Origin of the sequence: Pedobacter heparinus (assembly GCF_032678725.1) — a bacterium.
Taxonomy (GTDB): domain Bacteria; phylum Bacteroidota; class Bacteroidia; order Sphingobacteriales; family Sphingobacteriaceae; genus Pedobacter; species Pedobacter heparinus_A.
The window spans coordinates 57,672-173,014 of sequence record NZ_JAVTSC010000001.1 but is presented as its reverse complement, the minus strand read 5'-3'; the positions used below and the strand labels follow the sequence as shown (position 1 = coordinate 173,014).

At 41.4% G+C, this 115,343-nt stretch carries 100 protein-coding genes and 6 tRNA genes (2 of these 106 cut by a window edge); 30 read left to right on the top strand and 76 right to left on the bottom strand.

Annotation, left to right across the window (positions count from 1 at the left end; translation table 11 throughout):
• Positions 1 to 1,277: the 5' portion of a hypothetical protein gene (locus tag R2Q85_RS00775; RefSeq protein WP_316809826.1), read on the bottom strand. It extends 874 nt beyond the left edge of the window; the window shows 1,277 of its 2,151 coding nt (coding positions 1-1,277); it begins with the start codon at positions 1,275 to 1,277; its stop codon lies off the left edge, out of view.
• Between the two features lie 283 nt (positions 1,278 to 1,560).
• Here R2Q85_RS00775 and R2Q85_RS00770 point away from each other — a divergent pair, with 283 nt between their 5' ends.
• Together R2Q85_RS00770 and R2Q85_RS00765 are read left to right on the top strand one after the other, a co-directional pair.
• Positions 1,561 to 2,778 (top strand): ROK family transcriptional regulator, encoded by a 1,218-nt coding sequence (locus R2Q85_RS00770; protein ID WP_316809825.1) that lies wholly within the window; start codon positions 1,561 to 1,563, stop codon positions 2,776 to 2,778.
• Between the two features lie 120 nt (positions 2,779 to 2,898).
• Positions 2,899 to 4,125, top strand: coding sequence for an ROK family transcriptional regulator (locus R2Q85_RS00765; protein WP_316809824.1), 1,227 nt, complete (start codon positions 2,899 to 2,901; stop codon positions 4,123 to 4,125).
• A gap of 6 nt (positions 4,126 to 4,131) precedes the next feature.
• On the opposite strand, the gene R2Q85_RS00760 is transcribed toward R2Q85_RS00765, so the two are convergent.
• From R2Q85_RS00760 to R2Q85_RS00740, 5 genes are all read right to left on the bottom strand, one after another.
• Positions 4,132 to 4,545: a DUF6691 family protein gene (locus R2Q85_RS00760; RefSeq protein WP_316809823.1), complete on the bottom strand. Its 414-nt coding sequence runs from the start codon at positions 4,543 to 4,545 to the stop codon at positions 4,132 to 4,134.
• 4 nt (positions 4,546 to 4,549) lie between these two features.
• On the bottom strand, positions 4,550 to 5,107 hold the full coding sequence (locus tag R2Q85_RS00755; protein ID WP_316809822.1) for a YeeE/YedE family protein: 558 nt from the start codon (positions 5,105 to 5,107) through the stop codon (positions 4,550 to 4,552).
• Positions 5,108 to 5,129: 22 nt separating this feature from the next.
• Complete coding sequence (locus tag R2Q85_RS00750) at positions 5,130 to 5,432, bottom strand: RNA-binding protein (RefSeq protein WP_316809821.1); 303 nt, start codon at positions 5,430 to 5,432, stop codon at positions 5,130 to 5,132.
• 128 nt (positions 5,433 to 5,560) lie between these two features.
• Entirely contained in the window at positions 5,561 to 6,679 is a 1,119-nt protein-coding gene (locus R2Q85_RS00745) for a hypothetical protein (protein WP_316809820.1), read from the bottom strand.
• A gap of 10 nt (positions 6,680 to 6,689) precedes the next feature.
• Positions 6,690 to 9,284: a TonB-dependent receptor gene (locus tag R2Q85_RS00740; protein ID WP_316809819.1), complete on the bottom strand. Its 2,595-nt coding sequence runs from the start codon at positions 9,282 to 9,284 to the stop codon at positions 6,690 to 6,692.
• Between the two features lie 329 nt (positions 9,285 to 9,613).
• On the opposite strand from R2Q85_RS00740, the gene lpdA reads away from it, so the two are divergent.
• The 6 genes from lpdA to R2Q85_RS00710 all read left to right on the top strand — a co-directional run bounded on the left by lpdA (position 9,614) and on the right by R2Q85_RS00710 (position 16,630).
• Positions 9,614 to 11,002, top strand: a complete 1,389-nt coding sequence (gene lpdA / locus R2Q85_RS00735) for a dihydrolipoyl dehydrogenase (protein ID WP_316809818.1) — start codon at positions 9,614 to 9,616, stop codon at positions 11,000 to 11,002.
• 180 nt (positions 11,003 to 11,182) lie between these two features.
• Positions 11,183 to 12,022, top strand: a complete 840-nt coding sequence (locus tag R2Q85_RS00730; protein WP_316809817.1) for an MBL fold metallo-hydrolase — start codon at positions 11,183 to 11,185, stop codon at positions 12,020 to 12,022.
• Positions 12,023 to 12,168: 146 nt separating this feature from the next.
• Entirely contained in the window at positions 12,169 to 12,498 is a 330-nt protein-coding gene (locus tag R2Q85_RS00725) for a YegP family protein (protein ID WP_316809816.1), read from the top strand.
• Positions 12,499 to 12,916: 418 nt separating this feature from the next.
• The gene (locus R2Q85_RS00720) at positions 12,917 to 13,777 is read left to right on the top strand and encodes an RNA polymerase sigma factor RpoD/SigA (protein WP_008242129.1); all 861 of its coding nucleotides are present in this window, start codon (positions 12,917 to 12,919) and stop codon (positions 13,775 to 13,777) included.
• Positions 13,778 to 13,863: 86 nt separating this feature from the next.
• A complete protein-coding gene (locus R2Q85_RS00715) occupies positions 13,864 to 15,312 on the top strand; it encodes a glyceraldehyde-3-phosphate dehydrogenase (RefSeq protein ID WP_316809815.1) in 1,449 nt (482 codons plus the stop codon).
• Positions 15,313 to 15,673: 361 nt separating this feature from the next.
• A complete protein-coding gene (locus R2Q85_RS00710; protein ID WP_316809814.1) occupies positions 15,674 to 16,630 on the top strand; it encodes a M28 family peptidase in 957 nt (318 codons plus the stop codon).
• Between the two features lie 3 nt (positions 16,631 to 16,633).
• On the opposite strand, the gene R2Q85_RS00705 is transcribed toward R2Q85_RS00710, so the two are convergent.
• From R2Q85_RS00705 to R2Q85_RS00685, 5 genes are all read right to left on the bottom strand, one after another.
• Entirely contained in the window at positions 16,634 to 16,900 is a 267-nt protein-coding gene (locus R2Q85_RS00705) for a hypothetical protein (RefSeq protein ID WP_316809813.1), read from the bottom strand.
• A 157-nt stretch (positions 16,901 to 17,057) separates the two neighbouring features.
• The gene (locus tag R2Q85_RS00700) at positions 17,058 to 18,680 is read right to left on the bottom strand and encodes a S41 family peptidase (protein ID WP_316809812.1); all 1,623 of its coding nucleotides are present in this window, start codon (positions 18,678 to 18,680) and stop codon (positions 17,058 to 17,060) included.
• A 41-nt stretch (positions 18,681 to 18,721) separates the two neighbouring features.
• The gene (locus R2Q85_RS00695) at positions 18,722 to 19,330 is read right to left on the bottom strand and encodes an HAD hydrolase-like protein (RefSeq protein ID WP_316809811.1); all 609 of its coding nucleotides are present in this window, start codon (positions 19,328 to 19,330) and stop codon (positions 18,722 to 18,724) included.
• Between the two features lie 10 nt (positions 19,331 to 19,340).
• The gene (locus R2Q85_RS00690) at positions 19,341 to 19,658 is read right to left on the bottom strand and encodes a hypothetical protein (RefSeq protein ID WP_316809810.1); all 318 of its coding nucleotides are present in this window, start codon (positions 19,656 to 19,658) and stop codon (positions 19,341 to 19,343) included.
• Positions 19,658 to 20,311 carry an ABC transporter ATP-binding protein gene (locus R2Q85_RS00685; protein ID WP_316809809.1) on the bottom strand — a complete coding sequence of 218 codons (654 nt, stop codon included), beginning with the start codon at positions 20,309 to 20,311 and terminating at the stop codon, positions 19,658 to 19,660. The genes R2Q85_RS00690 and R2Q85_RS00685 overlap by 1 nt, the downstream gene beginning before the upstream one ends.
• 112 nt (positions 20,312 to 20,423) lie before the next feature.
• Here R2Q85_RS00685 and R2Q85_RS00680 point away from each other — a divergent pair, with 112 nt between their 5' ends.
• The 6 genes from R2Q85_RS00680 (at position 20,424) to asnS (ending at position 27,110) form a co-directional block, all read left to right on the top strand.
• On the top strand, positions 20,424 to 21,053 hold the full coding sequence (locus R2Q85_RS00680) for a hypothetical protein (RefSeq protein ID WP_316809808.1): 630 nt from the start codon (positions 20,424 to 20,426) through the stop codon (positions 21,051 to 21,053).
• Positions 21,053 to 21,349 (top strand): transcriptional regulator, encoded by a 297-nt coding sequence (locus R2Q85_RS00675; protein ID WP_316809807.1) that lies wholly within the window; start codon positions 21,053 to 21,055, stop codon positions 21,347 to 21,349. Before R2Q85_RS00680 ends, R2Q85_RS00675 begins: the two co-directional genes overlap by 1 nt.
• Before the next feature lie 161 nt (positions 21,350 to 21,510).
• A complete protein-coding gene (locus R2Q85_RS00670) occupies positions 21,511 to 23,121 on the top strand; it encodes a DUF4173 domain-containing protein (protein ID WP_316809806.1) in 1,611 nt (536 codons plus the stop codon).
• Between the two features lie 20 nt (positions 23,122 to 23,141).
• Positions 23,142 to 23,897 carry a ferritin-like domain-containing protein gene (locus R2Q85_RS00665; protein WP_316809805.1) on the top strand — a complete coding sequence of 252 codons (756 nt, stop codon included), beginning with the start codon at positions 23,142 to 23,144 and terminating at the stop codon, positions 23,895 to 23,897.
• A gap of 41 nt (positions 23,898 to 23,938) precedes the next feature.
• Positions 23,939 to 25,129: an ADP-forming succinate--CoA ligase subunit beta gene (gene sucC, locus R2Q85_RS00660; protein ID WP_316809804.1), complete on the top strand. Its 1,191-nt coding sequence runs from the start codon at positions 23,939 to 23,941 to the stop codon at positions 25,127 to 25,129.
• Between the two features lie 532 nt (positions 25,130 to 25,661).
• Positions 25,662 to 27,110: an asparagine--tRNA ligase gene (gene asnS / locus R2Q85_RS00655; RefSeq protein WP_316809803.1), complete on the top strand. Its 1,449-nt coding sequence runs from the start codon at positions 25,662 to 25,664 to the stop codon at positions 27,108 to 27,110.
• On the opposite strand, the gene R2Q85_RS00650 is transcribed toward asnS, so the two are convergent.
• The gene (locus R2Q85_RS00650; protein ID WP_316809802.1) at positions 27,107 to 28,771 is read right to left on the bottom strand and encodes an FMN-binding glutamate synthase family protein; all 1,665 of its coding nucleotides are present in this window, start codon (positions 28,769 to 28,771) and stop codon (positions 27,107 to 27,109) included. The genes asnS and R2Q85_RS00650 overlap by 4 nt on opposite strands.
• Positions 28,772 to 28,849: 78 nt before the next feature.
• Between R2Q85_RS00650 and R2Q85_RS00645 the strand changes: the two genes are divergently transcribed.
• Positions 28,850 to 29,470, top strand: a complete 621-nt coding sequence (locus tag R2Q85_RS00645) for an L-threonylcarbamoyladenylate synthase (protein ID WP_316809801.1) — start codon at positions 28,850 to 28,852, stop codon at positions 29,468 to 29,470.
• A 30-nt stretch (positions 29,471 to 29,500) separates the two neighbouring features.
• Positions 29,501 to 30,685 (top strand): Na+/H+ antiporter NhaA, encoded by a 1,185-nt coding sequence (gene nhaA / locus R2Q85_RS00640; protein ID WP_316809800.1) that lies wholly within the window; start codon positions 29,501 to 29,503, stop codon positions 30,683 to 30,685.
• Here the strand turns inward: nhaA and trpA are convergent.
• The 6 genes from trpA to recR all read right to left on the bottom strand — a co-directional run bounded on the left by trpA (position 30,672) and on the right by recR (position 35,946).
• Complete coding sequence (gene trpA, locus R2Q85_RS00635) at positions 30,672 to 31,442, bottom strand: tryptophan synthase subunit alpha (protein WP_316809799.1); 771 nt, start codon at positions 31,440 to 31,442, stop codon at positions 30,672 to 30,674. The two genes, nhaA and trpA, sit on opposite strands and share 14 nt — an antisense overlap.
• 22 nt (positions 31,443 to 31,464) lie before the next feature.
• On the bottom strand, positions 31,465 to 32,646 hold the full coding sequence (trpB, locus tag R2Q85_RS00630; protein WP_316809798.1) for a tryptophan synthase subunit beta: 1,182 nt from the start codon (positions 32,644 to 32,646) through the stop codon (positions 31,465 to 31,467).
• A complete protein-coding gene (locus R2Q85_RS00625) occupies positions 32,643 to 33,275 on the bottom strand; it encodes a phosphoribosylanthranilate isomerase (RefSeq protein WP_316809797.1) in 633 nt (210 codons plus the stop codon). Before R2Q85_RS00625 ends, trpB begins: the two co-directional genes overlap by 4 nt.
• 27 nt (positions 33,276 to 33,302) lie before the next feature.
• Positions 33,303 to 34,292, bottom strand: coding sequence for an anthranilate phosphoribosyltransferase (gene trpD / locus R2Q85_RS00620; RefSeq protein ID WP_316809796.1), 990 nt, complete (start codon positions 34,290 to 34,292; stop codon positions 33,303 to 33,305).
• A 216-nt stretch (positions 34,293 to 34,508) separates the two neighbouring features.
• Complete coding sequence (locus R2Q85_RS00615; RefSeq protein WP_316809795.1) at positions 34,509 to 35,324, bottom strand: SDR family oxidoreductase; 816 nt, start codon at positions 35,322 to 35,324, stop codon at positions 34,509 to 34,511.
• A gap of 4 nt (positions 35,325 to 35,328) precedes the next feature.
• Positions 35,329 to 35,946 carry a recombination mediator RecR gene (recR, locus tag R2Q85_RS00610; protein WP_316809794.1) on the bottom strand — a complete coding sequence of 206 codons (618 nt, stop codon included), beginning with the start codon at positions 35,944 to 35,946 and terminating at the stop codon, positions 35,329 to 35,331.
• Between the two features lie 99 nt (positions 35,947 to 36,045).
• Between recR and R2Q85_RS00605 the strand changes: the two genes are divergently transcribed.
• Together R2Q85_RS00605 and R2Q85_RS00600 are read left to right on the top strand one after the other, a co-directional pair.
• Entirely contained in the window at positions 36,046 to 37,524 is a 1,479-nt protein-coding gene (locus R2Q85_RS00605) for a sodium:solute symporter (protein ID WP_316809793.1), read from the top strand.
• Positions 37,525 to 37,547: 23 nt separating this feature from the next.
• Positions 37,548 to 38,255: a TIGR00730 family Rossman fold protein gene (locus R2Q85_RS00600; protein ID WP_316809792.1), complete on the top strand. Its 708-nt coding sequence runs from the start codon at positions 37,548 to 37,550 to the stop codon at positions 38,253 to 38,255.
• Between the two features lie 28 nt (positions 38,256 to 38,283).
• Here the strand turns inward: R2Q85_RS00600 and R2Q85_RS00595 are convergent, their stop codons facing one another.
• Positions 38,284 to 38,877: a DUF502 domain-containing protein gene (locus R2Q85_RS00595; RefSeq protein ID WP_316809791.1), complete on the bottom strand. Its 594-nt coding sequence runs from the start codon at positions 38,875 to 38,877 to the stop codon at positions 38,284 to 38,286.
• Between the two features lie 53 nt (positions 38,878 to 38,930).
• Positions 38,931 to 41,384 carry a bifunctional UDP-N-acetylmuramoyl-tripeptide:D-alanyl-D-alanine ligase/alanine racemase gene (locus R2Q85_RS00590; protein ID WP_316809790.1) on the bottom strand — a complete coding sequence of 818 codons (2,454 nt, stop codon included), beginning with the start codon at positions 41,382 to 41,384 and terminating at the stop codon, positions 38,931 to 38,933.
• A gap of 109 nt (positions 41,385 to 41,493) precedes the next feature.
• Between R2Q85_RS00590 and R2Q85_RS00585 the strand changes: the two genes are divergently transcribed.
• Positions 41,494 to 42,384: a GNAT family N-acetyltransferase gene (locus R2Q85_RS00585; RefSeq protein WP_316809789.1), complete on the top strand. Its 891-nt coding sequence runs from the start codon at positions 41,494 to 41,496 to the stop codon at positions 42,382 to 42,384.
• Here the strand turns inward: R2Q85_RS00585 and R2Q85_RS00580 are convergent.
• The 8 genes from R2Q85_RS00580 to R2Q85_RS00545 form a co-directional block, all read right to left on the bottom strand.
• Positions 42,379 to 42,843, bottom strand: coding sequence for an Rrf2 family transcriptional regulator (locus R2Q85_RS00580; protein ID WP_316809788.1), 465 nt, complete (start codon positions 42,841 to 42,843; stop codon positions 42,379 to 42,381). The two genes, R2Q85_RS00585 and R2Q85_RS00580, sit on opposite strands and share 6 nt — an antisense overlap.
• Before the next feature lie 13 nt (positions 42,844 to 42,856).
• The gene (locus R2Q85_RS00575) at positions 42,857 to 43,171 is read right to left on the bottom strand and encodes an iron-sulfur cluster assembly protein (protein WP_316809787.1); all 315 of its coding nucleotides are present in this window, start codon (positions 43,169 to 43,171) and stop codon (positions 42,857 to 42,859) included.
• 7 nt (positions 43,172 to 43,178) lie between these two features.
• Entirely contained in the window at positions 43,179 to 43,616 is a 438-nt protein-coding gene (locus R2Q85_RS00570) for a SufE family protein (protein ID WP_316809786.1), read from the bottom strand.
• Complete coding sequence (locus R2Q85_RS00565) at positions 43,616 to 44,830, bottom strand: cysteine desulfurase (RefSeq protein ID WP_316809785.1); 1,215 nt, start codon at positions 44,828 to 44,830, stop codon at positions 43,616 to 43,618. Before R2Q85_RS00565 ends, R2Q85_RS00570 begins: the two co-directional genes overlap by 1 nt.
• 2 nt (positions 44,831 to 44,832) lie before the next feature.
• Positions 44,833 to 46,140, bottom strand: coding sequence for a Fe-S cluster assembly protein SufD (sufD, locus tag R2Q85_RS00560; RefSeq protein WP_316809784.1), 1,308 nt, complete (start codon positions 46,138 to 46,140; stop codon positions 44,833 to 44,835).
• A gap of 1 nt (position 46,141) precedes the next feature.
• Positions 46,142 to 46,903: a Fe-S cluster assembly ATPase SufC gene (gene sufC, locus R2Q85_RS00555; protein WP_316809783.1), complete on the bottom strand. Its 762-nt coding sequence runs from the start codon at positions 46,901 to 46,903 to the stop codon at positions 46,142 to 46,144.
• Positions 46,904 to 46,917: 14 nt separating this feature from the next.
• Complete coding sequence (gene sufB, locus R2Q85_RS00550) at positions 46,918 to 48,363, bottom strand: Fe-S cluster assembly protein SufB (RefSeq protein ID WP_316809782.1); 1,446 nt, start codon at positions 48,361 to 48,363, stop codon at positions 46,918 to 46,920.
• Between the two features lie 100 nt (positions 48,364 to 48,463).
• Positions 48,464 to 51,184 carry a TonB-dependent receptor gene (locus R2Q85_RS00545; RefSeq protein WP_316809781.1) on the bottom strand — a complete coding sequence of 907 codons (2,721 nt, stop codon included), beginning with the start codon at positions 51,182 to 51,184 and terminating at the stop codon, positions 48,464 to 48,466.
• A gap of 173 nt (positions 51,185 to 51,357) precedes the next feature.
• Here R2Q85_RS00545 and R2Q85_RS00540 point away from each other — a divergent pair, with 173 nt between their 5' ends.
• Positions 51,358 to 52,884 carry an Asp/Glu/hydantoin racemase gene (locus R2Q85_RS00540; protein ID WP_316809780.1) on the top strand — a complete coding sequence of 509 codons (1,527 nt, stop codon included), beginning with the start codon at positions 51,358 to 51,360 and terminating at the stop codon, positions 52,882 to 52,884.
• Position 52,885: 1 nt separating this feature from the next.
• Here the strand turns inward: R2Q85_RS00540 and R2Q85_RS00535 are convergent, their stop codons facing one another.
• Positions 52,886 to 54,337, bottom strand: a complete 1,452-nt coding sequence (locus R2Q85_RS00535) for a M14 family zinc carboxypeptidase (protein ID WP_316809779.1) — start codon at positions 54,335 to 54,337, stop codon at positions 52,886 to 52,888.
• A gap of 111 nt (positions 54,338 to 54,448) precedes the next feature.
• Between R2Q85_RS00535 and R2Q85_RS00530 the strand changes: the two genes are divergently transcribed.
• The gene (locus R2Q85_RS00530) at positions 54,449 to 55,783 is read left to right on the top strand and encodes a GntP family permease (protein ID WP_316809778.1); all 1,335 of its coding nucleotides are present in this window, start codon (positions 54,449 to 54,451) and stop codon (positions 55,781 to 55,783) included.
• Positions 55,783 to 56,925 carry a glycerate kinase gene (locus tag R2Q85_RS00525; RefSeq protein ID WP_316809777.1) on the top strand — a complete coding sequence of 381 codons (1,143 nt, stop codon included), beginning with the start codon at positions 55,783 to 55,785 and terminating at the stop codon, positions 56,923 to 56,925. Before R2Q85_RS00530 ends, R2Q85_RS00525 begins: the two co-directional genes overlap by 1 nt.
• Here R2Q85_RS00525 and R2Q85_RS00520 read toward each other — a convergent pair.
• The gene (locus R2Q85_RS00520) at positions 56,922 to 57,563 is read right to left on the bottom strand and encodes an N-acetylmuramoyl-L-alanine amidase (protein ID WP_316809776.1); all 642 of its coding nucleotides are present in this window, start codon (positions 57,561 to 57,563) and stop codon (positions 56,922 to 56,924) included. The genes R2Q85_RS00525 and R2Q85_RS00520 overlap by 4 nt on opposite strands.
• Positions 57,564 to 57,615: 52 nt before the next feature.
• Positions 57,616 to 60,024: a phosphoenolpyruvate synthase gene (gene ppsA / locus R2Q85_RS00515; RefSeq protein WP_316809775.1), complete on the bottom strand. Its 2,409-nt coding sequence runs from the start codon at positions 60,022 to 60,024 to the stop codon at positions 57,616 to 57,618.
• A gap of 147 nt (positions 60,025 to 60,171) precedes the next feature.
• Between ppsA and R2Q85_RS00510 the strand changes: the two genes are divergently transcribed.
• Positions 60,172 to 61,056, top strand: a complete 885-nt coding sequence (locus tag R2Q85_RS00510; protein ID WP_316809774.1) for an AraC family transcriptional regulator — start codon at positions 60,172 to 60,174, stop codon at positions 61,054 to 61,056.
• Positions 61,057 to 61,060: 4 nt separating this feature from the next.
• On the opposite strand, the gene R2Q85_RS00505 is transcribed toward R2Q85_RS00510, so the two are convergent.
• Genes R2Q85_RS00505 through R2Q85_RS00485 form a run of 5 tightly spaced genes read right to left on the bottom strand, consistent with a single transcriptional unit; the run spans position 61,061 to position 70,818 of the window.
• Positions 61,061 to 62,734, bottom strand: coding sequence for a sodium:solute symporter family protein (locus R2Q85_RS00505; protein WP_316809773.1), 1,674 nt, complete (start codon positions 62,732 to 62,734; stop codon positions 61,061 to 61,063).
• 21 nt (positions 62,735 to 62,755) lie between these two features.
• Positions 62,756 to 65,032 (bottom strand): FAD-dependent oxidoreductase, encoded by a 2,277-nt coding sequence (locus R2Q85_RS00500; RefSeq protein WP_316809772.1) that lies wholly within the window; start codon positions 65,030 to 65,032, stop codon positions 62,756 to 62,758.
• A 15-nt stretch (positions 65,033 to 65,047) separates the two neighbouring features.
• Positions 65,048 to 67,060: a sialate O-acetylesterase gene (locus tag R2Q85_RS00495; RefSeq protein WP_316809771.1), complete on the bottom strand. Its 2,013-nt coding sequence runs from the start codon at positions 67,058 to 67,060 to the stop codon at positions 65,048 to 65,050.
• Positions 67,061 to 67,078: 18 nt separating this feature from the next.
• Positions 67,079 to 69,070, bottom strand: a complete 1,992-nt coding sequence (locus R2Q85_RS00490) for a glycoside hydrolase family 2 protein (protein ID WP_316809770.1) — start codon at positions 69,068 to 69,070, stop codon at positions 67,079 to 67,081.
• A complete protein-coding gene (locus tag R2Q85_RS00485) occupies positions 69,067 to 70,818 on the bottom strand; it encodes a glycoside hydrolase family 97 catalytic domain-containing protein (RefSeq protein WP_410478833.1) in 1,752 nt (583 codons plus the stop codon). Before R2Q85_RS00485 ends, R2Q85_RS00490 begins: the two co-directional genes overlap by 4 nt.
• Positions 70,819 to 71,113: 295 nt before the next feature.
• Here R2Q85_RS00485 and R2Q85_RS00480 point away from each other — a divergent pair, with 295 nt between their 5' ends.
• Both R2Q85_RS00480 and R2Q85_RS00475 read left to right on the top strand, forming a co-directional pair.
• Positions 71,114 to 72,127, top strand: coding sequence for a LacI family DNA-binding transcriptional regulator (locus tag R2Q85_RS00480; RefSeq protein ID WP_316809768.1), 1,014 nt, complete (start codon positions 71,114 to 71,116; stop codon positions 72,125 to 72,127).
• Between the two features lie 254 nt (positions 72,128 to 72,381).
• Positions 72,382 to 73,158, top strand: coding sequence for a carbon-nitrogen hydrolase family protein (locus R2Q85_RS00475; RefSeq protein ID WP_316809767.1), 777 nt, complete (start codon positions 72,382 to 72,384; stop codon positions 73,156 to 73,158).
• Here R2Q85_RS00475 and R2Q85_RS00470 read toward each other — a convergent pair.
• From R2Q85_RS00470 to R2Q85_RS00430, 9 genes are all read right to left on the bottom strand, one after another.
• A complete protein-coding gene (locus R2Q85_RS00470; RefSeq protein WP_316809766.1) occupies positions 73,132 to 73,584 on the bottom strand; it encodes a DUF1579 family protein in 453 nt (150 codons plus the stop codon). The two genes, R2Q85_RS00475 and R2Q85_RS00470, sit on opposite strands and share 27 nt — an antisense overlap.
• Before the next feature lie 288 nt (positions 73,585 to 73,872).
• Entirely contained in the window at positions 73,873 to 75,495 is a 1,623-nt protein-coding gene (locus R2Q85_RS00465) for a RagB/SusD family nutrient uptake outer membrane protein (protein ID WP_316809765.1), read from the bottom strand.
• An 18-nt stretch (positions 75,496 to 75,513) separates the two neighbouring features.
• Positions 75,514 to 78,594 (bottom strand): TonB-dependent receptor, encoded by a 3,081-nt coding sequence (locus R2Q85_RS00460; protein ID WP_316809764.1) that lies wholly within the window; start codon positions 78,592 to 78,594, stop codon positions 75,514 to 75,516.
• A gap of 26 nt (positions 78,595 to 78,620) precedes the next feature.
• Complete coding sequence (locus tag R2Q85_RS00455) at positions 78,621 to 79,433, bottom strand: glycoside hydrolase family 16 protein (protein ID WP_316809763.1); 813 nt, start codon at positions 79,431 to 79,433, stop codon at positions 78,621 to 78,623.
• 229 nt (positions 79,434 to 79,662) lie between these two features.
• Positions 79,663 to 79,747, bottom strand: a tRNA-Leu gene (locus tag R2Q85_RS00450).
• A gap of 65 nt (positions 79,748 to 79,812) precedes the next feature.
• A tRNA-Gly gene (locus R2Q85_RS00445) sits at positions 79,813 to 79,885 on the bottom strand.
• A gap of 16 nt (positions 79,886 to 79,901) precedes the next feature.
• Positions 79,902 to 79,986: transfer RNA gene (locus R2Q85_RS00440), tRNA-Leu, on the bottom strand.
• Positions 79,987 to 80,053: 67 nt separating this feature from the next.
• Positions 80,054 to 80,126, bottom strand: a tRNA-Gly gene (locus R2Q85_RS00435).
• Between the two features lie 131 nt (positions 80,127 to 80,257).
• Positions 80,258 to 80,746, bottom strand: coding sequence for a regulatory protein RecX (locus R2Q85_RS00430; protein ID WP_316809762.1), 489 nt, complete (start codon positions 80,744 to 80,746; stop codon positions 80,258 to 80,260).
• A gap of 158 nt (positions 80,747 to 80,904) precedes the next feature.
• Here R2Q85_RS00430 and R2Q85_RS00425 point away from each other — a divergent pair.
• A tRNA-Cys gene (locus R2Q85_RS00425) sits at positions 80,905 to 80,978 on the top strand.
• Between the two features lie 210 nt (positions 80,979 to 81,188).
• On the opposite strand, the gene R2Q85_RS00420 is transcribed toward R2Q85_RS00425, so the two are convergent.
• The 7 genes from R2Q85_RS00420 to R2Q85_RS00390 are packed head-to-tail and all read right to left on the bottom strand — an operon-like array spanning position 81,189 to position 87,934.
• Entirely contained in the window at positions 81,189 to 82,307 is a 1,119-nt protein-coding gene (locus R2Q85_RS00420; RefSeq protein ID WP_316809761.1) for an ABC transporter permease, read from the bottom strand.
• The gene (locus tag R2Q85_RS00415; protein WP_316809760.1) at positions 82,304 to 83,410 is read right to left on the bottom strand and encodes an ABC transporter permease; all 1,107 of its coding nucleotides are present in this window, start codon (positions 83,408 to 83,410) and stop codon (positions 82,304 to 82,306) included. Before R2Q85_RS00415 ends, R2Q85_RS00420 begins: the two co-directional genes overlap by 4 nt.
• Positions 83,411 to 83,421: 11 nt before the next feature.
• Positions 83,422 to 84,162 (bottom strand): ABC transporter ATP-binding protein, encoded by a 741-nt coding sequence (locus R2Q85_RS00410; protein WP_316809759.1) that lies wholly within the window; start codon positions 84,160 to 84,162, stop codon positions 83,422 to 83,424.
• A complete protein-coding gene (locus tag R2Q85_RS00405; RefSeq protein WP_316809758.1) occupies positions 84,159 to 85,085 on the bottom strand; it encodes an ABC transporter ATP-binding protein in 927 nt (308 codons plus the stop codon). The genes R2Q85_RS00410 and R2Q85_RS00405 overlap by 4 nt, the downstream gene beginning before the upstream one ends.
• On the bottom strand, positions 85,082 to 85,984 hold the full coding sequence (locus R2Q85_RS00400) for an HlyD family secretion protein (RefSeq protein WP_316809757.1): 903 nt from the start codon (positions 85,982 to 85,984) through the stop codon (positions 85,082 to 85,084). Before R2Q85_RS00400 ends, R2Q85_RS00405 begins: the two co-directional genes overlap by 4 nt.
• An 18-nt stretch (positions 85,985 to 86,002) precedes the next feature.
• Positions 86,003 to 87,265, bottom strand: coding sequence for a TolC family protein (locus tag R2Q85_RS00395; RefSeq protein WP_316809756.1), 1,263 nt, complete (start codon positions 87,263 to 87,265; stop codon positions 86,003 to 86,005).
• Positions 87,266 to 87,319: 54 nt separating this feature from the next.
• On the bottom strand, positions 87,320 to 87,934 hold the full coding sequence (locus R2Q85_RS00390) for a TetR/AcrR family transcriptional regulator (protein WP_316809755.1): 615 nt from the start codon (positions 87,932 to 87,934) through the stop codon (positions 87,320 to 87,322).
• Between the two features lie 174 nt (positions 87,935 to 88,108).
• Between R2Q85_RS00390 and R2Q85_RS00385 the strand changes: the two genes are divergently transcribed.
• Positions 88,109 to 88,339 (top strand): DUF4287 domain-containing protein, encoded by a 231-nt coding sequence (locus R2Q85_RS00385; RefSeq protein ID WP_316809754.1) that lies wholly within the window; start codon positions 88,109 to 88,111, stop codon positions 88,337 to 88,339.
• A gap of 5 nt (positions 88,340 to 88,344) precedes the next feature.
• On the opposite strand, the gene R2Q85_RS00380 is transcribed toward R2Q85_RS00385, so the two are convergent.
• The 17 genes from R2Q85_RS00380 to R2Q85_RS00300 form a co-directional block, all read right to left on the bottom strand.
• On the bottom strand, positions 88,345 to 88,494 hold the full coding sequence (locus R2Q85_RS00380; RefSeq protein ID WP_316809753.1) for a hypothetical protein: 150 nt from the start codon (positions 88,492 to 88,494) through the stop codon (positions 88,345 to 88,347).
• 106 nt (positions 88,495 to 88,600) lie between these two features.
• Positions 88,601 to 89,032, bottom strand: a complete 432-nt coding sequence (locus R2Q85_RS00375) for a DUF2147 domain-containing protein (RefSeq protein ID WP_316809752.1) — start codon at positions 89,030 to 89,032, stop codon at positions 88,601 to 88,603.
• Between the two features lie 57 nt (positions 89,033 to 89,089).
• Positions 89,090 to 89,653, bottom strand: coding sequence for a DUF3347 domain-containing protein (locus R2Q85_RS00370; protein ID WP_316809751.1), 564 nt, complete (start codon positions 89,651 to 89,653; stop codon positions 89,090 to 89,092).
• 24 nt (positions 89,654 to 89,677) lie between these two features.
• Positions 89,678 to 90,901, bottom strand: a complete 1,224-nt coding sequence (locus R2Q85_RS00365; RefSeq protein WP_316809750.1) for an efflux RND transporter periplasmic adaptor subunit — start codon at positions 90,899 to 90,901, stop codon at positions 89,678 to 89,680.
• 2 nt (positions 90,902 to 90,903) lie between these two features.
• Positions 90,904 to 92,124: an efflux RND transporter periplasmic adaptor subunit gene (locus tag R2Q85_RS00360; RefSeq protein WP_316809749.1), complete on the bottom strand. Its 1,221-nt coding sequence runs from the start codon at positions 92,122 to 92,124 to the stop codon at positions 90,904 to 90,906.
• Complete coding sequence (locus R2Q85_RS00355; protein WP_316809748.1) at positions 92,102 to 93,361, bottom strand: TolC family protein; 1,260 nt, start codon at positions 93,359 to 93,361, stop codon at positions 92,102 to 92,104. The genes R2Q85_RS00360 and R2Q85_RS00355 overlap by 23 nt, the downstream gene beginning before the upstream one ends.
• Positions 93,345 to 95,282: an efflux RND transporter permease subunit gene (locus tag R2Q85_RS00350; protein ID WP_316809747.1), complete on the bottom strand. Its 1,938-nt coding sequence runs from the start codon at positions 95,280 to 95,282 to the stop codon at positions 93,345 to 93,347. The genes R2Q85_RS00355 and R2Q85_RS00350 overlap by 17 nt, the downstream gene beginning before the upstream one ends.
• The gene (locus tag R2Q85_RS00345) at positions 95,279 to 96,577 is read right to left on the bottom strand and encodes an efflux RND transporter permease subunit (protein ID WP_316809746.1); all 1,299 of its coding nucleotides are present in this window, start codon (positions 96,575 to 96,577) and stop codon (positions 95,279 to 95,281) included. Before R2Q85_RS00345 ends, R2Q85_RS00350 begins: the two co-directional genes overlap by 4 nt.
• A 180-nt stretch (positions 96,578 to 96,757) precedes the next feature.
• Positions 96,758 to 97,156, bottom strand: a complete 399-nt coding sequence (locus tag R2Q85_RS00340; protein WP_316809745.1) for an HYC_CC_PP family protein — start codon at positions 97,154 to 97,156, stop codon at positions 96,758 to 96,760.
• Positions 97,157 to 97,230: 74 nt separating this feature from the next.
• Positions 97,231 to 97,443 carry a heavy-metal-associated domain-containing protein gene (locus R2Q85_RS00335; protein WP_316809744.1) on the bottom strand — a complete coding sequence of 71 codons (213 nt, stop codon included), beginning with the start codon at positions 97,441 to 97,443 and terminating at the stop codon, positions 97,231 to 97,233.
• 22 nt (positions 97,444 to 97,465) lie between these two features.
• A complete protein-coding gene (locus R2Q85_RS00330; protein WP_316809743.1) occupies positions 97,466 to 99,694 on the bottom strand; it encodes a heavy metal translocating P-type ATPase in 2,229 nt (742 codons plus the stop codon).
• A gap of 90 nt (positions 99,695 to 99,784) precedes the next feature.
• A complete protein-coding gene (locus tag R2Q85_RS00325) occupies positions 99,785 to 100,486 on the bottom strand; it encodes a lycopene cyclase domain-containing protein (protein WP_316809742.1) in 702 nt (233 codons plus the stop codon).
• On the bottom strand, positions 100,483 to 100,959 hold the full coding sequence (locus R2Q85_RS00320; protein WP_316809741.1) for a sterol desaturase family protein: 477 nt from the start codon (positions 100,957 to 100,959) through the stop codon (positions 100,483 to 100,485). Before R2Q85_RS00320 ends, R2Q85_RS00325 begins: the two co-directional genes overlap by 4 nt.
• Positions 100,956 to 101,471 (bottom strand): hypothetical protein, encoded by a 516-nt coding sequence (locus R2Q85_RS00315; RefSeq protein WP_316809740.1) that lies wholly within the window; start codon positions 101,469 to 101,471, stop codon positions 100,956 to 100,958. The genes R2Q85_RS00320 and R2Q85_RS00315 overlap by 4 nt, the downstream gene beginning before the upstream one ends.
• A complete protein-coding gene (locus R2Q85_RS00310) occupies positions 101,468 to 102,304 on the bottom strand; it encodes a phytoene/squalene synthase family protein (RefSeq protein WP_316809739.1) in 837 nt (278 codons plus the stop codon). Before R2Q85_RS00310 ends, R2Q85_RS00315 begins: the two co-directional genes overlap by 4 nt.
• A gap of 3 nt (positions 102,305 to 102,307) precedes the next feature.
• Positions 102,308 to 103,807 carry a phytoene desaturase family protein gene (locus tag R2Q85_RS00305; RefSeq protein ID WP_316809738.1) on the bottom strand — a complete coding sequence of 500 codons (1,500 nt, stop codon included), beginning with the start codon at positions 103,805 to 103,807 and terminating at the stop codon, positions 102,308 to 102,310.
• A complete protein-coding gene (locus tag R2Q85_RS00300; protein WP_316809737.1) occupies positions 103,797 to 104,696 on the bottom strand; it encodes a MerR family transcriptional regulator in 900 nt (299 codons plus the stop codon). Before R2Q85_RS00300 ends, R2Q85_RS00305 begins: the two co-directional genes overlap by 11 nt.
• A 109-nt stretch (positions 104,697 to 104,805) precedes the next feature.
• Between R2Q85_RS00300 and R2Q85_RS00295 the strand changes: the two genes are divergently transcribed.
• Positions 104,806 to 105,573: a methyltransferase domain-containing protein gene (locus R2Q85_RS00295; RefSeq protein ID WP_316809736.1), complete on the top strand. Its 768-nt coding sequence runs from the start codon at positions 104,806 to 104,808 to the stop codon at positions 105,571 to 105,573.
• A 55-nt stretch (positions 105,574 to 105,628) separates the two neighbouring features.
• Complete coding sequence (locus R2Q85_RS00290) at positions 105,629 to 106,102, top strand: ankyrin repeat domain-containing protein (RefSeq protein WP_316809735.1); 474 nt, start codon at positions 105,629 to 105,631, stop codon at positions 106,100 to 106,102.
• A gap of 68 nt (positions 106,103 to 106,170) precedes the next feature.
• Here R2Q85_RS00290 and R2Q85_RS00285 read toward each other — a convergent pair whose 3' ends face one another.
• Positions 106,171 to 108,360 (bottom strand): catalase, encoded by a 2,190-nt coding sequence (locus R2Q85_RS00285; RefSeq protein ID WP_316809734.1) that lies wholly within the window; start codon positions 108,358 to 108,360, stop codon positions 106,171 to 106,173.
• A gap of 138 nt (positions 108,361 to 108,498) precedes the next feature.
• The gene (locus tag R2Q85_RS00280; RefSeq protein ID WP_316809733.1) at positions 108,499 to 109,032 is read right to left on the bottom strand and encodes an RNA polymerase sigma factor; all 534 of its coding nucleotides are present in this window, start codon (positions 109,030 to 109,032) and stop codon (positions 108,499 to 108,501) included.
• A 391-nt stretch (positions 109,033 to 109,423) separates the two neighbouring features.
• Between R2Q85_RS00280 and R2Q85_RS00275 the strand changes: the two genes are divergently transcribed.
• Positions 109,424 to 110,170 carry an NUMOD1 domain-containing DNA-binding protein gene (locus tag R2Q85_RS00275; RefSeq protein WP_316809732.1) on the top strand — a complete coding sequence of 249 codons (747 nt, stop codon included), beginning with the start codon at positions 109,424 to 109,426 and terminating at the stop codon, positions 110,168 to 110,170.
• A 214-nt stretch (positions 110,171 to 110,384) separates the two neighbouring features.
• On the opposite strand, the gene R2Q85_RS00270 is transcribed toward R2Q85_RS00275, so the two are convergent.
• The 5 genes from R2Q85_RS00270 to R2Q85_RS00250 form a co-directional block, all read right to left on the bottom strand.
• On the bottom strand, positions 110,385 to 111,554 hold the full coding sequence (locus R2Q85_RS00270; RefSeq protein WP_316809731.1) for an ATP-binding protein: 1,170 nt from the start codon (positions 111,552 to 111,554) through the stop codon (positions 110,385 to 110,387).
• 175 nt (positions 111,555 to 111,729) lie between these two features.
• A tRNA-Leu gene (locus R2Q85_RS00265) sits at positions 111,730 to 111,813 on the bottom strand.
• 22 nt (positions 111,814 to 111,835) lie between these two features.
• On the bottom strand, positions 111,836 to 112,600 hold the full coding sequence (locus R2Q85_RS00260; RefSeq protein WP_316809730.1) for an MBL fold metallo-hydrolase: 765 nt from the start codon (positions 112,598 to 112,600) through the stop codon (positions 111,836 to 111,838).
• Positions 112,601 to 112,638: 38 nt separating this feature from the next.
• The gene (locus R2Q85_RS00255; RefSeq protein ID WP_316809729.1) at positions 112,639 to 113,295 is read right to left on the bottom strand and encodes an outer membrane lipoprotein carrier protein LolA; all 657 of its coding nucleotides are present in this window, start codon (positions 113,293 to 113,295) and stop codon (positions 112,639 to 112,641) included.
• A 26-nt stretch (positions 113,296 to 113,321) separates the two neighbouring features.
• Positions 113,322 to 115,343 carry the 3' portion of a DNA translocase FtsK gene (locus R2Q85_RS00250; RefSeq protein ID WP_316809728.1) on the bottom strand. The gene runs 525 nt beyond the window's last position, so 2,022 of the gene's 2,547 nt are visible here — the last part of the coding sequence; its start codon lies off the right edge, out of view — the gene reads right to left on this strand; the stop codon is at positions 113,322 to 113,324.

Genomic DNA, 115,343 nt, shown 5'->3' with positions numbered 1-115,343 from the left:
CTGAAATTACCCAGAATGCCTTCAACAATATATTTATCCCAGTTGCTTGATTCCAGATTTACCGCAGCGCCAATAGCTGCAAGAATGGTTCTGGCATTGTCATCTCCATAATAGGCATCAGGATCTGTAGTTGCCCAGCCAATTAATCCAAAGGAAGGACTTGAAGGAACATTTCTTTCAGCTGAGCGCAAATTTGAGACTTTAAAGAGGTGATTCAACAGATTTACTGCAGTTTTGCTGTATTTTTTCTCCGATAATGTTTTTGCAGAAGAAGATAAAGCATAAGCCACCTCGGCCTGACAATCCGCCCTAAGCCACCAGCGCACGGGTTGGGATCCGTCTGCATTAATAAATGAAGAATGTCCTTCCAGAATACCGAGCGTACCATCTCCTATTGCGGCAGTCTTGTCAATTGGAGGATAAACTACATCTACGCCGTTTTTTGATGTTCGTTTTGTAAAGGTATCCTGCCAGCTGGGGTGAACCAGCAAACGGGAATTATAGAACCAGTCGGTTCCGCGACGTATGCTTTTTTTGACTGCATCCTTTGGTAAGGTTGCACCAGCCGGATAACTTGGGGCAAGATCTTTAATCCAGTGACGTTCCAAACTACCTTTAGGTAAATCAACTCCCATTTCCTGCAAAATAAAACTCCATGCCTTTATCCAGGAAGCTGCAGGGCCAAAACGTGAGGAAATGGCGTCACTTAATTTAGTTGTACCTACAATGAATTGCTGGTGTTTAAAAAGAAGCGGATAGGTTTCTACATCTGAAATGCCAAAATCCGCTTTATCGTACCCCGCCACCTTACCCAACAACAGAAAAGATTTTGCAGCTTTGGCAACTACATAATGATGGTCGGTTAAGCCCAGCAAATCCAATGAATCAAGCCCTTGTATTTTACTACTGTGAACAATACCGCGTTCCAGTTTAATATAATTTGACCGTGAACTCATAGTTATCCCCGGAATTTCTTTAGGGAACTCTATATAAACTTTAAGTTTTTTATCCCGGATAGCCCGAAAAGAAGCCTCACTTATGGCCAAACGATGCTGAGGATAGCCGTCTGCGAACAACAATACTGACGAATTTAATTTTGCTTTTTTAATAGCCTCATCAGGATGGTTAGAAAAAGAAAATTTAAGTTTACAGGCAGAAAGCACTTTAACCATATCGTTATTGGTCGATCCTGCTATATACAATTCTCTTGTTTTTTCCTGGGCCAAGGAAAGCGAAGCAATAAACAAAAACGCAGACAGAAACAAAGCTTTTACCATATTTTCAATTTTATGCTAATTAACATATATTTTATTTACTATTCAAATCTTTTTAATATTTTTTATTAAATACATTAAAGATTAACGATTTTGTTACCATCTTCTTTTGCATTGATTTTATAAAACCGATCATAAACCAATTAAAACTCAAATAACGTTATGAAATCATTTAAAATCAAATGTATTTGAAATTGCAAATCATATGTACTTTTCATATCTTTATAAAAAAAAATAAAATCTATATTAACTATATATTATTTTTGATCAGTAATATCCTCATTTAATGAAGACAACTTTTGAAGAGCAGAATGAGCAATTAAGCGGAATGGCTTACAAGAACATCAGCGTCAAAAAAATAATAATTTCCTACTTGGCAGACAAGGGCAATGCAACAATAGCAGACCTTTGTAAGGAAATGAACTTAAGTATTCCTAAAGTAACTACGCTGGTTGCAACCCTGATTGCAGAAGGAATAGTAAAAGATTTTGGCAAAGTTGGCTCTACCGGAGGACGAAAACCTAATGTATATGGACTTGTTCCTGATTCGGGCTTTTTTCTTGGTGTGGATGTAAAACATAACCACATCAACATTGGTTTAATTGACCTTCAAAAAACAACGATAAAAATAACCAAGCACATCCCTTATCAACTCAACAATGATAAAGATGCCCTTTATGAGCTGTGCAGGTTGATCAAAGAATTTATCCACAACACTTCAATTCCAAAACATAAAATATTGGGGCTAGGCATTAATCTTACCGGTCGCATCAACCATGCTACAGGCTATAGCTATAGTTTCTTTAATTTTTATGAAGATCCACTAAGCACTATTATTGAAAAAGAACTTGGAATAAAGACGCTCCTGGAAAACGACTCAAGAGCGATGGCTTATGGAGAGTTTAGTGCCGGTGTAGTGAAGGAAGAAGAAGATGTGCTATTCCTAAACCTTGATTATGGCATAGGGATGGGCATTATGCTCAATAAAAAGCTGTATTATGGAAAATCTGGCTTCGCAGGCGAATTGGGACACGTCCCCCTACTCGATAATGAAATCATTTGCCAGTGTGGAAAAAAGGGTTGTCTGGAAACGGAAGCTTCAGGACAAGGATTGATCAGAATGTTCAAGGCCAGTGTGGAATCCGGATCAACTACTATAATTGATAAAAAAAGGCTGGATCAACTCCAGGTAAAAGACATCATCGGCGCAGCAAATAATGATGATGTACTTTCTATAGAGCTACTGGCCAAAATGGGCGAAATACTTGGTCGGGGCATAGCCATGTTAATTAACATATTTAATCCCGAACTGATTGTACTTGGTGGCATACTCGCAGAAACCGGAGAATATATTCAATTACCTATAAAAAGTGCTGTAAATAAATATTCTTTAAGCCTGATGAACAACGACACCAAACTGAAACTGTCCAAACTTGGGGAAGAAGCGGGTGTAATCGGCAGCTGTCTGCTGATCAGGAACAAATTGTTGGAACATTCATCCTAACTATAAATTTTATCAGGGTAAAAAAGATTCCCCGAATTCTGAATAAATAAGCTTTAATTTGCAGAAAATAACACGATTATAGCAACAGAAAGTTTTAAAGAAGAATTTGTAATACATAAAATGGGAAAAACTTTTTTCGAAGAATTAAATAGCGAGAATGTAACAGGTGTTGCATACAAAAATGTTAACCTTAAAAAAAACGTGATCAGTTATTGTGCTAATGTGGGCAATGCCACCATAGCAGATCTTTGCAAGGAACTGAACCTGAGTGCTCCTAAAGTTACTACCCTTTTAAGCGACCTGATTAACGACGGATTGATAAAGGATTACGGAAAAGTTGAATCAACCGGCGGACGTAAGCCCAATTTATATGGCCTTGTTCCTGATTCTGCATTTTTTATTGGTGTTGATATCAAACAAAGCCATATCAACATAGGCTTATCTGACCTTCAGAAAAACCTGATTAAAGTATCCGAAAGCCTGCCTTATAACCTCGATAACAATAAAGAGTCATTGGAAGCGCTTTGCAACCTGATCAAAGACTTCGTTAACGAGCTTACCATTCCTAAAGAAAAATTACTTGGCATTGGCATTAACCTTTCGGGAAGGATCAATTACGCAACCGGATATAGCTATAGCTTTTTTTATTTCAACGAAGAACCACTCAGCAAGATCATTGAATCCAAAGTAGGCATTCGCGTTTTCCTGGAAAACGATTCAAAATCAATGGCCTACGGAGAGTTTTCTGCCGGAGTAGTGAATGCAGAAAAAAATGTGCTTTTCTTAAACCTGGACTATGGCATCGGCTTAGGAATACTGGTAAACGGACAATTGTATTATGGAAAATCCGGATATTCTGGTGAATTTGGGCATATCCCTCTTTTTGACAATGAGATCATTTGCCATTGTGGCAAAAAAGGTTGCCTGGAAACCGAGGCTTCAGGCTGGGCATTAGCGAGGATGTTTAAAGAGCGCCTGCTGGCTGGTTCATCATCTATTTTATCTCAAAACAATGCCAATACTGCAGACTTAAAGATGGAAGACATCATCAACGCGGCCATTAATGATGATGTGCTTGCTATTGAACTGATCGCAAAGATCGGAGATAACCTCGGCCGGGGCATTGCCCTGCTGATCAATTTATTTAATCCCGAACTTGTTATTTTGGGAGGAAGCCTTGCCGCAACTGAAGAATACATCAGGCTCCCGATCAAGAGTGCCATCAATAAGTATTCTTTAAGCCTGGTAAACCAGGACACCAATCTGAAAATGTCGATGCTGGGTGAGCGCGCTGGTATCGTTGGTGCGTGCTTATTGGTGCGTAACCGCCTGCTCTCGCTCAGTTAAACAGATTTAATGCGGTAGTTTATTTTTCAGGACACCATATAAATAGGTACCACCCAGAGCACCTGCAATTACAATGGCCATGGCCAGGTAACCATAGCCCAGGTTTACAAACATTGGCCCCGGACAGGCACCGGTTAAGGCCCAACCCAGTCCAAATATGCTGCCACCAATAAGGTAACGTGGATATGCCCTTTCTTTAGCTTTAAAAACAATCGGCATTCCTGACGTATCCTTTAACTTCCACTTTTTGATCAGCCATACGCTAATCGTCCCCAGCACAACTGCTGTTCCGATGATCCCGTACATATGAAAAGCCTGGAACCTGAACATTTCCTGGATGCGGTACCAGGATATCGCTTGGGATTTTGCCATTACAATGCCAAAAAGTATTCCGGCCAAAATATATTTCAGGGACTTCATTGCACTAAAAAATTAAGGGCATAATTACCCATGTCATCAATAAACCACCAATAAAGAAACCAATTACCGCCACCAGGGAAGGAAGCTGCAAATTAGAAAGACCTGAAATGGCATGCCCGGAGGTACAGCCCCCGGCATAGCGGGAACCAAAGCCGACAAGCCCACCCCCTAGCAGTAACAACAGCCATACTTTTGGCGCTGTAAGTGCCTGCAGGCTGAACAGTTCGTCCGGGTTCACCCCCCCTTTAAAGCTGAAACCTAAAACTTTAAGATCAGTAATCGTAGCAGCCGACAGCACCATGTCTTCCGGATTACTCAGATACCTGGCAGAAATCCAGCCCCCTATAACTGCCCCCAACAGGAAAAGTAAGTTCCAGCGCTGTGCTTTCCAGTCGAAATCAAAAAAGCTATTCTTCCGGCCTGCACCTGCCATACTGCAAATGGTTCTTAGGTTAGCCGAAAAACCAAAGGTCTTGCCCCAGAATATCAGCATAAGCATGATGAGTACGATCATAAGGCCGGAGAAGTACCACGGCCAGGGTTGTCTTATCAATTCTACCATATAAATACCGGCTTAATAGCTGTTAAATCCTCGGTCTCTTCTTTTGATAAGAGTTACCGGTTTTTACTTTAGGCGCAGGCGCCACCTCTTCTGAGATTTTGATATTGAGCACCTGGCCTTCAAACTCTTCCCCATTCAGCAAAGCAACAGCCTTTTCCGCTTCTGCCTGATTGGCCATTTCTAAAAAAGCATAGCCCTTACACCGTTTAGTTACCTTATCGCGTACAACTTTAATGGTGTTCACCTGAGCACGGAGACTTATAAACATAACCAGGTCCAATTCAGAAACATTTGGTTTTAGCCCCCCAACAAAGATCTTTACCATAATATTAAATGAGATTTAAACGGTAAAAATATAAAATATATTGTTATTAGGTGCATCGCCGGAACAAAAAAAGCCCTGATTTATGATGAATCAGGGCTTTTTTTCATTAAGGTATAGCTAATTTTAAATTAGTTGGTCTCCGGAACAAACACAAATCCTGTTGCTGTTTTAGCAAAACTTTTTGTTCCTGTAGGACCTGCACCTCTGAACAATGCATATGTAATTTTGTACAGCACTGTTTCGTCTACAGGCGCACTAGCATATTTTACATTTAAGATTACGATTAAACCCGCATTAATATCAGCATCAGGCCAGTTATTAGCACCTCCACTTACATCAAAGGAACCAAATTGCGCCAGGTTAGCTCTGGCGGCTGCTGTTCCAACCGTGCTTGCACCAATAGTATTGTAATCGGCCCGGATTAGTGTATAATAAACAGTAGGATCTGGGATCCATGTTCCGTTTTTCTTAAGAAAAGCCAGCGGCGCAGATGGTATAGCCTTTGTACCCCAATTGACTCCGTCAAATATTAATGCCTTTATTCTCTGATAGGTATTGCTTGAGGCAAAGTATGCGAACGATACATATTTAATATCACCTGCCTTGGCCTTTGCAGCAACTGATGCGTCAGATTTTAAAAATGTATTAAAAAATCCTGTAAGGTTGGCCTCATCAGCTGCACCAAAATTAAAGACCGTTAATTTACCAGCAGAGATGTATTGTGCCTGCGAAACCTGATATGCCTTAATCCATTCGTTATTTAAGAAAATAAATGTTTCTACTACCGCCACACCAGCACTGCTGGTAGCCCCGCTTTCAAAGTAAACATAGCTTAGCACAGCCAATTGCTTATCAACAGCAACCGGATATTTTGTTCCTAGGAATTTTAAAACATTGATAGCAGAAAAATTCTTAAAAGCATTACCGTTGGTAGCTGCATAATCAGCATCAGTAACTATGTAAGTGATCTTCTTCAACAAACTATCAGCGGGCTTGATCTGCGCTGGTATTGCATTGTAAACCACGTTAGCTTTGGTGCCGTTCGGCATTTGAGCATAGTCTTTGTTGAGCGTTGCCACAATACCCGTGTTAGCTGCTGCTGCTGACGAATAGTTGGTGGTGACTGTGAGCGCCATTGTTTTAGTGTCCGTATTTGGCTTCAAATTATTTATTTCATCCTTTAAAGGATTGCAGGCAGTGAATATCATGCTAATAAACGCTACAAGGTATAATATGTTCTTTTTCATAAGAATTATTTTAAAAATTAACTTTTAACCCAACTGTCCATGTTCTGCCGGCACCATAGTATACATTGGCATTATTTGCATCGCTTACACCCGTTGTATTGTCAAAAAATGCATTTGCATCAGAAATGTATTCAACATCAAGCAAGTTGTTTACGTTTGCAAATAAAGAGGAACCCACCCCTGCAAATTTGAATTTAAATACAGCATTGACATCTACCAGAGAATAGCTTGGCACACGCCAAGGCTTCAGGTTTTCCTTTGTGATTGCAGTAGGAACGAATGAAGAGTAAAAATTAGTGAAGTAATTATAGTCAGCTCCGATTTTTAAATCTTCGGTTACATTAAAGGCTGCGCCCAAGGCTAAAGTTGTCTGAGGCTGGTCACCAACCTTAAGATTTTTGGTGTAAATAGGTCCAATTGTACCACCATTCTGTAAAGGGTTACCATTTACATCCAGTACAATGGCCTGCGGAACATTATTTGACCATTTCCAGTCTCCAACAGAAAGCATCCCGTTAATTGTTAACGATTTCACAGGGGTATATTTGAAATCAACTTCCACCCCCTGATGCAATGCGTCAACACCAGTTAAATTTGCCGTATAAAACTGTTGAGTTTGCGTATCGTAAAAGGCTGTATTTGTAGTTCTGTCTTTCCAGGTTGTACGATATAAATTAACGTTACCAGAAAACCTGGTGCTTCTGTAGCCATATCCCAATTCGTAGCTAAGAATTTTTTCTGTAAGTGCGTCAGGGTTCTTTGTATTCTGATAGCCTGTGAAAACAGCTTCAAAAATCGGCGCTTTTTCAAAATAACCAACATTAGCAAATACATTATGGTTCTGATCAAGGTTGTAGTTCGCACCTCCCTTAGCCTGATATCCAAAAAAGTTTACTTTTACACTCTTGCGCAACGGATCAGTATCTAAATACCGAAAATGATCAACACGCTGATAAGAGGTATTGGATCCAGACAAGGACACAAATGCAGATAAATCTTCGTATGAATATTCTCCCTGAACAAAAGCACCCTGCCAGCCTACTAAGCCATCATAGTAAAATCCAATTTTATCACCGGTTTTAGCCATGTTAATTGGATTATTGATGTTACCACCGCCTCTGCTTGTTGTAGGTGTTCCACTATACACGTCTAAAACGTATTCAGCACCCAGCAAATTTCTTACTGAGTTGTAGTGTACTCCTTTATATTCTCTTAAATCAAGTCCGGCTAACAAATCAAATTTATCATTCAGCTTTTTCTTATAAGTACTCAACAAACCACCCCAGGTATGGTCGTTTCTGTATGACTGCAGGTATGCAACAGCTTTACCGTCCTGTGCTGCCGTATTTAAATCTACCAATGCATCTATATCAACCGGTGTGTATTTGTTACCAGTTCTGGTAGTCAGAAAAAGATTGGCATTGTTCGGGAATTCATTTCCTCCTCTACCCATCGATCCATATATTGCCGTAGATAATGAAGATGTTTCGTCAATGATCCAGCTGTGGTTCAGGGAAACCTGAGGTTTATGATAATAATTACCGCTGATCGTTTTTTCTTTTCCATCAAGAATACCATAATTAGGGTTGAATTTGTTACCCTGAGGGGCCTCTTTGTAATAGGCAAGATTAAAACGTTCAAATCTGGACGCATGGTACTGAGGTGCGCCAAAACCTGTTAACGATAAGGTATGTTTTGCATTAATTATCTTAGATACATTGAAGAAATAACTATATGCCTCATACGCCAAACCATTTACATAACCATCACCCACATTTCTGGAGCCCATGGCAGAAAATGCCCAACCCTTATCTGTTAAGCCTGTCGAGTAAGAAAATGTAGTTTTATTAAAACCATAGCTACCTAGTCCCTGGTAAATAAAACCTCCTTTTTTAACGTCCGTAGTCCGGGTTTGAATATTGACGGTACCACCAAGGGAAGGAACTGCTACTTTAGAAGCTCCCAAACCTCTTTGTACCTGTATAGAACTCGTTACATCGTTAAGTCCGGCCCAGTTAGACCAGAATACACGCCCGTCTTCCATATCATTTACAGGAATACCATTGATCATTACTGCAATGTTGGCACTCTGGAATCCCCTCATGTTAATCCTTGAATCACCAAAACCACCACCGGTACCTTTTGTTGCATATACACCCGGCGTAGATTTAAGCAGCTCAGGAAATTCCTGCTGACCACCTTTTTCTGCTATTCTTTCCGAATTAACAACAGAAATTGCAACTGGCGTTTTCCTGTCAATGGCGATGTTATTGGCTACAATCATTACCTCATCCATTGTATTTGAACTGGAAGTTAAAGTGATAAAGCCAAGATCATTTTTACCCGCAGGTACAACAACTTCCTTACGGTTGTAACCGATGTAAGAAATAACCAGAATACTGGCCCCATCCTGTTTTTTAATAGAAAAAGCACCATCTGATGAGGTAGAGGTAGACACACCAGTTCCTTTTAAAGCTACAACAGCTCCTGGCAATGACTCTTTAGTCAATGAATCGATCACTTTACCCTTAATTGTTTGCTGGGCAAATGCGCCTATAGCAACAAATTGTAGCAGTAAAGAGAAAACTAGTAAAGATTTCTTCATACTTTTTAAGTTAGTTAATAATGTTTTTTAATCATGATACTTAAAATATCACCGCAAAGTTAAATATTTATTATGCATGCATTTCTTTTTCAATGTTAAATAATTATTAATAATGCGGGTATTTTTCAACATTTAACAATTGGATTAAATATGCAACCTACAGTTTATCAGTTATTTATATCAATTCCATATAACAATGCTTTTTGGAATTAAGTGTTATTTGTACACTTATCATTCAAATCACACATTCCTATACTGCATGACAGGTTTAATGAACAATTTTTTATAATTTTGGTGCGTACTAAAGTTAAATTCCTTTTAATAAAGATATGAACTACGATGTAATTGTAATTGGCAGCGGTCCTGGTGGATATGTGGCTGCGATCAGAGCTTCTCAGTTAGGTTTGAAAACTGCAGTAGTTGAACGCGAATCCTTAGGTGGAATATGCCTTAACTGGGGCTGTATACCAACCAAAGCATTGCTAAAAAGCGCTCAGGTATTTGAATATATTAACCATGCCGCTGAGTATGGAATTAAAACTGCTGAAGCTGAGGCGGATTTTGCTGCTGTGATCAAACGCAGTCGTGGTGTTGCCGACGGCATGAGTAAAGGCGTTCAGTTCCTGATGAAAAAGAACAAGATTGATGTGATCATGGGCAGCGGCAAAGTTAAATCTGGCAATAAAGTAGAAGTTAAAGCTGCTGACGGATCACAAAAAGAATACACTGCAACTAGTATCATATTGGCTACAGGTGGAAGATCAAGAGAATTGCCTAATCTAAAGCAGGACGGCAAAAAAGTGATCGGATACAGACAGGCGATGGTATTGCCTGAACAACCAAAATCAATGGTTGTTGTTGGCTCTGGTGCTATCGGTGTAGAATTCGCTTATTTCTATGCTACTTTAGGTACTAAGGTTACTATTGTAGAGTTTATGGACAATGTAGTTCCTGTTGAGGATGAAGACGTATCTAAACAATTGCTACGCAGTTTCAAAAAAGCAGGAATTGAAATCATGACTTCTTCCAGTGTAGAGTCTGTAGATACCAGCGGTGCAGGATGTAAAGTTCAGGTAAAAACTGCTGCTGGTATGCAAACTTTAGAATGTGATATCGTGCTTTCTGCTGCCGGAGTTGTTGCCAATATTGAGCATCTTGGTTTGGAAGAAACTGGTATCAAAACAGAAAAAGGTAAAGTGGTAGTAGACGAGTTTTACAATACTTCTGTAAAGGGTTATTATGCCATTGGTGATATCGTTGGTGGACAGGCCCTTGCTCACGTTGCTTCTGCGGAAGGCATTATCTGTGTAGAGAAGATTGCTGGCCACAAACCGGAACCTTTGGATTACAACAACATCCCCGGATGTACTTACTGCAGCCCCGAGATTGCTTCTGTAGGTTATACAGAAAAGGCAGCAAAAGCAGCAGGGTATGAACTAAAGATTGGCAAATTTCCATTCTCGGCATCTGGTAAAGCAAGCGCAGCGGGTGCTAAAGATGGTTTTGTAAAACTGATATTTGATGCAAAATATGGTGAGTTGCTGGGCGCACACATGATTGGTGCCAACGTAACGGAAATGATTGCTGAGATTGTTGTTGCCCGTAAGCTGGAAACAACAGGACACGAGATGATTAAGTCTGTACATCCGCACCCAACGATGAGCGAAGCAATTATGGAAGCTGCTGCTGATGCGTATGGAGAGGTTATACATTTATAAGACACAAAATTAGTTGATAAAAAATTGAGGGGTGGTTTTTAACTACCTCTTTTTTTGCGCATTTTTTTTTCATATTTCAGGATATTTTTTGTGCTCCACCCTTACTGGTGCTTTCCTTATATTTACATTTATTATGATCACAGCATATTTTTTTGAATTTTGCACTAACTTATTCTGACCATGAATTTATATACGATTAATACAGGCTTTTTTAAACTGGATGGGGGCGCCATGTTTGGTGTGGTACCTAAATCGATATGGCAGCGCAGCAATCCGGCTGACAGCAATAATCTTTGTACCTGGGCCATGCGCTGTTTGCTGATTGAAGACGGAGAGCGGCTGATATTGATTGACAATGGGATCGGTGATAAACAGGATGCCAAATTCTTAGGACATTATGACCTCCATGGCGATGATACTTTAGATAAATCCCTGGCAGCAAAGGGTTTTAGCCGTGACGACATTACTGATGTATTTTTAACGCACCTGCATTTTGATCATTGCGGAGGTTCTATTGTCCGAACAGGTGATAAACTTCGTCCTGCATTTAAAAATGCATTTTACTGGAGCAATGCCAGGCATTGGGATTGGGCAGTTCATCCCAACGACAGAGAAAAAGCTTCCTTTTTGAAAGAGAACATCCTGCCGATACAGGAAAGCGGACAGCTCAGGTTTATTGCGGATACCGATGGTGTAGCTTTTCATGACGGTATAATTATTCGCTTTGCATACGGGCACACAGATGCTATGATGCTGCCGCAAATACAATACAAAGGAAAAACTATTGTTTATATGGCAGATCTGCTGCCCTCTGTTGGACATATCCCTCTTCCCTATGTAATGGCTTACGATATGTTTCCTTTGAAAACACTAAGCGAGAAGAAAAACTTTTTACAGGAAGCGCTGGACAATCAATATATTTTGTACCTGGAGCATGACCCGGTTAACGAATGTTGTACACTACAACAGACTGAAAAAGGCATCAGACTGGACCAGAGTTTCGATTTGGCCAGTGTTTAAGGGCTGACCTTGTTAAATAGCTACCCAATTCAATATTTAACAGGTTAAACAAAAAAAAGTTGCCGATCATTTCTGTTTAATATTTGTTTTTTATACATTGAATTGTAAAGTCAACCTAATTAAAAAACAAATTAAAGAAAAGTATCATGGGTAAGTTTGAAATTACTACCAGAAAAAATGGAGAGTACCAATTCAATTTAAAAGCGGGAAACGGACAGGTCATTTTAAGCAGCGAAGGTTATACCACTAAAAGTGCATGTAACAACGGCATCGAATCTGTTAGAAAAAATTCGCAAGACGATAGCAAATTTGAAAGAAAAACCTCTTCAAATGGAAAGCCTTATTTTAATTTAAAAGCCTCAAACGGACAGGCGATCGGAAATAGTGAAATGTATGAAAGTGAATCAAGCAGAGATAACGGAATTGAATCTGTAAAGAAGAATGCACCGGATGCAGAAGTTTCAGATCTGAGTTAGTTATTTCAAACCAAATACCATCCGAGCCTGTCAATGCTGTGCTGAACATAGTCTTGACAGGCCTGTTTATTTTTGTAAACTATAAAAATTCAGCTGTAGTGTAATCACTCCAAATAAAAACCGGCCAAATCTAATTTTATTGACAGAATTTATAGAAGAAAGTAATATTTTAGATAAAACTTTATCGGGATATTATCAACATCTTACATCAAATCATTGACTAACAATAAATTAACGATAATCACAAGCATAAACATGAAATGCTGACAAAAGTATTTTGGAATAATTATTGCTGATCTAACATAATGCAAATTACAGTTGTAAAGTGTAACATTTTCAGGAATTTATGTTTCATAAGTTGCCTTAAAATTCTTACTTTTGCACGTTCAAAATACATAACGAGTACCAAAACATATAAATGAGACAACTCAAAATCACGCAATCAATTACCAATCGCGAAAGTCAATCATTAGACAAATACCTTCACGAGATTGGTAAAGTGGATTTAATCACAGCAGAAGAAGAAGTAATACTGGCACGGAAGATAAGGGAAGGTGATCAGGCTGCATTAGAACGCTTAACAAAAACCAATTTACGCTTTGTGGTTTCGGTAGCGAAACAATATCAAAACCAGGGTTTAACTTTGGGAGACTTAATTAACGAAGGTAACCTGGGCTTGATTAAAGCAGCAAAGCGTTTTGATGAAACTAAGGGTTTTAAATTTATCTCTTATGCGGTTTGGTGGATCCGTCAGTCGATTTTGCAGGCTATTGCCGAGCAAAGCCGTATTGTACGTTTGCCCTTGAACCAGGTTGGCTCATTAAGTAAAATCAGTAAAGCATTTTCTAAATTAGAGCAGGAATATGAACGCGAGCCATCTCCTGAAGAACTGGCAGATATTTTAGAAACAACGGTTGATAAAATCTCCGACACTTTAAGCAATTCTGGTCGCCACGTGTCTATGGATGCACCTTTTGTTCAAGGTGAAGAAAACACCTTGCTGGATGTATTGGAAAATCATGAACCAAATACAGACAGCAGCCTGATCAATGAATCGCTTTCAGAAGAGATCAAACGCTCCCTTTCCACTTTAACTGAACGTGAACGTGAAATCATTGTGCTCTTCTTTGGGTTAAGTACAAACCACCCGCTTTCTTTAGAAGAGATTGGCGAGAAATTTAATTTGACACGCGAGCGTGTTCGTCAGATCAAAGACAAAGCACTGCAGCGTTTGCGTCATACTTCAAGAAGCAAAATATTAAAATCATATTTGGGATAAGCAAGCGGCAAAATTATAAAGTAAAAAGATTGGGTACTCGCCCGATCTTTTTTATTTTTGTGCCATTCTAACCAAAAATTCCTGACATGTTAAAGAAGTACCAGTCCGAGTTCCAAAACTGGATTGAAAAAGAAAAGAAAGCTATTGAGCTCATCAATATTGTTGGTCAGCTATGGTTCGACAGGTCTGTTGAGCTTGTATTGTTCCGAAAGCCTTTATTTGATGTAGGCAGTAGTGAAATCCTGGCACATCACCAGTACGCCAAAGAAGTAAGCGGTAAAGACATCAGCATTTATGAGACTTTAGAACTTGCCACAACCATTGCAAAATGTAATCTTGCGCCCTCCAGGGTCGATGTTGGCCGTCTGGCTTCAGAATGGCTGACAGACAACAACAACTATTCTTCTATTCATGATTTTGTAGTTAGCAAACTCAGTAAACATATTGGAAAAGACAAGATCAGCCTGAAACCAAAAGATGTGGTATTATTTGGCTTCGGTCGCATTGGACGGATAGCTGCCCGTGAACTTATTCTGCAGGCAGGTAAAGGAGAGCAGCTTCGTTTAAGGGCAATTGTAACCAGAAGTTACAGCGATGAAGAATTGATCAAAAGAGCTGAACTGCTACGCACAGATTCTATTCATGGCCCTTTTAATGGTACTATAGTTGAAGATTTCGAGAATAGGGCCCTGATCGTCAATGGTCAGACCATTCAATTTATCGTTGCTACTGCTCCGGAAACTGTAGATTATACAGCTTACGACATTAAAGATGCGCTTTTAATAGACAATACAGGTATTTACCGTGATCGCGAAGGCTTAAGCAGACACCTGAAGGCTAAAGGGATCAGCAAGGTGCTGCTTACCGCACCGGCTAAAGGCGATATCCCCAATATTGTGGCTGGCATAAACGATACAGGTGTAGATTTCAAAGCTGAAAACATCTTATCAAATGCTTCCTGCACTACAAATGCTATAGTTCCTGTGCTGAAAATTGTTGATGATGCTTTCGGCATTGAAAAAGGTCATATAGAAACTGTACATTCTTATACAAATGATCAGAACTTACTAGACAACTACCATAAAAAATACCGTCGCGGACGTTCCGCAGCACTAAACCTGGTTATCACAGAAACCGGTGCAGATAAAGCAGTAGCTAAGGTAATCCCCCATTTAGGTGGTAAATTAACGGGCAATGCGGTACGGGTCCCTACCCCCAATGTTTCGCTGGCTATATTAAACTTATCTTTAAATAAGATAACTTCTAAAGAAGAAGTAAGCGAGGTTTTAAAACAAGCTTCCTTATTTGGTGACCTCTCTGAGCAGATTGAGTATTCCATTTCAAATGAACTGGTAAGCACAGACCTGATTGGAAACAGTCATGCCTCCATTATCGATGGTCCGGCTACCATCATCGCAAAAGACAACAAGTCGATTGTACTTTATGCCTGGTACGATAACGAATACGGGTATACCAGACAAGTGGTCCGCCTTGCCAAAAAAATGGCTGGTGTAATCAGGCTGACCTATTACTAAAACCATAACTCCGTTTATACGAAAGGCCTGTTCAAAATATTGAACAGGCCTTTTCACTTGATGTTAGGATTTAAAACTGAACCACCTTTGGTTTAGTCTGCACAATGTCTTCAATCTTTATCATGACTTCCCCGGTTAACAAGGGGACAGTCAATTTATCGGCAGAAGTACGCCAGCTACCGAGGGACAATGCACCTACCTGCAATCCTGATTTTCCTAAACGCCTGTATTCTATTTTAAAAATTTTATGATTAACAATAAGCCCAAATTAGGCGGATTAGTTTAAAACAGCAGGGCCTTCCATAAGTTTTTACAAAAATAGCATTGTCGTTATATCGGCCAATATAATTACCTTTATACCATGTCTAAGCCCATGTATATGAATACCTACCTGTTGTTATCGTTGGCCTTATTGTTAAGCTGCAGTTCCGTAAAAAACACAACAGTGAACGCAGCAGATCAAACTTTACTAAGCGATGTGGAAATACTTTCTTCTGATGCTTATGAAGGTCGAAAAACAGGAACTAAAGGAGCAGAAATGGCCGGAACCTATCTCAGCAACCGTTTTAAGGAAATTGGATTAAAATCGTTTCCTCAGCTTAAGGGCTATGCGCAGGATTTTTCATTTAACACCAGCAAAGGATCGATTGGGGGCAAGAACATCATCGGTTTTATAGCTGGAAAAAGCGATAAAGTGATGGTGATCTCTGCACATTATGATCATATTGGTATCATCAGGAACGAAATATACAATGGTGCAGATGACAATGCTTCCGGTGTAGCCGCATTGCTCAAATTTGCCACCTATTATCAAACACATAAACCTAACCATACCCTAATTTTTGCCGCATTTGATGGGGAAGAAATGGGCCTGCAAGGGGCAAAAGCATTTGTAGCAAACCCACCGGTAAACCTTGAGCAGATCATCATGAACATCAATATGGATATGATCAGTCATAACGACAAGGGAGAACTTTATGCCTGTGGCACATTTAAATACCCACTGCTAAAAAACTATTTTTATACCACAAACCCCAACCTCAAAGTACTATTTGGCCATGATGACCCCGCGCTGGGCAAAGATGACTGGACCAGACAAAGTGACCATTCGGCATTTAACGATAAAAATATTCCGTTTATCTATTTCGGCGTGGAGGACCATAAAGATTACCACAAAGCAAGCGATGAATATCAGCACATTAACAAAACTTTTTTTATTGATGCCAGCAATGCAATCTTAGAGATCATCAATAACATCGATAAAGAACGTGATATCCAACAGCTTTTCCACGAAAAGCAACGTATGAAAAAACAATAAAACCTAGAAGTCTATTTCGATTAAGCTTGTCAATGGAATGTGGATTCCATTTTTAAGTTGAATGTATTTTTCTGTAACTGACCATACCGTAGTCGAAACCGTTTTAGGTCCTTCTTTGGTATTGAAAGTGATGTCTGCTTTTGACTTAAACTCATTACCCAAACGTTGGGCTGAATTTAATTTATCCCTTAATTCTTCTGTATGATTTTGATCAGCTGGCACAATCTGGCTGATATCTATTGCTTCTTTCGCGATTAATTCCCCTAACATAATATACTAGCTAAATACTGGTTAAACACTCGTTTAACCCCCTAATTACAATACCAATAAACAAAAAAAGCGCCATACTTCAAAGGCATTCACACAATTGTGTCAATAAAATTTCTGATACATGACAAAGTCTTCTGATTAACAGCCGCTTAATTTATCACTTGGCTTTATGGCGATTTTCAATCATTCCTACAAAGCCAGCTCCCTCACCCACAGGGGCTGTGAAATTTTGACCTTCAAGAGAAATGGTTTTGTTTCCAATACTTAATACTGCTTTTGCACCAGATGCAGTGCCCGTTGTTGTAACCGGCGTTAATAGACTAATGGCCCTGGCCAGGTAAATTTCCTTTTCATCACCCAACTGGTATGTTGGATTTTCCAACGCACTTATATCAGGTACCATCCCAGAGAAATATCCACCCTGATCAGCCGAATTTTTAGTTTCGAACAAGGAATAGAACACGTCATACTTGTTTTGAAGCCGTATTGGAAAAAACCCAATTGGTTTCCCATAAGTAGTTTGTCCAACCAGTTTAACATTCATTTTGGGTTTTAATGAATTGATCACCAGTTCACTTGCAGATGCTGTATTGCGGGAAACCAGGAACACAATATTGTTTACACCCGTCAGGTTTCCTATTTTACTAAAGGAATAGGTATTTCCGGCAACAGTGTAATCGATATCATCAAAATAATTCATGATCCGTCCGTTTTTATACCGTACCTTATCATTGTCATCCAGCACCGGCTGTTTTTTCATAATGGTGGCCTTTCCGTCCCTCAATGTTGCATTATAATACTCCTTGTACATGACTCCAGTAGCCGATATTGGCGCAATAAGGTTAATCAAACGTTCGGCAGTACTGATGTAGCCGCCACCATTGTACCTTAAATCAATTACCAGATCGGTAACATTCTGTGTGGCGAAACTACTAAAGACATCACCTAAAGCGGTAAAAGAATTGCTTTCATTTGAAAAGCGACCATAAGCCAGATAACCTATTTTTTTATTTCCAACAGTAATTACTTTAGACTCGTATACCGGGCTGCTGCTGTAAGATTTTTTGGTTAAGCTCACATTAAATGTTTCACCTTGTACATCATTGGTAAATTTATATCCCTCTATGGTCACCGTATTTTTAGCAAATTCGTCATAAATGGCATTGAATTCGCTGTTATAATTCGTACCAAATGAACGGCCATTTATTTTGGTAATTGCCCAGCCCCTTTTTACACCCTTTGCCTGTGCATCAGACCCCGGATAAACCACGGTTACAAAAATAGTATAGTTGCTGTTGGTGCCAAAGGGGATCCACATCACCCCAGTATCATTTCCATTTCCATTCAGATCAACGGCCGATTTTGAATTCGGCACATTTGATGTAGGACTTGGGTTTCTATCATTTATATCTTCAATATAAGAGTATTTAGGAGTAGAATTACCCGCAATATAATCGGCAGAAGCGGAAGTTTTGACCAGATTATACAGGTTGTTCTCATAATTCACCAGTTCTGAGCTGGCTGTGTTATACTGACGGGGCAAGTAATCATCGTAAGATGGTAAAGAAGCATTCCAATAATAGATCTGCTGAGCATACAAAAATAAAGAATCATTGGTCAGTTCCATCCTGTTAGTGGTCGGTGTCTGCTTCGCATTTGAGCCTAATGCTGGCGGATCCGGCTCGGGTGTTACTTTAGATTTTTTGCATGCCACAAGGGCTATAATTATAAGCAGCACCAAAAGGAAAGCATATTTCCTTTGCCAAACTACATTCATCATCTTCAATATTTTATATAAATATACGAGTAATATGAACGTAATTAATCAGTAAATAGTTCTTCAGCCGGTAAATAACATATTTTAACATTTGCAGCACTTTTCCTGGCAAATTCCGACCGGCCCAGAAGTAATGTCTTTTCTTTTTTCAGCCCGTGTTTTTCAACAATAGACCTAAGAGGGTTCGGCGTCTCTGTAAGTTCTTCAGTAAAATATACCGTAAGGTATTTTTCCAGGCCATTCCATTCGGTCTGCTTAATTTTGTTGAGCTGCATTACCGGACTTCCCTGTACCAATAAAAAAATCTGTTTTCGTTCCAGCACTATTTCCTGTAAAAAACGGAGTACTTTATCATATATAAGCAGCTTAAGCGGCAACCGTACACTTAGCAATAACATGTCAAAATTAACCTGGTATTTATCAGGGATGTTGAATTTTGCAGCTGTTTTAGCAAACAGGTTTGTGCTACCGTCTTCCAGGTAAGTGGCCTGCATAAATTTAATTATATCGGTGGCGCTCATTTGCTCCCCGTACTCAATAAACTGGGCAAACAGATAATACACCTGCAACAGATAATCCTTTTCAGGATAAATCACATCATCCAGTTCAAAAATAAAAGCTTCATTGTCTTTTAAATATTTCTCAAATGCCATTACCTGTTTTTTATTGGATAACCTGATCTGTCTCAGGCATTAAAACCTGGATGTTAAATTCTTTAAAAAGCAGGGTCGACTTTGCAACTTCCGCAATTTCAAAAGCATGCAGTGGCAAAATAGCTTCCACCTCTTCATCAAGACAATGGCTCAATAAATTGTGCGCGATAATATCGTCGTTCCGGACACCCAGCGAGATGAACTGATATTTTGCAGACGGAAATGCGGGTACTTCACCGTATTCTGCCAGCACTATGGTATCTCCTGTAAATTTGACCAGCAGCTTTAATGCCTGGGAAGACATCCCCCCGGTAATCAAAATCTTCATTAATATATAATTAAACCGTCCTTCATGGTTACTACCCTGTCGCTGATCTTCGCCAGATCTTCATTATGTGTAACAATGACAAAAGTTTGTTTAAAATTATCCCTAAGTGTGATAAAAAAATCGTGCAGGGCATTTGCGTTTGCAGAATCCAGGTTTCCTGAAGGTTCATCTGCAAGAATGATTGCAGGATTATTGATCAATGCCCTGGCCACCGCTACCCGTTGCTGTTCTCCACCTGACAACTGGTTAGGTTTATGATCTGCCCGGTCTTTTAAACCCAGTAACTCCAGCAATTCAGCAGCGCGTTGTTCTGCTTGTTTCTTAGCCGTTTTAGCAATAAAAGCCGGGATACAGATGTTTTCTAATGCTGTAAATTCCGGCAACAGGTGATGAAACTGGAAAACAAAGCCGATGTTACGGTTGCGAAAAACACTGAGCAGTTCGCCCGAAAGCTTACTCACCTTTGTTCCGTTCAGCTCTACAGTTCCTTCATCAGGTTTATCCAGTGTACCTAAAATATGCAAAAGCGTACTTTTACCGGCTCCCGAAGCACCGATGATACTTACAATCTCCCCTTTTTCAACTTCAAAATCAACACCTTTTAATATTGGCAGATTTCCATAAGCTTTTTTTATACCTGTGGCTTTTAGCATAGATGCAAACTTACAAAAAACCATAAACTAAAAATGTCCCAACAAATTTTCTTCAGTATTATTTGGAAAATCAGAAATATGAGCTAACTTTGAAAAACAAAGTACTTTTAAAATGAGCAATCAGAAAGAACAACTCAATGCATTGAACGACATCAGGAACATCATGAACCGTTCATCAAGATTCATTTCTTTAAGCGGGCTATCCGGAGTTTTTGCGGGTTTTACCGCCCTTATAGGCGCCTATCTTGCCCATATAGAAATAACTGATTATATCAATGGGCAGTACACCTACGGACAATCTGACCTTGACTTAGAATTTAACCTGATTAAAATAGGTCTCGGTGTACTCCTTGTAGCACTGGTGGGTGGCCTCCTGCTAACCTTAAGACAAACCAAAAAGAAGAACCTCCCATTTTGGGACAGGACGACTAAAAATCTGCTCATTAATCTGGCTATCCCGCTAATATCTGGCGGTCTGTTCATCATTGCCCTGCTGCTCGTTCATCCAAATACCTATGGTTTAATTGCACCTTCCTGCCTGGTATTTTATGGGCTGGCCCTGATCAACGCCAGCAAGTATACTTATACTGACATCCGGTTTTTAGGATTTTGTGAAGTAATTCTTGGCTTAATAGCCATGTTCAATATTGGTTATGGGCTTTACTTCTGGGCGGCCGGTTTTGGTTTTCTACATATCCTTTACGGGATGATCATGTATTTTAAATACGAAAGGGCCAAATAATGAAAAATCCAATAGAAGCCCTTAACAAGATTTTCGACAGTAGGATCAGGCTGGGCGTAATGTCAGTACTTATAGTCAACGAAAGTGTCAGTTTTAATGAACTGAAGCAGTTGCTGGAACTCACAGATGGTAATCTTGCCTCCCATTTAAACACACTTGAACAAGCCCAATACCTGAAAGTCCAGAAATCATTTATTGGAAAAAAAACAAATACAACTTATACACTTACTGAACCGGGAAGATATGCCTTTAAAGCACATCTGGATGCTTTAGAGAAAATGATTAAAGGCATTTAATTTTTTTTTACACATACACTTTGAAATACAAAGCACTTTTAAAACATGCAAAATGGAAGCAAATTCAGTTCAACAAATGACAGCTCAACCTACCCATCTTTCAGATGGTCTGATTCCAGCGTCAGGCATTAGTAAACTCTCCTAACAAAAATACCATACTCATGAAAAAATCGATAAACCTGCAGATCCTGGCAACCATAACAGGAGGCCTGCTATTCAATTACCTCTTCTGGATGGAAAAACAAGCGATCAATCTCCTGGTCTACGCTATCTTTATACTGACCATCATCTTGCTGGATAAAGAAAAGAGTAAGAACACAAAAAGCTATTTAACCGGTGCCAGTTTACTATTGACCTCTCTGTTGGTTGTCTTTAATAAATCTGCCCTTACTGTTATTGCCTGGTACATCAGTCTGGCTGTAGTGATTGGCATTACACACTTCCAATTGCTCAGAAGCATCTTTACCATTCTCCTGGCAGCGGCATTACAATTTGTAACAGCCCCTGTAAACCTGGTAAAAAAAATATTGGGCGCACGCTTTAGCGGGATGTTTTTTAAGCCTATGCTGAGATCTATTAAGTACATCATCATCCCCCTAATTGCCATTACTTTTTTCATGATACTTTATAGCGCCGCGAATAACATATTTGCTGGCTACGTGGAGCATTTTTTTTCAGGTATAAGTACCTTTATTAACAATATACTCAATTTTCTATTTGCAGATTTAAGTTTACCACGCTTTCTGCACATTATTTTAGGCATTGTGCTTGCTGCTGCAATTTTTATAAGCTTAAAAGACCTTGAACTGGAAAAAGCGGAAGCCAGCTGCCATGAACAACTCGTACGCCAGCGAAAGAATAAAAAAAGCAGCTCTGTTCTGTACGAACTCGTTTCTATTTTTGCTGGCAACCTGCTGAAACGCAACACCGCACTAAAAACCGAGAATATCATTGGCATCATCTCTTTTTCGGCCTTAAACCTCTTGATACTTGCTTTAAATTTAATTGACCTTAGCACGTTGTGGTTTGGAGGAACAGCTGGTACAAACTATAGTGAGGCATTGCACGATGGCGCTGAAGCGTTGATATTCAGCATTATTATGGCCATGCTGGTCATTGTCTATTTTTTTAGCGGGAACCTGAATTTCTATAGTAAGAATAAGACACTTCGTTTACTGGCCTATTTGTGGATCTTCCAGAATGCCTTCCTGGTCGCTTCTGTACTGCTCAGAGACCTGCACTATATTAATGCGCTGGGTTTAACCTATAAACGCATTGGTGTAATGGTTTTCCTGCTGCTTTGTATAATTGGTCTGGCTACCGTTTACATTAAAGTATCCAGACAAAAATCCTTTTTCTATCTCTGCAAAGTAAATGGCTTTGCCTGGTATGTCCTGCTTCTTGTTTTTGGCTTTATAAATTGGGATGTATTTATCGTATCCTATAACATCAATCATAAGGAATCCATACGCCTCGATCTTGATCATTTAACAGGCTTTTCGGATAAAACCTTACCACTATTACATCAGAATAAACAGCTGCTTAGTAAATATCTTGAAACTTCCGTATATGCTTCGCAATACGAATATGATCTCCAAACGCAACGCAACATATTAAAGAAAACAACCGAGGGGGAAAGGAAGCTCGCTTTTGAGAACGACTTACAAAAAAGGATCAGCAGGTTCAAACAAGAATACGACCGCGGATCACTGCTTTCCTGGAACTACCGCGACTGGCAAACGCAACAATACTTATTTAAAAATCAGCTATAATTCCTAAAAAACTTCACGTTATGCACAACACATTGTATTGGATAGACTATTTCAATAGCAATCTTAAAAACGAAAGGATCGACTGGAGTATTCAACCCGTTTTAGCTATCTCAGAAAAACAAAACATTCTAAAATCTTTGCAGGCTTGGCAACTGGGCGAAACATCTGAAGGTACCAGTCTTGTAAAAGCTGCCACCAAACATGCCAAGCTGTTTAACCATCCGTACTATACCGATGCCATTAAACTCTTCATCAAAGAAGAGCAAAAACATGGAAACAACCTGGGACATTACATCGACCTTATAGGTGAACAGAGAATAAAAAAAGACTGGGGTGATAGTTTATTTAGGAAAATAAGAGGTTTAAATACGCATATGGAATTCTGGACTATAGCAGTGATCACAGTTGAAAGTACCGCCCAGATTTTCTATCAATGCTTAAAGGATGCGACCAAATGCAAATTATTGAAACAGATATGTACAGACATCTTAATCGACGAAGCTGCGCATATTACATTTCAGATTGAACGGTTAAGCTTGTTATACAACAGTAAAAACGCATTTATGAAGGTAGTGTCCTATTATTTTTATACCATATTTTATTTTTCTACCACATTGGTGGTATGGTTTGCCCACAAACGTCTGTTTAAAGCTGGCAAAGTCAATTTCAGCAAGTATCTGATGAGGATGAAACTTAAGTTTAAAAGGACAATAAAAAAACTTAAACCGGAAACTCAAAACATAAACGTTGAAAATACCTGTAGCCATTTGTTATAAAGCTTTTGAAGTTGTAGATTTGGGACAAATTTTTTCAGCGAATGAATATCCACGAATATCAAGGTAAAGAAATACTTAAAAGTTTTGGAGTAGCCGTACAAGAAGGCATAGTAGCCGACACGGTAGAGCAGGCTGTAGAAGCTGCTAAAAAAATGAAAACTGACTACAATTCTGACTGGGTTGTAATTAAAGCTCAGATCCACGCAGGTGGACGGGGTAAAGGCGGTGGCGTAAAACTGGCTAAAAGCCTTGATGAGGTTAAGGAAAGAGCAGCTGCAATTTTAGGTATGCAGCTGGTAACTCCACAAACTGGCCCTGAAGGAAAAAAAGTTAATAAAATTTTAGTTGCACAGGATGTATATTATCCTGGAGCTTCAGAAACCAAAGAATTCTACGTAAGTGTTTTGTTAAACCGTGGAAACGGAAGAAACATCATTATGTATTCTACTGAAGGTGGTATGGACATTGAAGAAGTTGCTGAGCATACTCCTCATTTAATTTTTAAAGAAGAAATTGACCCTAAAGTCGGTTTGCAGGCTTTTCAAGCCCGCAAAATTGCTTTCAACTTAGGTTTAAGTGGTGCGGCTTTCAAAGAGATGGTAAAATTTGTCACTGCCCTTTACAAAGCTTACGACAGCACAGATTCTGCTATGTTTGAGATCAACCCGGTATTAAAAACATCTGATGATAAAATCATTGCTGTTGATGCTAAAGTTGATTTAGATGAGAATGCTTTGTTCCGTCATCCTGATTATGCAGCAATGCGTGATAAACTGGAAGAAGACCCTACAGACGTAGAAGCCAGCGAATCTAACCTGAACTATGTCAAACTTGACGGAAACGTTGGTTGTATGGTTAATGGTGCCGGTTTAGCAATGGCAACTATGGACATCATCAAAATTGCCGGTGGCGAGCCTGCTAATTTCCTTGATGTAGGCGGTACCGCAAACGCGCAAACAGTAAAGGCCGGTTTCAACATTATCCTTAAAGACCCGAACGTAAAAGCAATCCTGATTAATATATTTGGCGGAATTGTACGTTGCGATCGTGTTGCACAAGGTGTTATTGATGCCTATAACGAAATCGGAAATGTTCCGGTTCCAATTATCTGTCGTTTACAAGGCACAAATGCAGAAGAAGCTAAAAAACTGATCGATGAGTCAGGATTGAAAGTTTATTCAGCCATTGCTTTACAGGACGCATCGGATCTGGTTACGAAAGTTTTGGCTTAAAATATAGTTCCTTTTATAAGAAGGCCGTTCCGTTAAACCGGTGCGGCTTTTTTTATGCCTGAGATTTTGATTTGAGCTACCAGGAATAAAAAAAAGAAGAGGCCTATATCCATCCAGATATAGGCCTCTCTAACCAAATATAAATTAAACGAGCATTACAAATATAGATATATATTCCAATTACACACAATAAAATACACAAAAAATAAAAAATAATTATAAAAATTCGATAAATAATGATAAAAATCACATAAAAAGACATATAAAACTTGTAAAACACACAAAACGACAACAAAAAAACATATTAAAACATAAATAAAATATACAAAAATCAAAAAGTACGCAAAATACACACATATAATACATAAAAACCAAAATTATATAGCATAAATACACAAAACACCAGTACAAAAACACCAAAACACATTAAAAACACACAATAAACCAAAAATACCCAAAAACAAACTAAGAAACATTAACCTGTTATTTATTAGAAGAATTCCTTAATTTTGACGCTCTCCATAATAAAATCATGATACACAGAGAAAAAGTAAAAAGTCTGCTCGAGACAGAAGAGTTTAACAGAGAAGTAACGGTTATGGGTTGGGTACGCACCTTCCGTAACAATCAGTTTATTGCTATGAATGATGGTTCCTGTATGGGAAACATCCAGATTGTGGTTGATTTTAACAATACGGATGAAGCACTACTAAAACGCATAACTACCGGCGCCGCAATCGCCGTTAAAGGTACCCTTGTAGCGTCATTGGGGAAAGGGCAGAAAGTGGACATTAAAGCGTCATCGATAGAGATATTGGGCGACAGCGATCCTGAAAAATTTCCGCTGCAGCCAAAAAAACATAGTCTGGAGTTTTTGAGAGAAATTGCACACCTGCGTTTCCGCACCAATACTTTTAATGCCATATTTAAATTGCGTCATGCACTGGCTTTTGCCATCCATCAGTTTTATAATGAAAGAGGCTTTGTGTATATGCACACTCCTATCATTACGGCTTCGGATGCGGAAGGTGCCGGTGAAATGTTCAAGGTAACCACGCTCGACCTTGAAAACCCAGCACGGACAGCGGATGGAAGAATAGATTTTTCTGAAGATTTTTTTGCCCGTTCTACCAACCTAACGGTCTCAGGGCAACTGGAAGGTGAACTTGCCGCTATGGCATTTGGACAGATCTATACTTTTGGTCCTACTTTCAGGGCAGAAAACTCAAATACGACCCGCCACCTTGCAGAATTCTGGATGGTGGAACCTGAGGTTGCTTTTGCCGATCTGGAAGACAACATGCAACTTGCAGAAGACATGTTGAAATATGTGATCCGTTATGCGCTGGACAATTGTGCCGAAGAAATTGATTTCCTGAACAACAGGCTACAGGAAGAAGAAAAAACAAAACCTCAGAACGAACGCAGTGAAATGTCGTTAAAAGACAAACTTAATTTCTGCCTGAACAATGATTTCGAAAGGTTAACGTATACTGAAGCTATAGCAATTTTAAGATCGTCAAAACCTAACCAGAAAAAACAGTTCAAATACCTGATTGACGAATGGGGTGCCGATCTGCAATCTGAACATGAACGCTACCTGGTTGAGAAACACTTCAAAAAACCAGTAATCCTGACGGATTATCCTGCTGACATCAAATCATTTTACATGAGGCAGAACGAGCCGGATGACCAAGGCAGAAAAACGGTAGCTGCTATGGATATCCTTTTTCCGGGCATAGGTGAAATGGTTGGCGGATCGCAAAGAGAAGAACGTCTGGATAAACTGGTAGCCAGAATGGAAGAACTTGGAATCCCTCAGGAAGAGCTTTGGTGGTTTTTAGACACCAGACGTTTTGGTTCTGCTCCGCATTCCGGCTTTGGCGTAGGTTTTGAAAGGCTGGTACTGTTTGTAAGCGGTATGACGAATATCAGGGATGTGATTGCGTTTCCCCGTTTCCCTAAGAACGCAGAATTTTAATTTTTATCTGCGTTCGTTTCGTCTGAATAAGAGTTTGCATGAGCATAATCTACCATCGATACCTTATAATCGGTTGGATTAAAGCTGGAAGATGAACTTAGCGCCATACCCAACTCAAAACGGAGCGGATAAGGTGTTTGCAATAAGCTCCCTTCCGGAATATAAGGAAAACTCTCCATGTAGGATTGCATCACATTGGGTGCAATCCTCCTGTTGATGTAAGCCCGGGTAAGCTGATAAGGATGGTGTAAACCTGCAGCGCCAAGCAATTCAACTGCGCTGGCAACGGTGAGCCTGTGAAAATTGAACACCCGCACTTTTTTATCTTCCACCACCAGACCTTTCATTAAGCTTGGATCTTGCGTAGCCACTCCGGTAGGACAGGTATTGCTGTTGCATTCCAGAGCCTGGATGCAGCCCAAAGCAAACATCATTCCTCTTGCAGAGTTACACAAATCCGCCCCAAGTGCAATGTTTTTCACAAGATCAAACCCTGATGCTACTTTTCCAGAGGCGATAATTTTAATATGTTGTTTCAGATTAAAACCACTCAGCACATCGTACACAAATGCCACAGCCTCTCTTAAGGGCATACCAACGGCGTTAGAGAATTCCTGTGGTGAAGCCCCGGTCCCCCCTTCTCCTCCATCTACAGTAATGAAATCGACATAAGTACCCGTTTCCATCATTGCCTTACAGATCGCAAAAAATTCGCTTCTGCGGCCAATACACAATTTGATACCGACAGGTTTACCACCAGAAAGTTCCCGCAATTGTTTTACAAAAGCCACCAGCTCCAGCGGGGTTCTGAAAGCCGAGTGTGAAGGCGGGGAGATCACATCATAACCTACTTTTACCAGTCTGATCCTCGCAATTTCAGGTGTTACCTTTTTGGCTGGAAGGATACCTCCATGGCCAGGTTTCGCGCCTTGCGACAACTTAATCTCAATCATCTTAACCTGATCTGTCTGAGACCTTTCAGCAAATGCCGCAGGGTTAAATGAACCATCATCATGATTTCTACAGCCAAAATAGCCAGTTCCGATTTGCCAGATCAGATCTCCACCCGGATTGGCATGATAGTCACTGATTCCTCCTTCTCCGGTATTGTGTGCAAAACCACCGAGTTTTGCACCACCGTTTAAAGCCAAAATGGCGTTCTGACTTAAAGAGCCAAAGCTCATCGCTGAGATGTTATAGATACTGGCCGAATAAGGCTTGGAACAATCGGGGCCACCCACCAAAACGCGTGGACTTTCTTCCAGTTCATGGTGGCTGATGGCTGAAATGCTATGACTTAACCATTCATAGCCATTTTCATAGACGTCCAGCTGCGTACCAAATGGAATGGTATCGTTCTCCATTTTTGCACGTTGATAAATCAGGGAGCGGTTTAACCGGCTAAAAGGCTTTCCATTGGTATCACTTTCTACAAAATACTGGTATACTTTCGGTCTCAGATCTTCCATAAAATACCTTAACCTGCCCACTACAGGATAGTTTCGGACAATGCTGTGTTTAGGCTGATACAAATCGTAAATACCCAGTAAAACCAGCGGACCGGTAAAAATGAACAACCACCATAAAGGTGCATAGGTAAGGCCTAACATTACGGTAAGCGCTACTAAAAATGCTGCAATAGCGATGAATGCTTTTCTCATACGTATCAATTTACTAAAAAACATGCCAATTGAACAATTATAATCGGATTTCGGCCTAAGATTTGTTTAATTTTACATATGCTTATCAAAATCTATCCGGAAAACCCAAATCCCAAGGCCATTGAACAAGTTGTTGAGGTGTTAAAAAAGGGTGGTTTAATCATATACCCAACTGACACAGTTTATGGTTTGGGCTGCGATATTACCAATCAGAAGGCCATAGAAAAGATATGCCGGCTTAGAGGTATAAAACCTGAAAAGGCCAATTTTTCTTTCATATGTTCAGATCTAAGACATATTTCAGATTTCATTAAACCCATTGATACAGCAACCTTCAGGGTATTAAAAAAAGCACTTCCCGGCCCTTTTACCTTTATTCTAAATGCCAATAACAATGTACCAAAACTACTAAGCTCCAATAAGAAAACAGTAGGTATCAGGGTACCGGACAATGACATAGCAAGGGAAATTGTAAGACAACTGGGCAACCCAATTTTATCTACTTCCATCCGTGACGATGATGAAGTAATAGAATACTCAACAGACCCTGACCTGATCCATGAAAAATATGAAGATACAGTAGATCTTGTTATAGATGGTGGTTATGGAGACAATGAAGCATCGACCGTAGTAGATTGTACAGCCGGAGAGTTTGAGATCATCCGTGAAGGGAAAGGAGATCTGGATAGCTTTTTATAGTTTTTATTCGAAATAAACTATATTTACCACATGGCTAAATTACTCAATCTACAAGCTTTTAAGGATTTTTTCCGTTCGGGCCAAATTGGCGGTATGATACTGCTGTTTTGTGTGGCGATATCTCTTTTCATCGCCAATTCAACTTATGCAAAGCCATTTTCAGATTTTTTAGCTACAGATTTTGGTTTTTCTTTTGGAACACAGGCCTATGTTTTTTCGATATCAGCCTGGATTAATGATGCCTTAATGGCCGTTTTCTTTTTACTGGTAGGTCTGGAAATTAAACGGGAGATGGTAGAGGGAGAATTGTCATCCGTAAAAAAAGCATCCCTACCGGTGGTAGCTGCATTGGGAGGTATGCTGGTACCCGCCTTTATCTACTTCATATTTAACAAAGGCGAAACCACAGCATCGGGCTGGGGTATTCCTATGGCTACAGACATTGCTTTTGCCCTGGCCATCATTTCCATGCTGGGTAAAAGTGTACCTACTTCTTTAAAGGTATTTTTAGCAGCCCTGGCGATCGTGGATGATTTGGGAGCCATTCTGGTAATTGCTGTTTTTTATACCAACGAAGTTCATTTTGATTACCTGTTAATGGCAGGAGGAATTGTTGCACTACTGCTTGTCTTTAACTTTTTTAATGTAAAACAACTTTACTTTTACCTGGTACCTGGTGCATTTTTATGGTATTTTATCCATCATTCAGGTATACACGCTACCATTGCAGGCGTTTTACTGGCTTTAACCATCCCAACAAATAAAACCAGCATCGAATCACCGCTGGAAAAACTGGAACATTTGCTTAACGGGCCGGTAAATTATTTCATTATGCCTGTTTTTGCACTGGCAAACACCAACATTACTTTCCAGAAAGAAATGATCAGCGGTCTGGTATCCCCACTTGGGTTTGGGATCATCACCGGCTTATTTGTGGGGAAAACAATTGGCGTGACCCTGTTTTCATGGCTGGCAGTAAAACTAAAGCTGGGCAGTCTACCTTCAAGATCTGGCTGGAAACACATTATTGGACTAGGTATGCTTGCGGGGATTGGCTTTACCATGTCTATCTTTATATCACTCCTTTCTTTCAGCGACGAACTTCATGTTACAGAAGCGAAGTTTGCTGTACTCTGCGCTTCTGTAATATCAGGTGTTGCAGGCTTTACCTTTTTAAAATCTATTCGTAAAAATCACGTGATTAAGCCTGCTTAAACTTTTGCATAAAAGTCGTTATACTTCCTTTCAGGTTATTTGTATCCAGCGCTTTTACAAATGCGCTCCCGATAATTGCACCATTGGCATACTGGCAGGCTTTATCAAAAGTCTCTTTACTGCTGATGCCGAACCCAATCATGGTAGGGTTCTTTAATTTAAGGCCAGCTATTCTTGAGAAATAAGCTTCAGTATGATTGGAAACCTGCAGATTTTGACCGGTTGTTGCCGATGAAGAAAGCAAATAAATAAACCCATTACTTAACCCGTCAATTTTTTGAATGCGTTCTGCAGCCGTTTGCGGAGTGATCAAAAAGATATTGCTCAGACCATACTTAGCAAATACAGGCTGATACAGTTCTTCATATTCCACCATCGGCAAATCGGGAACAATACAACCATCTACACCCACTTCGGCGCAGGCTTTACAAAAATTTTCTACCCCAAATTGCAACATTGGGTTCACATAACCCATTAGCAAAACCGGGATGTTTACGGTTTTCCGAAGGTCTTTCAATTGCCGGAACAATAATTTCAGGTCCATCCCATTGTCCAGTGCCTGTTTGCTGCTGGCCTGTATGACAGGGCCATCTGCAACGGGATCCGAATAAGGGAAGCCGATTTCCAACAGGTCGGCGCCTGATTTTTCCAATGCCTCTGCAATGGTTACTGTATCTTCCAGGCTAGGATAACCGGCAGTATAGTAGATGGAAAGTATATTTTTCTTTTCTTGAAATAATAGTTGTAGTCTGTTCATATCAGGATATTCTTGCCGTCATTTATAAATTAAAGTATTTCATATAGGTATCCATGTCCTTATCTCCTCTTCCGGACAGGCAAACTACCACATTTTCTTTACCTGTAAAGGTCATTTTTTCCAGATATGCCAGTGCGTGCGCACTTTCTATTGCCGGAATGATACCTTCCATCTGGGTGAGCAGCAAACCTGCCTGTAAAGACTCATCATCAGTAATAGATACATATTGACCACGCCCGCTTTTAAACAGGTGGGCATGCTGAGGGCCGATACCAGGATAATCCAGACCAGCCGACACAGAATGTGGTTCTACCACCTGCCCATCCTGGGTCTGCATCAGGATGCTCCGGCTGCCGTGTAACACTCCTTCCTTCCCTAAGGCAGTAGTAGCTGCCGAAAAACCGCTCTCCACTCCTTTACCGGCGGCTTCAACGGCAATCAGTTTAACCTTATCATCATCCAGAAAATGATAGAACATCCCCATTGCATTGCTGCCACCACCTACACAGGCCAATACATAATCAGGCTGGTCATTTCCGGTTTGCTCGATCAGTTGTTTTTTAGTTTCTTCAGAGATGATCGATTGAAAAATAGCAACCATATCCGGGTAAGGATGTGGTCCTACCACAGACCCGATAATGTAATGCGTATCAACAGGATTATTGATCCAGTCGCGCATGGCCTCGTTGGTTGCATCTTTTAAGGTCTTACTTCCAGAAGTTGCCGGTACTACTTTGGCACCCAGCATCTTCATCCTGGCCACATTAGGCGCCTGGCGCTGAATGTCAACTTCGCCCATATATACCACACATTCCAGGCCACGCAAAGCACATACTGTTGCGGTGGCCACCCCATGCTGACCGGCACCTGTTTCGGCAATGATGCGTTTTTTACCCAGCTTTTCAGCCAACAAGATCTGTCCGATAGTATTATTGATCTTATGTGCCCCGGTATGGTTCAGGTCTTCACGTTTCAAAAATATATTGGCATTGTACTTTTTTGAAAGTCTTTTAGCCAGGTATAATGGTGATGGCCTGCCTACGTAATCTTTCAGCAGCTGATGAAACTCCTTCTGAAAGGCTTCATCTGCTATTATTTTAAGGTAATTATCCCTCAGTTCTTCTACGTTAGGATATAGCATTTCGGGAATGTAAGCTCCGCCGAAATCTCCATAGTATCCCTTTTCATTTACAAAATAGCTCATAATGCAGTTTTAAATTCTATCAATTTATCTATGTCTTTTAAACCGGGGGCAGTTTCAAACCTGCTGTTGATGTCTATGGCATAAAGACGTGTATCTGTTATTTCTTTTAGTTGCAGGAGGTGTTCCGGGCCAATTCCCCCGCTTAAAAAGTAAGGTTTATCCAAAGTATACCTTTCAAGGAGTTTCCAGTTAAAGGTTTTACCTGAACCGCCGTGAGCGGGTGTCTGGGTATCAAAAAGAAAATAATCAACCACAGTTTCATAGTTTTTTAGCTGGCTGAAATCAAAATGTTCACCCAGCCCAAATGCTTTGATTAATGTGATGCCATGATCTGCAAGCAAACCCTTTAAGGCAATGCAATATTTTACAGGTTCCGAACCATGCAACTGTACAGTATTTAATCCGTATAAAATTGCCAGTTCAACAACCTTGTTCAGTTCTTCGTTTACAAAAACCCCTGTTTTTTTAATCCCGGCAGGGAGATTACGCACAAAAGAAGGTGTTAAACCCTCTATAAACCTTTTAGACCCCCGGTAAAAGATGAAACCTAAATAATCCGGTTTCAGCATCGCTACTGCCTGAATGTTATCAGGAAGTTTCATTCCGCAAATTTTTAATTTAGGTTCCATTCAATTGGGGTTTATATATATACCTGTTTATCTTCCAATTAGTTTTTTAAAACTATCCATTGCTTTTAAACCCATTAAGGATGATTCAGCATGGTAAAAACAATCTGCAAAAGCCTTTGACGGATCTATAGTATTGATGGCCAGTGCCGCATTACACAGCACCACATTGTTCTGTTCGTCTGTTCCCTTTCCACTCAAAACATCCATAAATATCTCTGCAGACGATTCTACGGTATCACCACCTTTAATCTTATCCTCCGTAATTTGCGTAAACCCCAGGTCACTCACCTTTATCAGGGCCTCTCCTTTCTTGCTGAAAGTTTTGATATCGCAGGTTAAAGAAACTTCATCAAAACCATCCACCGCATGAAGTATGGTATAGTTTTTATCAGTATCCTGATATAGATACGCATATAAACGCGCCAGTTCTAAACTGAACACCCCTACAATCTGGTTTTTAGGCTGTGCCGGATTAACCATTGGCCCCAGCATATTGAAAAATGTTTTTACCCCAAGTTCTTTACGGATGGGTGCTACTGTTTTCATTGCGGGGTTAAACAAAGGCGCGTGGATGAAACAAATGCCTGCATGATCCAGGCTCCTTTTTAAAACATCCTGCTCATTCGTAAAGCTATAGCCAAGGTATTCCATAACATTGGACGAACCGCAGCCAGACGAAACCCCGTAATTGCCATGCTTGGCTACTTTGTGGCCAGCGCCCGCAACTACGAAAGATGCCAGCGTAGAAATATTAAAAGTATCTTTACCATCACCTCCAGTACCACAGAGATCTACCAGCTCATAATCAGAAAAATCAAGCTTAATGCAAAGATCAAGCATGGCATCCCGAAAACCCTGAAGTTCCTCAACAGTAATGTTACGCATCCCGTAAGCCGTAATAAATGCCGCAATCTGTGAGGTGTTAAACTCGCCCAGGGCAATCGCAGTTAAAATCCGCTGCGCTTCAGCCCTGCTAAAAGTTTTGTTTTCAAATAAGTGGTTAAGTATCTTTTTCATATCAATGGCTTCACCTGAAGCTTCAAAAGGTTGTAAAACAAAAAAGGTTGCCTTAAAGCAACCCTCAAATATTATTATATAAAATAAAAACGTTCAATACAGGGTTACACTACGCATTTGCGTTGTGCCACCACCAGTTATTAAGTCCGTTTGTTTGTATCATTAGCGCAAATATGGAATTGTTTTTGCAAAGGAACAAATGTTTCTTAAAAAAAATTATTTAATTAGGGCTTTCTTCTCTTTAGCAAAGTGGTTGAAGACCAGTTTATCGGCTAGTGCGGGCAGCAATTTATTGATCCATACAGTCAGTTTCCCCTGCCCTGTCATCACCAGCGTACGCTTGCGTGCAGCAATTCCATTAACAATATTGGAGGCAACCTCTTCAGCACTCATCATTTCTCCTTCTTCCATACTGGTCTCACCATGCGAACTGCCATCTTTAGCTAAAGCAGCAACACGTATATTAGAAGTAGTAAAGCCTGGACAAGCCACCATCACATGCACTCCTGTTTTGAGCAATTCTGTACGCAGAGATTCCATAAACCCATTCATAGCGAATTTAGAAGAGGAATAACCAGTACGGCCTGGCAAACCACGATAACCTGCTATGGAAGATATGCCTACTACACTCCCCTTTGTTTTCAGTATCTCCGGTAAAGCATATTTTGTACAATACACGGTACCCCAGAAATTCACATCCATCAGATTTTTTAATACAGACAAATCCACTTCATCAAAAAGTGCCCGCATAGATAAACCGGCATTATTGATCAGCACATCAATTTTATTGAAGGTGATCAATGCCTGTTTAATCAGCAGCTTACAATCTTCTTCTTTGCTTACATCCACTTGAACAGCAATGGCTTTTATACCATATCTCTTCTCCAGATCGGCGGTAATTTCGCAAAGTGTTACATATTGCCGGGCACCCAGCACCAGATTAGCACCTCTTTTGGCAAATTCTTCTGCACAGGCTTTTCCAATACCTGAAGATGCACCGGTGATGATGACTACTTTATGCTTAAAATCCATTTGATTATTTGATTAATGAGTTTTGGTAAGGTATCCGGGTAACTATAGACCTCCCAAGGGTTATTTCATCGGCATATTCCAGCTCGCCACCGAAAGCAATGCCCCTTGCTATGGTGGTAATGGGAATCTGGAAGTCTTTAAGTCGTTTATACAGGTAAAAAAGTGTGGTATCGCCTTCCATGGTAGCACTTAAAGCCAGGATAACTTCTTTTACCGGGGTTGTTGCAACACGCTGAACCAAAGAATCGATAAAAAGATCAGAAGGGCCTATACCATCCATTGGCGAGATTAAACCACCAAGCACGTGGTAAACGCCAAAATATTGCCCGGTATTTTCGACAGCCATAACATCCCGGGTATCTTCTACCACGCATATTACTTCTTTTTCTCTTTTGGCCGCAGTACAGATGTTGCAGGTCTGCTGATCAGAAATGTTATGACAGATGTTACAATGTTTAATTTGTTTTCTGAGCCTGATCAGGGCGTTCCCAAACTGTTCTACATCTTCCTGTTCTTTATTCAACAAGTGCAGTACCAATCGCAAAGCAGTTTTTTGTCCAACTCCGGGTAGCTTGGAAAATTCATTGACAGCATCTTCAAGCAGTTTAGAAGAAAAGTTCATTTTACAAATTTAAATAAATTTGGCCAACATTTTTATTGGGTTTTATTAGGATAAACTCATGATGGTTTCTTACATTTATCAGCTTAATTAAACCACTATATGAGTCCGATTATTCTCTTATCCTTTCTTATTGGCTACTTTGTTTTATTAGTTGGCGTGGCTTACTTCACCTCCCGGAACAACTCAGACAATGCTTCGTTTTTTATTGCAAACAGAAATTCCAAATGGTACCTCGTTGCTTTTGGAATGATAGGAACTGCCTTGTCCGGTGTTACCTTTATATCTGTACCTGGTGCTGTAGGCAAAAGTGATTTTGGTTATTTTCAATTCATATTAGGAAATGCAGTTGGTTTTATCATCATAGCGACCGTATTATTACCCTTATATTACCGGTTAAACATCATTTCAATTTATACTTACCTGGAAAGGCGTCTCGGCTTCTGGAGTTACAAAAGTGGAGCGGTAATCTTCCTGGTATCTCGTACCATAGGCTCAGCATTCAGGCTTTACCTGGTAGCCATCGTCCTGCAAAAATTTATCTTTGATGCCTGGAACGTGCCATTTTGGTTAACGATTGTGATCTGCCTGGTGCTAATCTGGCTGTATACGCATAAAGGCGGATTAAAAACCATCATCATTACCGATACACTCCAAACGGTTTTTTTATTGCTTTCTGTAGTTTTATCTATCATATTTATTGCCAGATCGTTAAACCTGGATGTTGCAGGCACTTTCGAGGCTGTGAAAAACAGCAGCTATTCCAAGATTTTTTTCTGGGAAGATTTCCTGGGCAGCAAGACCCACTTCCTTAAGCAGTTTTTAGGCGGCATCTTTGTAACCATCGCCATGACAGGTCTGGATCAGGATTTAATGCAGAAAAACCTGAGTATGAAAACCATTGGCGAGGCACAAAAGAACATGTTTACCTTTACCACTGTTTTTGTGATCATGAACATTTTCTTTTTAAGTGTTGGTGCTTTATTATATCTTTTTGCAGCAAACAACGGAATTGATGTTGCCGCGTTAAAAACACCAGATCACCTCTACCCGGAAATTGCATTGAATCACCTGAATGTGATACCAGGAATTATTTTCATGCTGGGATTAACAGCAGCAACATTTGCAACAACGGATTCGGCTTTAACTGCATTAACTACTTCCTTTTGTGTAGATTTTTTACATTTTGATAAAAAGGCAGATCAGAATGACCCTGCACTTGTTCGGAAAAGACACCTGGTACATGTTGGTTTTTCTGTATTGATGGTGCTGGTGATCATGGTGTTCAAGATCATCAACGATGATTCCGTAGTAAATGCGATTTTTAAAGCTGCAGGTTATACTTACGGGCCTTTAGTTGGTTTATTTGCTTTGGGCATGTTCACCAAAAGGGCAGTGACAGATAAAATTGTGCCTTATATCTGTATCCTTTCACCGATATTATGTTTCATCATTGACATCAATTCTATGAACTGGTTTGGCTATGCTTTAGGTTTTGAACTCATCATATTAAATGGATTGATTACATTTATTTTGCTTTGGGTTACGGGTAAAACATCATTAACCCAAACCAAATTCTAATACCTTAATATAATACCTACAGAATGACAAGTGAAGAGAAAATAAGAAGCGCTTTTGAGAATAAAAACTGGCAGGAAATAAAAGTTACAGACTCCTGGCAGATCTTTAAGATCATGGCGGAGTTTGTAGATGGCTTTGAAAAATTGGCTAAAATTGGCCCTTGTGTATCCATATTTGGATCCGCAAGAACTGCAGAAACTAATAAATACTATGAAATAGCTGTTGAATGTGGCAGGCTCTTAACCGAGCGTGGATATGGAGTAATTACCGGAGGTGGCCCTGGAATTATGGAAGCAGGTAATAAAGGCGCCCACATGAATGGCGGGAAATCAGTAGGTTTAAACATCGACCTGCCATTTGAACAATTCCACAACAAATATATTGACCATAATAAATTGCTGGAATTTGATTACTTTTTTATCAGAAAGGTGATGTTTATGAAATACTCCCAGGGCTTTATTGTATTGCCCGGAGGGATGGGAACCATGGATGAACTGTTTGAAGCGATAACGCTGATACAAACCGGAAAAGTTGCCCGCTTCCCCATTGTACTTGTTGGAAAGGAATATTGGGGTGGACTGGTAGAGTGGATCAAGAGCACTATGCTGCAAAAAGAGCACAACATCCATGCAGAAGATCTGAATTTATTTCGCCTGGTAGATACAGCTGCTGAAGCTGCTGAGCACATTTTCAGGTTCTACGAGAAATATGTGTTGAAACCGAATTTCTAGCGAAAGATCTCGTTGATTTTATCTGTATTTATCCAAAATGGCTGACACCTCCGGATACCACCAATTTCATGGCGTCGGCCGCACTCATGTTTAAAGGTTTGATCTTTTCATGCTTTACTACATAAACCTGACCGGCAAATGAGTAAGAAAATGGGAAATATACAATAGACTCCCCCGGTAGGTTAATAGATTTAAGATCGTTCTGGGTCAGAAAACCAATCCGCTTTAAATCCCCTTCCACTTCTACCAGCACCGGATTATTAAACTTCTTCTCATCCCCCACAAAAGCCTCCGTAAGATCTTTAATAGAAGAATAGATGAACTTCAAAAGCGGGATTTTATCCAGTAACCGTTGAAACCAGTTGTACATCGGTTCTGTAACGAAATAGGTCACAAAAATGCCTGCCAGTAAAATCAGCGACACCACCAGTGCAAGCCCCAAGCCAGGTATATTCCGGCTGGCCCCGGTTTTAGGGTCAACCCCCAGAATATTGTTCACATTTAACCAGCTGTCTACCGTGGTAACAGCCCATATCACTATAAAAATACTTAATGCAATGGGTAGTACAATTAACAATCCTTTGATCAGGTAATTCAGTAGTACCCTGCCAACTTTATTCATGTTGCAAATTTAGCTAAAATATTCATGAAAATAATTTGCAATGGAGCAGAATTCTACTCATAAAAATATACACGCTTTACCCTTTGGGATACATTTGTCAAGATTTCATAGGGAATTGTCCCGATCTGGTCTGCCAGCCGGGAAATGGTCAGCTGATCATTGAATACGATCACTTCATCCCCCGTCTTCACATCCAGACCAGTCACATCAAGCATACACATATCCATGCAAATTACCCCTACAGTAGGCGCCAATTTCCCTTTAACCAGCATACAACCAACTCCGTTGCCAAAAGCGCGACTATATCCATCGGCATAACCAATTTTCACAGTAGCAATTGTCCCACCCTGTGGCAGTAAGCCCTTACGTCCATACCCCACAGTTTCATTCGGCTTAAGCTGCTTTACCTGCGTAATGGTAGTTTTCAATATTGCCACCGTTTGCAAACCGGCATTATTTTTCAACGCCGCATCAAAACCATAGAGACCAATTCCAAGCCTTACCATATCCAGCTGCGCATCAGCATGGCGTGAGATTCCGGAAGTATTAGAAATGTGTCTGATGAAACGATAATGAAGCGCTTCGGCGATCAGGTCAGTCATGGCGGTAAAACGGTCAACCTGGTGCCTGGTAAACTCATCATGTAAGCCATCTTCACTACCAACCAGGTGAGAAAACACAGATGCTACTTTTACTTTAGTAGTTTCGCTCAGTACCTGTAACAATTCAGGCAAATCAGGCTCTTCAAAACCCAAACGATGCATTCCGGTATCTATTTTCAAATGGATTGGATATTGGTCATCCTGCAAAAAGCCAATAAAACGCTGCAAAATTTCTAAGTTGTAAATTTCCGGTTCAAGCTTGTACCTGACAATGGCATCAAAAGCTGAAGGTTCAGGGCTCATCACCATAATCGGCAGCTTTATTCCGGCTTTCCTTAAAGAAATTCCTTCATCTGCATAGGCAACAGCCAGGTAATCCACCTTATGATATTGCAATAAATTGGCAATTTCGAAGCTACCGCTGCCATAGGAAAATGCTTTTACCATGGCCATAATTTTTATACCCGGATGTAGCTTATTCCTGTAAAACTGCAGGTTACCAGCCAAAGCATTCAAATCAATTTCCATTACAGTATCATGTACTTTCTGTGCCATCAACTTACTGATCCGTTCAAACTCAAACTTCCGGGCACCTTTTACCAAAATCGTTTCGTTATTAAAATGCAGGGCTGGAAAATTATCAATGAAGGCCTGTGTATCTTCAAAAAAAGAAGCTTCCATATCAAAGAGCGCTGCAGATTCATCAATATGCGGCCCTATACCGATCAAACGGTCTACATGCTTTTGTTTTAACAGGGCTGCAATTTCAGCGTAAAGTACCTCTTTGGTTTTTCCCGTTTCCTGGAGATCAGATAAGATCAGCGTTTTCTTAGGATGTTGGTTCTGAAGATTCAAAAAATCGAGTGCAATCGCCAGCGATGAAATGTCAGCACTATAAGAATCGTCAATTACCGAACATTGGTTAATTCCATTTTTTAACTCCAGGCGCATACTTACCCTGGTTAATTTTTCCAGTCGCTTATCGGCTTCTTCAGGTGCATAACCTAAGGCAAGTAAAGTGGCCCAGCAAATGATACCATTTTCAACAGAAGCCTGGTCACTAAAGGGAATCAGGCATTCTATTTCTTTTCCCTCAAAATTTGCACGGATATAATTCTTACCATCCACAGGCTCAATAAATAAGATTTCCAGGTCAGCTTTTTGTTTTATACTCCAGGAAAACTTCTTTTTACCTGGTAAATCAGCCATACTTAAGCCAGACGTATACTCCGGCGAATAAATAAACAAGTCAGCACCTTCACAAAATTTTAATTTTTCGAGCAACTTTTCTTTTGCAGATGAAAATCCCTCAGCATGTGCTTCGCCCAAATTTGTCAGGATACCGACGTTGGGCTGTATGATGTCAGCCAGCGATTCCATTTCATCTGTTTTGGAAATCCCCGCTTCAAAAATCCCCAACGTATTTTCCGCAGCAATTTCCCAGACAGATAACGATACCCCTATTTGAGAATTAAAACTTTTAGGACTGCGTATGATGTTAAAATCAGTGGCAAGCAATTGATATAACCATTCTTTAACGATCGTTTTTCCATTGCTTCCGGTAATGCCAAGCACTTTTAAATCATACTGATTGCGCTTGTATTTTGATAGCGCCTGCAGTGCCGCCAGCACATCCGGAACAACCAGCATACTGGCATCGGCAAACAAATCCTTATACCTGGCATCACTGATTACAAAATTCCGTATTCCACTGGCATAAGCATCCTTCAAAAAATCATGTCCGTCTCTTTGTCCCTTTAGGGCGAAAAACAAAGAGTATTCCGGATCTATTACACTTCTGCTATCGATTACAAGGTTACTGATTATGGCATCGTTTTGTTTTTCAAAGGATTTTATACCCAGGATACCGGCAATATGACTGATGGTGTAAAGAGAATTGCTCATCTGACAAAAATAAACTTAATGTAAACACTAATCCTATTTTTTACAAGATTTCTGAGCGCCAACACACTGAACAAAAAGAATAAAAAGAAAACGGTTAAAATGTTGGCTGGTGTCACATATCTTATATAAATTTATAGGGAAAGCAACACAACAGATGCTAGAATTCAGCGATTTAAAAAACATTTCAACAAACACCCTTCTCCAGACCTTCAATGACGCGTTCTCTGATTACCTGGTGAAGATGCATTTGACGAAGGAACAATTGGAACGAAAGTTAGTGGCAGATGCCATCGACCTCAGGTTATCCGCGGGAACCTACGAAGATGGCAGGCTTATTGGATTTATTTTGCATGGAATCAATGACATGGGCCACGAGAAAGTTGCTTACAATGCAGGAACAGGAGTTTTACCTTCAAAAAGAGGGCATAATTTAACCAAAGCCATGTACCAGTATATTTTACCCCTGCTGGAAAAAGAAGGAGTAACAACATGCATACTTGAGGTTCTTGAAAAAAACCTTCCTGCCTTAAAAACATACCAGGCAATCGGATATCAATTTAAAAGAGAATTGGTATGCTTTAAAGGCATCCCTAAAATAGCGGATACCAATTCCGGAAGCGCGGATATCCGGAAAATCGAACAGGTAGACTGGACAATGCTAAGCACGTTTTGGGACTGGCAGCCCTCCTGGCAAAATTCAATAGCGGCAATGCAAAATTTAGGAGAACACAACAAAACGGTTGGCATCTACCTGAAGGACGAGCTGATTGCCTACCTTAGCTACAATCCCCTAAACAATAGAATTGCACAATTTGCAGTGCATAAGTCCCATCGTCGGGCAGGTTATGGAAAAGCGTTGTTCCAACATGTATTTCAGACAAACAAAACCGAAATCTTTATCATCAATGTTGATATCGAATCCTGCACAACCATTACATTTTTAGGCTCCATCGGATTATTCCCATATATCTGTCAATATGAGATGGAAAAAAAATTATAGTGTCTGCTGTTGTAATATTGATTCCAGCAGCAAGCTCGATTCCTCTTCAGGACTGATCAGGTCCTGCAGGCTCACTTTATCCAGTAGCTGATCAACCGTAAGCTGGATCATTTGCCATAAAGAACGTATAGAACAATCTATAGAGTTTGTACATAATTTTAACGCACCAGTGTAATCCTCACAAAATTTCTTGCTATAAAGTGCGCCACCCAGCACTTTCATTACCTGGTTGATATTGATCTGGCTTGCAGGCTGAGCCAACACATAACCACCTTTATAACCGGGCGTACTATTGATATAGCCCGAGATACGCAGAATTCGTGTAAGTTTGGCTACATAGGCTGCAGACAAGCCCTCCGCTTCACTAATGGCTGGAATACTGATTCCCTCCCGTTGATGATGTCTTCCAATGCGAAGCAAAATCCTCAAACCATATTCCTCTTGTGCAGTAATTTTCATAGGTCTATATTTATCACATCATTCCCAGTTCAAACCTTGCGGTTTCAGACATCATATCCCTGTTCCAGGGTGGATCCCAGGTTACTTCAACCGTAACTTCGTTCACCCCCTCAATTTCTTTTACCTTCTGCTCAACCTCCAGCGGAATGCTTTGTGCTGCAGGGCAACCCGGCGCAGTAAGTGTCATTACAATCTGCACATTGTTTAAGGGCGGCAAAATTTCCGTCTCATAGATCAGCCCCAGCTCATATATACTCACCGGTATTTCGGGATCGTATATCGTTTGCAAGCAATCAATTACCTTTTGTTTTAATGCTTCTTTATCCATGATCTATTTATTTTCCTGCCTTCATCATTTGATACGCTAAGGCATAGTTTTTCATCTGTTTAATCATTGCCAGCAAACCATTGGAGCGGGTTTGGGCCAGATGGGTCATCATGCCAATCGTCCCGATAAAATCCATTCTCGCATTCAGTACTTCTTCAGGTGTATGCCCAGATAAAACTTTGATCAGCATGCTGATCAGGCCTTTAACAATTACGGCATCGCTATCTGCTTTAAAGATAACTTTACCGTCCTCGTAAAAGGATTTAAGCCAAACGGTCGACTGACATCCCTTGATCTTGTTCTCTTCTATCTTATACACATCTTCCAGCACAGCCAGCTTTTTTCCCAGATCAATAATATATTCATATTTATCTTCCCAGCTGTCAAAAAGTGCAAAATCCTCAACAATTTCCTGTTCAATTTCCGGTATTGATTTAACCTCCATTACGCTAACATTTTTATGGTTTTACCTAAGCCGGCAATCAGTACATCTATTTCCTCCAGATTGTTGTACAAGGCAAAAGACGCCCTTACTGTACCCGGAATACCAAAACGTTTCATCAATGGCTGGGTACAATGGTGCCCGGTTCTCACAGCAATCCCCATGTTATCCAGCAACACCCCGATATCCTGCGGATGGACATCCTTGACAATAAAGGAGACCAGACTGGCTTTATCCTTAGCTTCTCCAATGATGCTTAAACCAGGAATGGTTTTTAACCGCGCAGTTGCGTAGGCCAGTAATGCGGCCTCATGCAGCCTGATCTGATCCTTTCCCGCAGCTGAAATGAAATCCAAAGCAGCCTTTAAAGCAATGGTATCCGCAATATTGGGTGTCCCAGCTTCATATTTATAGGGCAGGTCATTAAAGGTTGTTTTCTCGAAGGTAACCTCCTTAATCATCTCCCCACCACCTTGAAAAACAGGCATATCCTGTAACAATTCCCGCTTACCGTACAAAACGCCGACCCCCGTAGGGCCGTACACCTTATGCCCGGAAAAAGCAAAGAAATCACAATCCATTTTCTGCACATCAATATCCAGGTGCACTGCAGATTGCGCACCATCTACCAGCACCCTGGCACCAACAAGATGCGCCGCAGTTACAATTTCATTCACAGCATTAATGGTACCCAGCGAATTAGAAACATGGACTACAGACACCAGTTTTGTTTTACTGCTCAGTAATTCCTTAAAAGCCTCTATCGCTAATTCACCTTCATCGGTAACGGGAATTATCTTCAAAACAGCATGGTTTTCTTCACACAGGATTTGCCAGGGCACAATATTGGAATGGTGTTCCATGCCAGAAATGATGATCTCATCACCCGGGCCAATGTTTTGCCTGCCCCAGGTAAAAGCAACCAGGTTGATGGCCTCGGTAGTTCCCCTGGTAAAGATGATCTCTTCGGTAGCACCTGCTCCAACAAATTCCCTCACCGCTTCACGGGTAGCCTCATACGCCATGGTCGCCTCTTCAGCAAGGGTATGAATACCCCGATGGATATTTGCATTATAGTAAGTATAATAATGAGTTAATGCATCAATTACACACTGTGGCTTCTGCGAGGTGGCTGCATTGTCAAAGTAAACCAGTGGTTTGCCTTTAACCATCCTGGACAATATAGGGAACTGCTGTCTTAAATCGGTTAATGCCATTGCTAAAAGGATAAATGATGATATATTAACTGTGCTACATACTTACGCAAAGGTTCAGATTTGATCTGATCCAGTATATCTGCCGCATAAGCCTGCAGCAACAATATTTCAGCATCTGCCTTGGGGATGCCCCTTGCCCTTAAATAAAACAAGGCCTCTTCATCCAATTGCCCTACCGTACAACCATGTGAACACTTTACATCATCAGCAAAAATTTCAAGCTGAGGCTTGGTGTTTATGGTAGCATTATCCGACAACAGGATATTTTTATTAGACTGGTAAGCATTTGTTTTTTGCGCATCAGGCTGCACCATAATTCTTCCATTAAACACAGCCGTCGAAAAATCGTCGGCAATTCCTTTATAGAACTGATTGCTGAAACAATTTGGCTGCCGGTTGTCTATCAGTGTATGGTTATCCGCATGGGTTTTTCCTTTTAAAAGATACAGGCCATATAAATGTGTTTCATCGCCAGGTGCATCCAGTACCAGGTTCATATTGTTACGCACAATACCCCCGCTCAGCGTGATGGTCACCGTATGCACATAACTGCGTCCGGCCTGGGTAATGTGTGTGGTACTTACCTGGCTCGCATTGGCATGATCATGTTGTATCTTATAATATTCCAGATAGGCATTCTGCTGCAGCACCAGCTCCATTACCTCGTTACAAAAGCTATCAGCCGTACCCAATGAGGTATAAGCCTCAGTTAATTGTACACTGCTGCTTTCATCCAAATAGATCAGGCTACGGGGCTGCGCCATGATATGCCCGGTTCTTCCATCCAAAATGTGATATACATACACCGGATGCTCCAGAGATTTTCCTTTAGGAACGTGTACAAAAACACCACCCTCAATAAAAGCGCCGTTAAGTGCATGGACTCCATCTCTGATGTAGCTGCTGCTTTTATTTAAATGATCAGCAACAATAGCTTTGTAAGCACCAGTGGCAGCCACGCTCAATGGCAGTACCGTTAGCGATGCAGCATCAGAACGGATGTTAGACAATGCTACATTAAAATGCCCGTTTACAAAAACCAGCTCATCTGCAGTTTTGTGGCCAGGCAAACGAATGGCATCCACATCGGCAACAGTAACCGAACTTTCCAAAGCAGTGTTTGTCAGTTCATAAACTTTATCAAAAAGGCTGCTGATCCCGGTATATTTCCATTCTTCTGTACGAAATGTAGGCAAACCAGTTTTATTAAAAGTATCGAAGCTCTGTTTTTTGATCGCAGCAATCCCGTCAGCAGTATCCGGGTGCTGAGACGCTTCAAATTGTGCTTTAAAATAGCTTAAATCAGTCATATTACAGTGCAGTTAAGTCAACTTCATCGGTAATAAAGTCATATCCCTTTTCTTCCAGTTCAAGAGCCAGCTCCTTGGTACCCGATTTAACGATCCGCCCATTGTACAGCACATGCACAAAATCAGGCTGAATATAATCCAGCAAACGTTGATAATGGGTAATCACCAATACCGAACGGTCCGGATTGTGCAGTTTATTGATCCCATTGGCAACAATGCGAAGGGCATCAATATCAAGACCAGAATCCGTTTCATCCAATATGGCCAGTTTCGGTTCCAGCATCGCCATCTGGAAGATCTCGTTGCGTTTTTTTTCGCCGCCGGAAAAACCTTCGTTAATTGAGCGGCTCAACAATGACTGGTCAATTTCTACAAGGGCCATTTTCTCTTTCATGGTTTTTAAAAAAGCAACCGAATCCAGGGGTTCCAGCCCATGGTATTTACGTTTTTCATTTACAGCCGCCTTGATAAAATTGGTGGTACTCACACCAGGTATTTCTACCGGATATTGAAAAGCCAGAAAAAGTCCTTCACGGGCCCTGTCTTCAGGCGATAATTCCAGGAGATCCTTTTCCAGGAACCTCACTGCACCCTCCGTAACTTCATATTGTTCCCTGCCAGCCAAAACAGAAGCAAGTGTACTTTTACCTGAACCATTTGGTCCCATAATCGCATGCACCTCCCCTGCTTTTATCTCCAGGTTAATTCCTTTTAATATCTGTTTACCTTCAACGTTTGCGTGTATATTCTTAATTGACAACATATTCATATATTTTATTATCCTACACTACCTTCCATGCTAATGGCCAATAGTTTTTGCGCTTCAATGGCAAATTCCATCGGCAGCTGGTTCATTACTTCTTTGGCAAAGCCATTTACAATAAGCGCTACAGCAGCCTCCGGATCTATCCCTCTTTGTCTGCAATAAAAAAGCTGGTCCTCACCAATTTTAGAGGTGGTCGCTTCATGCTCTATTATGGCAGTTTTATTTTTTACCTCTATATAAGGAAAGGTATGCGCACCACACTTGTCGCCCAGCAACAAGGAATCACACTGCGAATAATTACGTGCATTAAGCGCCTGTTTGCTCGTCCTTACCAGGCCGCGGTAGCTATTTTGGCTATAACCCGCCGAAATGCCCTTAGCTACAATCCTGCTCCTGGTATTTTTACCCAGATGGATCATTTTTGTACCCGTATCGGCCTGTTGGTGATTATTTGTAAAAGCAACTGAATAAAACTCCCCGATAGAATTGTCACCTTTTAAGATCACACTTGGATACTTCCAGGTAATGGCAGAACCTGTTTCCACCTGCGTCCAGGAAATTTTTGAATGCGCACCTTTACAGATGCCCCGTTTGGTTACAAAATTATAAATACCACCTTTACCTTCTTTATCACCAGGATACCAATTTTGCACAGTAGAGTATTTGATTTCTGATTTTTCCATGGCGATCAGCTCTACCACCGCAGCATGCAATTGGTTTTCATCACGCATGGGCGCCGTACAGCCTTCCAGGTAACTTACATAACTTTCATCTTTCGCCACAATCAGCGTACGTTCAAACTGTCCGCTGTTTTCCGTATTGATGCGGAAGTAGGTAGACAGTTCCATCGGGCAGCGGACTCCTTTTGGAATATAACAAAAAGACCCATCAGTAAATACTGCCGAATTCAAGGCAGAAAAATAGTTATCTGTCATCGGCACTACAGACCCCAGGTATTTCTTTACCAGTTCAGGGTGCAACTGAATGGCTTCACTTATGGAGCAGAAAATGACCCCGATTTCAGATAGCTGTTCTTTGAATGAAGTAGCAATCGAAACGCTGTCCATCACCACATCCACGGCTACACCGGTCAGGCGTTGTTGCTCACCAATAGAAATGCCCAGTTTCTCAAATGTACTCAGCAATTCCGGATCTACTTCATCCAAACTGTTCAATTGCTTTTTAGGTTTCGGTGCCGCATAGTAAATGATATCCTGATAGTTAATGGGCGGATATTTCACATTAGGCCAGGTCGGTTCTTCCATGGTTAGCCAGTGTTTATAAGCCTTAAGCCTCCATTCCAGCATCCATTCCGGCTCATTTTTCTTACCGGAGATGAGCCGGATCACATCCTCATTTAACCCTTTAGGAATCGCATCAGTATCTATATCGGTCACAAAACCGTACTTGTATTCACTTAATACGGCATGATCCAGGGTATCTTGTTGTTCTTTCATGATTTTCTAGGTTTGAAAGATTGAATATGATACAAAGATACCCTGTTGGATTGTTTATACAAAATAGTATAAACAGAGAAATGTAAGATTTACATTTGCATTAGTTCACCAAATAGGTATAAACTTTTCGGCCCAGATTTCCAAATGCATCCATACCTTCTAACACAACCCGGTAAGTTCCAGGTTCATTAGCATTAACATACTCAAAGCTGGCATTTCCCTCTTTATCAGTAATGATGTTAGGCTTCCAGTAAATGGTTGTACGATAATCTGAAAGATTCGATGTTTTGTTTGGTTCATATTTGGGCATATAAAACTGTCTTGCAGTATAATACCCGGCAGGCTGGTAGGGAAGTATTCCCGGAGCTGCACTTATATTTTTACTATCCCGTTTGCCTTTTTTGGAAGTAAGGACTAAAACACCGCCATTAGTACCATATACAAATGAAAGTCCAGTACTAGATAGCACTTCTATACTTTCCAGGTCGTTCATTATGATATCGCCAATCATATCAGCGTTAATTTCCATACCATCCAGAATTATTTTCATAGGAGAAAGGTTGTCAGAAGTCTGCGCCTTATTAAGGTAAGGAATTTCTTGTCCTTCATTATTCAACCTAAAACTTAAGCCTGCCACCCTTCCTACCAAAGCCTGGCGTAAATCTTGTTTTGTTTCCAGTTGCTCTGCTGTAAAAACATAATCTGCTACCCCTGGACCATTAAAATTTAAAGATTCAGTGACCTTCTTTTTTTCTCCAACAATTTCAACTGTTTGCAGATTGATAGTATTGCCCAACAAACCTAAACGTCTCAATTCATTAAAATAGTTATCACTTTTAGTTAAATATCCGGCTATCGCTTCGTTCACGTTAACTTCAATATCTCCGCTATTCCGATTCCTGGAAACCAATTGTCTAGGCCGTGCATCCATCTGAATATTTACATTATTTTTGCCTTTGTCTGTTTCCGCTTTTATAGCAAACTTTGTACTATCTCCAAAGAACATCTCCCTGAAGGCAAATCTCCCATTTTCATCAGTGAGCGTATCAATCATGAAAAACTTACTTGACGAAGACAACAATGTAACTTTTCCGCGCGCAACTGGCTTATTCCCACTTGTTGTAACCTTGCCGCTAATTACCAATAGTTTCTCTGGTTGAAATTTAACAGCGTTAGTTTTTCCGTCTAAGAAATCGTTCCAGATAAAGCGCCTCCAACCCTGAGTCATCATGAGCAGGTCAAAATTATTTCTGGTTTGTACATCATCGTTAAGGAAATAATAATTCGGTTTCTCTATGTATCCAGCCAAATCAGAACTAAGCAATAAATCCGTAAAAATATTGCTCTCATTAAGTTCGTCAGTTTCAACTTTCGATATATTGTTAATAGCGACAGAAAAACTGCCTGGAGTAGATTTACCGGCATGCAAAACTTTAAAGCCAGTGGTAATTTTTGCGGTTCGTAAACTCTCACCTGGTTTGTTTTCAAACTGAATATCTAATTTGTCTGACATGTTGCTGATAAATATCAGTCTTTCGGCTGCAGGCTTATTATCTGGTGTAAATAAGGTAAGCCTTGCAATTCCAGACCTGATCTTCTCTTTTGGAAAGTTGACAGCTACGACTTGTCGTTCGGAACTCGCTTTTGTTGAAAAAATCACATTGTTATTCTGCTGAACAATAAGTTTAAGGTCACCCTTTCCCAACAGCGAATCACTAATCATTATTTTAACGGAAACTTTCGAACTATCTGAGTTATTAACAGATAAGACATAACCCGCTGTTAATTGTTTTGGTATGGGTATTTCTTTTTTAGAACCATCAGCAAAAGTAGCAACAGCGGTATAGCGCTGTCCTGGAAGTGGATTCAGGATAAAACTTCCCAGCCCCACATGTTTAGTTTCAATTTTGCTTAGTTCAGTTCCGGTTTGATCTTTTATCGACAGCATTATATTTTTGCCCAGACCATCATTTCCCAATACCTTTACAGCAATTTTAGATGGTATATTTTCAACCAGGTTACCACCTTCCGGAAAAAACTGTATATCAAGTTGGTTTGAACTCAATTTAATCGGAACCACTTTTGTGACTTTTTCCTTATTAGAAATTGCAAGTGTAGCAACAATCCTCCCTGTTTGTGGCGCATTTTCATTCAGGTTCGTCAAACCTACGTTTATTTCCCCTTTCGAATTTGTAGTGGCTTTACCCTTAATAGGTTTACCACCAAAATAGACTTCATAATTTACCTCCTTCAAAGCATACGGTGTTCCATTTTTTTGAGTGAATTTAAGCAATGAATTCACCTTACCTTCCTCATTATAAGTATAAGTTGCCAGTGTCTTTATTCCTAATGAACTGCCAATTTTAATGGTTTTATCATAGAAATACTCAGATCCTGAATTCTGCATCCAGCGAGTATAAGCTCTAATTCTATAATTGCCTTCAGCCAATGAATCTTTCAAATTAAAATCACCCCAGCCCATACCGAAAGAAAGCGGTATAATCAATTGCCTCTCCACGCTATCCAGGTCATTAATAAGATCAACGTATAAAGTATTGCTGATTTGAGAAGGCTCCGCAGTCACGGTATTCAATACGTATGCTTTAAACCATATATCCTCTCCAATCGCATAATAAGGCTTATCCAGATGCAAGTGTATTTTTTCTTGCTGGTTGTTTTTATTATAGGCTTCCAGCTTAGCGAGCATCTCTAAAAAAGGGTCGGCACTCCCTAGAAAGGCAGATGTAACTATAAAAATTAACAGCACTGTCAATCCTACCAACGTATGCTGCATTTTCATATAATGAGAGGTTAATTTCATATACTTAAAAATAAATATTTTTCAATATAACTATTCTTAACCATTTTGCATAATAATATATCAGGACACAAGAGCTTAATTATTAAACTTGTCGTTGGTATTAAAATACTTTAATATCTTTATATACTATAAAACATTATTTTTTTAGTCTAATTCGTTATCAGCCAGCTCCCATGAAGTTTAAAAGATCATTTTTGTTCTGCATATACATAATACATGCTTTCTGCACTACTGAGGCGCGTTCCCAAAGCACTAAACCAGAAGCCATTGAAAACGCCATATTAAAAGATAAAAAGAATTTTTATTACGTTGATTTTAAAAATTATAATGCCACAGACCGCTCGCTTCCTATCGGAGTTTTTGATTCCGGAACAGGCGGTCTGACCATATTAAATACCTTAGTCCAATTTGACCAGCACAACAACACTACACAGTCAGCAGGAAAAGACAATCTTCCCGATTTTGCAAAAGAAAAATTCATTTACCTGGCTGATCAGGCCAATATGCCCTACGGAAATTATTACAGCGAAAAGAAAAATGACCTTCTGGTCGAACACATCATTAAGGATGCACAATTCCTTTTATCAGACAAATACTATTTAAACGGCGAGGCTAAAAATTACAGTTCAGACAAACAGAAAGTAAAAGCCATTGTAATTGCCTGCAATACCGCTACTGCTTATGGAAAAGAATATATAGAAGAGTTTATAAAAAGTACGGGGCTTCAGCTCAAGGTAATTGGCGTAATAGATGCAGGTGCCCAGGGTACGCTTGATGTTTTCAAAAAAGACGAAAACGGTTCCATAGGTGTTTTTGCTACGGTAGGCACCATCGCATCCAAGGGCTATGAAAACACCATACTAGCTCTAAAGGACAAATTGGGCTACACCGGCAATCTGCAGGTGTATAACCAGGGCGGATACGGACTTGCAGAAGCTGTAGATGAAGAACCAGACTTCATCAACCGTAAGGCTACGGCACCAACAGCAAACTACCGCGGGCCAAAACTGGATAGCGGTGCCTATAAAATTGAAAAAACCTTACTCGATGTGTATAATTTTGATTTCAGCAACCATAAAATGCTGTGCGACAGCAAAACAGATGATTGCGGAAATATGCAATTGAACGCTGCCGACAATTATGCCCGGTACCACCTGGTGTCCCTGATGGAAAAAATCAGAAAAACCAAAGGCGCACAGCCACTTAAAGCCCTTGTTCTGGGCTGTACCCATTATCCCTTCCTAATTACTGATATCCGGAAAATACTTGACGACCTGTACAATTTTCAGAAAAACGGTGATTTTATCTACCGCCCGTTTATGAATAAGCACATCGAGATCATTGACCCTGCAGTAAATGTTGCCACAGAACTTTATTCCTACCTCAGGCAGCAAAACCTTTTTAATCCTGCAGGAAATATGAATGCCAGTGAATTCTTCATCAGTGTACCCAACACAACCAATAAAGCTGTAATCACGGACGATCAGGGCAGGTTTACCTATAGCTACAAATACGGAAGAAATGCCGGAGAGATACAGGAATATGTAAAAGTGGTACCCTTCAGCAGAAACAACATTCCTGCTGAAACCCTCAACCGCATTCAGACAGTAATCCCCTCTACCTATCAGCTGATACAAAAATTTCATACCAGTAATTCCAAACTGGCCAATTTACCCGAGGCAGAAAAGATCAAGCCATAACTTAGTATCCAAAAGTATTGTGCAAAACCTTTACAGGTTGGTCCAGTTTCAGTAAAAACCCATTAATTACTGCATAAAGTGGCTTACCCTGTTTGTTCAGCAGGAAATTTGCCGGTTGATTTAAGCCTGCCTCTCCAGACACTGCAGTTCTATTGCTTAGGTTCAGCATCCTCTTTTTAACCGGGCCAATGGGCGATTTCCCATCAGACCATTTCACAAATAAATATCCGGCTCTGATCAGCTCCAGCTCATCAGCTGCAGTTAATGCATTCCATTCCTTTTTTGTCAGCGTTTTTAATTTCCCGGGTGTATAATCCAGGATACTTGCATCCGCCTCATCATAGCCAAACACCCGCTCTACATCGCCCAGTTCCTCAATGCTGCCCTGAAAACTTACGCCACGGTAATCAGCGTCCTTAATCTGCGAATGGTTGATCCCCAGATTGGTTACAAAAGAATTCCCCGACTTCGTTATTTTTACATTCCGGATCAGCACATTGTATAAAGACCTGTTGTTTTCAGGGATCTTTTCATATGCCGCAATGTCTTCCTTCAGGTAGGATTGATGTGCTATGCCATTTAGCGCGCTTAAAAGCGCGTAAAAATTCAGTTTGCGGATGTATTCTTTTTCAAGATCTCCAGAATAACCACCAGACTCTATTAAGATGGTCGAAATCCCCATACCCTGAAAGGTATCACCGAAACAGCGGGGATCATAATCGTCATTGTATTTCGCAACTTTATCCGGCATGTGCTGCTGCAATACATTATTCATCAGCAAAATAACCTGTCTTGCTTTTTTACGCACGGCATTCATGTCTTTTGCATAATTATAAGCAGGGTCCAGGAAAGAAATTGTGGCCGTATTTTTAGTAGGCCCGGCTGTATACAATGTACTTTGGTCGTGCAGGTTAAATCCAAAATCAGGTTTAACTTTTTTGGCAACATCCATTAGCAATCTCGCTTCCGGGCTCACCAGCATACGTGCATCCCTGTTGATATCAATATCAAACGCATTCCTTCTTTTAAAAACTTCAGCCCCATCCGGATTAAGCAGGGGTATAAAATGAAGCTCCAGCCTATCTAGCAATTCTTTTCTCAGTTGATTATACTGATCATCGGCTTTTAAAAAATTAAACAGGTCAAACAAGGCCCTTGTTGCCGTAGTTTCATCACCATGCATTTGCGACCATAACAATATTTTTATCTTTCCCCTGCCAGCAGTCAGCTGAAAAATGCTGCGCCCCTGCGCAGAACTCCCGGCAGTTTCCACTTTAAAAAGGTCAGACTTTTTCTGCTTTTGAATTAAGGGAAGTAGATCGGCATGCTTAAAAAACCGGTCTTTCAGCATTGGTTCCTTATACTTATCGTATTGATCCCATAAATCAGACAAATCCTGACCAAAAACTGTTTGCGTTAAAAGCAGCAACAGCAACCCAAAAAACTGCTTCATCTTAATGATTTTAATAAAAAATACAGATACATAGCTGTAATACCTGCTATAAATATAAAAGATTATAACAAAACATTACATTAGTATCCAGACAAAAAACCAAATGAACTTATGCCAGCTGAAACTTCTTTTATATACCTGCTGATCTGTCTGCTTGCAGGCATATCCCTCATCGTATTGCTCACCACAAAATTTAAAGTCCCCGCAGCATTTGCACTCATCATAGGTTGTTTCTTTGTGGGTCTGGGTGCACATTTATCCTTAACCGAAGTGGTCAATTTTATGAAAGACGGCTTTGGCAATATCATCAAATCGCTGGGGCTGATCATACTTCTGGGTACCACATTGGGCATCTTACTGGAATATACCGGCAGTACTTCGGTAATGGCCAACTATATTTTAAGAAAACTTGGCGAAAAACGAACGGTATGGGGTATCAGTATTACAGGTTTTGTAGTTGGCTTGCCTATTTTTTGCGATTCCGGCTATATTGTACTTAGCGGGCTAAATAAAACATTAGCCAAACGCGCCGGTATATCCATCGTAATTATGTCGGTATCACTGGCTACAGGATTATATTCGGTGCATTGCATGGTCCCACCCCATCCGGGAAGCGCAGCAGCAGCAGGAATAATCGGAGCTGATATCGGCAAACTGATCCTCATAGGAAGTCTGGTAGCCATACCAGCTATGATCGTTGGAAATATATGGGCCAGGTATGCAGCCAAAGATCTTCCGGCCCCTATCATGGCAGAAGAGGTAGCGGCCGATGCCCGGCTACACCAGCCCTCTGTTATCCAATCATTTTTACCCATCATAGTTCCCATTGCCCTTATCGCCCTGAAAGCTTTTATTTCCATAGAGGCCACACCGGAAAATGCATGGATTACCCGGATGCTTTCCATTGGCGACCCGGTCATTGCCCTGATTATTGGCATATTGCTCACTTTTTTCTGCAGAAAATCCTGGAAAAGAGCAGAACTTAGCCATCTTTTGCAAGATTCAGCAGAAAAAGCCGGTGGAATTCTGGTGATCATTGGAGCAGGTGGTGCATTTGGTGCTATACTCGCAGCCATTAAGATCGGCACACATTTGAGCGAATCACTTGCTTTAGACAGCATGGGCCTTTTTTTTCCTTTTCTGCTTACTTTCATTTTAAAAACTGCCCAGGGATCATCTACAGTGGCCATTATCACCGCCGCATCTATTGTGCTGCCTTTATTGCAGGTATTGGGGCTGGACAGCGAAACCGGCAAACTGCTCTGTGTACTGGCTATGGGCGCAGGCTCAATGATGATCTCACATGCCAATGATGCCTATTTCTGGGTCATCGCCAAGTTCTCCGGGCTCGATATGAAAACAATGCTCAAGGTTTATTCTGTGGCTACCATACTCATGGGAATCACCTCGTTTGCCATGGTTTATATATTATCCAAATTTTTATAATGATGCATATCCTGATTGCCCCAAACGCTTTCAAAAACAGCCTTACTGCTATGGAGGTAGCAGATGCTATCCAAAAGGGATTACATTCCAGCAAACTGAACTGCACAACATCCTGCTTTCCAATTGCCGATGGGGGTGATGGCACCGCCAGTCTGATCATCAAAAAATGTGCGGGGCAACGAATTGAACTCCACGCCAATGATGCATTTGGCAGAAAAATCCCTTCCTCATTTGGCCTGATTGATCAGGGAATGACGGCAGTAATAGAAATGGCAGATGCATCTGGTTTGAGGTTATTGAAAAGTTCAGAATTAAATCCAATGGCCGCCTCCTCTTTTGGTACCGGCGAATTGATCAGGGCAGCTTTGGATAAAGGCGTAAATAAAATCATCATTGCAATGGGCGGCTCTGCAACCGTTGACGGGGGTTGTGGAATATTAAGTGCATTGGGCTTTACTTTTTTAGATGCAGCAAATCAACCACTAAAAGCTACGCCACAAAACTTAATCAACATTCAAAAAGTAGATGCCTCAAAAGTGGACCCCAGGGTGGCAAATTGTGCGTTCATTATTCTCTGCGATGTGGACAATGGTTTACTGGGGCCTGATGGTGCGGCAGCAGTATTCGGACCTCAAAAAGGAGCAGATGCAGCCACGGTGAAACTGCTGGAAAGCTTTTTAAGCAAACTTGCCAGAATAGCCGATCAGCAATTTAATAAACCTTTAGAAAACCTGAAATACGGAGGTACAGCCGGTGGCGCAGCAGCTGGGCTACACGCATTTTTAAATGCAAAGCTGGTAAACGGCATTGAATATTTTTTAGCCTTAACCAATTTTGACCAGGAATTAAAACATGCCGACCTGCTGATTACAGGCGAAGGAAGCATAGACTTGCAAACGCTACAGGGAAAAGGCCCTTTTGGCGTAGCCAAAATAGCTTTTGAAAGCAACATTCCGGTTATTGGCCTTGCAGGAAAGGTTCCTCTCGAGCCTGAAGCAGAACTGTTAAAGTATTTTACCGTACTAACTGCAATTGGAAATGAACCTGGAACTTTAGCTGAGGCCATGCAAAATACCGGTAAAAACCTGGAACGGACCGCCCATTACATGGGAAACATGCTGCATTTTTCAAAGCAGGTTTAATAGCTCTTTACCACCTTTTTCACCTCACCTAATATATATCCGTTTTCAAAATAAGAATAGATATCCGCTCCGGGGCAGGTGGTTTGCTGGCTGTGATCACGGTGGGTCGAGATCTCTTTAGGAGATATATGGTATTTGACACATTGATCTGCGAGTAAGTTGATCAAAACCTTAAGGAGCTTATCGTCTAATTTTTGCTGACTGTAGTTACCTAAAAAACAGATCAGCAAATGACCGGTAGGATCATATTCAGTATTGGTTTCGCCAACATTAAACGGGCTTCTGCCTTCGTAAACAGATCCGTCCGGTGCAATTAATAAATGGTATGGAATATCAGTCCATTTACGGTCTGGTCCCATACACCAGGTTTGTAAATTCTTTAAACGTTGCCTCGCATCATCAGCAGTGGTCAGGATCTTTCCGCCTTCATGATGAACAGTGATCTTTATAGGTATGTGTTGCTTATATGGCCTGGCTTCCTGTGCTTTCCATTCGCTCTTGGGTATAATCATTACAGTATCCCTGGATATTCTCTTGCGCGATTTTTTGGATTGCGCAAAGCACTGGTCGGAAAAAAAGAGTACCGCACCAAGAACAAGGAGGACTATCGTATTATAATGACGCTTTAACGGCTGCATAGATTTTATTTTACAAAGAAATTAAATCAAATATATAGAACGTTTTTTAAAATCACCGTACCACCAACTTATCCTCTATTTCCTTTATTGCATTTACAGTTTTCATAAAGGAATCAGGTGTAACTGAAATGGAATCAATTCCTTCTTCTACTAAAAACTGTGCAAAATCCGGATAATCAGACGGTCCTTGCCCGCATATCCCAACCTTTACGTTCATTTTCCTGGCAGACCTGATCAGGTTAGCAATCATTATTTTAACCGCATCATTTCTTTCACTATACAAGCTGGCCACCAACGAAGAATCTCTGTCAAGCCCCAATACCAATTGCGTAAGATCATTAGAACCGATAGAAAAGCCATCAATATGCACAGCAAATTGCTCTGCTAAAATCACATTGGAAGGAACTTCCGCCATCAGGTATACTTCCAACCCATTTTCTCCACGTTTTAAACCAAACTCCTCCATGGTTTGATACACCAGTAAAAGCTCATCAACGGTTCTGCAAAATGGGATCATGACAATTACATTGTCCAGCCCCATAACTTCGCGTACTTTTTTAATCGCTTTGCATTCCATCCCAAAAGCGGCCCTGTAGGCATCCGAATAATATCTGGAAGCCCCTCTCCATCCAATCATTGGATTTTCTTCGTAGGGTTCAAAATATTTTCCCCCTGGCATATTGTAATACTCGTTGGTTTTAAAATCAGAAAAACGAACAATAACCTTGTTTGGATGATAAGCGGCTGCAATTTTTGCTACCCCGTAAGATAGTTTTTCCACAAAATACTGTTCTTCGCACTCATATCCGGAAATGGTTTCCCTGATCAGTGCAGTTAGCTCAGCATCACCCAATTGCCCATGTTGCAGCAATGCCAGGGGATGGATTTTGATGTAATTGTTAATGATAAATTCCTCACGTGCAAGCCCAACCCCTTTTGCAGGATAATGGGCAAAACGAAAAGCAATATCAGGAGAGCCAATGTTCATCATCACCGGCGTATTGATTTCCGGCAAATCAGAAATGCGGTGTTCTTTCCTGCTAAAAGCAATTCTGCCACGATAAACAATACCCGTTTCGCCTTCTGCACAGGAAACCGTAATTTCATCACTGGTTTTCAATATTTCTGTAGCATGATCACATCCCACTATGGCAGGCACCCCTAATTCCCGGGCAACAATAGCAGCGTGGCAGGTCCTTCCGCCTTTATTGGTGATAATTGCAGCAGCTTTCTTCATCACAGGCTCCCAGTCCGGATCAGTCATTTCAGTGACCATAATGTCTCCCGGCAAAAAGTTGATTTCATGAATAAGATGTTTTTCCAGTCCAACCAGGTTATGCACCCTGCCAGACGCGATTTTATCACCGACGGCAATACCAGTCAATAGAATTTTATGCAATCGCTCCGTATCATTGATCTGGTATTCAGTAAAACAATCAAGCTTACTACGGGAATGAATGGTTTCAGGTCTTGCCTGCACAATAAAAAGTTCACCGGTAAGGCCATCCACCGCCCACTCCACATCCATCGGACACCAGTGGCCTTTCAGTTTCGTATAGTATTCTTCGATTACGATTACCCAATTGCTCAGTTGCAGAATCTGGTGATCATTTAAACAAAATCGCTTTGCATCTTTTACAGGCGTAGTGATCACTTCAACTGCTTTTCCAATTTGCGTTCCATAAATCATCTGCTCCTGTTTTTTACCTAATTTCTTTTCAATGATAGCTGCAAACCCTTTTTTAAGCAGTGGTTTATGAACAATAAATTCATCAGGATTGATTGCTCCCTGTACAATCATTTCGCCTAAACCGTAGGAACCGTTAATGATGACCGCATCTTTAAAACCACTTTCCGTATCGATTGAAAATGCAACTCCCGAAACCCCGATGTCGGAGCGCACCATTTTCTGGATACAAACAGAAAGACCAATATTAAAGTGACCGAATTCAAACGATTCCCTGTAGCTGATGGCCCGGTCGGTAAATAGGGATGCAAAACAATTTTTAATTGCAGTCAGCAGGTTTTCAGCGCCCCTGATATTTAAAAAAGTATCTTGCTGGCCTGCAAAAGATGCATCTGGCAGATCTTCAGCAGTTGCTGATGAACGCACAGCAACACCCAGCTTATCTTCGTTCTGCCCTATCAGTTTTCTATAAGCACCTATAATTTCAGTCTCCATGTGAATAGAGAATTGTCCGTTTTGTATCAATTGCCTGATTTGACTGCCACACAACGACAGCTCCTGCAACTGCTCAATATTTGTTTGTTCAACAATATTTTTTATTTGCTGATCCAAACTGTTGTCCTTGAGATATTGAAAATATGCAGCGCTGGTAACAATAAATCCATCAGGTATGTTTACACCCTGGGGAGCAAGTTTCTGCAGCATCTCTCCGAGTGATGCATTTTTACCACCAACCAAATCAATGTCTTCAATAGCAGCTTCTATAAGCTTCATCGTAAATATATTACCTTTCATATCTTAAATATTATGACACAAAAGTATAGACCTGCCTGCAGCTTCAATTGTTAAATTTTAAGAAAAACTGATATTATATTAACAATATATTCTATATTTTTATATTTTTATTATAATATAATATAAATGAAGGATTTTATTGAGCAGGTATTAAAAGTGACCACCTCTACCATCACTTTGGCAGAGGGAAGCGCTTACCATGCGCTGAATAGCTTCCACAACCATCAGGAGATAGAACTCATTTATGTTAGATCAGGTGAGGGAACTTTCTCCATAGGGCATACCTCCAAAAGGATTTCAAGCGGCACCATGATTCTGATAGGCACAAATATCCCCCACATGTTCAAGTTTGAAAGCAACAGATATTATGATTACGCCATGAAACACGCTAAAAAACTTGTTCCATTGCAACTGTTAACCCTGCACTTTGACCCCTATAAAATGGGCAACGATTTTTTGACGCTTCCGGAAAATATCGTCATCAGAAACCTGCTTGAAAAAGCAAAGAAAGGTATTTTAATTCCTGAACATACCAAACTGGCTGTGATTGAATACTTAAAAAAAATAGAATCATCGCTTCATTATGAACAGCTGCCATTGGTCTTGCAGCTCTTAAACAGAATTGGCGTATGTGAAGAAATAGTAGGCCTGTCGGCATACAACGAAAAAAAACCGTTTAAAAAAATAGACGAGACCAGGTTGACCATGGTATATCTATATACCATGGATAATTTTTATAAAGAGATTAAGCTGGAGCAAATCGCAAATGTGATCCATATGGTCCCCAATGCATTTTGTCATTATTTTAAATCACGTACCGGCAGAACTTATTTCGATTTTTTGATCGCAGTAAGGATCGAGCATGCCTGTAAACTATTAAGGGAAAGCAATGACAGTGTAACTTCAGTTTGCCACGACTCCGGTTTTAGCAATTTATCAAACTTCAACAGGTACTTTAAATTACAAACCGGGAAGTCGCCTTTAGAATACCGGCGAAGTTTTAGAAATTAGCAGGCTACATCTTCCTGGAAGCCAGTCTCCAAATCAAAATAGCAGCTAAAAAAATCACCGCGCCAACCGTCATTACCATGACAGAAAAATCCTTGGCAATGTATCCTAAAATCCCGATCCCCATACCAACCACAGCCATCGACAAAGCAATTACCCGAATCCCGAATTTATTTTGTTTTGCTGCATCCGCATGCACCGCCGGATCCAAAGGTCTCACTTCCATCGCAAGTTTTTCTTCTTCCATGGCAATAGCCTTTCCGGAAACCCGCCCATTAGTTTGGTAATAGATTTCAAAAAACAGCAGTATAGCCATTGGAATCCCCATTCCCAAACAGGTTTCCATCGTACGGTCCAATTTTAAATCCCACAAACCAGGTGTAATTACCTTAAAGAATAAATTGATCACCAGCGACAATACCGTTGCTGTCACCACAGATACCCCGGTTTGACGCCGGGAAAAAAGTGTCCAGATGACCGGCGCAAACAGGGCTCCACCGGCAATAGAAGCTGTACTTAACACCACTTCTACAATTCCCCCAGCACTTGGTATCCAAATGGCTACCACAATAGTCAATGCGCCAAAAAGCAAGGTAAAGAACCGGGCCATCCATATCACTTCACTTTCAGAAGCTTTGGGCCTTAGCAAATTCTTATAAATGTCTTGCGCAAAAACCGTAGCGGCCATATTAATGGTGGTATTTGCCTTACTGGAAGTGGCCGAAACCATTCCGGCAAGTACCAATCCGATCAGACCTGCCGGCATTACCCGCTGTATCAGCATCATATAGGCGTCCTCCGTTTCTAAACCCTGAAGGTTCGGATTGATTACGCGGTATATCATTGGAGGCACCATCCAGATAAACGGGCTGATAAAGTACAATATCGTAAAGATACCGGCTACTTTTCTGGAGTTCTTTTGATTGGACACACTGGTATAACGCTGCACATACGACCAGTTACCACCGATGTAAAAAGTCTGGTAAACCACAAAGGCCAGCATAAAACCAAAAGTATAATCCTGGTTAAACGGTTCAAAAAAATGAGGTGGTGCCTTGGCTACCAGGTTTGCAGGTCCGCCAATCTGCGAAAAAGCAATTGGAATTACAATCAATACCGCAGCAGTTAAAATCACAAATTGTACCACATCGGTAACCAAAACTGCCCACAACCCACCGGCAGCAGTATAAACGACAATGATTAAACCAATCACAATGATGCAGGTTTCCAGCGAATAAGGTGTGGCTACATGCACCATTTTCCCCACAGGATACAATACCGCTGCAGTTGTAAAAAGACTGAGTAATAGTGTCAAATAGGTATAAAATTGCTTTTCCCGTGCACCAAAACGCTTTCCAATGTACTCAGCAGCAGTTGCCACCCCGGTTTTTTTCCACCTGGCAGCAATAAACAAAGTCACAATTAAACCACTGATGGCCATAGTCATCTGTATGGCGTTGGCAACTAATCCGTGCTTATAGGCAATAGATCCCCATACCACAAAAGTCCCTGCAGAAAAATAGCTGATGAACAGCGACAATCCATTAATCCACCAGGGCGTTTCTCCCCCGGCCTCAAAAAAGGCCTGGCCACTTTTACTGCCTACCCTTGTAAAAGTAAGCCCGATACCAAATATAAGTAAGGCAAAAACTGCCATTACCACAAAATCTAATTGTCCCATTTATTTCTATGCAATTAATTGTTAATAACAGCGTACGGCAAATAAAGCCGCAGGTATATCTGCAGATGGATGTGCTAAAGATATGATCAAACTTTTGGTATTTACCGGCTCGGCCAGTTCAATCACGTTTCTGCTCTGGTAATTACCCGCTTTGCTAAAGATCACCCTGCCCTGCTCATCCTTAATTACATAATCCCTTACACAAAAAGGCATCACATTTTCCGGATGCCCCATCAGCACCGATTCCATTGGATGATCGTAATCTGTATCAAAAAGCAGCTCTATCCTTTTAATTGTTTGAATTTCTTCCCAGCTGATGGTCATTGCAGGATGCGGATCGTTCCAATCGGCCACCCAGGCATTTGGCCCATACACAGGCCTGTCTATTCCATTTGTAATGTTTCCGGCTTTAAAAGCAGCTATTCCCTGTTCATATTTAAATGCGATGTTTTGTCCTTCCGGCCTGCGTTTAGGGCACCAGAATTCAAACTCATCCACTCCTATATCTTCAGGAGGGGTTTGCTTTCCAAAATTGGAAACCTCTTTATTTACAGAATTAAATACAGAAAGCAAACCTGTTACGCGTTTGGCAGAATAATGCAATTTCACTTTAGGATTTTTGATAAAGGTGATAAAAGCATAGGCTTCCTCCTTCATCACCACATCAAAATTCACCTGCAGACAGTTTCTTCCTGCTGTTACAGGCAAAGTTACTTTGTCGATGATGACATCTGGTGTATGATTAGACTGCTTACTGCTGATCCTGAATTCAACTTCCAGTACTGTTGCCTCTTCCCCTTCTGCATGAAAGCTAAACGTTTGTGCCTTTCCTTCTTTTAAAGGGATCATCTGGGCAACAGAACAGTCCAAAGGCTTCAGCAGATCTGCTGAGGGCAGTTCAGTAAGCAACAGCTCACTGGAGGCAGTAACATCAGCCACATTTATCAGATTCTGCGGATCATTCAATACCAGGTTTGGAATGTGATGCCCGGTACGCAGCAATGCAGTTTGCAAAGCTGGTATGAAGCCTTTGTGATAAATATCCGCAGGCAACAACTGGTTATCCTTGCAAATTTTTGCCGCCATAGCTATTGCCTGTGCAGCATGTGCAGCAGTTGCCATCACCCTTGTAGAACCAAAGGCCACATGTGTAGCGCTGATGATCCTGCCCGCTAAAAACAGGTTTTTAATGTTACGGCTGTACAGCGAGCGGTAAGGGATCTGATAGATGCCCTTGCTATGCCATTGGTTACAGCCTGGCTTTTCACTAAACACGCCATCAGCAGGATGCAGGTCTATACTCCAGCCTCCAAAAGCCACCGCATCATCGTGCAGCCGCTGTTCTACCACATCCTGTTGTCTGATGATATATTCCCCTTCAAAACGGCGGCTTTCTCTTTTTCCTGGAATGGTTCCTACCCATTCCAGTGTTAAGTTCTCTGCTTCAGGAAAATTACCTGAGTTTTTGATATAGTTCCATGCCCCGTAGGCTACCTTCCACAATTCCCATTTGATCTGCTCTGTATCATGTACCGTATCCAGTCTGCCCCCATATTCCAGCCACCAAAGTTTACAGCCATATTCCCTGGCATTGAAATTTTTAAATCTCGGCACCCTTGTAATGTCGTCCAACGCGTAAGAAGGGGCAATAAATTTTACAGGCTTACCTGTGTCCTTGCTATAAAAATACAGGCTATGCCCAAGCAGTTCACCATATTCTTTTGTAGGCGCAAAAAGCTCTCCAAATTCATCCTTACTTTCGGCACCCATCCGGAATGCCGCACCTGCCAGAAAAGCCACAATTCCGTCACCCGATGCATCACAAAACAAAGGGGCTTTTACCATATATTCCGTAGAGTTCTGACTGCAAAAAGCTTTCACTGCATTAATTTCATCTGCGGATGATTGCTCTACATCATAAACGGCAGTATTCAAAAGCAAGGTAATGTTCGGTTCCGTTATCACTTTATCCAGGAGTACCATGTCAAACATCAAAGGATTTCCTTCCGGGTTCCTGTACATGTTTTCCACCATCAGCTCATCCACCACACCGCCTTCCCGGGCCCACCGGTTGTTGTTCCCCATATGCGATGTTGCACCCAGCATCCAAAGCCTTACCTCGCTGCTGGCATTTCCGCCAAGTACAGGCCTGTCCTGTACCAAAACTACTTTCAAGCCTTGTCTTGCAGCAGTAATTGCTGCACAAGTTCCAGAAACCCCGCCACCAATCACGGCAAGATCTGCCTCCAGTTCCAAAGCTTGCAAAACCCGCTTTTCACCTCCCTGATTAATTATCATAAACGCTAATTTGTATTATTTTTTTCCGTCAGTTATACTTTTCCAATCGTCGGTTCTAAATGGTGACAAAGGAAATCCTTCTGTGTTAAACACATTGGCACCATTACTTTCTACAGGGCTGCCCGTCCAGGCATACCTTACGGCCGCCGGCTTCACTTTCCACAGCCATACCACAATTTCATCACCGTCAATTTTTGCATTGGCCCAGGCAAATTTCTTATCAGCTCCGGCAATTGCAAAGCCTTTTGGAACTGTACCATTTTTGGTGATCAATCCCTTTGTTGAATTACTGAATTTCATGCGGATGCTGTCACCGCTTAATCTCATCGATTGGTACAATGGAGAAGTATTGAGTTTATTTTCACCATACACTGTTTTCATAGCCTGAATTGCCAATCGTTTACCAACTACCTGTTTATTAAGTGGATGGATATCATATGGGTCACCAACATCAATGGTAACGGCCATACCTGTTTTATTCAATGAAAGGGCTTCAGTCTGTGCCTCTCTTAGTTCTGCCCAGAAATGATCGACAGGCTCAGTTGTAATGGCCCCATAGCCTGCCAACTGGGTAAAGATGAAAGGCAGATCCCCCTGTCCAAACTGCTTTCTCCAATCATTGATCAGGAGCGGGAAAAGTGTTTTATATTGAAAAGCCTTACCAGCATTATTCTCTCCCTGATACCACAAAAAGCCTTTTACCGGCAATTTTTCAAGTGGAGCGATCATACCATTGTATAAAACCGAAGGCAACGAAGCTACATTGATCAGCCCCTTTGGCTGTTCTGGATATGCTGTCGCCGGTAAACCCATGGCATATTTCCATTCACCTGCCAGTGGTATAGTCGTTGGTGAAGCTGACTCTACCATTTGCTCTAACCTGATTACAGCTGCGTCTTTCGCTTCAAATCCCGCAGGTCTGTCAAATGTTTCCAGCCTGATGGCAATTACATTTTCCCCTTTCAACACCAGTTCTCTTGGAATGCGATATACTCTTTTGCCCCCAAACCCCGCAACCCTACCTACTTCTGTTCCGTTGAAATAGGTAATGTCACGTTCATTCAGTTTTTCCATGATCAGCGTGAGATCCTGGCCGTTCATTGATGGAGGAATAATAATATGCTTACGTAGCCATATGCTTCCTTTATAGTTAACAGGCCCTTGTTCATCAAGCGTTCCTGGCACAACGAATGTTTTCCAATTTACATCACTGTATTCATTCTTATTCCATTTTTCGATATAACCTTTGTCCTTTTCCAACAATTTTTTCGCATATGGGAAACTGCTGTTCATGTACATCTGTTTTTGGATCACGTCTATTGTAGCACCATTTTTATAGGTCTGTAACAAGCTATCTGCTTTAACTTTAAAATCAGGATGCGTAACAAGCGCGGCATTACTGATCCAGGATTCAGCAGGTGTACCACCCCAGGATGTATGAATAATCCCAATAGGTACCTGATAACGTTCATTCAATGATCTTGCAAAGAAATAGGCTACTGCCGAAAACTCCCAGGCGTTCTCCGTGCTACAGGTTTTCCAGGTCGCATTTTTTGTTTCTTCTAAAGGAAAAGAACTTGCATTCTTAGGGACGGTGAAGAAACGGATACCCTCATGATTGGCTTTGCGCAATTCATATGGCGCATTAAGCGTACGTCGTAATACCCATTCCATGTTAGATTGGCCTGAACAAACCCAAACGTCACCTATCAGAATATTCTTCCAGGTAAATAAACTGTCAGACATAACTTTCAGTTTATACGGGCCACCCGCCTCCATAGCTACAAATGAAATTTCCCATTTACCGTTATCATTGGTATTGACCTTTTGCTTTTTTCCGGCAAACTCTATCTCAAAAGATGTTTTTTTATTGGCTGTACCGTAAAACTTAATTGGCTTATTCCTTTGCAGAACCATGTTCTCACTAAATAAGTTTGATAACCTAACAATTCCGCCCCCTTTTGAGAAGGATGCTACACAAACAAAGGTGATTAGCAATGCGAAGCCCCTGGTATACTTCAAAATCATATCTATGTTGTTCTTTAATTAAAATGCTTGCCTTAGTACTACAAAACCACCTGGTTTTATCAATTCTATCTGTCTAACTTTATCAAGGGATGAAATGTCCAGACTCAGTTCCTGTGATTCACCAGGTCTTAAAGTTTTAAGCTGTGCACTTTTCTCTCCTGCTTTTACCCGGTAGCCTTTTAAGACGTAAGAAGGGAAATCTGCCCGGGCTGTTATATTTATGGTTAGTTTTCTGTCTTTAGCGCTTAACACAGCTATCAATGCAGGCGAAAATTCTTGCTGCAAGAACCTGTAACTGTCTCTTGGCTCACGTTCTGGTGTAACTACTCCCCAAGATCTGTAACCATCGGCATTGGACAATGGGAAACGGCTTAAATAGTCATTAAAGGCCCAAATGGATGCACCAACCACATAATCTTTATTTCTAAATGCTGCTATAGCCTTCTTAAGATGATCAATGCGGTCTTTTTCCGTCTTATTTGGTGTGCTCATAATTCCGAATTCACTAATGTAAACTGGTTTTGACGGATATAGCTCATGAATCCGCGCCACCCATTTATCATGGTTCGCATAAACATTGGCACTTACGAAATCAACATATTGTGACGCCTCGTCTTCCGGTTTCTTTATATAATCCCTAAAAACAATATTGGTAGCGAATGTAATGAGCCGGGTAGCATCAAGCTCCTTCGTAAATTTACTCATATCTCTTACCCATGCTTGTCCCTCTGGTTCGTGTGAGTAAAACTCATTTCCTAAAGAATAAGCTATTACCGATGGGTGGTTCCAGTCTCTCTCCACCATCTCTCTCATTTGCGACTGAAATTTCCTTCGCATCATCGTATCGGCCATTTGTGAAGAGGCCAGTTGCCAATTTCCTGCTTCAGTGATGATCAGCATTCCATGTTTATCCGCCCAATCGAGCAAGTCGTTAGATACCGCATGATGACCAATTCTGGAAAGTTCCATTCCTGCCGATTTCATCAGTATAAGATCTTTCTTTAGTATGCTGTCTGGATCTATAGAACCGTAACCAGGGTAATCCGCAGGCCTGTTTCCACCTGCCATCCTAATAGGCTCTCCGTTCAAAAGGAATTTTGCATTTTTTATTTCAATCTTCCTGATCCCAAAATTATGACTCAATGTGTCCCTACCAGTAAATGCCTTCAAGGTGTACAAGTATGGATGATCCTGGTTCCAAAGTTTTACCTGGCCCGCACTCATATTGCTACTAACAACTACTTCTTTTGAAGCATTTGCAGGAATGCTAATTTTAAACGGCTTAAATAATGATAAGAATTTACCAGATTCATCCTGAACATGAATAGTCAACGTTACTGTAGCCCTGGAAGCAGAGGTGTTTTTAATAAACCCAATAATGCCAATATTTGCAGTACCTTTTTTCAAATCCGGATCGGTATGAATTTTAACTTTACTAAGGTAAACCTCAGGACGGATCTTCAGTTCAACAGGCTTAGTTATCCCACCGTAATTCATCCAGGGATAAACCTGTGCAGCACTTGCGTTATAATTTGAATCGATAGACCTTGCTCCCGGAATAGTAGTCCTGTCCCAAGAATTGTCGACCATCACCGACAACACATTTTTTTCTTTTAACGCAGAAGTAACATCCAGCTCAAAAGGAGTATAACCGCCTTCATGTGAACCTACTTTCCTGCCATTTAACCATACCTCACATTTGTAAAATACAGCATCAAACTTTATAAAGGCTCTATTACCTTGTTGGATAGGCCTGGTGTCAAACTTTTTAAAATACCAGGCGTTACCAGTGTAAAAAAAGTAACGTTTGTCAACAGAAAAAGAGTGGGGAACTGTTACTTTATCCAATTTATTATCCGGAAAAGCAGGAGCTGTCCAGCCTTCAGTTGCCCCGATCTTTAGCGGGTCAAGAGCAAATGTCCAGGCACCAGAAAGGGATTGCGTGTTAAACTGGGCAAAAACTCCTGAGGACAGCAGTATCAATACAATAGAGAGGATATTTTTTTTCATGGTTTAATTTCTATTAAAAGCCCTCCATTCGGACCAATAACTATTTTTTTATCATCAGCCGCAACAAGTGTTGCTGTTTCTTTCAAAAAACCATCCGCAGCATCTGTTATGGTAACCATTGTATATTTTTTTGCTGTCTTTAAAAAGGATGGATGTAAAGAAAATTCCCTGTTTTTAGCTGTTCCGTTAATCACGGCCACATACCATACTTCTCCTTTTCTTTTGGCAATCGCAGCAATTTCACCTACTGAACTGCCAGGCAAAACAATCGTTTCATCCCAGGTTACCGGTAATGTTTTTAATAAGGGAATAACCGGCTTAAATTTTTCATCCGCCAATAATTTTACCGGATTTTCTGCCAGACATTGGAAGGGCGAGTTGAACAGGTAAAACAAAGCCAGCTGATGGGTATAGCTGGTATTGGCTTTGTTATAGAACAAACCGGGAGTATAGTCGCCATGCCCAAGGATCAGCCTGGTAAATGGCAATGCAGCATTGTGCCATGCAGGTATCGGCTCTTTCATGATGTTCAGTTCCATACCCCGGATGCCTTCCCTGGTCATTTCATTGGGATAGGTTTTACTTTCTCCTGTAGGTGCATGGCAGCCATGAAAATTTACCATCAGCTTTCTTTTTGCGCAGGCTTTTAAAAAACCAATCTCAAAATCGATCAGTTCTTTCGCTTCACTATCCATAAAATCTGTTTTTATGCCCACAACACCTGCATTGCGCACACTATCCAAAAAGGCATCCCTGGTTAAAGGATCTCTCAAAGCCTTAGAATTTTTCCAAACCCATACCCCCACCTTTTTGCTTGCCGCAAAATTGCAGATTGCTATTAGTTGTTTCCATTTGTCGGGCCATACGGTTTCCCAGCCCTCATCCAGCATGGTATATTCAAAGTTCAGTTCGGCCGCAGCATTTATAAATTTCATTTCCTCTTCAGGCTGCATATAATTATCTGTCCGTGTTATCCAGCTCCAAACAGCTCTCCCAGGTTTAATGTAACTTTTATCCGCATACAATGCTTTATCAGGCTCAGGGTTCAGGTCATTGATCATGGTATTGTTAACCAGGCCGTTCAAACCTGAAGCATAAAGTAATACCCGCCATGGTGTAATGATCTTACCCGTTACTTTAAATCCATCCTTTTCTGTAAAATCAGCCTGCAGTGTCCGTTTGCCCATCGCTCTAAAACGCATCCCGCTGTAATTATACAAGGCAGCCTCTGTAAGCATAGCGTATTTTTTACCCGGAAGTTCAAACAACAAAGGTTTACCCTGTATCGGCCCCTGGCTGGATACTACATCCAAACTGTCTGCCGAAGTACTTTGCCATAAGCCAGCATAACTTTTGAGCTTCCAGCTGCTGTTGCGCTCAAAAAACCAGACCCTGGATGCCGGCAGTATAAAAGTGGTCAGTTCCCTGCTTACCAATTGATCGGTCTTTCCATCAAAAATATACCGGAAGGCTGTACCTTCGTTGGAGAGCATAAATTCAACCCTGTATTTTCTACCTGCTTCCGTGATCAATATATGGTAGGAATTATAGGTTTTGCTTTTCGATTGAATGGTGCTTTTCTTCAGCGAGGAAATATCCTTCACCTGGGTTCCATAAGCGATACCGTCTACAATAAGTCCCATGGAACCATTATTGATCAATACCTTTTCGCCGGCTGCTATCTTGTAAAACAACTTTCCGTTTTTATGATATATTTTCGCTGACAGATTCCCTGAAGGGCTCCGCATCGTTATTTCAGCATTTAAAATGCTCGTTTTCCCTGCAAGAGCGAGAAAAAGAAGAAGGACAAATAATATGTTTTTTTTCAACATTGATTTTTAATCTCCACTATACGGGTATGAATTTATAATTGGTTCCTTCAAATATAAGTTTCAACCTTACAATACTGTAGTTTTCAAAAAGCTTATTATTTTGGGAACGATCCCAATATTAGGGAACATTCCCAATCTATTTTTCCCATAAAATAATAAGCTTTATATTTAGCAATCTTGAAATTCGTTACCACAATCAACACCTATTCCCATGAAGAAACATCAGATAACCATTATAGATATCGCCAGGGAACTTAACCTGTCCAAATCTACAGTTTCCAGGGTATTAACCGGACATGCCAATGTAAGTGCGAAAACAAGGGAAGCAGTATTGGAACTCGCAGAAAAACTGGATTACCAGAAAAATATGCTTGCAATTAGTCTGATCAGCAAAAAAACCAATACCATTGGCATCATCGTTCCGGAGTTTTCAAGTTCTTACTTTCCGCAGGTTATTATCGCTGCGCAGGAAGTGGCCACCCAGGCCGGCTATAATACCGTTTTCAGCCAGTCTAACGAAACCTACGAAACCGAAGTTGCCAACACCAAAGTAATGCTGGCCAATCAGGTTGACGGTATCCTGATCTCTATCACCAGGGAAACCAAAAATTACGATCATTTAAAAATATTCGAGCGAAAAGGTATTCCTATTGTATTTTTTAACCGGGTATGCGACGAAATGAAGGTACCAAAAGTTATAGTAGATGATTATGAGGGCGCCTACAACGCGGTGGATTATCTCATCAAAAGTGGAAGAAAACGGATTGCACACCTGGCAGGCCCTCCGTCATTGCGGATCAGTGGACGCAGGCTGGAAGGGTACAAAGATGCGCTGAGAAAGCACAATATAGCGATTGATGAAGAACTTATTATTTCCTATGATCTGGAAATATCAAAAGTTAAGATCTACGTGAATCACTTGCTTAGTCTGGATAACCCACCAGATGCCATCTTTGCTGTAAATGATCCAACCGCAATTGAGGCCATTCAGATCATTAAAAAAAAGGGATTAAACATCCCGGATGACATTGCAATAATTGGTTTCAGCAACGATTATGCTTCAGCCCTGATTGCTCCTGCTTTAACTACCGTTGCGCAGCCCATATCGGAAATTGGCCGTACAGCTGCGCAGTTATTAATTGAACAGATCAACAGGGATGTGAACGACTGGAAAGCAGTAACGAAGGTATTAAAGACTGAGCTGATCCTGAGGAGTTCAACATAAATCCAGCCTGTGCAGCAATATTGCCAATCCTATCCATCCCTCTTTTCATATTTGCCTGCATTTCTTCAGGCGATGGCTGGTTACTGTTGGGTTCAGATCTGTAAACGAATAAGAAGTTTTGCATATCTAAGTTTTTTAAATTGCTATACCCTAATAACAATTGAACATTCGACAAATAGACAGAACTACTAATTTATTTATTATTTACTCATATGCCATGACTATATATAATGCCATATTGTAACTTTGGATATATGAAAATAGCTTTAGCTTCTCCACCATTTCCAGTCTCCATAAATGATGGATTATACAGGCTTGAAAAATTTGTAAAAGAAGCTGCCGGGCAGCAATCGGAAATCATTTGCTTTCCAGAATCCTATCTTCCCGGTTATCCAGGCATGGGATACCAGCCAGCAGACCGAAGCGAAGAAAGCCTGCAGAAAGCACTGGATAAGGTCTGTAAAATCGCTGCTGAAAATGCGATAGCGATCATTATTCCTATGGACTGGCATAGCCCGCAAGGAATACTCAATCTGGCTTATGTGATTTCTCCAAAAGGTGAAATAATGGGTTATCAAACCAAAAATCAATTAGATCCCACCGAAGATCAGCTCTGGATCCCCGGCACCGAAAGACAACTATTTGAGCTTAATGGCGTGAAATTCGGAATTACCATATGTCATGAAGGATTTCGTTATCCGGAATCCGTACGATGGGCAGCACAAAATGATGCGAAAATTGTATTCCATCCGCATTTCGTAGGTAGCAATACCGAAGGACAAGAACTAAAAGAATGGGGCAATAAAAACAACCCTTATTACGAAAAAGCAATGATGATGCGGGCACTGGAAAATACCATTTACTTTGCAAGCGTAAACTATGCTTCCCGTTATCCCGAAGCAGCGAGTTCAGTCATTGCTCCAGATGGAACATGCATTGCGCATGCAGCTTATAGCAATGCAGTAATAACCATAGCAGATATAAACCCCTCTTTAGCTACAGGTCTAATAGCCAAAAGGTTTTTTAGATAGCTTTATGTCCATTAAATGAGTATAGGTTTTGTTATCTGTAAATTGTTCCCAAACCCCAGAAAACACATCTTCATTCTCCTTAAACCCACCTTTAAAACGTAAACTGTCACCAGTGAAAGTCCATATATTACCATTAACTGTTGCGGTCATAAACCCCGAGTCGCCCCGGTTGTTATAATGTTGCATGGTGTAGAGATTATTAAGGTGATCATAACCAATAATTTCATGTGTTTTACTGGTTTCATTTCCTATGAGCACATCCGCTTTATGAAGCAGAAAAAAACCATCCACAATCCATTCGTAAGTGTCAGTTCCTATGATTTCTATTTCTGACTGATTATTGGAGGAAGGTATAATTCCTTTTGTATTCCAGTTCCCTATAAACTTATTTAATTGTTCATAAGCCTGTTCATTTTTTTTATACATCGTACTTATTAGTTTATGGAAAGTTACATAAACTTGTTTTAGTCCATACTGGGCAATGCTGACAAATAGAGGGGGTAATTGCGGCTTTTTAAAACAATTAATTCTTCTTTGAATATACCAATACGGAAGAAGAACTGCTAGATTTATACCTGATCAGGAGCTGCTCAAGGCCTGCTTGGGCACTTTATGGGATAAGTGTACCTTTTTCCCAATAAAACCCGGAGCAGACATTGATCAATCCTTGTTTTGCCCAATACCTCTTCCTTAAAAAGCTTAAAGTTCTTCCACTTACTTGATCAGCTTATTCGCATCAGTTTCCGTTTTCGGGATTGGCCACAAGTAAGCTTTCGAAGCATCAAACGGTGTACGCTGTAAAGCTGTAGTGATCTCATAAACAATTCCTGTTGAAGCAAAACGCGTCAGTTTTGCCGGGTTAAAACCCTTGAGGTCCTTATAAGCATCTGCACCGGTTTCCCAGCGCATAATGTCAAAAATCCTTAAACCCTCGAAGGCAAACTCTACTCTTCTTTCATGCCTGATCACATCCTTTAGTGCCTGCGGTGACAGTCCAGGCCCCTCCGCTACTTCAACTTTTGGCATCATCACACTGGTACGCTGCCTAACCTGGTTAATTAAACCATATACATAAGTCTCATTGTAACCACCCTTTTCAACCAGGGCTTCAGCTTCCATCAACAGTACATCTGCGTAGCGGATAATAATAGGATTAACACCCGAAATACCCGAAACGTTGTAATTGGTATAGTCCACATATTTCCTTACCCTGAAACTGGTCAGGTTAGCTGCTTTCTTATCTGTAGGATAAAATACGCCCGGCGCTTTGGTAGTCGCGTTATACGAATCAATGGTATAAGGAACAACAATGGTAAAGTGCATCCTGGGATCGCGGTTTTGAAAGCGGTTGTCGTAGCCCCCGTTTAACACATAAGTTGAAGGCGCAACGAGGTCTGAGGTTCTTACGGCAGGATTATATACCTTATTGGCCGGATTGGTAATAGAAAGGCCATTGTTAGAATAGTATTGCTCATACAGGTCATGCGAAACCTGGTAACCGGAGAACAGGTAAAACCTGTCGTACCAGGAATTGGACAGCCCTTGCGGTAAGGCATTGGTTTGGAACTGCATGTCAAAAATTGTTTCCAGGTTACCCGCCTCGCCTTCCGGCAGGAACATGGTTTTATAATCAGGCATGATCTTGTAATAATTAAGGGCCTTAACTTTAACGCAGTAAGCTGCCGCCTCTTCATATCTTTTATTGTACAGCAATACACGCGCTTTAATGGCCAGTGCAGCACCTTTTGTGGCCCGCCCCTTTTCAGATGCCGCATAAGATATCGGCAGCAGTGCGGCAGCGTCTTCCAAGTCTTTAAGCACCAGTTCAACAATTTCCGCGTTTGAGCTCAGGGCTTTATTGGCTTCCTCCAGTCCTTCAGGCTTTAAACGCATGGGCACCCCACCAAAAAAGAAGGACAGGTCAGCATAGGCAAGCGCACGTAAAAACAGGGACTCTCCTTTATATTGTTTATAGGCCGATTCTGTCAGTTTCACATTGTCAATATAGGCCAGCACTGTATTTGCCCTTAAAATTACCTTATAATCTCTGGACCATTTATTTCCAATGTAACTTGTTTCGTTGTTATAGGTTCTGTTCCACATATCCCTGTAATCAGGAAAATAACCATTATCAACAATAAAATCGGTATAAATGGGTTCGTTTTTATCAGAAATATAGGCCCGGTAAATGCCACTAACGGCCTCCCGGATATCATTTTCTGTTTTAAAATTATCAGGTGCAAGAAAATCGATAGGCTTCCGGTCCAGAAAGTCTTTGGTACAGCCAAAAAGCACACAGGCCAGGCAGCTTAAAAGTATATATCTTATGGTTCTCATATCTTTTACAATTAGGAGTTAAAAATTAAGGTTAAGACCTACAGAATACGTAGCTACCTGAGGGTGAAATGCTGCAGTAACGTTGGTAGAACGCCGCTCCGGATCAAAACCCTCAGGGAAATCAGAAACCAGGAATAAATTCTCCGCATTTACAAAGATCCTGCACCTGTTTACATCAAATTTTTTGGTAAACGCACTGCTCAGCGTATAAGACAGCTGTAAACTTTTAAGCCTGAAATAGGCCGCGTTATAAATGTTATAACTGGTGATCAAGGCATCCCGGCCCTTATCCACATATATTCGCTGGTATTGGTCGGAAGGGTTATCAAAAGTCCAGCGGTCGGTTACCATACTGGTCAGCAATGGTCCTGTAGTATTAAAATAAGGGGCAATCAGGTTGCCATTCATATATGCGTCTGCTCGCCCCGTACCCTGCGCAATCACATTCAAACCAAAATTTTTGTACGATACATTTGCCGAAAATGAATATTGCAGCTTAGGGATAGGATTACCGATAAGGGTTTTATCATCTGCATTGATCACGCCATCATTTTTTACGTCGCTGATTTTGATATCCCCAGGCGCCGGACTTGTCATTACTCCAGATACGTTAGGCATACCTGTTTTTAAAACATAACTGCGGCTGGCATGAGGTACCGAAGGATCACTGTTGTTCTGCCAGGTGAAATCAGATACCTGGTATATGCCCGCTACCTTATACCCATAAAATGAAGAAAAAGGCTGTCCAACAACACTCCTGTTAGTTGCACTGTGGTCTACATAAGGCAAACCACCCAGTGAAGTCAGTTTATTGGTAATATAACTCCCGTTTACTGTAAAGCCGTAATTTATCTTGTTGGCCCTTTGCGGGGCGTTGTAACCGATACTCAGCTCCACACCTTTGTTTACCATATCCCCGATATTTTGGTAAGGAAGTACGGTAACACCCAATGAAGGCGGAATAGTTACCCGTGCAAGAATGTCGTAGGTCTTTTTGTTAAAATAATCAAAAGTGATATTCCACCTGTTCCACAGGATCATGTCAAGCCCCGCATCAAACTGCTCTGTAGTTTCCCACCTGGTATCTTTATTGGCAAGAATGATGGTCCCTCTGCCCGGTACAATGGCATTTCCGAAAGCATAATACTCAGAACCGCTCATCTGATCGGCAAAGGCGTACTGGGTAAAGATGTTTTGGTTACCCAGCCGCCCCCATGATCCCCTTAACTTTAGGTATATATTTTTTTGAAGGTCTTTAAAGAACCCTTCTTCACTAAGCCTCCATCCTGCAGAAATTGAAGGGAAATTACCCCATTTTCTGCCATCAGCGAAACGTGAGGATCCATCTCTTCTCATATTGAGTTCCAGCAGGTATTTCCCCGCATACGAATAATTTAACCTTCCAAAAAAAGATGCAGTTGCTGTTTCGTTGGCAGCGCTGGTTAAAAATGGAGAAGTCGGATCGCCATAATTGAATATCGGTTGGTTTGAAGACAGGTTTTTCACGCTCCCCGCATCATAATTATAAATCATTTCCAGGCGTTCATGCGCCGCTAAAAACTTAAAATCATGCTTATTCTTTTTTAATGAATACTCCAGGCTGGCCAGAAAAGTATTGAGGTCACTCTGTGAATTTCTTTTTTCAAGACTGGATTCCCTTAAGTTGACAGATGTTTCTTCATATGTGCCAGAGGTATAAAATCTTGGTGTAAAATTCACATAGTCGGTTTTCAGTTTATTATTGCTCAGCAAAAGTTTTCCGATCAGCCCTTTAACGGGCTCTATTTCTACACTCGCCCGGGAATTCAGGTTATTCAGTTTATTTTCTGTCCCTCCGCCAAGATCCATGGCCCCAAGAAATCTTCCCGGATAACTGTATAAGTTGGGATTGCCGGTTAGGGTATCTATAGACTGGATAAATGCCGTTGGTAAAGATCCCGAAATTTCGGCAAGCACTGTATTTGTGGCCGAGATCAGTTCCTTCCCTTTCTCAGAATAACCTACCAGCCCTAAATTGACCCTCACTTTATTTTTAATAAAGCTGCCACTTAAACTGCTGTTGTACGACAACCTTTTAGCAGAAGTACCAGACAGTATCCCATCCTGATCCCGGTAGCCAACAGAATTAGAGAATTTATAATTTTTCTCCCCACCCCTTAAACTCACATAATGGTTTTGCATAAAGGCTTTTTGATAATACACATCGTACCAGTTGGTATTCGGAAAATTAGGATCAGTCTGGTTTTTAAAAAGATCCAGCTGGGTCTGGTTATAGATCGGCGCCAGGGCTACATTTGCCCTGGCTTCGTTCAATAAAGATGCATAGGTGTATGAATCTACCGTTTCAGGTAGCCTGGTTGCATTGACCATAGAGCCTGTTACATTATACTCCACCTGCAGGCCTTTCCCGGTGCTTCCTTTTTTTGTTTCAATGATGATGACACCGGCAGATGCCCTGGAACCATAAATAGCTGCCGAGGCGGCATCTTTTAGTACAGAAACAGATTCGATGTCATTGGGATTTACATCGTTGATGTTGCCCTGCACACCATTGATGATGACCAGTGGATCATTATTGTTATCAATTGAAGATACCCCCCTGATCCTGATCTCGGAGTTGTCATCCCCCGGCCTTCCCGAACTCTGCACAATGGTTACACCTGAAAGCTTCCCCTGCAGGATCTGATCAGCTGAGGACAATGCCCTCCCCTCTACTTCCTTTACCGAAACCGTACTTACTGCGCCGGTAAGATTAGCCTTGGTCTGTGTACCGTAACCAACGGCCACTACCTCATCCAGTTCTGTAATATTTTCCCGCAGAATGACATTTGCAACACTTTTTCCGCTAATGTCGATGGTTTGGGAGATATAAGACAGAAAAGAGAAGGTCAGTGTTGTTGCACGCTCTGGTGCCTGCAGGGTATAATTTCCGTCCTTGTTGGTTATGGCACCTGCATTGGTTACACCGTTAACTTTTACGGTAACACCTGGCAATGGGTTATTTTTCTCATCAAGCACCTTTCCTGTAATAGTTTTAAGCTGCGCATACAAACTGATGCTGAGCAAAGAAATAAAAATGGTTAATAGTAGTCTTCTCATATTAATTGTATCAGTTGAATTAGGATTTAATTTGTACCTGTAGCTTTTACAGGTAATTTACGGGAATCCAGCTCTTCGATGAACTGCTTTTTCCGAAGGTTATAATTTACAGCAGATATTTCATAGCACCTTAGATAGTCAAAAAAAACAGCGCCATGTTCAGTTGCATCCGGCTTGGTAGCAATACAGCTTAGCCACAAATAAATATCATGCTTGGGGAGGCCGCGAATATCTGCCGTACCAAGCATTTTGCCGTCAAAATAGTAATTAAGATAATCGGGTGTATATTCGAATCCGAATTTATGATAAGAATCCGTTAAATCCTGTGCTGCAGTATGATAATTCCTGTTTATGGCTGACTTCACCGGCGCCCACTGGATTGCGCCATAAGTGAAGTAATTCTTGGCATAAGTGGAATAATGCTCAAAGCCATCAATTTCAAGTTTACCCATCTCTTTATAGGCAGGATTTTTGTCATCAAAACCACTCATCCAGGAGGTCCAGAAAGCTTCATGCCAGCCATAGCCGCCATCAATTTTTACACTGACTTCATAATACCCATACCTACTTGGTTTTTTTGTAATGACACCTCCACCGGTAAATGCTTTATCTTGATAAGGTTCTTTTTTTAAAATGATTTTTACCTTGCCACCTTCCAGCATAACATTTTCTGGCCTTTGGTAACTGGTACCACTGGCACCTGTACGGTATTTCCAAAGGTTTGTATCCAGGGACGCGGCATTGAATTCATCCGACCAGGCAAGCTTATAGCCAGGGGGGGCTTGAGCAATAGCCTGAATTTGACAAACAACAAGCAGGGATACCAGTGTTCTTTTCATTTGGTTTATAATTTGGTTGTCTAAATTTGCCCATTAAATTCAGCACAACACCATATCCTCAGGTTAAAATATACTTGGGAATGTTCCCAATTTACGGGAACATTCCCAAAAAATGCTTAAAAAAGGTTCATCTATCTTTTTATTGGAGATAGCTTGCCGATCTGCCGGATAAACAGCACAGTGATGTATAAAAAAAGGTGCTGATGAATTCATCAGCACCTTTTTTCTGTACTCAGAGCGGGAATCGAACCCGCACGACTTTTAAGGTCACAGGATTTTAAGTCCTGCGTGTCTACCAGTTCCACCATCTGAGCATATCCCAATATCCATGGGAACAATTACTGCTTAAAAGAAAAGCCTTCGTTAAGGAAGGCTTTAGAGCGAAAGACGAGATTCGAACTCGCGACCCCGACCTTGGCAAGGTCGTGCTCTACCAACTGAGCTACTTTCGCATTGGTATATTTTATGTACTCAGAGCGGGAATCGAACCCGCACGACTTTTAAGGTCACAGGATTTTAAGTCCTGCGTGTCTACCAGTTCCACCATCTGAGCATAATCGTTATCAAAAATCTGATAGGATTAATTTTATAAATGTCTTCCTGGTATTGAAAACATTTAGAGCGAAAGACGAGATTCGAACTCGCGACCCCGACCTTGGCAAGGTCGTGCTCTACCAACTGAGCTACTTTCGCATTGTTAAACATCATCCGATGTCTTTCCTTTTACGGTAAGGTCTGTAAGGAATAACCTTGTTTCCGTTTGGGATTGCAAATATAAATACTTTTAGTTTAACGTCAAGTTATTTTTGATAAAAATGAAGCCGCTAGGCTAAGTCATTGGCCTTCAATACCTCTGCAATCAAATCATTTTCAAAACCTCTCCCAAGCAGGTAAGACACCAGTTTATATTTTCTTTTATAGGGGTCTTTTTCAGTTATTGACGGTAACTTTTTCTCCGCCAGCATCAGTATGGTCTTTAAATATTCATTGTAATCTATTGCTTTAAGCGCATTCGAGATCATCTTATCGGGTACGCGTTTCAATTTAAGCCCCTGCTTGATTTTAACCTTACCCCAGTGTTTGATGTTAAACTTACCCGAAACATAAGCCTGTGTAAAACGCTCCTCATTTAAGAAGTTGGTCTGTATCAGTTCGGAGATGATTTCTTCCACATCGTTACTCCAAAGCCCCCATTCGTACAATTTGTCGCGCAGCTCCTGCTGCGCGCGCTCCTGGTAAGCGCAGTAATGCTCAGCTTTAGCCAAAGCCGTCTTCTTATCCAGTTTGATTGTCTTTTTTTCCGGGCTATCCATGCTATGGCGAAACTACTTAAAATTCTCTATAAAACCCGCATTAAAGCCTTTTAAAGTCCATCTTCAAAAAGCTAAAATATTTTTTTTTAAAAAAAGTCTAGTAAGTTAATAGACTTTATATATATTTGTGTCAGCAATCGGTTATACGATTCAATTATAGTCATGTGGCCGAGTGGTTAGGTAAGGGTCTGCAAAACCTTTGACGGCGGTTCGAATCCGCCCTTGACGTCCAGTACAATTTCTATATTGACTGTAATTAGATGTTTGGTTAGATCTAAGTTTTGTTTGAAAGCCAGGTTGGATGACCTGGCTTTTTATTTCAAAAAATCTTGGAAAAAGAAACGGGGATACAGCAATCCACCGTATCCCCGCTATCTAAATTAACGCTCTCAGATATATAGACGACCAAATACCTGATTTATTGTATCGGTTATAAAAAAAATTAATTTCTTTTTTTATAACTCAGTATTGCCCACGAATTTAAGACCACTGCAAATAGGGTCATGATGCCCAGCTGAGGTAATATATCTTTTAAGCCACTTCCCTTTAGTATCACCATGCGCATCACTTCAATTAAATAACTGACCGGGTTAAATGCCGAAATAAATCTTGCCCAATCGGGCATGCTGTCAATCGCGGTGAAAAGTCCACCCATCAAAATGAAGATCATCATAAAAAAGAACATGATAAACATGGCTTGCTGCTGGGTATCGCAAAAAGTAGAGATCAGTAAGCCAAAACCTAAAACGGCCAGCAAAAAAACAGCAACAAATGTATAAAGCACAAAAAGACTACCTACCGGAACAATCCCGTAAATCAGCCAGGAAACAAGCAAGCCCAAAGTAAACACCACATTGCCAAGTATCCAGAAAGGGATGAGTTTCCCCAATATGAAATGATGTTTTTTGATGGGTGTTACGTTAATCTGTTCTATCGTTCCAAACTCCTTTTCCTTTACGATATTGAGCGCCGTAAGAAAACCACCTATCATATTAACCAGAATGGCCAGAATGCCTGGTACCATAAAAAGATCATATTTCATCAAAGGGTTAAACCAGTTAGCGAAAGTAATTTCGATAACCTTGGAATTGTTAAACTTTGAAACAGGTAGCAATTGTGCCTGGATATCGGCATTATAATCCTTAATGATGCGCCCCAGGTAGGCTCCTCCTAAATTGGCTTTTACCCCGTTTATTGCATTTACGGCAATAAACAGCTGTTGTTGTTCTTCCCGCACGAGGTTGCGTTCAAAACCATAAGGAATTTCCAGGATCAGATCGGCCTTGTCGGCTTCAATAAGCTTCAGTCCTTCTTTAAATGAACTACTGTAACCACTCAGCTTAAAATATCCTGATGCAGTTACTTTACTGACCAGCTTTCTGGAGTAGCTGGAATGGTCATGATCAACCACCGATATATTAATGTTCCTGACTTCATAATTGGCTGCTAAAGGCAATATCAGCAACTGCATTACCGGCATCACTACGATCATCAGTAAAATGGCTTTGTTTCTGAAGATCTGCCTGAATTCTTTTTCCAATAAAAACCTGATTGTTCTCATGCAAGCCTGATTTTAAAACTTTTTAAACTCACCAATAGTAAAACAACTGTTATACCGCCAAGGATCAGGGTCTCTTTCCAGATTGCCTCAAAGCCCAGTCCTTTGATCATGATCGATTTTACGATGATATAAAACCATTTTGCCGGAACTACATTTGAAATGAACTGCAAAGGAAGGGGCATATTCTCTATAGGGAACATAAATCCACTGAAAAGCACGGTTGGTAAAAACATTCCCATCAATGAGATCAGCATGGCCAACTGCTGGGAGCCGGTTTTTACAGAAATAAAGATCCCCAGGCTCAGGCAGGTAATGATGAATAGTGTACTTTCGGCAAAAAGCAACCATATACTGCCATTAACCGGCAAATCCAACACATATACACTCAACAGCAAAATGGAAGCTACGTTGATCAGCGAAAGGATCAGGTAAGGAACAGCCTTAGACAGTATCACCAGGATGGGTTTAAAAGGCGACACCAGTAAGATCTCCATAGTGCCCGTTTCCTTTTCCTTTACAATGGAGATGGCTGTCATCATTACACATACCAGCATCAATACCAGGGCCATTACCCCCGGAACAAAATTAGGCGCCCCCTTTAACTGCGGATTATACAGCATCCTCAGTTCTGGCAGTATCTGGTAAGGAACCTTGCTGGTCAAATCGAGGGAACGCTGATAATCCTGCACAATTGAAGAAAGGTAATTGCTTAAGGCGCTGGCCGTATTGGGATCTGAAGCATCTGCCAATATCTGGAGCTGTGCCTTTCCCTGATGAAGCAATGCTGCGTTAAAACCAGCAGGAAAAACCATGGCCAGTTTGATCTTCCCCTGCTTAAAAGCTGCCTCCATCTGGCGCCGGTCTGTCATGGTTTCTTCAATATCGAAGTATTTGCTTGCCGCAATCTGGGTGATCAGCTGCTGTGAAGCTTCGTCTTTTGCCTGGTCCAGGATCACAATCCTGGAATTTTTCACCTCATTGGTTAGTGCAAAGCCAAAAATAAGGATCTGAACTACTGGCATGCCAAATAAGATCAGCAAGGTTTTCTTATCCCTCCATACATGGATAAATTCCTTTTTCACAAAATTCAGAAACTGTTTCATAGCCTTAAATTTTAATCGCTTCGTTTTGCTGCTCTTGCCAACTGATAAAAAACCTCATCCATCGAGCCCGCATTAAACTGCTTTTTCAGGTTTGCAGGACTATCCAGGGCAGCAATCTTTCCATCTACCATAATCGATATACGGTTACAATATTCTGCCTCGTCCATATAATGCGTGGTTACAAAAATGGTTATGCCTCTTGCAGAAGCTTCATAGATCAGGTCCCAAAATTGCCTGCGGGTTACCGGATCTACCCCACCGGTTGGCTCGTCCAGAAATACAATTTTTGGCTGATGCAGTACGGCAACTGAAAAGGCCAGTTTCTGCTTCCATCCCAGGGGTAAATCTGCCACCAGTTTCCCCGCTTCATTTTGCAATCCCAGCTGGGCAACCAGTTCCGCTCCTTTTTCTTTAAGTTCCTTATTGTTCAAACCGTAAATGCCGCCAAAAAAATGGATGTTTTCTAAAACGGTCAGGTCGCCATATAAAGAGAATTTCTGACTCATATAACCAATATTTCTTTTGATCTGTTCCGTTTGCCGGTATACATCAAAACCTGCTACGGTAGCAGTTCCCGAGCTCGGCATAGACAAGCCGCAGAGCATGCGCATTGCGGTAGTTTTCCCTGCGCCATTTGCACCCAAAAAACCAAATATCTCTCCCTTTTCCACTTCAAACGTAATTTCATTCGTTGCCATAAAATCCCCGAATTTTTTGGTCAGCTTGTCTGCTTTGATCACAATCTCCTTCATGGCTTATCTTTTAATAACAGGATAAAATAATCCTCTATACCGGCTTTTACCGGCTTTATCTCTACCCGGGCTAATCCGGCGGCTTCCAGGTATTCCTGCAGCAGATTTGTTTTAAGATCAGTCTTAAAAGAAGCGTGTACATATTCGCCAAAGGCATAACAATCACGTATTTCAGGATATTGCTCCAATGCTTTAATCAATTTATACATTTGATCGGCCTTAATTGCATATAAGGCCCCAGGATATTGTGCTGTCATACGATCAGGAGTATCAATCGACAATATTTTTCCATTCTGCAGGAGCGCTATCCGGTCACACATGGCTGCTTCATCCATATATGGGGTGGATACCAGGATGGTGATGCCTTGTGCCTTTAATCGCTTCAGCATTTCCCAGAACTCTTTTCTGGAAACCGGATCTACCCCTGTAGTGGGCTCATCCAGGAACAACACGGTTGGTTTATGGATCAGGGCACAGCATAAAGCCAGTTTTTGTTTCATTCCTCCTGAAAGTTTTCCGGCCCGCCTGTTTTTAAATGGTTCGATCTGAACATAAATATCTTCGATCAGGTGGTAATTTTCTTTCATGCTGGTTCCAAAAACAGCAGCAAAAAAATGCAGGTTCTCCTCAATGCTCAGGTCTGGGTAAAGGGAGAATTTTCCGGGCATGTATCCCACCGTTTTCCTGATCTGTTTATAATCCTTCACGATATCAAACCCATCCACTGTTGCGTTCCCCTTTTCAGGAAGCAGTAAGGTGGTCAGCATCCGAAAAATACTTGTCTTGCCCGCGCCATCAGGTCCGATCAGGCCAAATATTTCCCCTTTTTCTACCTGGAAGGAAACGTCATCAACCGCAACCGGTGCTGCTTTACCATATTGTTTGGTAAGGTTATTTACAATTATGGCGTAATGGCTGTTCATGGTTTATTGGTTAAAGCTAAATCGGCATACATCCCGATTTTAAGAAAGCCATCATTTTTCACGCTTATTTTAACTGCATATACCAGGTTGGCCCTTTCATCTTTGGTCTGGATCGTTTTAGGGGTAAACTCGGCCTTACCACTGATCCATGTGATGGTGCCATCATAAGTTTTATACTTTCCATCGGCTTCCTCTACCAGCACTTTTACTTTCTGTCCGGTTTTAACCCCAGACAATTGGCTACCAGTTATATAAGCCCTTAAAACAATAGTGCTCAGGTCAGTTATTTTATAAAGTGGTTTACCTGCTACTGCCATTTCATTTGGTTCCGCATATTTAACCAGCACGGTACCCGCTGTTTCATTTATAATTCTGCTCTTGAGGAGTTGATCGTTCAACTGTTCAATCTGTGCAGACAAAGGCAGGGTTTCTTTGGTTAAACCTGCAGCAGTAATATCAAGTGCCGATTCCTGGGCAGCGATCTGTTTTTTCAGGATCGCAACCTGTGCATTGGCATCATCCAGTTGTTTTGGTGTAGCCGCATCTGCCTTTAACAGGTTTGTGGTGCGTCGCTGTTCCTTCTGGGCCTGCTTTAACTGTTCCCGATAAGCGGCAACCTGTGCCGGAACATCAGGTTTCTTCCCTAAAACTGCCGTAATCTGCGCCTCAAGTTGTTTCTTCTTTAAATGAAGTTGTACCGTATCAATATAACCTATGGTTTCCCCTGCCTTTAATACCTGCCCTTCCTCAAGGTCAAGCTGTTTGATCAGCCCTGTAGTTTCAGCAGAAACAATGGTTTCAACAGCTTCGAAAGTACCTGAGGCATCATAGGCCTGCTCTTTATGGCCACATGCAGCAAGGAAAAGGACGATAACTACTGTAAATGAGCTCTTCTTCATGATTTCGTTTATTTTAGATTAATTGCCTGTTGTAGTTTGTTTGTTATACTGTGCCATCAGCAGTTGTATTTCGTGCATGAGCTTACTTTGCCTGGCCTGGTCTTCTGCATTTACTTCGCGTAAATAATCGCTGGTATGGATCACCCCATTTTCCAGCTGTGCTGCTGCAGTTTCTTTTACGCTTGTGCGCAAGGCAATAATCTCCTCATCACTGCGCATCAGCTCATTTTGTTTGTCAATTTCCGCCTCCTGCTGTTTCAGCATAAACTTTGTATTCAGCAGGAAATTTTCCTGCTGAAGGTCAATTTCTTTCCTATTGATCCCTGAAATTGACTTTTCATTTTTACGGGTATACAGCCCCGATAAGGACCAGCTCATTCTGATGCCACCAATAGCAAAAGGTTCAAGCGCATTGTTTAACATGTTTAGTGCGGGCCGTCCAATACCACTCTGCAAAAACAAATTAAACTTTGGCAGGTTCCTGACTGCTATAGCTTGTTCCTTAACAGCTACGCTTTTACGCTGGCTGTCGTATAAGCCCAATTCCGGCCGGCGGATTTCATCAGATACAAGCTGTATGGCAGGTTTAAGCAATACCACATCTTCAGTAAGCGGTTTATGGGTAAACAAAGCCAGTACATCAATATATCCCCTGCGGGTAAACCTTAATTCTGTACTTCGCTGCACTGCTTTCAACAATTCGGCCTTCAGCATATTCAAATTGCTTTTAAATCCTGTGCCATTAGCAACTGTGGCCTTTGCTTTATCAACCCCCAGCTGCAGGTCTTTTTTAAGCAGCTCATTCTGCTTCAATTGGGCATCTATCAACAATATTCCAAAAAAAAGCTGGTTAATCCGGTCTCTCAGCTTATACAGTTCCACTTCAAGCTTTTGGCTTTCCACTTCCGCATTAACCGTTGCCGCCTGTTTCTGCTGTTTAATCACACCCCCGTCAAACAAAACCTGTGTACCCTCAGCGCTTAAACGGTATTGGTCTTTACTCAGCTCAGGAATATTCATCCCCGGGATCTGGAGGGGAATCCTGGTAACCTCCGACTGGTAACTTGCCTGTCCGCTCACATTAAATTGTGGCAGGTAACCCTTCGCTGCATTCTCTATAGAATGAGCACTGGCTTTCGAGATCAGTTCTCCCTGTTTTACCAGCGGATAATTTTGCCGTGCAAGGTGATAACACTCCTCAATGGAAATTTGTACGGAGCTTTGCGCATTTGTCTGGAAACATACAAAACCAATGATAATGGTAAAAAATATAAGTTTCATTTCTCTGATTATTAATTTGTTTTAATCATATGATTAATTGCTGTATAAATTTTTTTAATGTGTTTTTAGCATGGCATCCACCCATACGGGGATCATCTTTTTCCTTTCTTCTACCATTTTATCAAAATCAGCATCTTTGAGTTCACCAATAACCTTCAGCATCGGGCTGGCAACAAAAGGAAAAACAGCCAGACTGATGATATTGATTAAAAAATGCAAAGGATTAACTTTATCATTTAAAGCAGCTTTTAACTGCTGATAGAAATGTGAGCTGATCATGATCTCCTTTACCTTCATATTGGTGACCAGCTTTTCAGGATTCGCTTTAATTTCCCCTAAAATAAACAATGGCATGTTCGGTTGAATCTTCAGCATATTGGTATAATTTTCGGCAATGGCAGTGATCTTCGCTGTTAAGCTCAATGTCTCGTCATTTAAAACTCCCCTCATCCCCGCCAGAAACTGCTGAATGTTTTCCATCATTACGATATCAAATAACTTCTCCTTACTCCGGAAATAATAATTTAACAAAGCCAGGTTAATCCCTGCTTCTTCTGCAATATCCCTGGTACGTGTACCGGCAAAACCTTTTTTAATAAAAACAACATTCGCTGCTGCCTTAATCTTTTCTTCTGTCGAGTTATCTGCGTCTGGTTTCTTCTTGCTCATTTAATTATGGCGTTGATTTACTGCAAATATAAAAACAAATATTTAAATTAATCAAATAATTTAATCATATGATTAAATTTTATGTCGTAATTCCCCCGGTTAATTGCCGTTTTCAACCAGCATCCGCTGATGAGTTTAATCCTATATTTGTGTAGTTACATCAAATTATAAAACATGTCATTTCAGGGATACTTAAAAACCATAAAAGAAAAAACCGGCCTGGGGCCCGACGATCTCAGAAAGAAAGCAGCAGAAAAGCAATTTACAGAACATGGGCAGCTTAAGGCAAATGTAAAAGCGGGAGAAATTGTGAACTGGCTGAAAGAAGAATATGACCTGGGCCACGGGCATTCGATGGCAGTTTACGCCTTACTAAAAGGAATTAAAAATGAAAACAGCGAATAAAACCATTAAAGTTCATTGGTATTGAAAACCTCCGGATCTGGCAGGCAATTTTGTACAGCATTCACTACCCATTCAGGAATGAGCACGGTAATTTGTTCCAGGGGAATATATACCGGATAATCTTCAATTGCAGGGAATTCTAGATATATAGACATGAGGCTTGAAATTTAGCTACTGTTATAACGGCTGGATCAAGCAAATAGTATCAGGAAAATATAATAGTTTTATGCATAATGGGATCATCAAAGATGACCCCATTATTTACTTTACACGCTTCCAGGTTTCAGACCTGCCGATGAGTGAGATGCCCACATACCCCCTCATGTTCAAGATGTCCTTACCCTTCATGGTCATGTTACAGCTATAGGTTTTACCGGATTTCGGATCGTAGATCTTACCATCTGTCCATTTACCATCTTCAAAAACAAAGTTTTTCAGAATTTCCAGGCCAAGAATAGGTTGTTTTCTTAAACGTTCATCCGGGTTTTTGATATCCGTTTTTACATTTCCTTTTTCATCTCTAGGATCCTTTAGCCATACAATTTTACCGAAGTATTTTTCTCCCTTTTTAGTGATGTCTACATGTGCTTCAGCTGAAGAATTGATCCATTTGCCAAGAATGGCATCTTTGTTCTGGGCAATGCCCGCAAAAGAAATTGCTGTAAACAGCAATATAAAAGTTAAATGTTTCATTAGGTATATAAGTTAGTGTTTTCTAAAGATACTAAATGAAGCATATAATCAGAAAAATTATTTGATCGTTTCTTTTACTTCTCCGCATGTCATCATGCTTTCGCCAAAATAAGGATTTCTGATTTCTTTACTATTGCTTAGCCAGCTGGCGCCCTTGTCATGCAGTGCCATCGGACAGTATTCTACATAAACTTCGCCCGAAGTTAGTCCGGAGGATTTAACACGTGCAATAAAATCATTGCTTAAATCCGAGAACAGGGTTCTTTGGGTTTCAATATCAGAAGCCGCAGTTATTTTTGAAGCTAAGGCTGCCAATGCCGCACCACTACCCATTTCTTTTGCCCCCAGTTCAATTGCAGCTGCCGCTATTTTCGCTTCTGCCATATCTGCGTTTACCAATGCTGTGGTCAGGTAGATGTAATGCTGGTATACGGGATTTAACTGATCATCTTTGATGCTTACCCCTTCAACGGATTTTTCAGCAGCAGCGCCATGACCTTCGCCCGGCGCGTGGTTATGTCCTGCATGAGGATCTGCTTCTGCTGGTTTCTGAGTGTTTCCGCAAGCCGCAAATAAAGTTACTGCTACAAGTGTAACAACGAAATTGATTACTGTTTTCATTTTTCTGTTTTTTATATTTAATAATTATTTTTGACTGAGCCCATCAACAGGGTTCTTTCCTTTTTTAAGGATATACTCACTGTACAACAGGTATGCCCCGGTAACCACCACCTGATCACCATTTTTCAGCCCCTTAACTATTTCTACCCGGTCATCGTTTTCCTGCCCGGTTTTCACCAGTTGAGGTACAAAGCTATCTTTACCTTTTTTGAGCCAGACATGCATGCCTTTTCCATCCCTTACTACTGCATTTACAGGTAGGCTGAGTACCTTACCTGCATTTTCAGCAGGCAGAAACACGTTGGCCTGCAAACCTGGTTGCCATTGGTTTCCAGGGTTGGGTATCGCGCCTCTGATCTGGGTAAGCTGGGTTCCGGATTGCAATGATGGGTTAATGAAGCTGATGGTCATTTCCTGAGGTTGTTCTTCCCAGCCTGCAATGACCACTTTAACCTTCTGCCCCGGTTTCACTTTTTTTGCTTCATCCGGATAAACGTCGGCCTCGACCCACAATTGTCCGTAGCCTTCCAGGCGCAGAACCGGACTACCTTCGCTTACGTATTGCCCCTGAGTTACGGATACTTCAGCAACGACACCGCTTTCAGGTGCATAAAACAGCACAAAAGGATCTTTTTTCTGCGTTTTAACCAGTTGCTGTACCTGCTGTTCAGATTGTCCGTACAGCAGCAGCTTCTGCCTGGCCGAAGCCACAATCTGCTTTTCTATCCGGTCTCCCTGAAACTGTCTTTCCTGGGCAATCGCCATCAGGTATTCTTGCTGAAGCGTAGCCAGCTGTTCAGAATAAAGCTGATACAGGGCCTGTCCTTTATTTACCATTACCCCGGTTTCTTTTACATAGAGTTGCTCAATTCTCCCAGCTATCCTGCTGGAAATATAGCTGCTCTGCTCTGGATTAACCACCAGCCTTGCGTTTAACTGTTTGGCACCGGAAAGGTTATTTTCGCCAATCAGCACTGTGGTGACATTGGCCAGTGCCTGGCGCTTTTCATCAATTTTTAATGCTTTGTCATTGCTGTTCTTTTCAAAAGGGACCAGGTCCATTCCGCAGATAGGACAAGTGCCCATCTCATTTTTTATGACCTGTGGGTGCATCGGACAGGTAAAAGTTTGCATTTTTTCTTTCACAGCACTCCCTTCCACTTTTTTTCCGTCATTGCATGCGGCAATAAACACCGATGGAAGCAGCACCATCAGCGCAATGTTTTTGATGAATATTTTCCTTTCCATACCTATTCTGATGTTTTAATAAAGCTCTCACTATCTACCAGGTAAGCCGCATTTTTACTCAAAGCCCAATTGTGAATATCTGTTTTAACCTGTACCATACCTGCAATGCTGACCCCGGCATCCACTTCCTTAGGGATAAAAACATTCCCTTCTTTCTTAAAAACTATCCGTTTATTTCCTAGGGATACCATGGCCGACGCTGGCAGCCACCATGATTTTGGCAGCAATACAGGAATTTTTGCCGTAAGCAGTTCACCCACCCTAAAATTGGGCTTGTGCAGGTATACCCTGGCAATCGTAAAATCCGCTCCATCTTTAAATACAGGCTGGATCAAACCAATACTTGCCGTTTCCAGACTGTTCTTGTTACTGGTTTTATAAAACACAAAGCGATGTCCTTTTTTCAGGAGTGAAGCTAACGCAGGTTTTAAAGAGAATTCGGCCACAAGACGGTCTGAATTGTAAATGGTAAAGATCGATTGCCCGGCACTTACATATTGTCCTTCCCTTAACATTACGGGACTGCTTGAAGGAGCTGCCGGCGCGGGCACCACAGCTGAACCTGACGAAGTTCCACCTCCCATACCACCCATTCCATCACCTCCAGACGATGGCACTCCGGCCGCAGCAGCAGCCGGAGCAGCAGTGGCGGCAGTTTTTTCCAGAATATACCCATCAGCATTGCTATACACTGGAATGCGGTAATTAACCTTACCCGTCTTTAACACCTGGTTAACTGCCGAAGCACTCATCCCCAGGAGCATTAAACGTTGTTTGGCACTGTTCAACATTGCAGGATCTGTTTCTGAACGCTTTAAAAACAGCAGTTCCTGCTGTGCCGCAGCAAGATCAGGTGAATAAACTTCCATGATCAGCTGTCCTTTCTTAACCGGCTGGTAATTGTATTTGATCAGTAAACGTTCTATCCTGCCACTTACCCGGCTGGCAATGCTTTTTTCATTACGGGTATCATAACTCACCACCCCTTGTACCTCTTCTGTGAATATTTTGGTGCCATAACTTGCTTTAATTACCGGCAGTTTGGCTACTACCTGCTCATTGGAGGGTTTTAACAAATGAGACAGGTTGCTGTCAATGTTTACAAGTGCAGGATGCCCGTGTACATCCTGCTTTACCTTTTTGCGGTTACAGGCAGCGAAAAGCAACACGGCTACCAAAACAGGCAGCAAAAACAGTGGCTTAGCGATAGATTTCTTTCTCATAATCTGCAATCATTAAATAAAGCTTCAGTTTCTCATCCAGCACATTGCTTTGCATCATGGTTAGTGCCTCCCAGGCCCCAACTACTTCCGGCAATTCCATTTTGTTTTCACGATAGCTTAAAAAGTTCAGGTCTAATGTTTTTTGCAGGGTTGGGATGATCTTGTTCTCCATCGCAGCAATGCGTTTTTCCATAGACCCGATCTCAAACTGCATGCCGTATAACATCCCCTGGGTTTCCTGTAGCATGGCTGCCTTCTCTTTGTCCATGGCCAGAACCTCATATTCCATACCCTTTACTTCCGATTTGTACATTTTGGACGACCATGGCGCAATAGGTATGCTCACCATTCCCATTACGCTAAAGGCTTTGGGCATCATATTGGTTAAGGGCGACATATGGTCGAACCTCAGCTTAAAATCCGGTCTGCTTTGTTTTTTCATTGCTTCAATGTTCAGCTGCATAGCCTGTATGCTGTAGTCCATTTTTTTAATATCATTACGCGCCATTGCGAGGCTTCCGGTATCAATAACTGCAGCCGGAACAAATAAGGGCTGGTAAGTAGTATCAATGGCAAATCCGGCATTTCCCTGCCTGTTCATCAGGCTGTTTAGCCAGGCGCGCGCTTTTGCAATGTCTCCCTCCTGCATGCGGATCATGTTCTGGTTCTCTTCCAGCTTAGCGGTGGTTTGATATACACTGCTCAATTTCGACTGGTTATACGGATACCTGATCTCCTCAATCTTCTTCATCATCTCCATGATCTTCTGGTTCCGCTGTAAAATCACAATCCGCTGCGCTGCTATCAGCCAGCCAAAATACAGGCGTTTGGCCTGTGCCTTATACTCGTTTAAGGTTATACCACGGGTTTCATTTTCCACCTTCCCTTTTGATTCCATGTAACGCTTATTGGCATTCAGCTTAACGGGATTTGGAATGTCCTGCTCCAGCTGTACCATTACCGAACCTTTGTCCCTGTCGTCCATCAGCACCTGCCCCGGGTAAGGGGTCATAAATGTTCCAATTCCTACCATCGGCGCCATCCAGGCCGTTGCCGCCCTTGCCGTATGCTTATAGCTTTCTGCCTTTAAACCATACGATTGCAGCATGAGGTTGTTTTGATCAATACGCTGCAAAATGGTATCCAGCGAGAGTACCGGCTGTTTTTCCTGTGCCATCGAATAAAAAGGCAGCAGCAGCAATAAAATGCCTGTTATTTTTTTAATGTTGTACATCATGCACCTCCAGTTTTCCATATTTTCTCAATTCATACTCCTTGGACATTAAAAAGATCAGTGGGGTAACCAGTAAAATGTGTGTAGATGAAGTCAGTACCCCACCTATCATGGGCAAAACAATGGGCTGCATCACATCCACACCAACCCCGGTTGCCCAAAGCACAGGTATCAGCCCGAATAAAGACACACATACGGTCATTAACTTTGGTCTTAACCTTTTTGCCGCCCCATGGATCACGTATTCCCTCAGGTCATCCCTGGTTATGGTTTCACTCGAATTGCCTTTCAGCTTAATCAGCTGCTGCATGGCGTCGTTCAGGTAAATCACCATTACAATCCCTGTTTCTACAGCAATTCCAAACAAGGCAATAAAACCTACTGCTACACCAACTGACAAATTCACGCCCCAGAAATATATCATATAAGCTCCACCAATTAAAGCAAAAGGAACAGTGATCAGGCTTAAAAAAGCTTCTCTTACCGAATGAAAAGCAAAGTATAGGGAAAAAAAGATAATGACTAAAACTACTGGTGCGATCCACATCAGGGTTTGTTTACCCCTGATCAGGTTTTCGTATTGTCCGCTCCATTCCAGGAAGTAGCCCTCAGGTAATACCCCTTTTTCTTTATTCAGTTTTTCCATAGCATCCTGAACAGTACTGCCCAGATCCCGGTCACGCACATTGAACATGACCGCTCCCCGTAAAATGGCATTATCAGAACTGATCATTGGCGGGCCATCTTCAAATTTCACTTCCGCTACAGCGGATAGGGGAACTTCGCCAAAACCTGCTGACTGTATTGGGATGCGCTGTATGCGCTCCACGCTATTCCGGTAGTCTTGTGCCAGGCGTACACTAATGGAAAAACGTTGCCGGCCTTCAATGGTATTGCCAACAGTAGCGCCACCCAGTGCACTTTCTATTACCTGGTTTACGTCATCTACATTTAAGCCATAACGTGCCAGCTCATCCCTTTTGATATTGATGGACAAGTATTTCCCACCCGTAATAGGCTCTACAAAAAGATCGCTTACCCCAGGTGTGCCTTCCAGCGCAGCTTTAACTTTTTCAGATACCGCAGCGATCGTATCCAGGTTTTGCCCGAACACCTTAATTCCTACGTCAGTACGGATACCGGTAGCCAACATATTGATGCGGTTGATAATGGGCTGTGTCCAGCCATTTACCACACCAGGTATCTGTAATTTGGCGTCCAGTTCAGTTACAATGTCTTTTTTGGTAATGCCTTCGCGCCATTCACTTTTTGGTTTCAGTGTAATGATTGTTTCAATCATACTGATCGGCGAATTATCGGTAGCGGTATTGGCCCGCCCGGCCTTACCCAATACTTTATCCACTTCAGGTACCGATTTAATGATTTTATCCTGGACCTGTAAAATCCGCTTTGCCTCCGCATTTGATACATCCGGCAAAGTTACCGGCATAAACAGAATACTCTGCTCATCCAGCGGAGGTATAAACTCTGTGCCCAGGTTCTTCAGCAGTGGAATGGTAATCAGCAGCGCGATCAGATTAATCGCTATAGTGGTTTTTCTCCATTTCAATACGGTTCTGATGACAGGCTCATAGATCTTCTCCAGAAACCTGTTCACAGGATTCGCATGGTCAGGTTTAAATTTTCCCTTCATAAAAAAAGAAATGAGCACAGGCGCCAGAGTAATGACCAGGAGTGCATCCACAATCATGATGAATGTTTTGGTATAGGCCAGCGGATGGAACAACTTACCTTCCTGTCCGGTTAACATAAACACCGGCAAAAAAGAGGTAATAATGATGACGGTTGCAAAGAACACGCCTCTGGAAACCTGTTTACTGGATTTGGTGATTATCGCAAGGCGGTCTTCTTCTGTAATCCAGTCAGGTGATTTCTTAAATATATTTTTAAACCAGGTTATCATGATGTTGTTGTTTTATTTTGGTCCTTTTCCCACAGTTCGTACCGCTCTGCCAGATGTTTATAAGCATTTTCACTCATGATGATGCCATTGTCTACAATTACCCCGATGGCCAGCGCAATACCTGTGAGTGACATGATGTTTGAGGAAATACCAAAAGCATTGAGCACGATAAAACTGGCTGCAATAGTGATGGGTATTTGTATGATAATGCTCAGTGCGCTGCGCCAGTGGAACAGGAATATGAATACAATGAGTGAGACCACGATCATCTCTTCTATCAATGTATTTTTGATGGATGCCACCGATTCCTTAATCAGCTCGCCCCGGTCGTAAACTATGTCAAATTTCACCCCCTTTGGCAGCCCTTTGGCCACCTCTTTCATTTTGGTCTTTACCCTGTCAATCACCTCAGCGGCATTTTCGCCATAGCGCATCACCACAATGCCACCTGCACGTTCCCCTTCTCCATCCTGATCAAATATGCCCAGCCTGGTTTCACCAGTCATTTGCACGGTAGCCAGATCGGATATCCTTACAGGTGTCCCATTCTGACTTTTAACCGGGATATTGGCGATTTCTTCCAGTGACTTCAGGTAACCTGAAGTTTTAATGATATAGCCCATATCACTCATTTCAAACTTGCGTCCGCCTGATTCATTGTTATTGCTTCTCACGGCTGCGATCACCTGTGGCACGGACAACTTATAATACAGCAGTTTATTGGGATCTACAGCTATCTGGTATTGTTTCTGGAAGCCACCAAAGGAGGCGATCTCACTTACCCCCGGTACATTTTGCAATGCAAATTTCACGTACCAGTCCTGTATGGCACGCTGCTCACCAAGGTCCATATCCGGCGCATCCAGTGTATACCAAAGTACATGGCCTACACCAGTGCCGTCAGGCCCAAGCTGTGGAGCAACACCTTCAGGCAGTGTTTTTGAAATGGTACTGATCCTTTCCATTACCCTTTCGCGTGCCCAGTACACATCTACATCATCATCAAAGATTACGTAAATGAAACTCATCCCAAACATCGAAGAACCCCTTACATATTTAATTTTTGGGATGCCCTGTAAATTGGTGACCAGCGGATAAGTAACCTGGTCTTCTATCAGTTGCGGCGACCGCCCCATCCATTCGGTAAACACAATAACCTGGTTTTCTGAAAGGTCGGGAATGGCATCTATCGGATTCTTTTGTACAGCAAATACTCCCCATACAAACAGACCTGCTGATAGTACAAGTACTATAAAGCGATTGCGCATGGACCACTCTATAATACTATGTACCATTTTAACAGGATAATGTAATAATAAAATACTTTCATAATAGCAGGAACGCTGATTAAAAAAACGTTAGTAAAAAATATATGAAATTGAATTTAAAGCAGGTATGCTTAGGATTACTGTGAGTTTACAGCATCTCGATACTTAAAGCAATAGTCTTTTAAGTAGATAACCGGGCAGCAGGTATTATATTCTGTAGGTACAGTTTTTCAGGTAAACAGGAATTTGCTGTTCATCAGGCGGGGCATTACTCCATGCTGTTCCCGTAATTTTTACAGGTACAGGTGCCTGGTAACTGACAAACAATTCAGGCAGGACACTCAAAGACGGCAACTGATCAAATTTATAGATGACCTGGTTTACTTTCTGGGATTTCGCCACCTTAACCTGTTGTTCTACGTCTTTACAGCAGGATTTTTTTTTGGATGCTGATTTCGGCATTCCGCAGAAATCGCAAATTGTACGGGATTGTTTTTCCAGTCCCCAGCTTACCAGTTCGCCCATGCAATAATGAAAATGCACAGTTGCCCCGCTGGATACGCCCAGGTAAAAAATGGCAAGTATGGTTAGCAGTGTTCTTTTCATTATCATTCAAAGATTGAAAAAAGAACGGATATATTTTTATATAATTCCGTTCTTTTTTTATAAAACCCCGTTCACTATAGCTCTTCTGCCACGTATCCGGCCTTTTGAAGGGTATGGACTACTTTTTCGGCATTCAGTTCTTCCCTGGTTTCTACCGTTAAAATTTTCTCCGGATTATCGGTATCGACCTCCCATTTGGCAATTTCCGGAAGTTCATTCAGAAATGGGGATACTGCGGCAATACATCCGCCACATTTGATATTTGTTTTAAATTTTAGTGTTTCCATGATATTATTGATTTAAATAGATTTATATAAGTTTTGCCAGTTTTAAACGGAGGCTGTTACTCACTACTGATACCGAACTCAATGCCATCGCTGCACCTGCAATCATCGGATTCAACAAAAATCCATTGATCGGGTACAGCATGCCGGCAGCAATCGGGATGCCGATCAGGTTATAAATGAACGCCCAGAATAAATTCTGACGTATGGTTTTAACGGTTAGCCTGGATAGGCGCAAAGCTTTAGGTACCTGCTGCAGATCGGAAGAAACCAGTGTCATTTTCGCCACATCAATGGCTATATCCGATCCTTTGCCCATGGCTATTGAAATATCAGCCTGCGCCAGTGCCTGGCTGTCATTGATACCGTCACCAATCATTGCTACCACTTTTCCCTGTCCCTGTAGCTGTTTTACAAAACCGGCTTTATCAGTTGGCAGTACTTCAGCCTGAAAATGATCAATCCCTACCTGTCCTGACACAGCAGCTGCAGTCTGGTGGTTATCCCCGGTAAGCATATACACCTCAATGCCTTCATCTTTTAAAGCAGCAATTGCTTTCGCAGAACCAGCTTTGATCTGGTCAGCAATCGCTACAACAGCCAGCACCTGCACAGTATTGATAAAATAAATTACCGTTTGGGCCTGTTGCTGCAGCTCCTCAACTTTAGTTTGCAGAACCGCCGGCACCACTACATTTTGATCTTTTAAGATCTTATGACTGCCTGCCCAATAGCTTTCACCTTCAAAGCCTGCGCCAACACCTTTGCCAGTGAAGCTTTCAAAACCAGTTACCGCAGCTCCTTTGATGCCGGATGCTTTCAGGTGACGAACAATCGCTTCAGCTAATGGATGTTCTGAGGCCTGTTCCAAAGCAATCAATACCTGTTCCAGCTTCTGTTTGTCCCGGGGAAGTTCGTTTGCCCATGCTACATGCGTTACTTCGGGTTTACCTTCAGTAATGGTGCCTGTTTTGTCTAAAACAATGGCATTTACCCGATGTCCCTGTTCCAAAGCCTCGGCATCTTTGATCAGGATGCCATTTTCGGCTCCTTTACCAATACCTACCATGATTGCCGTAGGCGTAGCCAGGCCCAAGGCACAAGGACAGGCAATGACCAGTACAGTTACCATAGCAAGCAATCCCTGTGTAAAGGCATGTTCACCTCCAAAGATCATCCATGCGCCCAAACTGGCAACCGCAATCAGGATCACAATGGGTACAAATATACCTGCAATTTTATCCACCAGTTTTTGCACCGGTGCTTTAGAACCCTGGGCCTCCTGCACCAGTTTGATGATCTGCGCCAGCATGGTTTCCGCCCCTACCTTTTCCGCTTTAAATTTAAAACTCCCTTTCTGGTTGATGGTTCCCGCAAATACTTTATCACCTTCTTTTTTAGCTACCGCAACAGGCTCACCGGTAATCATGCTTTCATCTACATAAGAACTTCCTTCATACATCAGGCCGTCAACGGGGATCTTTTCCCCCGAACGTACCAGGATCTGGTCAGCAATACGTACATCAGCTACCGGAATTTCCTGTTCGCCATCGTGTGTAACCAGCACCACAGTTTTCGGTTGTAAGCCAACCAGTTTTTTAATGGCTGAAGAAGTATTGGATTTCGCCCTTTCTTCCAACAGCTTACCCAGCATGATAAATACAATTACCACTGCCGCGGCCTCAAAATATACATGCGGGTGTAAGCCCTTACTATGCCAGAATCCGGGATAAAAAGTATTAAAAACACTGAAAATATAAGCGATACCGGTTGATAAAGCAACTAAGGTATCCATATTGGATTTGCCATATCTGGCTTGTTTCCATGCATTGATAAAAAAGGTTCTGCCAAAAATGAACAGTACCGGTGTGGTTAAGGCCAACATATAATAATTGCCATCAGGTATGTCCATAAAGAACATTCCGATAACCACAACCGGGATGGTCAGGATCAGTGACCAGATCATTCTTTTTTTTAGCGTTTTGTAATTATTCTTTTGTGCTTCCTCCTGTAATTTCGTAGCGCCTTCCTGTGCGACAATTAAATCATAGCCAATAGACTGAACAGCCTTTTGCATGACATCGGGCTGTATCACATCGGGCTGATAACTGACCTGTACCGTTTGTGTAGCATAATTCACAGCAGCCTTATCTACGCCCGGCTGGCTGCCGATGATAGATTCAACACTAACGGCACAGGCTGCACAGGTCATCCCCAGTACCGGCATCGAAATTGTTTCTACATTTTTGTTCATGGCTATCCTTGTTTAATTAACTATACAAAGGTAGCCTGCAGAAGGGCCGGTATTTTTACAGGATTCAGTAAATAGTTTATAAAATTTTGATCAGGAAAGTCCGGTTTTTAAAGTTTTCTGCTTTAAATAGGAATAAATGAGCACATTCATTAAAATCAGGCCCATTCCGTAAAACACATCTTCAACAGGTATGGTGAGTATCCTTAGGCCAAAAATCTCCGCTTCATTGTACCATACCACAGGCTCGTCCAGCCCTGTTCCGGTAAGCAACCCGTTTACAATCAAAAATGGAAAGAGTAAGATGGCATATATGATATAAAACTTACCCAGCCAGTTTACTTTTAATATATATCTGCTCAAGGCCAGCAACAGCGAAAGACCCGTAAACGTAACTATAGTGTACATTTTATCGGTGTTTAAAAAACCAACAACGGCAAATATGCTCATAAAGAAAGGGCTCAGTATGCGCTCCGTAGCATGCGGAATTGATTTTTTGAGGAAAAGATCTAGACAGTGAAAAGTAAAAACACAGGCATACGGAATACAAAAAAAGAATAGGATCTCTTCTAAAGGCAGGTTACTAATCTCAATACCGGTTAGGTATCTTGCATTAAAACCCCACACCCCAATGCCGGTAAAATAAATATCCCAGGTTATAAAAAGAAATCCAGTCAACATCACAGCCGGGAAAAAGGCCTTCCAGGTTTTATAAAAATTCAGTCTGGGGTGAAAGGAAAAGATAAACGGAATGATGATCGTAAAAAAGTCAATCAGGAGATAAGTATATTTCATACTACAGCAGATTTTTTCTTTTTCTCTTTAAAATAGCTAAGCGGTACCCACAGCATGCCAAAACATTCTCCATGTTCTTTATCCAGGTGCTTATGGTGCATTTTATGCGCCCTTCTTATGGCTTTAAAATACCAATGTTCTGAATTTCTGAATATTTTAAATCGTTGGTGTATAAAAATATCATGGACAAAAAAGTAAGCAGCTCCATAAATCGTAATACCCAGGCCAATAAAAAATGCGAATGAATAGTCATAAAACGTTCCTGCTGCCAGGCAAATAATCCCAGGAATAGCAAAAATGAGAAAGAAAAAATCATTTCGTTCCAGAAAGCCTTCATGATCTTTACGGTGATGGTCTTTATGCAAAGACCACAACAGTCCATGCATGATATATTTATGGGTAAACCAGGCAACTCCTTCCATTAAAATGAATGTACCTGCAACAATTGCTATACTTATAATCCAGTTGTTCATCTTTGTTGTTTGCTGAATATTTTTACCTGCTCACGTTCTTCTTCAGAACAGTATTTTGAGGAAGACAAGAATTTAACAGCCCGTTGTTTCAATTCAAGATCTTCAATCGTATTGAGTTTTTCCATTAAAAAAAATTTATCTGCAGCAATATGGCCATTATAGCCAAGAAATGCGGGCAGATTGGTTTGAACAGAAAACCTCAAAAACCTGATCTCCACATTTTCCGGGCTTTTTTTTACGGCACTTTCGATCCAGATCTTTCCTCTTTTAAATCTTTTCCATTTCATGATCGGATTACCAGCATGTTTAGCCTGTAGCATTTCAGCTACTCCCTTATAACAAATCAGTAAAGGAATTGATTTTTCTTCAGTTGAAGACAACATGGCTAAAAGTTTATCTGCTGAAGCTTTATCTTCAGCAGCACGAAAATACAAAGTTCTGATTTCCCTCACTTTGGGTTCTGCAAAAGAGCTGAGACCTGCAAACAAAAATAAAAACATCAGAAATTTCATAGGGCATTCATCTTAAAACGGATCATCGAATCGAACATTAACCCGAATTTCTGGCTGTTGGAGATCCGGATGCGCTGGCTCATTACTTTTTCCGCAGTTACATTTTTTATTTTATTAAACAGCTCTTTATAATAAATATAAGCCAGGTATACCCCACTCCGGGACGAAACAGGGAGCTGTTTGATGCCGGTAAGTGCAGCTTTAAATTCGCCTTCTATATCGGCTTCAATCCTTCGCTTTTCTTCGTTAGAGAATTTAGAAAGATCAACATCAGGAAAATAAGTCCTGCTTAAAGTATAATAATCTGCATTTACGTCCCGCAAAAAGTTAACTTTCTGAAAGGCAGATCCCAGTTTCATAGCCGAATCCTTCAGGCGTTCGTACTGTGCATCATCACCATGAGTAAAAACTTTTAAACACATCAGTCCTACCACCTGCGCAGAACCCAGAATATACTGGTTGTATTTTTCGGGGGTATAACTATTCTCTTCCAGGTCCATTTCCATACTTTTAAGGAACAGGTCCACTAAATCTTCGGTGAGCTGATAGTCATTTACAACCCGCTGAAAGGAATGGAGAACGGGGTTCAGACTGATGCCCTGCGCAATGGCCTCAAAGCAGTCGCTTCTGAATTTGGAAAGTAAAAACACTTTATCGTAGTCGTGAAAACTATCTACAATTTCATCGGCAAGCCTGACAAAGCCATAAATGGCATAAATTGGATTTCTCAGTTTTTTATTTAAAAAATAAATCCCTAAAGAAAAACTTGTACTGTAACGCTTGGTGGTGAGCATACTGCATTCCGCAGCTAACTTGTCGAAGGTCTCTTTCATAGGTTAATCATTAAAGTACTTTATCATTTGTTTTGCAGCTATATTTCCGGAAATGATGGATGGGGGCACACCTGGTCCGGGGACGGTAAGCTGCCCTGCATAAAAAAGGTTGTCAATCTTTTTATTCTTTAAAGAAGGTTTTAAATTGGCGGTTTGCCTGATCGTATTGGCAAGACCATAGGCATTTCCCTTGTAAGAATTGTAATCTGAAATGAAATCAGCTACACAATAGCTTTTTTTATAATCTATATTTGCCCTGATGTCCAGGCCAGCATGGTTTTCCAGGCGCTTCATGATCAGGCCAAAATATTGCGCTCTTAGATCTTCGCTATCCTTTACACCAGGTGCAAGCGGCATCAGTATAAATAAATTTTCGTGTCCGGCTGGCGCAACCGTATCATCTGTTTTACTGGGACAGCACACGTAAAACAAGGGTTTAGAAGGCCATTGTGGCTCCTTATAAATCTCAAAAGCATGTTGTTTCAGGTTTTCATCAAAAAACAAAGTGTGGTGGTTCAACCTGTCAATCTTTGTGGTTACACCAATATAGAAAATCAGACAGGACGGTGCCATAACCCGCTTAGCCCAGTATTCTGCTGTATAATTCCGCTGCAATTCATCCAACAGGCAGGTTTCAACATGATGGTAATCGGCTGCAGCAATAACTCCATCAAAGTTCTGACTGCCGGTGGATGTACTCAGTTCAATCAGATTTTTTCCGGTTTTCTTTAAACCGCTTACAGGCAGATTCAAATGAAATCTTACCCCTTGTTTTTCAGCTACTGTTTTCATTGCATGAATGACATTTCCAAAACCGCCCGTTGGATACCAGGTACCCAGCTTTAAACCCGCATAATTCATTAAACTGTATAAGGCAGGGGTATCTTCGGGCATTGCACCTAAAAAAAGTACGGGAAATTCCATTAAAGCGATCAGCCTGGGATCTTTAAAATATTTTCTGACGTGTTTGCTGAATGCTGTAAATACATCTAGCCTAAATACTCCTTTTATCAGGTCCTTATCTGCAAACTCCAGCAAGGAAAGTCCTGGTTTATACACCAGTTTTTCCATACCAACTTTGTATTTATATGCTGCTTCTTTCAGAAAAAACTGGAGATTTAAGGCGCTTCCGGGCTCTATCGATTCAAATAAACTACATAATTCCTCAAAATCTGCCGGAATATCCAGTTGTTGCTGCAGATCAAACACTATCGAAAAGCCCGGATCAAGGAGTTTCAGCTCATAAAAATCACTCGCTTTATAGCCGAAGTCATTAAAAAAACGCTCAAAAACATCCGGCATCCAATACCAACTTGGGCCCATATCAAACACATAACCGTTTTCGGTAGTCAGCTGCCTTGCCCTTCCGCCAATTTCTGCATTCTTTTCGTAAACTTCAACCTGATAACCTTGTTTTGCAAGATATGCCGCCGCACTGATGCCGGCAAATCCAGCACCTATTACAGCCATACGCGGCCTTTCTTTTCTGGTTTTAGTTGACATGCGTTATGTTTTTAATGTTTTTTTCAAAATCCTGGATCGACTGGAACCAGTTGATGTTTTCGGCCAGCTTTAACTGACTGATCAGTCTGGAGTTGCCTGCGAGGTGAATTGTTGTATCTCCAAAAACAGCACTCAATTCATCCAGATAAGCTGATGCGTCAGTTAAAGTCCTTGAGCGAACCATGAACAGCAGCATGTGCTGCACCTTATTATGTACCATCGCATCTTTAAGCGATTCAAGCGGAACTCTTCCACCTAAAAAAATTACCTGCTGGCCCGAAAGTTTTAACATATAATACGCAAACAGCAAACCGATATCATGATCCTCATCTTCTGGTAAAAAAAGCATCCAGGATGAACCTGCAGCACCTTTTATGACCACATCATTGATGGCCACAAACAATTTTTGCCGGATGATATTTGATAAAAAATGTTCTTGTGCAGGACAAATATGATCTCTTCGCCACATCAAACCCAACCGTACAAGCAACGGATAGATTACATTTTTGTAACTGGCTGTCATGCCATGGTCATTGATACATTTTGAGATGAGCTGACTGAACTTATGCTCATTGTATGCCAAACCAAAATTAAGCAATTGTGAAATGTAATATTCAAATTGGGCATCATCAGATACCGTATCGTCTATTTCCTGCTTCAACAGCAAATCAATTTCCTGGTCAGAAAGCGAACACACCTGTGATATCTTCATGCCCGACTGGCTTAAGCCTACAATATTCAGCAGTCTACGCAAGTGGTTATCGTCATAAAAACGGGTATTACCTGCCGAGCGCATAGGTTTAAGGGCATTATATCTCCTCTCCCAGATACGGATGGTATGGATCTGTACGCCCGACAATTGTTCAAGATCGGAAATAGAATACTTCATTTTGTCTAGATATTTAATAATTAAATATAGACAATAATAACAAGATTCAAAGCAATTAGTTTTTTATGCACATGATTTCGTATTTTAATCCTGCAATCAAAAAATAACAATGCCCTGGAACCCTGAAGTATACAATAAATTTAAAGCCGAGCGCTTCGCGCCATTTTACGACTTACTGACCTTACTAAAGGTCAGGCAAGATCTGCAGGTGATCGATCTGGGTTGCGGTACGGGCGAACTTAGCCGTAAACTGGCAGACTATCTGCCAAATGCAAACGTACTTGGCATTGACGCTTCCGCAGAGATGCTGCAAGGGGCGGTTGAATTTGAAGCTGAGGGGTTAAATTTTGAGCAGCGGAGTATTGAACAGCAGCTAAAAGAAGATTCCAGATGGGATCTCGTTTTTTCAAATGCAGCTTTACAATGGCTGCAAAATCACGAAACTTTGATTCCTTCAGTTATAGGGATGCTGAAACCTGGCGGACAATTGCTGGTCCAGATACCTTCTAATCATGACCATTTTACCCATGAAACCATTCGTAATTTAGCTGCGCAGGAGCCTTACTGTTCTGCGTTAAACGGTTGGACAAGGATATCCCCGGTACTGAATATTGAATCTTATGCAAAGATACTGTTTGATCTGGGTGGCTCAGAAATTACTGTTTTCGAAAAGGTCTATCCTCATGTGCTCAAGGATGCAGCAGCTTTGGCAGACTGGGTTTCTGGCACAGCATTGATTCCTTATCTGGAAAAATTGCCGGAAGAGCTCAAAAAAACATTTACCGGGCACTACCAAATGCAATTGTATCAGCGCTTCCGGGAATCCCCGGTTTTCTATCCTTTTAAGCGGACATTAATGGCGGCTGTTTTTGGCTGACATCAAAACATTTTACGGATGCCTGTTGTTAAACATTCATCAGCATATTTGAATTATGACACAAACTACACAGCTCATTATCCATGCCGCAAGGATAGGGAACATAGAAGTATTACAGGAATTGATCCGGCAAAAAACTGACCTCAACACAAGGGATGAAAAAGGGTATACGCCGCTGATCATCGCCTGCTACAACAACCAATATCAGGCGGCCAAGTTGCTGCTGGAGTCTGGCGCCGATGCCAATGCGCAGGATCAGGGAGGAAACACCGCATTAATGGGCGTAGCTTTTAAAGGTTATGGGGATATTGCAGCACTGCTGATCAATTGCGGAGCTGATTTGAACCTGCAACACGGCAATGGCGGAACAGCCCTGATGTTTGCTGCCATGTTTGGAAGAAATAATGTATTAGCACTCCTGCTGGCCAATGGTGCCGACAAAACGGTACTGGATGTTCGCGGCTTATCAGTGGTTGATCTGGCTGCGCAACAGGGAAATGAAGCTGCAATTGAACTGTTAGAAAATTAACCCAACTTTGTATATACAGAAATGCCCGGCAGTTGAGCTGCCGGGCATTTCTATTAGGGTATTTCTACTTATGCCGGAACTTTTCGCGGCTTTTCCCGTTCCCAGAAACGATGCTGAGCAATGGCCATGATAAATTGTTTGGCCAGCTTAGCTGCATCGCTCCCAATAGCCACACCTTCTCTACGTATAGTTTCATCTGCAGCATCCTTAGGAAGCTTTTTGGAAAAGTAAGTCGCTTCCAGCACTTTTATGGCATCCTGGTCTGCGGCAATCGCTTTGCAGTGTTTAAAGGCCTCGTTTAGAAAATGAATGGCATTGGCTTCCGTTTCCAATACGGCTATACTTTTTGCACCTCCAGGTACATATACCGCATCGTAAAGTACAGAAGCAGCAGTTAAAAAACTCTGATCAACCGGAATACCGCTACCATCAGCAGCTTTTATCACCCCAAGTTTCGGAGCTACCAGTTCCACTACTGCTCCAGCAGCTACCAGCGCTTTTTTTACCAGGTTTAAGGAATCTGCAGCCACACCATCTGCTGCAAGAATCGCTATTTTCCTGGTTTTAATGGTGTCTTTAACAGTATTCGCCATACTCAAAGCAGCAGATGATTTTAAACTACTCTTCACAATTAAAGGCTGATAATCTGCAATTTTACCATCGGCAGGAATGCTATGGTTAATGGGTTGCTGTGGTGCTTTAGATACCGGCAATCCCAGGGCAGATGCTACATTGGCAGCCAGTTTCAGGTCAATCAGCGAAAGAATACCCAGCATCCTTTCGCGGATAGCTATTGTTTTTACTTTTCCAAGTTCAAAACTTAAGGCATCAGTAATGTGGTTCTTTTCCGGTTCAGACTGGCTGTTGAAAAATAGTGTAGCCTGACTGAAATGATCAAAAAAACTTTTGCTTCTTGCCCTTACTTTTTTTGCGTCAATCCGCTCCTGGTAGGAAGTAAAACCACCGTCAGCCGATTTGGCCTGTTCAGGATCATTGTGACCTATTGAGTTGGGGCCATAACTTGTTTTCCCCTTATTGATGGTTTGCCGCATGAAACCATCTCGCTGGTTATTGTGTACCGGAACAACCGGACGGTTGATCGGAATTTCATGAAAATTTGGTCCGCCTAACCGGATCAGCTGAGTGTCGGTATAGGAAAATAACCGGCCCTGCATTAAAGGATCATTGCTAAAATCTATTCCAGGCACAATGTGGCCGACATGAAAGGCAACTTGTTCGGTCTCGGCAAAGAAATTATCAGGATTGCGGTTCAGAGTCATTTTACCAATACGCTGTACCGGCACCAATTCTTCAGGTATGAGTTTAGTCGGGTCAAGCAAATCAAATTCAAACTTAAATTCATCCGCTTCAGGAACGATCTGCAGGCCAAGCTCCCATTCAGGAAAAGCCCCGCTTTCAATGGCATCCCACAAATCCCTGCGGTGAAAATCCGGATCTTTTCCGGAAATATTCTGCGCCTCATCCCAGGCTACGGAATGCACGCCTAACAAAGGTTTCCAATGAAACTTAACAAAACAGGCCTCCCCTTTTTCATTAATGAGCCTGAAAGTATGTACGCCAAACCCTTCCATCATCCTTAAGCTCCGGGGAATGGCACGATCACTCATTGCCCACATGATCATATGAGCAGATTCGGGCATCAGTGAAATGAAGTCCCAAAAGGTATCATGTGCCGAGGCAGCTTGTGGCATTTCGTTGTCGGGTTCTGGCTTTACAGCATGAACCAGATCCGGGAATTTCATGGCATCCTGGATAAAAAATACTGGCATATTATTTCCTACCAGATCAAAATTGCCCTGTTGGGTATAAAACTTTACCGCAAATCCGCGCACATCTCTCGCCAGATCCGTAGATCCCCTGGATCCTGCTACGGTAGAGAACCGTACAAATACAGGAGTCTCTGTTTCCGTATCATTTAAAAAATGGGCCTTGGTAACAGCAGCCTGCGACTTATACAGCTTAAATACACCATGGGCTCCCGATCCCCTTGCATGAACAATCCGCTCTGGAATTCGTTCATGATCAAAATGGGTGATCTTCTCTCTGAGTATAAAATCCTCCAGCAACGTGGCGCCACGTTCGCCTGCTTTTAACGAATTCTGATCGTCATTGATCCGGACACCGTGATCGGTTGTCATCCATTCACCTGTAGCATCAGCAGTATGCGGCTGCAGGGATCTAGTTTTTTCATTTTCGGGTTGGTTTCCCGGTTTTACCGGGCCATTCTTTTTTGCCATAATGTTAGTTTTAAATGGATCCGTTCTTTTTTCCGGGCCATAAATTTTTAAACTTCAGCAAGAATTGACTGATGTATGTAAAGAACCTATTGAAATGAAAATTGTTTCGATTTATACGGTGTATTTATACACTAAGCATTAAATAAGTGCTGCCTGCCCTGCCATACGCTCGCTATACATTTTCAGCTGGGCTTTCAGGGCCTGACGTGCCATGTGAATGCGGGTTTTTACGGTGCCGATTGGTATTTGTAACTCATCAGCGATCTCATGATACTTATATCCCTCAAAATACTTTAAAAAAGGAACTGAATAATCAGCAGGCAATTTATCCAAAGCCTTATTGATGTCTTCCATCACAAATTTATTTTCTCCCAGGTTACTGGCCGCACTACGGCTCAGCTGATGAGAAGAAAGATCTTCAGAGGTATCCATGATGGATTTGCGCTTTGCCCCTTTTCTATAATCATTAATAAATGTATTCCGCATGATCGTATACAGCCAGCCCCGTAAATTCGTCCCTTCTTTATACATGGCATGATAGCGTATGGCTTTAATGACGGTGTCCTGCACCAGGTCTCCGGCATCTTCAGTGTTTCCGGTAAATTTCAGGGCAAAGGCTTCCAGGCAATTCTGGTGCTTGCAGATCTCAGCATTCAGGGTCATGTTTTCCATAGATAAATTTTGTTTAAGGTTAGAGACATAAGTCTATACAATCCACATACCAAAATCATCAGATTACCTCCTGAAAAAAATTAAAAACTATGAAAATCCGGCTTAGGATGATCTCAGGCCAGAAAAAAATGTTAAAACACCGGTATTAATTTCTCAAACCCAGCATAGCGCTAAACTCTGGCACAATTGATGCAGAAAGCGGATTGCTTTAGTGAAACAAAACCAGAAAATAAACGTTAAAATATTTACCAAATCCTTCCATCAACATTATTTGGTTTAATTAATTTAATATGAACATATTTGCATATATCGCACAAATAGGTGTTCCTGTCCAAGCCGCTCTCCAATCAACCCTCCGGTAAACACAGGTCTAAGCTTAATTCGTTAAAAAATGGAACAGATCACAGAAAAACCAAAGGCAGTTAAACAAACAGGAAGATGGCTTGTCAGCCGTTACTCTTTAAGCGGGCAATTGCTGGAAACCTATAAAAATACTTCAGTTGCAGCTAAAGCCATGAATACCAATACCAGCAATATCCATGTTGCAACCAAAAACGACGGCAGGTCCGTTACCGCATGCGGCTATCTTTGGCGGCCAGGCAATGAACCTCAAATTGACATTGAGGCCCTACTTAAGAAAAAGTGGTACCATGCCTCACCATTAGCAGCAAAACAACAAACCGTTGGGCAATATGATTTGCAAGGTAACCTGGTTGACACACATATCAATACTCTGACGGCTGCAAAAGCAGTGGGTGTACATCAAAATGGCATCCGGGATGTGATTAAAGGCCGGGGCATGACCTATGGGGGCTTTATCTGGAGCAAGACCATTAAGAAGAAAATTGCTGTTGACCCGAGAATAACAGCAAAACTGGCGGGGGTTGCACAATACGATATGGACGGACGCTGGATCCGCTCTTTTAAGAACTGCTATGAGGCATCGAGGCTTACTGGCATAGACAATGCACTTATCCACTATGCCTTAAATGATGTTCTGATCAGCGCTGGTGGATATCTATGGCGTAAAGGCCAGCAGCTGAGAATCAACATCAACGAACTGCGCAGGCATCCGAGTTACAAAGGTTCGGAACTGCAAAGGCATATGAAAAGAAAAAGGGAAATGGCGACACAGTAGCATGATTAAATAAAGAAGCCTCCGGAAATTTCCGAAGGCTTTTTATCAATTCCGATACAATTGTTTCGGTGAACTTATCCGGTGCTGATAAGTTGGTGTACTCCCAAACTCTTATTTAACGAACAATTTCATTGAGGATATGAAGAAAATCAAGGATATCCATACATTTCAAGACTATTAGTAATACGAAAGCATATTAAAATGAACCATCAGATCACAGTTCACTTAAAATATTTTTCAAGAAAAATTGCAATCCGCTAACTGTCGTTTTTTCATCCAAAGCATACTGCTTTTCACCAGGAGTGATCACAAATGCCTTTTCGATCTGTAAATCCTCCAAAACATTGTAAAAACCTTTAGAAAGAGAGGGAACTGTGGCATATTTAATTTCAATAGCCACAACAGGTTTAAGCCCATCTACCAGTATGACATCACATTCGGCTCCATGTTGCGTTCGATAATAATACATCTCTAGGTATCTAGGTTTCAACTGATAGATCTGCTCAATGACATAACCTTCCCAGGAAGCACCGACAATGAGATTTAAGGGAAGTTCAGTACTACTTTTGATTCGGTTTAACTGATGTAGTAAGCCACTGTCCCGAATATAAACTTTGGGTGCTTTTACTACTCGTTTTTCCACGTTGATGTACCATGCAGGTAATTGCCTAACCATGAAAGCCCCCTCCATAAAATCTAGATATCTCTTTATTGTCGTGCTACTCACACCCAATGCCCTGGCATAATTTTCTGCGGTCCAAATGCTTCCTGTATTTGCAGCCAACATATACCAAAAATTACGAATAAGTACTTCGGAAAGGTTGACTCCAAAAAGTAGGCTAAGATCACGCTCTATATATGCCCTGATAAAGTTTTCTGCCCATAATGAAAATTGCTGATCGGTAGTACTTGTTAATGCAGTAGGAAAGCCCCCCCTAAACCAATGCTGCTCTCGCGAAATACCACTACCAATCGCTTCCAATAGATTCACCGGCGACATTTCAGCAAAAGCAATACGACCAGCCAAAGATTCAGAAACCCCTTTGACCAATGCTGGTGATGCTGAACCAGTAAGTATAAACCTTCCGACCATTCTATTCTGGTCAATAACAGGCCTTAATTGTCGGAATAGATCGGGTACACGCTGAATTTCATCAAGAACTATACAAGCATCTTTATATTGTTCAAATAAGAATGCAGGATTCTCCATACGCGCTATGTCATCATCATTTTCAAGATCAAAATATATCACTTCCCGTAGACTGTTTTTTAACAATTCACGGGTGAGCGTAGTTTTGCCTACTTGTCTTGGACCTAGCAAAGCGACAGCTGGAAATGTCTTAAGCAACATATCCAGTTCTTGTTGTATTCTACGTTCGATCATAAATCAAAGATAAGCAATCTACCGAGTAATATTCAAATTAAATTTGAATATTACTCGGTAGTATATTTAGAAAATCATACTCGAAATCAAAAAAGCTGCAGAAATTAATCTACAGCTCCTTTAATAATTTTGTTAAGAAGATTTAACACCATACTAACACAGTGTTAAAGACATGTACCCGAGAGCAGATTCGAACTGCCACGCCGTTGCCAGCGCCAGCCCCTCAAGCTGGTGCGTCTACCAATTTCGCCACCCGGGTATTTGGTTTTGCAAATATATACTTATTCACCTAATATCGTCAAGCCATCATAGGCTAATTTTATATTAGCTGGCAAATCTTTTTCCACATGGGCATGCAAGCCTAAATTATGGCTGATGTGCGTAAAATAAGTAGTCTCTGCACCCATCTTTTGTGCAAAGGTAATGGCTTCATCCAAGGTAAAATGAGAGATGTGCTGTTCCTTCTGCAGTGCGTTTACAACAAGAATACGGGTACCCTTAATCTTTTCCGCAGTTGCTTCAGGTATGGTCTTTGCATCAGTAATGTACGTAAAACCGGCGATTCTGAAACCCAGAATGGGTAACTTATAGTGCATGATATCCAACGGGATTACGGCAGTTTCGCCAATATAAAAAGTTTCAGTATCAATTGTATGCAGGTCTATTTGCGGTAAACCAGGATAATGAACTTCGGAAAATATATAAGAAAATTCTTTTCTCAGCGCATGCTGCACCCTTTCAGTAGCATAAATGTCAATGTTCTTTTTTAAAAGATAATTGAATGGGCGGATGTCATCCAGGCCGGCAATATGGTCCTTGTGCTCGTGCGTAAACAATATGGCATCAAGGTCATTTACCCCCGCACGCAGCATCTGGTACCTGAAATCGGGACCACTGTCTATCACCATAGTCTTATCAGCCGTCTCAATCAATACAGACACCCTTAAGCGTTTATCTTTATGATCTGCAGACTGGCAAACTACACAGTTGCAAGTAATAACAGGTATGCCCTGAGATGTGCCCGTACCTAAAAATGTGATCTTCAAAATATATTTGTTGCAAGCATATTACCAAAAATAACAATTTACCTTAAATCAACTACTTCTACGCCAGGATATTTCTTGCTGTCAAAAGTAAAAGTAGATTCAGGTACTTTTGCATTGGGCACAAAGGTTTTTACATTATAGGTATAGCTGTTGCCATTTTTTTCCAGAACCAGAGCAGTAGCAATTTGTTTGGCTACTTTATCTATGCTCAGTCGAATCTTAAAATATGGCTTGTTGATATCTGTAGGCGTCAGATCGATCATCTGGTAAACTTTAGCACCTATCTTTTTATCGCCGGTGTACAGATATTTAAAACCCTTTTCGTAAATGGTAAAAATTTTTGCGGGGTTCAGGGCATCATCACTATGGTCTACATTTGTAACCTGAACTTCCTTTTCTTCTTTTAAATAAGTCCATAAGGTCTTACCATCACTGATCATCTCCTGTCCGGTCATGCTCACCTTATATTTATTGGATCTGGCTTTGATGTAAAGCGTACCCTGTTGCGTTTCCCTGGCGTTAGCCTGCTTGCTTTCAATAAGTAAAGTAAAATCAGTTTTCACCACATCATAAGAACGGTATTTTTTACTTACTGCAGTCAATATCGTTTTTGCCTTTGCATCTGTTTGGGCAGTTGCAGCACCAGCGATTCCTATAGCTATAAACAGCAGGGTAATTTTCTTCAATAATTTCATCAGCATGTGTATTAAATTTACGAACGCTATTGCTCGTTATTCAGGTTGTTCAAGAACTGTTCCAAAGCATAATCATCAGGGATCAGCACTTCCCTGGCCTTACTGCCTTCAAATGGCCCAACTACACCTGCTGCTTCCAACTGATCGATGATCCGGCCGGCCCTGTTGTAACCTAATTTCAGTTTTCTTTGAATTAAGGATGTTGAACCCTGCTGATGCATAACGATCAGCCTCGCCGCATCCTCAAACATAGCATCCCGGTCACTCAGGTCGAAATCAGCTTTAGCATTTTCCGCAGCTTCATCAATATACTCAGGCAGCTGATAAGCTTCCGGATAGCCTCTTTGCGCACCAATAAATTCCGAGATCCGGTCTACTTCCGGCGTATCCACAAAAGCACACTGTAACCTGATCAGATCGTTTCCGGTTGACAACAACATATCACCACGTCCGATCAGCTGATCAGCACCACCACTATCCAGGATGGTACGGGAATCAATTTTGGACAATACCCTGAAAGCAAGTCTGGCCGGGAAATTGGCTTTAATGGTACCCGTAATAATGTTCACAGAAGGGCGCTGTGTGGCCAGCACCAGGTGAATACCTACCGCACGGGCCAGCTGTGCCAAACGTGCTATCGGCGTTTCCACCTCTTTACCTGCCGTCATCATTAAATCGGCAAACTCATCTACGATCAGCACAATATAAGGCAGGAAGCGGTGCGAGTTGTTGGGATTTAGCTTACGTTTGATGAACTTCTCGTTGTATTCTTTTAAATTCCTTACCTGTGCGTCTTTTAACAGGTCATAACGCTGATCCATTTCTATACACAGGGAATTCAGCGTATTGATTACCTTTTTGGTATCCGTAATGATGGCATCAGCCTCGCCTGGCAATTTGGCCAGGAAGTGACGCTCTATTTTATTAAACAGGGTTAACTCTACCTTTTTAGGATCTACCAGCACAAATTTAAGCTGCGAAGGGTGCTTTTTATACAGCAATGAAACCAGGATAGAGTTGATACCAACAGATTTACCCTGTCCGGTAGCTCCCGCAACCAACAGGTGGGGCATTTTAGACAGATCGCCAATGTACACTTCGTTAGATATGGTCTTGCCCATGGCAATAGGCAGGTCCATGGTTGTTTGCTGAAACTTCTCTGTTGCCAGGATACTGCGCATAGAAACCATCTCTGGATGCATATTCGGCACTTCAATACCAATTGTTCCTTTACCGGGCATCGGCGCAATAATCCGGATACCCAGCGCAGCAAGGCTCAAAGCAATGTCATCTTCCAGGTTTTTGATTTTTGAAATGCGCACGCCCGGAGCGGGGATGATCTCATAAAGCGTTACTGTTGGCCCAATGGTTGCCTTGATCTTGTCAATTTCAATATTATAGTGGTTCAGTGTTTCCACAATTTTATTCTTGTTGGCTTCCAACTCCTCAGAATTTACCGATATCTTATTAGAACCATAATTTTCTAACAGGTCAAGGTGGGGGTATTTATAGCTGGATAAATCAAGCGTAGGGTCATAATTACCAAATTGCTCAACCAGTTCCTCTGATTTTTTATCCTCCTCCGTTTTTTCGATGGTCAGTTCCGGTTCCACTTTAGGGATTGTCGTTTCCAATGCCGGTGAAAGTACTACCGGCGGAGGGCCCATCACATTTACAGCGGGAGTAAATTCAGGCACAACTTCTTCTTCAGTTTCCTGCGGCTCGAACCTGGAAGGGGTAATGACAATGTTTTGTTCCTGTTTGCGTTGTTTCCCTAATTTATCATTGAGGGTAAATTCAACCGGTTCCGACAGGATTTCTGTTTCCAGTTCAATGTTTTCAGGAACATCTGGTATAAGGGCTTCGTCTTTCTTTTTCCGTTCCGGAATTTTAAAATCTATGTTGTACGCAATGATCAGCACCGTTAAGCCAAGAAATGCAATTAAGCCCCCTACCCCTGCAACACCGATCTGCGCAGTCAGCAGTTTGTTTGTCCAGTACCCAAACTCACCCTCAATGTAATGAGGTGTTTTAGAAAAAAAGGCGTG

Coding starts and splice junctions, on each gene's coding strand:
- R2Q85_RS00770 (WP_316809825.1), top strand. CDS start 1,561: ATGAAGACAACTTTTGAAGAGCAGAATGAGCAATTAAGCGGAATGGCT.
- R2Q85_RS00765 (WP_316809824.1), top strand. CDS start 2,899: ATGGGAAAAACTTTTTTCGAAGAATTAAATAGCGAGAATGTAACAGGT.
- R2Q85_RS00760 (WP_316809823.1), bottom strand. CDS start 4,545: ATGAAGTCCCTGAAATATATTTTGGCCGGAATACTTTTTGGCATTGTA.
- R2Q85_RS00755 (WP_316809822.1), bottom strand. CDS start 5,107: ATGGTAGAATTGATAAGACAACCCTGGCCGTGGTACTTCTCCGGCCTT.
- R2Q85_RS00750 (WP_316809821.1), bottom strand. CDS start 5,432: ATGGTAAAGATCTTTGTTGGGGGGCTAAAACCAAATGTTTCTGAATTG.
- R2Q85_RS00745 (WP_316809820.1), bottom strand. CDS start 6,679: ATGAAAAAGAACATATTATACCTTGTAGCGTTTATTAGCATGATATTC.
- R2Q85_RS00740 (WP_316809819.1), bottom strand. CDS start 9,284: ATGAAGAAATCTTTACTAGTTTTCTCTTTACTGCTACAATTTGTTGCT.
- lpdA (WP_316809818.1), top strand. CDS start 9,614: ATGAACTACGATGTAATTGTAATTGGCAGCGGTCCTGGTGGATATGTG.
- R2Q85_RS00730 (WP_316809817.1), top strand. CDS start 11,183: ATGAATTTATATACGATTAATACAGGCTTTTTTAAACTGGATGGGGGC.
- R2Q85_RS00725 (WP_316809816.1), top strand. CDS start 12,169: ATGGGTAAGTTTGAAATTACTACCAGAAAAAATGGAGAGTACCAATTC.
- R2Q85_RS00720 (WP_008242129.1), top strand. CDS start 12,917: ATGAGACAACTCAAAATCACGCAATCAATTACCAATCGCGAAAGTCAA.
- R2Q85_RS00715 (WP_316809815.1), top strand. CDS start 13,864: ATGTTAAAGAAGTACCAGTCCGAGTTCCAAAACTGGATTGAAAAAGAA.
- R2Q85_RS00710 (WP_316809814.1), top strand. CDS start 15,674: ATGTCTAAGCCCATGTATATGAATACCTACCTGTTGTTATCGTTGGCC.
- R2Q85_RS00705 (WP_316809813.1), bottom strand. CDS start 16,900: ATGTTAGGGGAATTAATCGCGAAAGAAGCAATAGATATCAGCCAGATT.
- R2Q85_RS00700 (WP_316809812.1), bottom strand. CDS start 18,680: ATGATGAATGTAGTTTGGCAAAGGAAATATGCTTTCCTTTTGGTGCTG.
- R2Q85_RS00695 (WP_316809811.1), bottom strand. CDS start 19,330: ATGGCATTTGAGAAATATTTAAAAGACAATGAAGCTTTTATTTTTGAA.
- R2Q85_RS00690 (WP_316809810.1), bottom strand. CDS start 19,658: ATGAAGATTTTGATTACCGGGGGGATGTCTTCCCAGGCATTAAAGCTG.
- R2Q85_RS00685 (WP_316809809.1), bottom strand. CDS start 20,311: ATGCTAAAAGCCACAGGTATAAAAAAAGCTTATGGAAATCTGCCAATA.
- R2Q85_RS00680 (WP_316809808.1), top strand. CDS start 20,424: ATGAGCAATCAGAAAGAACAACTCAATGCATTGAACGACATCAGGAAC.
- R2Q85_RS00675 (WP_316809807.1), top strand. CDS start 21,053: ATGAAAAATCCAATAGAAGCCCTTAACAAGATTTTCGACAGTAGGATC.
- R2Q85_RS00670 (WP_316809806.1), top strand. CDS start 21,511: ATGAAAAAATCGATAAACCTGCAGATCCTGGCAACCATAACAGGAGGC.
- R2Q85_RS00665 (WP_316809805.1), top strand. CDS start 23,142: ATGCACAACACATTGTATTGGATAGACTATTTCAATAGCAATCTTAAA.
- sucC (WP_316809804.1), top strand. CDS start 23,939: ATGAATATCCACGAATATCAAGGTAAAGAAATACTTAAAAGTTTTGGA.
- asnS (WP_316809803.1), top strand. CDS start 25,662: ATGATACACAGAGAAAAAGTAAAAAGTCTGCTCGAGACAGAAGAGTTT.
- R2Q85_RS00650 (WP_316809802.1), bottom strand. CDS start 28,771: ATGAGAAAAGCATTCATCGCTATTGCAGCATTTTTAGTAGCGCTTACC.
- R2Q85_RS00645 (WP_316809801.1), top strand. CDS start 28,850: ATGCTTATCAAAATCTATCCGGAAAACCCAAATCCCAAGGCCATTGAA.
- nhaA (WP_316809800.1), top strand. CDS start 29,501: ATGGCTAAATTACTCAATCTACAAGCTTTTAAGGATTTTTTCCGTTCG.
- trpA (WP_316809799.1), bottom strand. CDS start 31,442: ATGAACAGACTACAACTATTATTTCAAGAAAAGAAAAATATACTTTCC.
- trpB (WP_316809798.1), bottom strand. CDS start 32,646: ATGAGCTATTTTGTAAATGAAAAGGGATACTATGGAGATTTCGGCGGA.
- R2Q85_RS00625 (WP_316809797.1), bottom strand. CDS start 33,275: ATGGAACCTAAATTAAAAATTTGCGGAATGAAACTTCCTGATAACATT.
- trpD (WP_316809796.1), bottom strand. CDS start 34,292: ATGAAAAAGATACTTAACCACTTATTTGAAAACAAAACTTTTAGCAGG.
- R2Q85_RS00615 (WP_316809795.1), bottom strand. CDS start 35,324: ATGGATTTTAAGCATAAAGTAGTCATCATCACCGGTGCATCTTCAGGT.
- recR (WP_316809794.1), bottom strand. CDS start 35,946: ATGAACTTTTCTTCTAAACTGCTTGAAGATGCTGTCAATGAATTTTCC.
- R2Q85_RS00605 (WP_316809793.1), top strand. CDS start 36,046: ATGAGTCCGATTATTCTCTTATCCTTTCTTATTGGCTACTTTGTTTTA.
- R2Q85_RS00600 (WP_316809792.1), top strand. CDS start 37,548: ATGACAAGTGAAGAGAAAATAAGAAGCGCTTTTGAGAATAAAAACTGG.
- R2Q85_RS00595 (WP_316809791.1), bottom strand. CDS start 38,877: ATGAATAAAGTTGGCAGGGTACTACTGAATTACCTGATCAAAGGATTG.
- R2Q85_RS00590 (WP_316809790.1), bottom strand. CDS start 41,384: ATGAGCAATTCTCTTTACACCATCAGTCATATTGCCGGTATCCTGGGT.
- R2Q85_RS00580 (WP_316809788.1), bottom strand. CDS start 42,843: ATGAAAATTACTGCACAAGAGGAATATGGTTTGAGGATTTTGCTTCGC.
- R2Q85_RS00575 (WP_316809787.1), bottom strand. CDS start 43,171: ATGGATAAAGAAGCATTAAAACAAAAGGTAATTGATTGCTTGCAAACG.
- R2Q85_RS00570 (WP_316809786.1), bottom strand. CDS start 43,616: ATGGAGGTTAAATCAATACCGGAAATTGAACAGGAAATTGTTGAGGAT.
- R2Q85_RS00565 (WP_316809785.1), bottom strand. CDS start 44,830: ATGGCATTAACCGATTTAAGACAGCAGTTCCCTATATTGTCCAGGATG.
- sufD (WP_316809784.1), bottom strand. CDS start 46,140: ATGACTGATTTAAGCTATTTTAAAGCACAATTTGAAGCGTCTCAGCAC.
- sufC (WP_316809783.1), bottom strand. CDS start 46,903: ATGTTGTCAATTAAGAATATACACGCAAACGTTGAAGGTAAACAGATA.
- sufB (WP_316809782.1), bottom strand. CDS start 48,363: ATGAAAGAACAACAAGATACCCTGGATCATGCCGTATTAAGTGAATAC.
- R2Q85_RS00545 (WP_316809781.1), bottom strand. CDS start 51,184: ATGAAATTAACCTCTCATTATATGAAAATGCAGCATACGTTGGTAGGA.
- R2Q85_RS00540 (WP_316809780.1), top strand. CDS start 51,358: ATGAAGTTTAAAAGATCATTTTTGTTCTGCATATACATAATACATGCT.
- R2Q85_RS00535 (WP_316809779.1), bottom strand. CDS start 54,337: ATGAAGCAGTTTTTTGGGTTGCTGTTGCTGCTTTTAACGCAAACAGTT.
- R2Q85_RS00530 (WP_316809778.1), top strand. CDS start 54,449: ATGCCAGCTGAAACTTCTTTTATATACCTGCTGATCTGTCTGCTTGCA.
- R2Q85_RS00525 (WP_316809777.1), top strand. CDS start 55,783: ATGATGCATATCCTGATTGCCCCAAACGCTTTCAAAAACAGCCTTACT.
- R2Q85_RS00520 (WP_316809776.1), bottom strand. CDS start 57,563: ATGCAGCCGTTAAAGCGTCATTATAATACGATAGTCCTCCTTGTTCTT.
- ppsA (WP_316809775.1), bottom strand. CDS start 60,024: ATGAAGCTTATAGAAGCTGCTATTGAAGACATTGATTTGGTTGGTGGT.
- R2Q85_RS00510 (WP_316809774.1), top strand. CDS start 60,172: ATGAAGGATTTTATTGAGCAGGTATTAAAAGTGACCACCTCTACCATC.
- R2Q85_RS00505 (WP_316809773.1), bottom strand. CDS start 62,734: ATGGGACAATTAGATTTTGTGGTAATGGCAGTTTTTGCCTTACTTATA.
- R2Q85_RS00500 (WP_316809772.1), bottom strand. CDS start 65,032: ATGATAATTAATCAGGGAGGTGAAAAGCGGGTTTTGCAAGCTTTGGAA.
- R2Q85_RS00495 (WP_316809771.1), bottom strand. CDS start 67,060: ATGATTTTGAAGTATACCAGGGGCTTCGCATTGCTAATCACCTTTGTT.
- R2Q85_RS00490 (WP_316809770.1), bottom strand. CDS start 69,070: ATGAAAAAAAATATCCTCTCTATTGTATTGATACTGCTGTCCTCAGGA.
- R2Q85_RS00485 (WP_410478833.1), bottom strand. CDS start 70,818: ATGCGGAGCCCTTCAGGGAATCTGTCAGCGAAAATATATCATAAAAAC.
- R2Q85_RS00480 (WP_316809768.1), top strand. CDS start 71,114: ATGAAGAAACATCAGATAACCATTATAGATATCGCCAGGGAACTTAAC.
- R2Q85_RS00475 (WP_316809767.1), top strand. CDS start 72,382: ATGAAAATAGCTTTAGCTTCTCCACCATTTCCAGTCTCCATAAATGAT.
- R2Q85_RS00470 (WP_316809766.1), bottom strand. CDS start 73,584: ATGTATAAAAAAAATGAACAGGCTTATGAACAATTAAATAAGTTTATA.
- R2Q85_RS00465 (WP_316809765.1), bottom strand. CDS start 75,495: ATGAGAACCATAAGATATATACTTTTAAGCTGCCTGGCCTGTGTGCTT.
- R2Q85_RS00460 (WP_316809764.1), bottom strand. CDS start 78,594: ATGAGAAGACTACTATTAACCATTTTTATTTCTTTGCTCAGCATCAGT.
- R2Q85_RS00455 (WP_316809763.1), bottom strand. CDS start 79,433: ATGAAAAGAACACTGGTATCCCTGCTTGTTGTTTGTCAAATTCAGGCT.
- R2Q85_RS00430 (WP_316809762.1), bottom strand. CDS start 80,746: ATGGATAGCCCGGAAAAAAAGACAATCAAACTGGATAAGAAGACGGCT.
- R2Q85_RS00420 (WP_316809761.1), bottom strand. CDS start 82,307: ATGAGAACAATCAGGTTTTTATTGGAAAAAGAATTCAGGCAGATCTTC.
- R2Q85_RS00415 (WP_316809760.1), bottom strand. CDS start 83,410: ATGAAACAGTTTCTGAATTTTGTGAAAAAGGAATTTATCCATGTATGG.
- R2Q85_RS00410 (WP_316809759.1), bottom strand. CDS start 84,162: ATGAAGGAGATTGTGATCAAAGCAGACAAGCTGACCAAAAAATTCGGG.
- R2Q85_RS00405 (WP_316809758.1), bottom strand. CDS start 85,085: ATGAACAGCCATTACGCCATAATTGTAAATAACCTTACCAAACAATAT.
- R2Q85_RS00400 (WP_316809757.1), bottom strand. CDS start 85,984: ATGAAGAAGAGCTCATTTACAGTAGTTATCGTCCTTTTCCTTGCTGCA.
- R2Q85_RS00395 (WP_316809756.1), bottom strand. CDS start 87,265: ATGAAACTTATATTTTTTACCATTATCATTGGTTTTGTATGTTTCCAG.
- R2Q85_RS00390 (WP_316809755.1), bottom strand. CDS start 87,934: ATGAGCAAGAAGAAACCAGACGCAGATAACTCGACAGAAGAAAAGATT.
- R2Q85_RS00385 (WP_316809754.1), top strand. CDS start 88,109: ATGTCATTTCAGGGATACTTAAAAACCATAAAAGAAAAAACCGGCCTG.
- R2Q85_RS00380 (WP_316809753.1), bottom strand. CDS start 88,494: ATGTCTATATATCTAGAATTCCCTGCAATTGAAGATTATCCGGTATAT.
- R2Q85_RS00375 (WP_316809752.1), bottom strand. CDS start 89,032: ATGAAACATTTAACTTTTATATTGCTGTTTACAGCAATTTCTTTTGCG.
- R2Q85_RS00370 (WP_316809751.1), bottom strand. CDS start 89,653: ATGAAAACAGTAATCAATTTCGTTGTTACACTTGTAGCAGTAACTTTA.
- R2Q85_RS00365 (WP_316809750.1), bottom strand. CDS start 90,901: ATGGAAAGGAAAATATTCATCAAAAACATTGCGCTGATGGTGCTGCTT.
- R2Q85_RS00360 (WP_316809749.1), bottom strand. CDS start 92,124: ATGAGAAAGAAATCTATCGCTAAGCCACTGTTTTTGCTGCCTGTTTTG.
- R2Q85_RS00355 (WP_316809748.1), bottom strand. CDS start 93,361: ATGATGTACAACATTAAAAAAATAACAGGCATTTTATTGCTGCTGCTG.
- R2Q85_RS00350 (WP_316809747.1), bottom strand. CDS start 95,282: ATGATAACCTGGTTTAAAAATATATTTAAGAAATCACCTGACTGGATT.
- R2Q85_RS00345 (WP_316809746.1), bottom strand. CDS start 96,577: ATGGTACATAGTATTATAGAGTGGTCCATGCGCAATCGCTTTATAGTA.
- R2Q85_RS00340 (WP_316809745.1), bottom strand. CDS start 97,156: ATGAAAAGAACACTGCTAACCATACTTGCCATTTTTTACCTGGGCGTA.
- R2Q85_RS00335 (WP_316809744.1), bottom strand. CDS start 97,443: ATGGAAACACTAAAATTTAAAACAAATATCAAATGTGGCGGATGTATT.
- R2Q85_RS00330 (WP_316809743.1), bottom strand. CDS start 99,694: ATGAACAAAAATGTAGAAACAATTTCGATGCCGGTACTGGGGATGACC.
- R2Q85_RS00325 (WP_316809742.1), bottom strand. CDS start 100,486: ATGAAATATACTTATCTCCTGATTGACTTTTTTACGATCATCATTCCG.
- R2Q85_RS00320 (WP_316809741.1), bottom strand. CDS start 100,959: ATGAACAACTGGATTATAAGTATAGCAATTGTTGCAGGTACATTCATT.
- R2Q85_RS00315 (WP_316809740.1), bottom strand. CDS start 101,471: ATGAAATTTCTGATGTTTTTATTTTTGTTTGCAGGTCTCAGCTCTTTT.
- R2Q85_RS00310 (WP_316809739.1), bottom strand. CDS start 102,304: ATGAAAGAGACCTTCGACAAGTTAGCTGCGGAATGCAGTATGCTCACC.
- R2Q85_RS00305 (WP_316809738.1), bottom strand. CDS start 103,807: ATGTCAACTAAAACCAGAAAAGAAAGGCCGCGTATGGCTGTAATAGGT.
- R2Q85_RS00300 (WP_316809737.1), bottom strand. CDS start 104,696: ATGAAGTATTCTATTTCCGATCTTGAACAATTGTCGGGCGTACAGATC.
- R2Q85_RS00295 (WP_316809736.1), top strand. CDS start 104,806: ATGCCCTGGAACCCTGAAGTATACAATAAATTTAAAGCCGAGCGCTTC.
- R2Q85_RS00290 (WP_316809735.1), top strand. CDS start 105,629: ATGACACAAACTACACAGCTCATTATCCATGCCGCAAGGATAGGGAAC.
- R2Q85_RS00285 (WP_316809734.1), bottom strand. CDS start 108,360: ATGGCAAAAAAGAATGGCCCGGTAAAACCGGGAAACCAACCCGAAAAT.
- R2Q85_RS00280 (WP_316809733.1), bottom strand. CDS start 109,032: ATGGAAAACATGACCCTGAATGCTGAGATCTGCAAGCACCAGAATTGC.
- R2Q85_RS00275 (WP_316809732.1), top strand. CDS start 109,424: ATGGAACAGATCACAGAAAAACCAAAGGCAGTTAAACAAACAGGAAGA.
- R2Q85_RS00270 (WP_316809731.1), bottom strand. CDS start 111,554: ATGATCGAACGTAGAATACAACAAGAACTGGATATGTTGCTTAAGACA.
- R2Q85_RS00255 (WP_316809729.1), bottom strand. CDS start 113,295: ATGAAATTATTGAAGAAAATTACCCTGCTGTTTATAGCTATAGGAATC.